Genomic DNA, 111,428 nt, shown 5'->3' on the forward strand with positions numbered 1-111,428 from the left:
GGCAATGACTCCGTACGTTGAATTCGTAATGGGTCCGTAATTGACGAAGGAACTCACCAATTCTTCGGCAACGGTCCATAAAGCCGCGACGACCATGGGAACCAGATACCTGTACAACACAGTCATCATGGACACTTCCAGTTCTTCATTCTGCATGCTTTGTACATACCACACCAATGAATTTCCTGTACATCGATCAAGTGATACTTGTGCGTGTCAGCTTGCATGCACGCAGACGAGAGAACGAAGAAGGACTTCACCCAGCCTCCCGGATGGATACATGTACACAGGGACGGCTGGGGAAGTCCACGAGCGGTTCCATCAAGCTCGCTTTCCCCCATAGTGCTGCGTCACAATGGCAATAAACGCCTTCGTCAGTTCCTCGTGCTCAATGGCATCCGGATACGCCAGGAAGGTAGGCCGGCAGAAGTGCGGATCCGACAAGGGGATGGCCACCACACCCCTTGGCTTCGGCGTCGTGCAGCGTGCGCCGGGGCAGGAGCGAGATGCCGAGCCCCTGCGCTACCATCGCTTTGATCCCGTCGATGGAATCGAGCTCCATGCGCACGTCTGGATACACGTTGTACTTGGCGAGGAGCATCGCGATGCGCCGCCGGAACGGCGCCGTGGTGTCCGCAAACGCGATAAAGGGTTCCTCTGCGAGCGCGCCGATGGACGGGAGGTCGTGCACAAACCGATGGCCGCGCGGAACGACGAGATCGATGGCGTCCGGCGGATATTCGATGAGCCGCACGCGCGGGTGGTGGATGGGCTCACCGAGAAAGCAGAAGTCCACCTGGTTTCCGATGAGCGCCTCGACCATGTCCTCGTACATGCCCATTCGGACCTGCAGGCGCACTTCGGCCACCTGCAGAATCTGATGGAGGCACTTCGGCACGTCGGTGGAGACGAAGGCGCGTCCACTCATGACGCGGAGCGTCCGCACCGCGCGCTTGGAAGGCTCGAGCATTCGGCGCTCGAGGTCCACCATGCGCTCCGCGAGCGGGTAAATGCGTTTGCCCTCCTCCGTCAGCTGGACGCCGCCCGGCGTGCGGGTAAAGAGCTGGCAACCGAGATCGCGCTCCAGCCGCTGCAGGCGGTTTGTCACGGTGGATTGGGACATGTAGAGTTGATCCGCGGTGCGCGAGATGGATCGGTTGCGCGCCACTGCGAGAAACAGCTCCAGATCTTTCGTTTCCAAGCGCTCCACTCCTCACTCGTCCACCGGTTCGCGCGACGCGATGATACCCCCGCCGAGGCACACCTCGCCGTCGTAGAACACCACCGACTGGCCCGGCGTGATAGCTCGCTGGGGCTCATCGAAGATGACGCGGCACGTGTCTTCGCCCGTCATCTCGACCTCGACCGGCTGATCGTCCTGGCGGTAGCGGAACTTCGCCGTGCAGCGGAATCGCTTTGCGGGCGGCCGTTCTGCGATGAAGCTCACCGTGTCCGCGGTGAGCGCCTGGCTGTACAGGCGGGGGTGATCGTGGCCCTGCGCCACCACGAGGACGTTTCGCGCGAGGTCCTTGTCCACCACGAACCACGGGGCCGGATCGCGACCGGGAAGGCCGCCGAGGCGCAGGCCCTTCCGCTGGCCGATGGTGTAGTACATGAGCCCGTCGTGCTCGCCGAGCACCCGCCCGTCCACGTCTTCGATGAGGCCCGGCTGGGCCGGCAGGTACTGTTGCAGGAAGGCGCGAAAGTTGCGCTCTCCGATGAAGCAGATGCCGGTCGAATCCTTCTTCTGCGCCACGTGCAGGCCGTGATCGCGTGCAATCTGGCGCACCTCGGGCTTGGTCAGATGGCCGATGGGAAACATGGCCCGCCGCAGCGGGGCCTGCGTGAGCATGTGCAGAAAGTAGGTCTGATCCTTGTTCTTATCTCGCCCCCGCAACAGCGCCACCGAGCCATCCTCTTCCCTGCGCACCTGGGCATAGTGCCCCGTGGCGAGGTAGTCGGCGCCGAGATCGAGGGCGCAGGCGAGCAGTTCCTTGAACTTGATCTCGCGGTTGCAGAGCACGTCCGGGTTCGGCGTGCGTCCGCGCTTGAACTCCTCCAGGAAGTGCTGGAACACGCGCTTCTCGTACTCGCGCTCAAAGTTGACGCCGTAATAGGGGATCCCAATCTGTTCGCACACCCGGCGCACGTCCTCGAAATCCTGCTCCGCGGTGCAGGCGCCGTTCTCGTCCGTCTCGTCCCAGTTCTTCATGAACACGCCAATCACGTCATAGCCTGCTTGCTTGAGGAGAAGCGCCGTCACGGACGAATCCACGCCGCCGGACATGCCCACCACCACACGCGTTGCCACGGTCGTTCCCTCCCTTCTCCGCGCTTTCGGGCGATCTTTTGATACAATGATCACCGGCATTCGTTTCACCCTCACAGGGAAAGGCGGGTGATGCGCGGTGTTCGAACTCGATCGATCCGCCATCCTGGAACATCCACGGCTGCGGTTTCTCACCGATCTCGTTCCCGTCCACGAGCATCTGGACAACATTGAAAAGTTTATTCGCATCTGTTTTGAAGAGCAAGGATGGCGCGTGGCACAGGCAGGGCGCGTGGTGGCGCTGCGCGCGACGGACCAGGACAGGCTGTCGAGCGCCTTCAAGGCGAGTCTGTACCTCGGCAAGTACAACGACATGGCGAACCGGGACAGATTCCTTCGTAGCATGGTGGCTGCGGGCCACTCGTACGAGCCCATCCGCGGCGAGACTGTGTTGTTTCTTTTCATCGGCGTGGCCAAGCCGGTGTACGATCACCTCATTACCTACACCGTGGGGCGGCCCACGAGAATTGCTGGCGGGCAGCGGGCGAACGTCCCGTGGGGCTTTGAACTGCCGGTGGAGGCTCGCCATCCGGAGGAGTATGAGGAGGAACTGGAGCGCATTCGTGAGGTCATTCGCTTGGCGAAACAGGAGCGCACCGAGCAAATGCAGGCGGCGCGGGCGAAACTGCCCGTGGGCTACATCATGCCGCCCTTTTTGCTCGAGTTCTCCGAGGAGGCGCTCATCAAGCACGTGTTTCGCCAGCGGCTGTTTGAGCGCGGCGCGCAGGGCGCCACCGTCGAAGTGGTGTCCGACATGCTGAAGGCGTGCCTCGCCATTGACGAGGAGAAGTGGACGTTTCTCATCGATTATCACGGCCCGCACATTCAGCAGTGGCAGAAAGCGATGCGCACGCTTCGCAAGGAGCGCCTCAGCCTTCGCCAGCTCGCGGAGATGGAAAACCTGTCGCCCGAGGAGGCGCTCGACGCAGATCTTTACGATTTGCTCATGGCGACGGTTGGCAAGCTGCCGCCGTCGATGTGGGACAGGATGCGGTAACTATGGAGCGGAAGGGCATCAGGTGATCTCGACCACGGATTCGACCACCCAGATGCCGCCGGGGCCCTGTTTGACGGGCTGATACAGGCGAACCAGGTAGACGCAATCGCGGTGCTTGACGCGCACCACCGCGTGCATGAGCCCGCTGTCCGCGTCGCGGTACTGTTCGACCAACGTGTAGATGTCGTTCATTCGAAACCCCAGATGGCGCGTCCCCACCTCCTGCGCGGTTCGGACGGGGCTTAAGCGCCATAGATTTTGGCCGTGATCGACGGCCTCTTGAATGCGACGGAAGTCCTCGCCTGGAATCGCGACGTGACCCGTGACGACCTCGGGGCATGGCATGACGAGCATCCTCCTTCGCGCGGGGCAACTGTACAGTTCAGCGTATGGCATTCTGACGAACGCCGACACGACGGTCGCCCAACTGCCTTGAAAGGGTGTGAGCAAGCGATGGCAATCGACGGACGTGGTAAAGTCGCAGTGGTGACGGGTGCGTCGAGCGGCATCGGCCGACAGACGGCTCTAGCGCTCGCGCGCGCAGGTTTTGACGTGGCGGTGGGGGCGCGGCGCAAGGAGCGCCTCGCCGATCTCGTCGACGAGATCGCCCGGGAGACGGGGAAGGCCGCGTACGCGGCGGCGCTCGACGTGACGAGCGTGCCAAGTATCGACGCGTTCGTGCAAGGTGTCATCGGGCACTTCGGCGTGGTGCATGTCCTCGTGAACAACGCAGGGAAGGCCTTGGGGCGGGATCCGGTGGAAACCGCGGACGAGGCCGATTGGCAGGAGATGCTCGACACGAACGTGATGGGGCTCATGCGGATGACGAAGCGTTTCCTGCCCCACATCGTGGCCTCCGGCGACGGCCACATCGTCAACCTCGGCTCCATCGCGGGCCACGAGTCGTACGCTGGGGGCAGCGTGTACTGCGCGACGAAGTTCGCGGTCCGGGCCATCACCGAGGCGCTGCGCCACGAGCTGCTGGGCAAGCCGGTGCGCGTGACGTCCATTGATCCGGGCATGGTGGAGACGGAGTTCAGCTTGGTCCGTTTTCACGGCGACGCCGCCGAGGCCGCCAAGGTGTACCAGGGCGTCCGGCCGCTCACGGCGGACGACATCGCGGACTGCATCGTGTTTGCGGTCACGCGGCCGGCGCACGTGAACATCGACGAGATGATTGTGACGTCCATCGATCAAGCGGGCGCCCGCGTGTTCCACCGAAGGGGGACGCCGTCGTGAAGGCACTTCTGATGCAACCGGACGATCTCGCCGCGCGGCTCGGCCAGGACGAGCTCGCCGTCTTTGACTGCCGGTTTCAGCTGTCGGACCCGGAGGCTGGAGAGCGCGCGTATCGGGAGGCGCACATTCCCGGCGCGTACTATCTCCACCTCGACCGGGATCTGTCTTCGCCTCCACGCGAACACGGCGGGCGCCATCCGTTGCCCGATTGGAACCGGTTCGCCGCGCGGCTTTCGGCGTGCGGCGTGCGGCCGCAATCCACTGTGGTGGTCTACGACGCGGGCGAGGGGATGGCGGCGCGGGCGTGGTGGCTGATGCGGCACATCGGGCTTGCGGACGTGCGGATCCTCGATGGTGGGTGGAAGCGATGGACGAGAGAAAACAGGCCGGTGACGCCTGAGGTGCCCGAGTCTCGGCCGGGCGGCGTGGAAGTTCGGCTGCGCGACGGGGAGACGGTCGACGTCGACGAGGTGCGTCGGGGACTGCGCGAGGGAAGCCTCGTGCTCGTCGACGCGCGCAGCCCCGAGCGGTACCGAGGGGATGTGGAACCCATCGATCCGAAAGCCGGGCATATCCCTGGCGCCTTGAACCATCCGTGGGAGCGGGGCCTGAAGGAAGACGGCACGTGGCGTTCGCCCGAAGAGCAGCGCGCTCGCTTTGCAGATCTAGCGAAGTGCGGGAAGCCCATCGCTGTGTACTGCGGATCGGGCGTGACGGCCTGTTCCACGCTCTTCGCGCTTGAACTCGCGGGCATCCCGGCGAAGCTGTATCCGGGGAGCTGGAGCGACTGGGTCTCGTACCCCGAAAATCCCGTCGCCACAGGGGATGAACCGGGGGCGTGGGCGCTATGAGGACGCTTGGCGCCGCGGAGGCGAAGGAGCGTCTTGAGGCGTGGCGCGGCTCCCGGGTGTACGTGCACTTCGAGGTCAATCCGGAGGCGTACCTGCGCAACGCGAGCGCGACGCTCGACGAGGTGGGCATGTTCGGCGACGGGCTGTACCGCCTGCATCTTCGCTTTCGCGATCCGGACGGCCTGCTCTACATCCAGGATGTGACCGAGTTTGTCGAAGACGGATCGGCGCTCGTCGCAATGGGCCTCGATGGCCAGAATCGCGTCCGGCAGACGCTGACCGTGAGCCTAGCGCCGCTCGACGTGGGAAAGGTGGGATGAGCGCATGGCGACCGTCATGGGCGTGTTCGCCCACCCGGACGACGAGACGTTCATCGCCGGAGGCACCTTCGCGCGCCTGGCGGCCGAGGGGCACCGCGTCGTGATCGCCTGCGCGACGCGCGGGGAGATGGGCCGCCGGCTCGGTGTGCCGCTTCGAGCCACGCGCGAATCCCTGGGCGCGCTTCGCGAGCAGGAGCTGCGCGAGGCGTGCGCCGCGCTCGGCGTGAGCCGCCTCGTCCTCCTGGGCTACCGGGACAAAGAGGTCGAGATGGTGCCGGAGGACGAAGGGGTGTCCCGGCTCGCGTCGCTCTTCGCCGAGGAGCGACCCGACGCGATCATCACGTTTCACGATCCGCTCGGCGGCCATCCGGATCACGCGGCCATCGGGCGCTTGGCGACGTCGACGTTTGCGCGATATCGGCGAATGAACGAAGGCGCGCGCCTCTTTTACCTCGCGTGGGGGGACGATCTCGCCGCCTTCAGGCGATATCCGCAGCCGGCGAAGGCGCTCGTCGAGGTGGACGTGCGCGCCTATCGCCGCCAGAAGCTCTTGGCGTTTCGAGCACACCGCACGCAGTCGGAGCTGGACGCCGCCATCTGGGGAAACGAGGAGAAGGCCGTCCACCGCATGCGCCATCGCGAGTACTTTGTGCTGAGCCAGGGGCCGAATCTCAGGCGCCCGGGAACGTTGATCGACTGAAAGCGGGGCGAAACCACATGTACGACATCTACGGAGAATCGGCACTGCCCGCAGACGTGCGCGAGCGCCTGCGCATCACGCGCGATCTCGCCCGTCGTTTCCACGATCGGGCACCGGAGCACGATCGCGCGGGCGACTTTCCGTTTCAGAACATCGAGGATTTGAAGTCATCGGGTTACGTGCGCTGGACCGTGCCTGTGGAATACGGGGGGCTTGGCCTAAGCCTCGAGGAGATGCTCATGCATCAGGAGGTGCTCGCCAAAGGAGACGGATCGACCGCGCTGGCAATTGGCTGGCACGTGGGCATTTTGCTTCACCTGCGCGAGACGGGGGCGTTCCCGGACGAGCTGTTTCGCATGGTGTGCGAGTCCGTCGTGAAGGAGGGCGCGCTCATCAACAGCTGCGCCACGGAGCCCGCCACGGGGAGCCCGAGCCGCGGCGGCAAGCCGGAGACCACCGCCGTGAAAGTGCCCGGCGGGTATCGGATCACGGGCCGCAAGATATTCAGCACGCTCTCCCCAGCGCTCACCTGGATCATGGTGACCGCCACGGTTGCGGACGAAGACGTGGTGGGGCAGTTTCTCGTTCGGCAGGAGGACGTGGAAATTGTCGAGACGTGGGACACGCTCGGCATGCGCGCCACCGGCAGCCACGACATCGTGCTCAAGGACGTGTTTGTGCCGGAGGAGCGGGTGATTGTGATTCACCGCCCGGGCGTGCAGGCGGAGCGCAGGCCGGACGGCAGCGGTTGGCTGCTTCACATTCCGGCGTGTTACCTCGGCATCGCCCTCGCGGCGCGCGACTTTGCGCTGGAGTACGCCGCGACGTACCGGCCCAACACCTTGCCGCATCCCATCGCGGAGGTGCCGCACGTCGAGCAGAAACTCGGCGAGATGGAGCTCAAGCTGCTCGCCGCTCGCACGCTCTTGTACGATCTCGCCCGCCGTTTCGACGCGGCCACGCCGGAGGAACGCGTCAAGTTGCAGCCCCAGTTCGGCGCGGTGAAGACGCTCGCGACGAACGCCGCCAATCAGGTGGTGGATCTCGCCATGCGAATTGTCGGCGGCCGCAGCCTTTCGCGCGCCCTGCCGCTCGAGCGGTACTACCGCGACGTCCGGGCCGGCCTACACAATCCGCCGATGGACGACGTGGTCTACCGCAACCTCGCGAAGGCCGCGCTCGCTCGGCGCGCCGCGGGGCAGGCGAAGGTATGACCTACAGGGTGGCCTGCGCGCTTGCCTCGCAGGAGGCCGCCCTGGCCACGCTCAGGACGTCTTCTGTTTGGCAAAGTCGATGTAGCCGGCGCTTCCGTCCCGGTTGACAAACAGGTCCACGGCCTCGTAGTCCTGCCCGTTGAATCGGATCTTGCCGTTCGAGGCGTACAGCACGCCCTCCGGCGTCTTCTGCTTCACGCCGATGCCGGGAAAGAGCAGTTGCTCGTGGCCATTCATGTACAGATTTGCCGTGTAGATCACCTGGCCGTTTTGCACGTGTTTCTCCAGGTTCCAGGCCTCGCCCACCGAATTGGACGGAACGGCCTTCGCGGTCACGTGCACTCGGATCTCGCCGCCGGGCAGCTTGTCGTAGCTCGTCGGATACGGCACACTTCCTCCAATGCGGATTTTGAGCAACACGGCGGCGAGCACGACGATAAAGATCCAGAAGTACTGGCGAAAGCGGGCGTCGCGCAACGTCTCGCACCTTCTTCACGACTCTTGAATTTGAATGGATTCGATGTACGCAGTCTTGAGCGGATAGCTGTCCTCCTGCGTGATGGGATTCGTGGTCACCGGAATGGCGGCGATCTTGTCGATCACGTCCATCCCCGAGATGACGCGCCCGAATTCCGTGTACCGGTTGTTGGGCGGCTGAAACACCTGCGTGTCATTCGCCGTGCAGATGAAAAACTGGCTGCCGCCCGTGTGCGGCTGGCCCGTGTTGGCCATGGCCACGATGCCCTTGGTAAACGGCACCTGGTGGCTCAGTTCGTCGGGGATGGTGTAGCCTGGGCCGCCCGTGCCGTCGTTGCGCGGATCGCCCGTCTGGATGACGAAGTTTTTCACGATGCGGAAAAACGTGCAGTCGTGATAGAAGTTGTGCTCCGCCAGGAACACGAAGTTGTTGACGGTGACGGGCGCGTCCTTGGCAAACAGCTCGATGGTGAACGTCCCGTAATTGGTGTGCACAATGGCGTCATACGTCTTGTTCGGGTTGATGAACATCTTGGGCATGCTCGTCCACTGTTCAGTCGACGTGTGCAGATACGGCGGATTCGCCGTGTCGAGCGTCTGATTGCCCTCGTTCGACGCAGAATTTAGGGCGTTCGTGACGGTTTCATTCGACGTGCTTCCAGAAGTCGTGTTGTTGGCGGCCGTGCCGCAGCCCGTCAACGAGAGCAAAGCCGCGAACGACACGCCCGCGAGCATGGTTCGACGTTTCATGGATCTGCCTCCTCATGAGCTTGAACCAACGCTCATCATATCACAAGCGCTATCATCGCCATGGTTCTATGAGCGCACGTTGAGGCGGTCAAACACCGCCCGAAGGAACGACTGGGCGTCCGAGCCGTCCGAAGAGATGACGTTTCCGTCCATCACGACGGGGCCGGGTTCGAAGATGGCATGGCGGAAGAGGGGCTCGTGCGCTTGCACGACGCTCACGGGCGCCGTGAAGCGCAGTCCGCCCAGGATCCCTGCCGAAGCGAGGCACAACAGTCCTTGGCCGGAAGCGGCGAAGTAACCGCCCGTCGTTGAAAAGCGGCGCAGGTAGCGGTGCAGGCGCAGATCGCCCCAGCTGTCGGCTTCGTATAGGCCGCCTGGGATCACGCAAAGGCCGGCGTCCGGCGGCACGGGTTCCTCGACGCCACCGTCCGCCTGGATGACGAGTCCCTCCGCCGTCTGGCAAGGGCGCCCGTCGAGCGTGATGACGCGGGCGCGGCGATTCAACCGGCGAAGCCCTTCGAGAACCAGCGCTACGTCGCCCAGGCGAGACCATGGAAGTGCGACAAATACAGCTCTCATGGCGAGGCTTGTCCTCTCGTTCCGATTGGAATCCATCGTAATCGTAACAGAATGGACGGGATCGCACATCCCCATTGGGGTTTCTCGATGGGCTGCGACGTGGTAGTCTCTAATCTTGCTGACGCCACGGTGTGGGAGGGACGGCCGTTGTGCTTGATGTGAAGGACATCCTACGTGGACTGAATCCCGAGCAGCGGGACGCCGTCACCACCACGAGCGGTCCGCTCCTCGTGGTGGCGGGGGCGGGAAGCGGCAAGACGAGCGTGCTCACGCGGCGCATCGCTTACCTCATCGCGCACGCTGGCGTGGCGGTGCACGAAATTCTCGCCATCACGTTTACGAACAAAGCGGCGCGCGAGATGAAGGCGCGCATTCGCGATCTCATCGGCCCTCGCGCGGACGATCTCTGGATGGGGACGTTTCACAGCATCTGTGTCCGCATTCTGAGGCGCGAGGCGGATAGGCTCGGGTACCAGCCGAATTTCACCATTCTCGACGCCGAAGACCAGGAGGCCCTGGTCCAGCAGTGCTTGCTCGATCTCGGCTACGATCTCAAAACGCACGACGCCCGCTCCATCAAGCACCGCATCTCGCAATGGAAGAACGAGGGCGCCACGCGCGCCGTCAACGAGTCCAACCCGTCGGATCTCATCGCGGATCGGGTGATGGAGCTCTACAATAAGCGCCTTTTCGCTGCGAATGCGATGGACTTTGACGATCTCATCGGTCACACGGTCCGTCTCCTCGAGCAAAACGACGACCTGCGTGAAAAATATCAGGACAAGTTCCGGCATGTGCTCGTGGACGAGTACCAGGACACAAACGGCATCCAGTTCCGCCTGCTTTGCCTTCTCTGTGCGAAGCACCGCAACCTGTGCGCGGTGGGGGATGCGGACCAGGCCATCTACGCCTGGCGCGGCGCGGACAGCGAGCACATGTTGCGGTTCGAGCGGGACTTTCCGGACGCGAAGATCGTGTTGCTCACGCGCAACTACCGCTCGACGCAGGAGATCCTGGACGCGGCGAACAGCGTGATTGCCCACAATCCGCGGAGGCGGCCGAAAGAGCTTCGCTCCACGCGCGGGCATGGCGACAAGCCCCTTGTCGTGCGGCTGCCCGACGGCGCGGCCGAAGCCCAATACGTGGCGGAGGCCATCGAGGAGCACGTGCGAAATGGGGGAAGGTACGAGGACTGCGCGGTGCTGTATCGGGCCAATGCGCAGTCGCGCGTCGTAGAGGAAAAGTTGCTTGAGCGCGCGATTCCCTACACCGTGGTGGGCGGGATGACCTTCTACGATCGGCGTGAGGTCAAAGACGTGCTGGCGTATCTGCGGGTCCTCGTCAATCCGCAGGACGAGATCTCGCTTCTTCGGATCATCAATCGTCCGAAGCGAGGGTTGGGCGACACGGCGGTGGACAGGCTGCTGGAATTCGCGCACGCCGAGGGCATGAGCTTGTACGAGGCGCTTGCGCGCGGCGAGGAGGCTGGGCTGTCTGAGCGCGCCGCAGAGGCCGCGCGCCAGTTTCACGCCTCGCTGCAGGAACTTGCGCTCTGGATGGAGGGCATGGCCGTCTCGGAGTTTTTGGCGGAAGTCTTGCACGCCACGCGCTACCGCGAGATGTACCTTGAGTCGGGAAAGAAGGAGGACCTCGCCCGCGTCGAGAACATCGATGAGCTGTTCAGCGTGACGAGATCGTTTGACGAGCGCCGGGGCGGGACGGTGGCGGAGTTCCTCGCGGAGGTGAGCCTGCTCTCGGATATCGACAAGGAGCGCCATCGCGGCAAAGGATCCGTCAGGTTGATGACGCTCCACGCGAGTAAGGGGCTTGAGTTTCCTGTGGTGTTCCTCGTGGGCATGGAGGAGGGGCTTTTTCCCCACGCGCGGTCGCTCGACGATCCGATGCGCATCGAGGAGGAGCGCAACCTCTGCTACGTGGGCCTGACGCGCGCCATGGACAGGCTCGTGCTCACGCATGCCGCCTGGCGCACGCTGTACGGCCAGACGGTGGCGCGCGAGCCGTCGCGATTCCTCGCCGAGATCCGCGAAGATCTCGTCGTGCATGTCGATCTCGCCGAGGCCCTGGAGCCGGAGGTTCTGCGTCCCGGCGATCGCGTGGTGCATCCGCAACATGGGCAGGGCATTGTGCTTTCCATCGAGTCGCACGCCGGAGAGGAACGCGTGCAAGTGATGTTCCATCCATCCATAGGGATGAAATGGGTGTCGAAGAAAGGATTACGGACGGACGGCGCCGTCGTGGTACAATGAGACGAGCGCATCTGCGCCGCTGGATTCGCCATCACAGGGGGCTACCGCTTTGATGTACTGGATCATCGTCCTCAGTGTGCTCGCAGCGTTGATCGCAGCATACACCGGCTTTTACTTCTGGGCGCGCAAGCGCCAGCGCCAATTTGACGAGCAGTTTTTGGCGCACAAGCAGCGCTTCGAAGTGTTCGTTCTTTCGAAGCGGCGCGTCCGTGAACGCGGCAAGCAGGGCATCGCGCGCTTCGTGCCGCTCACCACGTACCAGGTGGTGGGACGCGTCACGCTGGGGCAGACCATGAAGGGCCTGCACGTGCATCGGACGGCGAACGTGACGTTCCGCACGACCAAAGAGGAGTACGACAAAATCGAGGTCAACCGGAAATACCGCATGGACATCGCGGGCGACTTCATTGGCAATGTAGTAGGGGAGGTCACCAATAAGCGCCGGCGCGAGCTCGAAAGGAAGCGCCAGGAAGAAACGGCGAGTCGGGGAAAGGGCATTCGGTGGTTCTCGTTCGCGCGGCGCAAGCCGGACTGAGCCGCCGCGCAATTGGGCGGGCACTTGCATAGTGTGATGTCGACATCTCCAAGGGAGGTCGACATCATGCCGAATCGAAACCGCCCCCGCCGCGCGGGCCCCAAGCGTTCGCGCGCGCGTTCCAACGCACACGCCCGAGGGCGCCGGAACCCGGCTCATCCGCCTGGCACCGAAGAGGTTCGTTATCGCCCTCGCCGTCCCGAAGACGACGACTGGATTGTGCAACTCGCCCGCCGGGAATTGGGCGACGTGCACGAGCAGGCGTTTGGTGAGCCCTTTCCCGAGGCGGAGTTGCGCCAGTACCTTCAGTCGGGCATGCCGACGGTCGTGATCGAACGAAACGGGAGGCCCGTGGGATTCTATTCGTACCTGCCCAGTGCGGAAGGGAAAGTGCATGTGAGTGCGCTGGTGATTGACTCGAAGTTTCAGCGCAAGGGCATCGGCCGAAGGGCGATGGAGAACCTGGAGGCCGAGGCCAAGCGCATGGGGGCGCACACGCTCGAGGTGTTTATCCAGGACGTGAATCCGAAGAGCCTCGCGTTCGCCAAGCAGCTGGGCTTCCGCGAAGTGGCGCGCATGGAGCCGAGGACTCTCGTCTTGTGGAAAGTCATCTCTTCGGGACCCGTCCTTCCGCCTGTGGCCATGCCGTTCTGATCCGACGATACCCAGCTTCGCTTGGACAGGTGGGTTGCATCGCGGTCGCGTGTGCGCGTATGCTAAAAGCGTATTGGAGGGATGGATCATGATGAGCGACGTGACCTCCACAGAAGCGCGCATTCGCGAAGCGATTGAGTCCATTCGCGAAGCCATCCAGCAGGATGGCGGCGATGTGGAATTTGTGTCGTACGACGACTTGTCGAAGACCGTCTACGTCTCGCTTCAGGGCGCCTGCGTGGGTTGCCCGGCGAGCGTCATGACGTTGAAGATGGGGATTGAGCGCGCGGTCAAGAAGGTAGCGCCGGATGTGGAATACGTCGAAGCCGTCTGAGACCGCGCCGTGGCCCGAATGGGCGCCGCCCGGTCAAGGGCGGTTTTTTTGTACCGCGGGCAGATGGGATACAATGGATGACAAGAGGATTCGGACATGGACGTGCGTGTGAACCCAGGGGGAATTTCGATCTCCCTGCCGAAGCCCCCTCGGCCGATGCCTTGGGTGGAGGCGCTCTCCCAGGCGCTGCATGTCCCGCAGTCGCACGTTCGGCATCTGCTTCGGCAGGGGGCCGTTCGCGTGCGGGGCAGCGCACCGGGCCATCTCGAGATGTGGGATCGACCCACGCAGGTGTGGATCGACGAAAAGCTACATCCTGTCGACGTGGCGCCCGCCACGCTGCCGCCGGTTCAAGTATTCTACAATGATTCCAGTCTTTTAGTCGTGGACAAGCCTGCGAATTTGCTCGTCCACAGCGACGGAAGCGGCGCGCCGACGCTCGACGCGTGCGTGCAGCGATTCCTGAACGAGGAAGGGGCGGGACGCGCGTATCACGTGCACCGGCTGGACCGCGGCACCACGGGTTGCGTGCTCTACGCGAAGCATGGACTCATGCTTCGCGCGATGGACGCGGAGCTTGCCGCCGGGCGGGTGCGGCGCACCTATCTCGCCGTCGCGTGCGGGGCTCGCATTCGACCAGGGGTGGTGTCCGCGCCCATTGGACGAGATCGCCACGTGTCGGGCCGATACCGCGTGTCGCGGACGGGCAAGGCAGCGCACACCCATGTGGACGTGTTGGACGAGGCCATTCAGGGCGGCGTGCGGTGGACGCTCGTCAGGCTTCGCCTGGAGACGGGGCGCAGACATCAGATCCGCGTTCACCTGTCGGCGATGGGAGCGCCCGTAGTCGGCGATACACTGTACGGCGGGGCGCCGCATCCGGCGCTTCCGCCAGGCCAACTCGCGTTGCACGCCGCGCGGCTCCAATTTTGCCACCCCTATACGGGGGAGGACGTCGAGGTGCACGCTCCCCTGCCGCCGGCATGGGAGGCGCTCGTCGCCGCCGTGGGCCTTTCGCTCGACTGCCTCAAAAGGGAGTGACGTTGTGCGAACCCGCTTTCAACAGGCCCAGGCATTCGCGCGCCGGCTCGGCGCGAATTGCTTGGCGCACGATATCACGTCGCTCGCCGCCCAGATTTCGTTCTATGCGATGTTCTCGCTTCTTCCGCTCCTCGTTCTCGTGATGTACGGGGCGAGCCTCGTGGTACCGCATCGCATCATTGTAGAGATGGTGCTCGGCGCGCTCAGGCCCTACTATCCTGACCTGCAAAACGCGAATCAGATGCTGGAGAATAGTCTCAACAAGCTGAGCGACATCGGCGCCCGCGCTGGTTTCGTGAGCTTCCTTTCCTTGGCGTGGTCCGCCACCAGCGCGCTCATCGCGGTCCAGCAGGCGCTCGACCGCATCTTCGAGGTGGGCGTACCGCGGTCATTCCTGGCCCGCCGCGCCATCGCAGCGCTCTTCCTCGTGGCGCTGGTCATCGTGGCCGTGGTGTCCGCGCTTGCGATGGCCATCTACCCGTGGGTCGTGCATCACATTCCGGCGGGCACGTGGCTCGTGACCGCGTTCACCCGTTTTTCGGGCGTCACACGCGTGCTCTACCCCTTGTCGCTCTTTGTCACCTGCTTCGTCGTGTACCGGTACCTCCCGTCGAGGCGGGTCAACCTCAACTGCACCATCCTGGGAGCACTGGCCGCCACGGTCCTGCTCGATCTCGCGAGGTTGCTCTTCGTCGTGTACGCGGCGCACGCCGTGACCTATCACGCGGTGTACGGCGGGTTGACGGTGGTGATTCTGCTTATCTTCTGGATGTACATTGCGCTCATCATTCTGCTGTTGAGTGCCGAGATTGCGTGGCTGCTCGAGCAGGCGGGGGGAGATCCGGGAGGTGCTGAGCCATGACCCATGCGTTTGATGGCGCGTTTCCCGACCAGCTGAGTCTGGTCGGCATGGTTTTCTATGCGTATCACGGCGTGTATCCCGAGGAGCGGAAACTCGGCCAGCGCTTCACCGTGGACGTCCACATGCACGGCGACTTTCGCCGCGCCGGGGAGGAGGACGATCTCGACTACGCCGTCAATTACGCCGCGGTGTACGACGTGGTGCGCGCGGCCGTCGAGGGGGAGCCTGTGCGGCTCATCGAGGCGCTGGCGGAGCGCATCGCGCGCCGAGTGCTCGCCGCCTTCCCCCTGGTGGGCGCCGTCGAGGTTGCCGTCGAAAAGCCGGGAGCGCCCGTGCCGGGGCCGATGGAAACCGTGCGCGCGGTGGTGCGCCGAACGCGCTAGGGACTACGCCATGCGCCGATATAGGTGCGTCGCGTAATAGAAGAGAATCGGGGTCACGCCGAAGCGATAGATCCGCCGGCGCGAGGCGGCAAGGTGCGCGGCGGATCGCGTCTTGGGATCCGAAAGATACATGCCCATGAGCCCGTGGACGACATACCGGTGAATGATGCCGCCCGGGATGTCCTCGGTTCGCTCTACGCCTTCGGCGGCGAATTGCTCGATCCGCTCCCAGGCACGCGCCGGATCCCGGTAACAGGCGACAAAGTTGAAGTCCCCGCGCGCCTCGTCCTCGAGGGCGTCGATCCAGTAGTCGAGCAGGATGTGCAGGCCGCAGATGTAAGGGAAATATTGATGGTGGAGTTTTTGTACGTCGGCCGGCGTGATGGGTTCGGTGGCGGCCAGAAACAGGGCAAACATGCCCAGGGTCGATCCGGTGGCGGCCGCCCACTCGTGCCAGGCGACGCCTGGGTACCCGGCGAGATGCTGCCGGGACCAGTTCAGGAGCCGGTGTTCGCGTTCTTCGACCGGGGCGTGCTTATGCTCCTGCAGCTCGCTGTACCGCCGGGCATACCAGTCCACCTGAGATTCCACCGCGCGGTAATGCGGGAGCTGTTCCAACGCTTGCTGGCAGGTTCGGACGAGCGATTCGAGATATCCGCCGTCCTCCCGGTAGGCGTAATGTCGATAGTAGTCCGAAGGGGGTGTGCCGGGATGGACGGCGTCCTGAAGGCTCCGATGAAGGAGCTGAAAGGCGACGGGATCGCAGATGCCGGCGCGATCGCACAGGTTGTCCAGGTAGTCGCTGATGGTCTGGAGCGACACGATGGCCTGGACGAGGTTGGGCATATGTTTCGGGTTCGCGGCCGCGTAGACGGCCCCTCCGTCGGCGTGGAACTGCTTATCTCGCAGGCTGGCGAGCGCCTGTTCGCGCAGGAGTTCGTCCGGGATGGCCTCCGCTCGCGCGCGCCATCTGGCGAGCTCGGCGCGCACGAGCGGCATCACGCGGCGAAACAGCCTGTAGAGAAATTGGCTATGGGTGAGTTTGGAGCCGTTTGGCATCCTTCATCCTCCGTTCCGGGGCGCCTTACCTGCGGTCAAACAGTTCCAGGAGCTGCTGAAACCATCCTGCGCCTCCTCCGCTTCCTATCGTACCCGAAGTCTCCGATTTTACGCTCGCGCCATTCTGGGGCGCAGGCGTCGAGGACTGTGGCGGCGATGGGGGCTGCTGCGCGGTGTTCGGCGCGTACGGAGAAAACGGGATTGCGTGATGATGCACCGGCCAGTGCGCGGGATGGTACGGGTGGAGCGGCGCATGATACAGCGGCGGCGTGGCCGGCGGAATGAGGCCCCTGCGTTTCATGCCGTGATGGAGCATGGTGAAGAGCGTGCGCACCTTCTCGTCCTGGGCGATGTTGAACGCGAGCCCGCCGAACTTGATGAAGGAATCGAGTTTCACGTCGATCACCTCCCGCGGTCATCCCGATCCTATTCCGCGGGCACGCCGCGCGATGGCGGCGTTTACCGGGTATTGAACTGGAAACGCGCGGGCAGGTGTGGGCCATCGTGCAGATGGCGAGGATTTCACGTATCATGGTTGGAGAACTTCAGCGAGAGAGGAGAGCCGCGATGTCGAGTGTGAGCACGACCGCGCCCCGCTTCGCGCAGCGGTTCCTTGAGGTGGCCGATTGGCTCGAGGCGAAGGGCGCGTCTCGATATGCGGACCGCATCCGCAGCATCCTGGCGGACAGCGAGGCCGTCACCACCTACACGGCAGCCTTCTGCGGGCTGTTTTCCGCGGGAAAATCAAGCCTCGTCGGCGCGCTGGCAGGCAAGCGCCTGAGGACCGGCGCCAATCCGACCACGGCTGAGGTGGAGGCCGTCGAGGTGGAAGTCGAAGGCGGCACGCTGCGGCTGCTTGACACGCCGGGCATCGATTCGACGGACGAGCGGCACCGAGAAGCCACCATGAATGCGCTGTATCAGGCTGATCTCGTCGCGATCGTGACCGACTACCAACACGTCGAGGCCGACGCGAATCTCGAGTTGCTCCAGATGTTCACCGCGAGCGACAAGCCACTCCTTTTGATCGTGCACCAGGTCGACAAGCACCTCGAGGCGGAACTGCCATTTGAAGCGTTCGCCGAGAGCGTGCGCGAGCTCGCCGCTGACTACGGTGTGGATGCGTCGCGGGTGTTTTTCACGGCCGTTAGGCCTTCGGCGCACAGCCAACTGGACGAGCTGCGTGTGTTTCTCGTCGCAACCGCCGAAGCCGCGCTCGGCACGGATGGCGAGCCGATGATCCGCAGGCTGATCGAGGTGGCCCGGGAGGGTGTGAGCGCCTGTTACGAGTTCGAATGGGAAAAGCGGACGAAGGCCGTCGAGGAGGTCCTTGGTCGCGCGCCGCAGACCCTGGACGAGGCCCGCGAGTGGCTTTGGGACGCCAAGCGCCGCGCCGAGGCGCTTGCGCAGGAGGAAGCGGAGCAGAGACAGCGCCTGAAGGCGCTCGTTGAAACGCTGAGAGACGGCTGGCTCCGGGCGGTCGATCTCGCCCAAATCGCGCCCTACGACACGGCGGAAAAGGGGCGGCGGTACGTCGACAGCCTGCGCGCCGACTTTAAAGTGGGCATGTTTCGATCTGCGAAGAAAACCGAGGCGGAGCGCGAAGCCAGGTTGCTGGCGTTTGTGGACGATCTCGCCGAGAAGGTGGAGAACTTCCTCACGCGACCGCTCTCCGCCGAGATGGCCCAGCAGATCCGCGAGGTGGGCCTGCAGGCGGCCGCAGAAGAGCGGCTCATCGAGCGGTGTCAGGGACTCCGCGTACCTGTCGACGCGGCGTACGTTCAGGCGTGCGTGAAGCCGGGATCGCTCGTCTCCGCGGAGTACGGGCATCAGTTCATCCGGGATGTGCAGGACCGGGTGCGCCGCGACATGCGAGCTCAGGTTCAAGAGATTGCGGAGGCGCTTGCGGCAGCGGTCGAGGAGCGAATGCAGACGGAAGAGCAGAGGCGGGCCCCCGAGCGGGACGCCGCCGAACGCTCGTGTCAGGTGCTGCGAAGCTACGTGGAGCTTGGGGAAGAGTACGAGAGCGCGCTCGCAGCGGTGACGCAAGGGGAGGTGCCGCGCGGTGAGTGAACAGGATCGCGCGCTATCGCGCCTTCGCGAGATGCGCTCGCTCGTTGCCGACGTCGAGGGGGTGGATCTGCGGCCGCTCGACCGCGCCATCGAGCGGCTGGAGCAGAAGGCGACCACCATCGCGGTGTTCGGCGCGTTTTCGGCAGGAAAGTCGTCGCTTTTGAACGCGCTTCTGGGTCGGCCGCTTCTCGCCGTATCCCCGCAGCCCACGACGGCGGCCATCACGAGTATTCATCCTGGCGGCGGGCGCGGCACGTCTGTGCGCATTACGGCCAAGTCTCGCGACGAACTCTGGCAGGACGTGCGGGCTCTGCTCGACGCGCTTTCACTGTCCGCTTCCGATCTGGAAGACGCGATTCGCGTGGCTTCGGGCCTTTCGCCCGCCAAGTTTCCCATTCACCTGAGGCGCCACATCCGCTTCTTGAAGGTGCTCGCGGAGGGCTATCCGGACATGGGGACCCGCATCGGCGAGCAGTGGGAGGCTTCACTCGAAGAGCTCCGCGATTTTTCCGCCGACGAGAAGCGCGCGGCGTACGTCAGCCAGGTGGATGTGTGGGCTGATTCGCCGCTTGGCAAACGCGGTTTCATCTTCGTGGACACACCCGGTGTTGACTCCATCCACCGCCGTCATACGAACGTCGCGTTTCATTACATGCGCGAGGCGGACGCGATTGTCTTCGTGATGTACTACACGCACGCGTTCAGCCAGGCGGATCGGGAATTTCTGCTGCAGCTGTCGGGTGTGCAGGATGTCGCAGGAACGAACAAGCTGTTTTCGGTCGTGAACGCGGTCGATCTCGCCGAAAGCCGTGAAGAACTCGACGCTGTGCTGGAGCGAGTGAAGCAGGACGAGCGCAGGCTCGGCGTGCGCGAGCCACGGGTGTACCCGGTGTCGGCGCAGCTCGCGCTCGCGGCCCGGGCGCTTGCTGCAGATCCCCACGACGAGGTGGCGCTCGAGATTGCGCGCGCTCGTCTAGGCCGAAGTGATTTCGAGCCGACCGCTGAAGCCATCGCCCATCTCGAGCGTCGCGCAGGTCTCGCTGCGCTGGAAGCGGACCTGGTGGATTACTGCACGCGCGAGGCAGATCGGCTGGCGCTGGATCTCGTCGAGCGGACTCGCCAAGCCCTGGTGCGCGACGTGGAAGCTGCCCTCGAAAAGGTGACGCTGGCCATCACGAACGACGAAGCCGCGCGCGACGGACAGCGGTCGGAGATGGCTCGTGCCCGCGGGCTGGTGGACGAGGCGGCGACGTCCGTCGAGGCGCGGGCCGTACCGCCTCTTCAGCGGGAGTTGCACGAGCTTTTGTTCCACGCTGGCGAGCGCGTGCGTTTCGCGTATCGCGACATGTTCCGGGAGGCGTTTCATCCCGGCCGTTTCCGCCTCGGAAATCCGCAGGACAAGCTTCGCGAAGCCGCGCGCGAGTTTGCGGAGGCCATCGGCCGTCGCCTCGAGATTGAGCTTCGGACCTTCGCCCTCCGCGCGGAGCAACTGGCCGTCAAGGCAGCGGCCCAAGAGGCCGCGCGGCTCGTGGAAGAATGGCCTGTCCACGCCGTCCCGATCCGGGATCCCGACGTATCGCTGGATTTGGACGCAGCAGACGAGGCCGTCGCCTTCGATGACCGCGTGCTTCATCCGCACTTCCGTCACTTTCGCTCCGCCAAGCAGTTCTTCGAGGAGGGCGGGCAAACGGCGATGATGGACGCGGCGATGCCCGCCGTGATGGAGCAGGTGAAGAGGAAGCTAGATGAGAGCGGCGGGCGCTTGGCCAAGCGGGCCGAAGTCGCTCTGGTCGAGTCGTTGCGCGCATTTTATCGCGATCTCGCCGCTTCCCTCGATGCGTTGTCCGCTCATCTGGACGAGCCCGTCGATCCGGCCGAACGGGATCGGCTTGCTGCCATCCTCGCATCGCTCCGGTCTGCTGAAGGAATGAGCGCTTGAAGATTCGGTTTGTCGCCCACGTGCTGGATGGTTAGAATGGAGTAGCGAGAAAGCCTGCCAAGGGGGAGATTGTCCATGCGGCGTCGACGTTGGGAGTACGAGGATTGGCCGAGCGAGAACAGGCGGTGGGGCATGTGGCTTGCGGGCGGGATCGCGCTCCTCGCCATCTCCTACATCCTCGGCATCTGGACAGGCGCGGCGCTTACGCGCGGTCGTTCCCAGACGACCGTGGAGTACATCCCTCCTCAGACGGGCAACACCACGAGCACATCCGGTGCGCTCACGCCCATCCCTGGCGTCGAGGACACGACCATCGTGACGCAGATTTACAATCGTGTAAAAACAGCATCTTCACCATCACGGCCGTGTCCGGCGGCAAACCGACGTCGAGCGACGCCGAAGAAGATATCGGCACCGGCTTTCTCATCGATCACAATGGCGATCTCCTGACCAACGCACACGTCGTGGGTTCAGCCACCACCGTGCAGGTGTCTGGTGACAATCGGCAATTCGTGGGCCGCGTGATCGACGCGGATCAACTCGACGATCTCGCCATTGTGCGCATCCCTGCGCCGAAGTCGCTGCAGCCGCTGCCGCTTGGGTCGGTGAAATCTCTTCAGCCTGGCAGTCTGGTCATTGCGATTGGGAATCCGTTCGAGCTCACCTCCAGCGTGAGCTCCGGCATCGTAAGCGGGCTGAACCGGTCGATGTCCGAGTCCAACGGCCACGTCATGAACGGAATGATCCAGACGGACGCGCCGCTCAACCCGGGAAATTCGGGCGGACCGCTTCTGAACGCGGCCGGACAGGTCGTGGGCATCAACACGCTGATTGAGAGCCCCATCGAAGGATCCATCGGCATCGGATTTGCCATTCCCATCGACCGCTTTATCCAGTTGGAGCCGGAGTTGCTCTCGGGCAAGCCGATTGCCCACGCGTGGCTCGGCATTGAGGGCATGGACATCGACAGCTTGATGCAGCAGGCGCTCCATCTGCCCGTTTCATCGGGCGTGTACGTGACCGAGGTGGCCCAGGGCGGCCCTGCGGCCAAGGCGGGGTTGCGCGGGGATTCCAACGCGGCGAAGCTCAACAGCCTGAGCCAGTCGGCCAATCCCTACGCCGCATTGAAGGGCAACGGCGACATCATCATCGGGATCGACGGCAAGTCGGTGTCGAGCATTGAGCAGTTGACCCAGTACATCAACCAGGACGATCCGGGCCAGACGGTGGTCCTGACGGTGCTGCGCGGTGGGAAGACCCTTCATGTGCGCGTGACGCTAGGGACGTGGCCGTCCGGGCAAAATCCGTGAACCGGACGGCCGTGCGGGTCGTCCTTACGGCTGAAGTTACGGTTGAAGGCGAGCGTTGCGAATGGCCTGCTTGCGCTCCTTGGCGACGTGCGACTGGTGAAACATCTTGAGCAGCGCTCGTTTTTCCAGTCGCGACACGTAGGAGCGGGAGATGTCGAGCGAGTCGGCCACCTCATTCTGGGTCCACTCGCGCCCGTCGGCGAGGCCAAACCGGAGTTCAATCACCTTGCGCTCGCGCTCGTCGAGGACGTCGAGCAATTGGCGCATGGTGTTGAGTTCCATCCGGCGAGACACTTCGTCCTCCGTGGAGTCGCTCTCGGAAAACAGGATATCGCCGATGGTGATCTCGTTCCCCTCCTTATCCGTCCCGATGGGGCTGTACAGGGAGACGTCCTTGCGCGACTTTCGCTGGGCGCGCAGTTGCATCAGAATCTCGTTTTGGATGCATCGCGCCGCGTAGGTCGCGAATTTGGTCCCTTTGGACGGCTGATACGTGTCCACAGCTTTAATCAAGCCGACCGTGCCGATGGAAATCAGGTCATCCTGATCGATCCCGGACGTATCAAACTTCTTCACGTCGTCGACATCGCCGCGGTTGGGCCATCGTGGAGGCGAGTGTGTGCATTTCCAGGAGATCATTCAGCACTACGGCTATGCGGGCGTCTTTTTCATCATCTTCGTCGAGGCCATTGGATTTCCGTTTCCGGCTGAGACGACGCTGACACTCGCCGGGATCGAATGGTCCAAGGGCGTGTTTCATCTGGTTCCTCTTTGGTTGATGGGGTGCCTCGGCAACCTCTTCGGCTCTGCCGTGGCCTTCTTCATCGGCTGGTTTCTGGGACGCCCGGTCGTGTTGTACTTCGGCAAGTACGTCGGGATCACGGACCAGAAGCTCGACATGGTCAACGAGCGCTTCCAGCGCTACGAGTTGGCCGTGATTTTCATCGCCAAGTTTATCGCGGGCGTGCGCATCATCGTGCCGTACCTAGCGGGCATCAATCGCATGAATCCCGCGAAGTTTTTCATTGTGAACACCATCGCCGCCGTCGTGTGGTCGGGCGCCTTCATCATCGCAGGGAAGTACATTGGCGAAGAAGTGAGCCGCTACTGGCCGTTCCTCAAGCATCACCTCTGGCTGGCTGCCCTCCTCGCCGCCATCCTCGTGGCGCTTTTCATCGCGTTTCGCAGGTGGGAGCGTAAAAAGATGCATGGGTCGGCGCCGAATGCCAAAGGGGACGGTGCCGAGCGCTGATCTCGCGCTCGAACGGGCCGCTGTCGTAGGACATCTCTCCATCCGCATACATGCGAGTGGGGGGTGTTCTTCGTGCAGCGGCCTATTCGCGTGATCTGGCGTTGGGCAGCAGGTGAGATGACCGAGCCGGATCCTGCTCGACTTGCGCGCCTGTGGGCGCAGACGTGGCTGGCGATGTCCGACACGCTCAGGCATACGGGACATTCGACCTCCGGGGGTGGCGCCTGATGTGGACCGCCATCTACACGCGCGTGTCGACCGAACACCAGGCGCAGGCTGGGCATGGGCTTGAGGTCCAGCGGGAGGCGTGCGTGCAGTACGCCCTGTCCCTTGGGGTGGCTCCGCGCGACATCCGCCTCTACGAGGAAGCGGGTGGATCGGGCGAGGACATGGACCGACCGGAGCTGATGCGACTCCTCGACGACGTGCGGCGCGGGCTTGTCGATCGCGTCGTCGTGAAACATCCCGACCGCCTGTCGCGCAACGTGGCCGACAAGGCGATTGTGGTGCGGGAGTTATCCGCGTGCGGTGTGAAGCTCCACTTCGTCGATGTGCCGAACTGGGATGAGTCCGACGAAGCGGTGCTTCTCTTCCACGTCATCTCGAGCATCGCCGAGTATGAACTCCGGCAAATTCGGCGGCGCACGCTGGCGGGAAAACTGAAGGCGGTTCGGGGCGGCCGAGTGATGCCATCCGGGGTGGATCCGTACGGCTATCGCTACGAGGACGGGCGGTACGTCGTGGTACCCGAGGAGGCCGAAGTCGTCCGGCTCATCTATCAATGGTACGGGATCGACGGCCTGAGCCTTCGGGCCATCGCCGAGCGGCTCGAGGCCATGGGGGTGCCGACGAAGACGCGCCAGGCGGCGCGCTGGCACCACAGCACGGTGGCGAGGATCCTCGAAAACCCTGTATATCAAGGTACTTGGTATTACAACCGCAGGCGCACGTCCAAACGGCACGGCGTGAGAGGCGCCCGCCGCGGCCGAGGCCGGCAGGTCGTGGCAGTGCGGGATCCAAGCGAATGGATTGCCGTGTCGGTACCGGCCGTAGTCAGTCCGGAGCTCGCGCGCTCGGTCGAGCTGCGCAAGCAGGGCGGTCCGCGAGGCGGTTCAACGTCGATGCACACGTTTTTATCGGGCAAACTCGTGTGCGCGCACTGTCAACGCGCATGGCGGCACGAGGCATGTCGGACGGCAGGCGGGATCGTGCGCAAGTTTCGGCGCCCGCCGGGGGAGCGAGGGACCGACCCTTGCGCGTATGGCTGTGCGCGGGTACCCGCAGACGAGATTGAGCAGGCGGTGTGGCGCGAGCTGGTGCGGCGCATGCGCGCTTGGATCACGAAGGAGGACATCACGGCTGGCGCGAGCCCGGGTGACCCGCTGATGGAGGACGTGGCGCGCCTCCGCAGAGAGATGCGCGCCGCGGCAGAGCGGCGGCATCGCGCGAGGGAGTTATATCTGCGTGGTTATCTGGACCGGAGCGAGGCCCTGCGCGCGATGGCGGAGGAGGCTCGGCGCCTGCGAGAGGGGCGCGCCGAGGCCTGTCGGATGTGCCATGCGCGGCGACATCGGTTGGAGGCGCGGGAGGCGCTCTGGGCGGCGCTTGAAACGCACGAAGGTGTCGAGTTGCGGAGGTTGTGGCTCGAGGCGGCGGTGTCACGCGTCGAGATCGACGCCTCGGGCGGCGAGATTGTCCTCACGCTAGTCGCCCGGATGAGTGATGATTCGGGATGATTCGGGTCTCGGCGTCGACGACACGTTGGCGACGTGAGCGACCAGGCGGAGGTTGTGCTCGACGAGGATATCGTGCGCCTGTTTGTCCCGATATTTTCGCCAGAGTTCAAAGTACTTGGCCTCGTCCTCCTTGGACAACGGCTGCGGAAATGACTGGCTGGCAAAGCTCGACGCCAGCACAAAGTCGTCGGCCGATCCGGAGAGCAGGGAATGCTTGAACAACGGGGACTCACCTCCGACTGTGCCAAACGCCCGTGCTTCCTAGCCTATGTCGCATGGCCGCAAGGGGTGAGATGTACGCGGCCAGTCCAAGCCCAATCACCTGATGGCCGAGATCGTTCGGATGCACCGGCGCGCGGCCGCCCGCGAGGACGTCGTCGAGGCGGCCTGTGCGGTATCCCGCGATGAGGAGCGGCTCTCGGCCTGCGAACCACGCATCCACCGGAGCGATGAAGGCGCCCAAGCGGGCGCCCACGCGGGTCACAACGCCGTTCAAGCCTCGAATGGCGGACGCGGCGAGAGGCGAGTGCGGAAAGGGATTGTACAGCGTGCACAACACGAGCGGCACGCCGTGCCAGCGGCAGGAGGCCGCGATGAAGGCGAGATCGCCTGCATAGCGCTGGTAAGCTGCGCGAAGCTGGCGGTGCAGGTGGCCTTCGGAGGGAGCGGTGACGGCCGCCTGGACGAGATCGTCCCCGCCAACCAGGACGGCGGCTACGTCTGCGCTCGCAAGTGCCTGTTTGTCCGCCTCCACGGAAGCCGCGAGATCCGCACTTGTCCATCCAGGCTGCGCGACGACGCGCGTTTCCACCGGCGCGCGCACCTCGGCCGCAAGCGCACGCGCTGCCACCTGGGGATAGGCGCGGGTAGGCCGAGACGCGCGCTCCCCGTACGCGATGGAGTCGCCCAAATGGAGCACGATCACGCTCATCCACTCCCTGGCCAGCGCCCGCAAGCGAAAGGGGCGTCGGCATACAATGAACCATCGCAACTTCATTCCATGCTGACGCCGCGCAAAACGAGTGGGTCTTTGCCACATTTGGTGCGTGAGGAGAGGAGAACGTGACCGTACGGCCCGAACAAGTGCTCTTGTACGCCGCGACCCAGGGCGATCTCGTCAAGTGTTATGCCGCGGCCGACGTCGCTGGCATTCCGTACAGCCAGTGCACCGGTGATTTTCAAACCGCGTGGTCCAAATGCGCGGACGACACCACGCTCGTCATCGCGGTCGGCGGAGCGGCGCTCTATGCGCTTTACTACAACCCGTGTGGTTGGTCAAATCCGGCGGCCATGCCGGCGGGGCACACGCCCTTCACCGCCGAGCCCGCGGGACAGGGCATTCAGGCGGCGCGGGCCAACGCGTTTGTCAACGCGGCCGGTTACACGGCCCTCGACAGCCTCACGCTCGCCGTGATGCTGTCGTATTACGCCGTGCACGGCGCGTTTCCGCGCGGCTATCCTTCGCTGCCGGCGCAGGAGGTTCCACAGCGCGTGTGCGTGACCGGGAGTTCACCGCACGTGGTGGGCGTCTCGGTTTCGCAAGCGGCCGACCCGTCTCCCAGCGTGTCTACGCCGTCGGTCGGCCTGTACGCGGCGTTTGCGACCGAGCAGGAGGTGCTGCAGGCGTTTCAGCAGGGATGGCCGGGCGTCGCCACCACGGCAGGGCTTGGCACCGAGACCGCTCCCTACACGCGGGTCATCGCATCGCAGCCTGACGTGAACATTGCGCGGGCGTTCGCGGCCACCAACCATCCCGCGTGGTGGCTCTCCTTCTGGACGGTGAGTTGGCCGGCGGCTAGGAGCACATTCTACGAGGCCGGCTACCAGGCCGGAGCCTACGCCGCCTCTCAAATCGAGGCGTATCCCGGCTCGCGCAGACCCGACTTTGTGATTTTGGATCCGGAGGGATACAATAATCCTGCGTCGACGGCGGCGGAGTTCCAGTCGTTCATCCAGGGGTTCGTCGCAGGTGTGAAAAGCGTCTCGGCTCGCCTGCAGCCGGCCTTCTATGTAAATCAGTGGCAGTACGTGACGTATGATCTCCATACCGTCGAGCTGCCGTGTTTTATCGCCATCGCGCCCATCGCAGGCAATCGCCCTATGGTGAACGGCACGAACATCCGCGGCTACATCGCGTATTACGCCGGCTGCCCAGCCGCCCCCTATGTCAGCCAGGTGAAGACGTGGGGCGGATTGTACAATACCGTCCAGTTTCGCGACAGTGGTATCGATTGCCCGCCCGCCTGATGGCGGCCGCCTGACGGTGGGCTGCGGGCTTCTCGGGCGGCGACTTGAGGAGGAAAAGGTGTGGCGACATCTCGCGTGGACTCGGAGCGCGCACACGCGTCTTTGCACATGGACAAGCCGATGGATACGGCGCGGATTGAACAGGCGGTCCGCATGATCCTGGAGGCGATTGGAGAAGACCCGGATCGGGAGGGACTGGTGGACACGCCGGCTCGGGTGGCACGCATGTATCAGGAGATCTTTTCGGGGCTCCATCGAGATCCCCAGGAGGAATTGTCGGCTCGGTTCCACGTCGAACACGGCGAAGTGGTGTTGGTGCGGGACATCCCCTTTTATTCGATGTGCGAGCACCACTTGCTTCCGTTTTTCGGAACGGCGCACGTGGCCTATCTTCCGCATAACAACGTCGTGACGGGGCTGTCCAAGCTCGCACGGCTCGTGGACGTCGTGGCCAAGAAGCCTCAAGTCCAGGAACGCATGACCAACGAGATTGCGGACGCTCTGTCGGATGCGCTCCAGGCGGAAGGCGTGCTCGTCGTGATCGACGCGGAACACCTGTGCATGAGCATGCGCGGCATTCGCAAGCCAGGCAGTCGCACCACGACCATTGCCGCGCGCGGCAAATACGACGAGGACACGCGGCTGCGCGAAGAGGTCCTGCATCTCATCCGCCTCGGCGTGTGACCTCGCGTTCGGCCCCTCAATTAGCAGTGATGGCGCCTGCGGGAGCGACTCTGGCGCTCGTCGCGATTGGGAAAGTCGTCCTCGTCGTCGGAAGAGGGGCCGAGCGCCGCGCGCTCCACGCGTTCCCCTGCGTGCCCCGATTCAGGCTTCGACCCGGGCGATCCCGGCACGCGTCCCGCGTCCTCGAATGTCCCAAACACCACGGGCTTTCCGCCTTCCACCATGAGCCGTCCTTTCGCGTAGACGCGCTCGATGCGAAACTGGTCGTCGCACACGATGAGGTCGGCGTCGCAGCCGGCCCTCAATCGGCCCTTGTGCCGAAGCTTGAGCAGCCGCGCGACATTTGCCGTCACAAACGAAACGGCGAGGGAGGCGGGAAGGTGCTCTTCCCGGATGAGATCGACCGTTTCCTCCCACAGTGTCGCGATGCTGCCAATGCCGACGGCCACAAGTTTGCCTCGCTCGTCGAAGATGGGCGAAGAGCCGTTGGAGTCTGAACTCATCGTGATGACATGCGGCTCCACGCCCCCGTCAAGCAACTTCACGATGGCTTTCGAAGGCTTGACGGAGACGTGATCGTGCGCGTCCGGGCGAATGCCGCTCGTGATGTCGCACATGCCGTAGCGCTTGCCCCATTCGATGCTTGCCTCCAGAAGCCCTGGGTTCCGATTCAGGTGGGTCGGCACGAAGGTGGAGCGGGGCAAGCCGGTGCGCTTGGCGACGCGGATCAAGAGATCCAGGTGGTCGTCTTCGTCGCCCATGTGAAAGTGAACCACGCCCGCCTTACCCGCTAACAGCCCACCTACGTACGCCTCCGAGACCAGTTCGGCAATCTCGTTCTCGTCGGGATGGCTCGAGCGCGAATCGGCGATGGCAATTTCTCCGACCCCGATGACTTTCTCAATCAGGACGAGATCGGACCTCGGCATCCCTGTCAGCGTCCGGGTGGGGACCTGATAGGCGCCGCTGTAGATATACGTGGTGATGCCTTCGAAGTCCAGCGCGAAGGCCTTCGCGAGAAGTTCTCGGGTGCTTCTCGTGACGCCGTCGGTGCCTAGCACGCCCACGGCCGTCGTGACGCCCGCGACTGTGATATGGGACAGGGGGATCTCGGGCGTCCGATAGTGGAATCCGCCTTCGCCTCCGCCGCCCGCCATGTGCACGTGCTGGTCGATGAGGCCCGGGAAGGTAGGCCGGCCGTCGAGATCGATCACGTCGATGGGCACGTTGCCGGTGAGCTGCAAGTCGCGCTCGATGGCAGCAATCTGCCGACCGGCAAGGAGGATGTCCCGGATGCCGAGATCGTCCGGCGCGTAGACGTGCGCGCGCTTCAATAAGGTCAGCGGTGCCATAGCAACCTCCTCGTCGAGAACGCTCCATGGTAGGATATTCCATATCATGGAGGGCTATGCGCACCTTTGCGTCAAAAAAACCGCCCCGCTTGGGGCGGTTCTGCGAGCCGCTTCAGCCGTTCAGCGCGGCCTCGTAATTCTTGTTGGCCTGATCCCAGTTCACGACGTTCCACCAGGCTTTGATGTATTCCGGACGGCGGTTCTGGTACTTCAGGTAGTACGCGTGCTCCCATACGTCGAGGCCGAGGATGGGCTTCTTGCCCTCCATGAGGGGGTTGTCCTGGTTCGCGGTGCTCATCAGGGCGAGTTTGCCGTTGTCGAGGACGAGCCAGGCCCAGCCGCTTCCGAAGCGAGCCGTGGCGACCTGCGTGAACTGTTCCTTGAAGGACTCAAAGCTGCCGAACGTCTCCCGGATAGCGTCCGCCAGCTTGCCGGTCGGCTCGCCGCCGCCGTTTGGCGAGAGAAGCGGCCAGAACAGGCTGTGGTTGGCGTGACCGCCGCCGTTGTTGCGAACCGCGGTGCGGATGTCCTCCGGAACGGCGTCCAGGTTGCTGATGAGTTGTTCCACGGTCTTGGATTCGAGATCCGGATGGCCCTCAAGCGCCTTGTTCAGGTTGTTGACGTACGCCGCGTGGTGGCCATTGTAGTGAACATTCATGGTCGCCGCGTCGATGTGCGGCTCGAGCGCATCATACGCATAAGGAAGCGGTGGGAGTTGATGTGGCATGCGCAGCTCAACCTCCTTACGAATTTTCATGATCCGCTCCCATTGTAGCGCATGTCTGTCCACAATTCCAGATGAGGAGGAAATCTGAGGATCTTCGTGCCGCGCCGCCTGCACGTCGCGCGTCCAGTTTACGGAGCGCACGCAGGGATGGTATACATGAATGGAGATGTCGTAGCAGGAAAGGGAGATGAGGTTGCACCTTCTGGAAGGCAAGACCATCGCCGTGATGGGCGTCGCCAATCGCCGCTCCATCGCGTGGGCGGTGGCTGAATCGGTCCGCCGGTTGGGCGGGAAGCTCATCTTCACCTATCGAAGCGACCGCGCCGGCCGCGAATTGGAGCGGCTGTGTCAGGACGCGTTTGGTGGCGAGATGCCACTCATCGTCCGGTGCGACGTGCAGGACGAGGCTTCGCTTGAGGAGGCGTTTGCCCAGATTGCGCGCGAGACCGACTGCCTCGATGGGCTGGTCCACTCCATCGCGCATGCGCGCGTCGAGGATCTCCAGGGGGAGTTTGTCGATACGCCGCGCGAGGGCTTCGATCTCGCCCTCGAGACGAGCGCCTATAGCCTCGTTGCTGTCGCGCGCGCTGTGCGCCCGCTCATGAAGCGCGGCGGCAGCATCGTCACCATGAGCTATTTGGGAGCTGAGCGCGCGGTTCCCAATTACAACGTGATGGGCGTGGCGAAGGCCGCCCTCGAGGCTTCGGTGCGGTATCTGGCGCGCGATCTCGGCCCAAACGCCATCCGGGTGAACGCCATCTCGGCGGGGCCCATTCGCACGCTGGCCGCGAAGGGCGTCCGCGGCTTTAACGAGGTGCTGCATGCCGTCGAGGAGCGCGCCCCCCTCAAGCGGAACATCACCGCCGAAGAGGTCGGCGACGTGACCGCGTTCCTCTTGAGCGATCTCGCCCGCGGCGTGACAGGCGAAGTCATTCACGTCGACGGTGGCTATCACATTGTCGGCATTTGACGGATTCGTGCGGGGATCGCGACTCCCCGCACGCCCACGCCTCTCATTCCTCGATGTCTACCCCCACCGCGTCTGCGATGCTGGCGAACCCGTCGCGGGCAAGGAGCGCGTCGAGCCCGCGGACGAGTTCCCCCACCACGGCTGGCCCTCGGTAGATGAGGGCCGTGTAGATCTGCACGAGCGAAGCGCCGTTCCGGATTTTCTCGTACGCGTCTTCCGCGGTGAACACGCCGCCGGATCCCATGATGGGCACCCGTCGCTGCGCCGCTCGCGCCGCGATGCGCACCACTTCGGTCGATCGCGCCGCCAGTGGGCGTCCGCTCAGACCCCCCGCCTCGTCTCGATTCGGCCCGGAAAGCGGCGGCCGCTGGACCGTGGTGTTGGTGCAGATGAGCCCCAGGTGTTCCCGAAACGGCGACGTGGCCAACGCGTCCACGATGCGCTCGATCTCGTCGTTGGGAAGGTCCGGGGCCAGCTTGACCCAGATCGACAGACGATACTGGCTCCGTATGGGCTCGATGGCGTGTAACAGGTCTAGAATGAAAGCCTCCGACTGGAGCTCGCGCAGCCCCGGGGTGTTCGGCGAACTCACGTTGATGGTCAAATAGTCGGCGAAGGGCGCCACTTGCTCGAGTGCCGCGCGGTAGTCCTCATGCGCGATGGCATTGGGGGTGTCTTTGTTCTTTCCGATATTGATGCCCAGAATGCCGCCTGTGCTGGCCTCCCGCACCCGGGCAAGACGCCTGGCGACGGCCGCGGCCCCCTCGTTGTTGAATCCCATTCGGTTGATCAGCGCCTCGTCCTGAATGAGGCGGAAGAGGCGGGGCTTGGGGTTTCCCGGCTGAGGTCTCGGCGTCACCGTGCCGATTTCGACAAAGGAGAAGCCCATCCGGTACCAAGCCGGAATCGCGACGCCGTTCTTGTCGAGCCCCGCTGCCAGTCCGATGGGATGCGGAAACGGAAGGCCGAGCACCGTCTGCGACAGGCGGTCGGACGCTTGGACGCGCGGGCCAAACCACCCTGCGGCGGCCGGGACGCGGCGAAGTGCCGCGAGCGTCCATTCGTGCGCCCGTTCCGCCGACAGGCGAAATAGGATGGATCGGACAGCGGAATACATACGCTCCCCCTCGTTGTGCCGGACGATTGTCGTTCGCAAGTGTACCATGATCGCAAGCGGGATGCACGGCGACGCATCGAGGCGCCTGGAGTTCACCTCACCGATCAAAATCCGCGGGAGGCGCCCCGGCCGCAGAGCGCTGTCACACAAGCGGTCCCTCGTCCGTCTACTCAATGGACCCAGATTTGAAGGGGTTGGAGCATGAGGCACGCGCGTCGCAAGGAAACGCCGGCGGAGGACGCGGCGCTGCTCGCCGAGTGGATGGAGTTATACGGCGGCGACGTGATCCGGCTGGCGTACTCGTATGTCCACAACTTTCACAAGGCTGAAGACATCGCTCAGGATGTGTTCCTGCGCGCGTGGCAGCACTATGGAGAATTTCAGGGTCAATCGTCCGTCAAGACGTGGCTTTTGTCCATTACGGCCAACCGCGCGCGGGACGTCCTTCGATCCGGCGCTGAACGGCGCGAGTTCGCCGACGAAGGTGAAGCCTTCGCTCGGGAAATCGAACCGTGCGATCCGGCCGACGTGGTCGCGGACAAGTTGGCACGCGATGCCGTGTGGCGGGCTATCCGGGCGCTGCCGGAAACGTATCGCGAGGTGATGGAACTGTATTACGGAAACGATCTCACGACGCATGAAGTCGCACAGGTCCTGGGGATTCGCGATCAGACGGTGAGGACGCGCCTGCACCGCGGGCGGCAGATGCTCGAGCGAGCGCTCGCCGAGCAAGGAGGGATGGGCGTTGACCACGCGTGACGATGACGAGCTGGAGGCGAGGATCCGGCGCGCCTATCGAGAACGCGAGCCTGTGCCGTTCCGAGAGGAACTGAAGGCGCGCGTGCTCCGGGCAGCGGCGTCCGCCCAGGGAAAATCTTCGCCTCGCCCGGCAACGCGCAAGAGCAACCGCCTGATGTCCTCGGCTGCGCTGTGGGTGGCGAGCGTGGCCGTGGCACTTTTGTGCCTTGTGGTGGCGTGGCCGAAAACGCCGCTCCAATGGATGAGGGGTGACCAGACGTCGAGACCGTCTGTTCACTCCCATGTCCTTGTCCACACCGTGGTTCGAGGGTTCGGACTCGCGTACGCGCCGATTCAGGTGCTCAACGTACGCATCGGCACCTTGCCAGGCGAACCCGTCGACTCGTGTGTGCTGGCTGAACTGCGAAACACCTCGAATGAGACGCTGTATGAGCCCGACGTGATGGGCGTGCTCTGGTTCACGCCGCCGGGCGGTGGTGATGAGAACTGGCTGACCTTCGTCAACGCGCCTGCTCAAGGATTGAAGCCGGGGCAGACGGTGACCTGGGGATTTCATCCGTCCGGACCCCATGCTGGTTCGTCGCAGGCGCTTGCGGAGATTCCCCATCTTCGGTTTTTTACAGCCGGCCCGCTTCCGCTGACGCTGCCAATCTTGTGTGGAAAGAGGCGCCGGTTCGCGTGGAGGATGTTCAGGTGCTCCCGGTGGCGGGTGGACCAGGTGCAACGTGGCAGTCCGCGGACGTGTACGCTACACTCGTGAACCGCGCATCTCGAGACGTCCATCTCGCCGACGAGCGGGCGGTCATCTGGTTTTCTGAAGGCACGTCAGACACCTTTTTCAGTCCATCGGCGGTCCGGTTCCTGTTTCACGTGACGCCGGAGTTGCCGGGCGTCTCGTGGCCCACGGTGCTGAAACCAGGGGAACGCGTGCGCGTGGAGTTTCGCGTGTTGTCGACGAAGGGAACCGACTTTTTCAGCCGCGTGTGTCATGTTGTCCTGGTGGACGCTCCACTGGTGCCCCAAGGTTAAGCGGGTTCGCCGGATCCGCTGAGCCACCCGGCTGCCATTGCGTTTCAGAGACGTGCTCAGTACACTGGATGCGGAACGAACGAGGGCGACTTGCCCCGAGGCTCGCTGGGGGGATCAAGGTGATTATCGGCGTACCCAAGGAATTGAAAGACAACGAGAACCGGGTGGCTATCACGCCGGCTTTGGCTCACGCGCTGGTGGACCAAGGGCACGAGGTTCGGATTGAGGCGGGGGCGGGAGAGGGAAGCGGTTTTCGAGATGAGGACTACACCTCTGCAGGCGCCACCATCGTGCCGGACGCAGAGACGGTCTGGAAAACGGCGGACATGGTGATGAAGGTCAAAGAGCCCCAACCGGTCGAATATTCATACTTCCGGTCCGGGCTCATTTTATTTACCTATCTCCACCTCGCGCCAGAGCCTGAGTTGACGAGGGCGCTCATGGAGTCCGGCGTCACCGCGATTGCGTACGAGACGGTGCAACTCGAGGATCGCTCACTGCCCCTGTTGACCCCGATGTCTGAGGTAGCGGGGCGCATGTCGATTCAGATTGGGGCACACTTCTTGGAGAAGGCACACGGGGGGCGCGGCGTTCTGCTCGGCGGCGTGCCCGGCGTGCCACCCGCGCGTGTGATCGTGGTGGGCGGCGGGATCGTCGGCACGAATGCGGCCCGCGTGGCGGTGGGCATGGGCGCAGATGTGACCATCTTCGACAACAATCCGAAGCGGCTGCGCGAATTGGATGACCTCTTCCAGGGTCGCGTGCGCACCATGATGTCGAATCCGTACAATCTCCGGGAGCACATCGAGGGCGCGGATCTCCTCATCGGTGCGGTGCTCATCCCAGGAGCGCGTGCGCCGAAAATCGTCACTGAGGAGATGGTCAAGGGGATGAACCGCGGCGCGGTGGTCGTGGACGTGGCCATCGATCAGGGCGGATCCATTGAGACCATCGATCGCATCACGACCCACTCGAATCCGGTGTTCGAAAAGCACGGCGTGCTGCATTACGCCGTGGCCAACATTCCGGGCGCGGTACCGCGGACTTCGACGCTCGCCCTGACCAACGCCACGGCGCCCTACGCACTGCGGCTCGCGCAGGGCAGGGAGGACGCGCTTCGGCACGATCCGGCGTTGGCCCGCGGCGTGAACGTGTACAAGGGCCGCGTCACGTACCAAGCGGTCGCGGATGCGCTTGGGCTCACCTATACACCGATCGACAGTTTGCTGTAAAATTAAGCAAAGGGGGGATGCGTGTGGTCACCGAGGAACAGGTGCGCACGGTCTTGATGGACGTGCTTGACCCCGAGATCCAGATCGACATCGTCAATTTGGGCATGGTATACGGCATCGACATTCAGGATGGCGGAAAGCGAGTCAAGGTCACCGTCACCCTGACGACGATGGGTTGCCCATTGTTCGACGACATCAAGGAGCAGATCATCGAGAAGGTGTCCGAACTGGAGGGGGTCGAAGAGGTTGATGTGGAATTGACCTTCGATCCGCCTTGGGACAAAGAGATGATGTCCGAAGAGGCGAAGCTCGTGTTCAAATACCTGTTTTGAGTTGGAGCGAAATCGCGCAGGGCGGGGCGGGAGCCAGCGGCCCTGCGCCGACTTGCTTTTTGCTGTCGTTGTGGTACTCTTGGGATCGAAAGATGACTTCTGAAGTCAACATTACATTGCCGAGATAGAGGCGCAAAGAGAGAGGTCGGTTCGTGTGAGCAAACCAGATTTCGTCGTTCGCGGTCTTCGCGTACAGGTGGAAGGCAAAGAGATTCTGAAGGGTGTTGACCTTCATATTCGTGGTGGAGAGATTCACGCCATCATGGGCCCCAACGGGACCGGCAAATCGACGTTGGCTTCGGCCATCATGGGGCATCCGCATTACGAGGTCACCGCGGGAGAGATCTGGCTCGACGGCCAGAACGTCCTCGAGATGTCGGTGGATGAGCGCGCGCGAGCAGGGCTGTTTCTCGCGATGCAGTACCCGGCCGAGGTTCCTGGGGTGTCGAACGCGAACTTCATCCGCACGGCGCTGAACGCCCGCCGCGGCGAGGGAAACGAGATTCCGGTACTTCAGTTCCACCGCCGCCTGGTGCAGAAGATGAAGGAACTGAGCATCGACCCATCGTTCGCGGAGCGCTACTTGAACGAGGGCTTCTCTGGGGGAGAAAAGAAGCGGAACGAGATCCTGCAGATGGCCATGCTGGAGCCTCGTATCGCGATTTTGGACGAGATCGACTCGGGTCTCGACATTGACGCGCTGAAAATCGTCGCGAACGGCGTCAATCAGTTGCGGTCGGACAACATCGGTTTTCTCATCATCACGCACTATCAGCGGCTGCTGAATTATATCGTGCCGGACGTGGTCCACGTGATGATGCAGGGCCGCATCGTCAAGTCGGGGGATGCCAAGCTTGCCGAGGAACTTGAGGCCAAAGGATACGATTGGCTGAAACAGGAGCTCGGCATTGAAGATGAGACTGTCGAAGTGGAAGCCTGAGGGGGTGACGCAGCCATGGGAGAAGTGACTGCTTTGAATCCAGTGCTGCGCGTCGCTCAGGCGCTGCAGGAGCCCAAGGCCGTGACCGAGAAACGGGATGCGGCTTGGAAGCTGTATGAGTCGCTTGAGGTCCCTCGCCTTGAAAAGACGGATCTGCGGCGTGTCGCGTGGGAAGTGGGCGAATTCGAGCCCTCCGAAGCTGCGATTCCCGAATCTGCGCTCGCGTACGTGCGCGGGATCGCCCACTCGTACGCGCTCGTCGTCGACGGCCTGGTCCGCGAGATTCGCCTCGCGGCGGAGGCAAAGGAAAAGGGCATTTCGCTCCTGGCCATTCAGGAGGCCTGTGAAGCGCATCCTGAGATCTGGAATCGCCACTTTGGCAGCATCGTGCCCGCCGAAGAGGCGAAGTGGACGGCTTTGAACATGGCGCTTTTTGCGGGCGGTGTGTTTGTGCACGTCCCGCGCGGCGTGGAGCTGGAACAGCCCGTCGAGGTCGTGTACGTCTGGACGGGGCGGCCCTTCAGCGCCTGCTCGCGGAGCCTGGTCGTCACCGATCCGCTGTCGAGGCTGCGCTACGCGGAGACAACCTTCGCGGCGGACGGGGGGCGTTTTGTCAACAGCCATGTGCTTGAAGTCTTCGCGGGGCAGGCGAGCCGCGTTGAAGTGGCGATGGCGGATGAGTGGTCCAAGGGCGGTATCCATTTCGTGACCCGGCGGGCGAAGACGGACAACGACGCCGAGATCGACTGGGTGGTGGCGGATACGTCCGATGGCCAGGCGGTGGAGACGATTGAGAGTGCGCTTGTGGGGCAGGGCAGCCGGAGCCTCACCCGCGTGATGGGCCTCGGCCACGGCCGCGCGCACGTGGAGATCACGGCGAGCATGCGGCACGTGGGGCGCCACACGGAGAGCGAGATCTCGATGAACGGAGCGCTTCGCGACCGCGCGAACGTGATTTTCCGCAGCCGCACGCAGATTGAAAAGGGCGCGGTCGGCGCGGGCAGCGAGCAGCACGATCGGATGATCATGGTGGACGGCACGGCCCGCGCGGACGCCATCCCGATGCTGCTCATCGACGAGAACGACGTGGAGCGCTGCGGCCATGCGGCGAGCGTCGGCAAGATTGACCCGATGCAGGTGTACTACCTGATGTCGCGCGGCATTCCGCAGTCCGTCGCGGTGCAGATGATCATCTGGGGCTATCTTCGCGATTCGGTCGAGGCACTGCCTACAGACGCCATGCGCGATCTCGTCGTGTCAAGGGTGGAAAGGGAGCTTGCGCGATGAACGCGGAGGAGCTTCGCAAGGATTTCCCGATTTTGTCGGAGCGAATCAACGGACATCGGCTGGTGTACCTGGATAACGCGGCGACGTCGCAGAAGCCGCGCCAGGTCATCGACGCTTTGCGTCGATACTACGAGCACGACAACTCCAACGTGCACCGCGGCGTGCATACGCTGGGTTCGCGCGCGACCGAGGCTTACGAGGCGGCGCGCGAGCGGGTGGCGCGGTTCATTCGGGCGAAATCACCGCAGGAGATTGTCTTCACGCGTGGCACGACGGAGTCGCTGAATATGATCGCGCACGGATATGCGCGCGCAAAGCTGCGCGAAGGCGACGAAATTGTCCTGCCGCCGAGCGAGCACCACTCCAACCTCATCCCGTGGCAGCAGGCGGCGCGAGCGACCGGCGCGACACTGCGCTACCTGCCGCTTCAGCCGGACGGGACCATCCGGCTGGAGGACGTCGAGGCGGCGGTGACGGATCGGACGAAGATTGTGGCCATCGCCCACGTGTCGAATGTGCTTGGCACCGTCAACCCGGTGCGGGAGATCGCCGAGATCGCCCACCGCCACGGGGCCATCATCGTCGTGGACGGGGCGCAGAGCGTGCCGCACATGCCGACGGACGTCGTGGAGATGGACTGCGACTTTCTGGCGTTCTCGGGCCACAAGATGCTCGGCCCGACGGGAATCGGCGTGCTGTATGGCAAAGCCGAGTTGTTGGCGGAGATGGAGCCGACGTACTACGGTGGCGAGATGATCGACGTGGTGGATCTGTACGAGTCGACGTGGAAGGAGGCGCCGTGGAAGTTTGAGGGCGGCACGCCCATCATCGCGGGCGCCATCGGTCTCGCCGCCGCGATGGACTATCTGGAGAGGGTCGGCATGGCGGAGATCGAGCGCCACGACGCTGCGCTCGCGGCGAAGGCCGTCGAGCGGCTGGCCGAGATCGACGGCGTGACCATCTTCGGTCCGCCACCTGGACAGTCGCGCGCGGGCCTCGTCACGTTCAATCTCGGCCGCGTCCACCCGCACGATCTCGCCACTGTGCTGGACGCGCGCGGCGTGGCCATCCGGGCCGGGCACCATTGCGCCCAGCCGCTGATGCGCCTGTTCAACGTCCCCGCGACGGCGCGCGCGAGCTTCTACCTGTACAACACCGAGGAAGACGTCGATGCGCTCGTGGATGCCGTTCTCGAGGCAAAGGAGTTTTTCGGCCATGCAATTGGATGATCTGTACCGCCAAGTGATCATGGATCACTACCAACATCCCCGCAACCGGGGGACGCTTGACGAAGGCGCCATCTCGGTGGATCTGCGCAATCCGAGTTGCGGCGACGAGATTCATCTGCAACTGCTGGTGGATGACGGTGTCGTCAAGGACGTGCGGTTTCTCGGCAGCGGCTGCTCCATCTCGATGGCGTCGGCCTCGATGATGACGGAGGCCATCAAGGGCAAGTCCATTGAGGAGGCCGTCGAGCTCTCGCATGCGTTTCGCGCAATGATGCGCGGCGAAGACGTGGATCTGGAGCAAATGGGGGAACTCGAGGCGCTGCAGGGTGTCAAAAAGTTCCCGGCCCGCATCAAGTGTGCGACATTGGCGTGGCAGGCGCTGGAGCGCGCAGCGTCGGTGCCGCACGGAGGGCATATCGAGGAAGAGACGCTCGGCGAGTAAGGGCGAGGCCGCGAGAGGCGGCCGAAATGGACCATGAGGAGGGATTGGGCATGGCGAAAGTGCTGCCGGACATGGAAGAGTATCAGTATGGATTTCACGATCCCGACATCGCCGTGGCGAAGCTCGACAAGGGATTGTCGCGAAAGACAGTGGAGCAGATCTCGATGATGAAGAACGAGCCGGGCTGGATGACGGACTTCCGCCTGCGCGCGTTTGAGATCTTCCAGCAGAAGCCGATGCCGACATGGGGCGGCGATCTCAGCGAGCTGAACTTCGACGACATCACGTACTACGTGAAGCCCACGGAGAAGAAGGGGCGCTCCTGGGACGAAGTTCCGGAGGAGATCAAGCGGACGTTTGACCGCCTCGGCATCCCGGAGGCAGAACAGAAATTTTTGGCGGGCGTTTCGGCGCAGTACGAGTCGGAGGTCGTGTACCACTCGATGCGACAGGACCTCGAGAAGATGGGCGTCATCTTCATGGACACGGATAGCGCGCTGCGCGAGTACCCGGAGCTGTTCAAGGAGTACTTCGGCACCGTGGTGCCGCCTGAGGACAACAAGTTTGCGGCGCTGAACAGCGCGGTGTGGAGCGGCGGCAGCTTCATCTACGTGCCAAAGGGCGTCCGCTGTGAGATCCCGCTTCAGGCGTATTTCCGCATCAATTCGGAGAACATGGGTCAGTTCGAGCGCACGCTCATCATCTGCGACGAGGACAGCTTCGTCCACTACGTGGAGGGCTGCACGGCGCCGATTTACAGCACCAACTCGCTGCACAGCGCGGTGGTCGAGATCATCGTGAAGAGCGGGGCGCGCTGCCGCTACACGACCATTCAGAACTGGGCGCCGAACATCTACAACCTGGTGACGAAGCGCGCCGTGGCGTACCGCAACGCGACGATGGAATGGGTCGACGGCAATATTGGATCGAAGCTGACGATGAAGTATCCGTCGGTCTACATGATGGAAGAGGGCGCGAAGGCGATGGTGCTGTCCATCGCGGTGGCCGGCCGCGGCCAGCATCAGGACGCGGGTGCGAAGGTGGTTCACCTGGCGCCCAATACGACCTCGACCATCGTGTCGAAGTCGATCAGTAAGCACGGCGGCAAGACGACGTATCGGGGGCTTGCGAGCTTTGGCCCGAACGCGAAGGGCGCCAAGGCGAACATCAAGTGTGATACGCTGATCCTCGACGACAACTCGACGTCGGACACCATTCCGTACAATGAGATCATGAACGACGACGTGACGCTTGAGCACGAGGCGTCGGTGTCGAAGGTGAGCGAGGAGCAGCTCTTCTACCTGATGAGCCGCGGCATTCCGGAGGAAGAGGCGACGCGCATGATCGTCATGGGCTTCATCGAGCCGTTCACGCGCGAACTGCCGATGGAGTACGCTGTGGAGATGAACCGGCTCATTAAACTGGAGATGGAAGGTTCGATCGGCTGATGGCTTGGATCAAGGTGGCGAACGTCTCCGAGATCGGCGTGGGAGAGATGAAGCGCGTCGAGCTGCCCTACGACGACGTCGCCATTTACCACGCCGAGGATGGATTTTACGCGACGTCGGACGTGTGCACACATGCTGCTCAGTCGCTCACGGAGGGCCGACTGGAAGGACACATTGTGCACTGCCCGCGTCACGGAGGAAAGTTCGACATTCGCACGGGAGAGCCGAAGGCATTCCCGTGCGTGATTCCGCTGCAGACGTATCCGGTGGAGGTGCGCGGCGGAGAAGTGTGGATCGACGATGAAAGCTGATCCGTCCGTCGATTCCGCCCTCCGCGCTCGACGCGGAACGGAGGGATAACTTGAAGATTTCGAGCCGTACGGAATACGGACTCCGGGCCATGGTGGCGCTTGCCAGAATGGCGGGGCATGAGCGGCCCGTGCCGCTCCGGGCCATTGCAGAGGCGGAATCCATTCCGGAGCCGTTCCTAGATCAGATCATGGCGAAGTTGCGCCGGGCGAATCTGGTGACCAGTGTTCGCGGCGTGAATGGTGGGTATCATCTGAGTCGGCCGGCGGAGGAGATCTCGGTTGGAGAGCTCGTTCGGGTGCTGGAAGGGTCGCTCGCGCCCATCGCTTGTGTCGACGACGCCGACCCCGACAGCGCGTCCTGCGATTTGTACGCTGGCTGCCACGCGAGGAGTGTGTGGGTGCGGGTGACCAAGGCCATCGCGCGAGCGCTGGACCAGCTTTCGCTCGCCGACGTCATGCACGACGATGTGCCGCTTCAGGTGTAGAAGCGGCACATCGTCGTTTCTGCGTTTAATTCGTAAACCCGAGATCGAGTTTGGGCAACTGCTGGATTTGTTCGACGGCCTTGTCTCGCTCGTGGCACGCGTCCAGATATGCAAGGTAAACCTGTTTGATGGACGGGTGTTTGTGGAGGATAACAGGATCGACCAGCAAGTGGTGTTCGTCTGCGTCATACGAAATGTGGTTGCTGGGATTGTATCCGCAGTCGCGCATTTCGTTGAGCAACGCCGCCAGCGTGTCCTTCACCCGGAAATGGGCATTGGACCATGCGTCTGAGCGGTAGACCTCCATTTCCGCAGCCCCCCTTCATGCCGTCTTCCCGTGTAAATAGGCCATCTTATCACCAGTATACTGCGCCGGACGGCAATCCGCCAGTTTTTCCATGGCACGAGGGGCAGGTCAAGAAGGTCGGTGCGCGACGGTCCGCCTTCACCGGGCGGTGCGCAGGCGGGTGTGCAAGACGCGCGGCACGAGAGGAGTGAGCGCCGCGCCGCCTTGTGCGCGTTTAGATGCTCCGGGGGATGAAGGTCTCAATGCCGACGACGACGACGGCCACCCAAAACAGCACCCAGAAAAAAGTCCGCAATGGAATGCGCCTCCTCTGCTTGTCATCGGACCAAACTACGGGTATTGTAGCAAATCGGATGGGCAAGTTCATCCCGCGCCCAACTGGCGTGGGGTGAAGATGGTTCGGCACCCGGCGGCCTGCGCAGCCGAGCCGGGGATTGGGGGCATGTGCAATGGCCAAACGGAAACCCTTGAAACGGCGGGATGACGACGGGCTCGACAAGCCCGCCTATGCGCGGGGCGAATCCACGCCTCAACGCCAGGAGGAACAAGATACGCCCAAACGTTCGACGGTGCAGTTGGAGGAGGCCCTCAAGGGCGACGTGGCGGAAAAGCTCCTCGCGCTGAGGGCCTCGCTGGAGCCGAAGGAATCGAACGAGGGGGCGCTTCGAAGACCTGAACGTCTTTCGGCAAGGAAGGCCGATGAAAGACGTGCGGAGGCGGACGTGGAGGAGGAGTTGTCCTTCGAAGAGCTGCTCAATCCGCGTGACGACAGTGAGTCCTTTGCGGCGCTGTTGGAGCAATCGAAACTCGATTGGCGCTTCTTCAAGGGCGACGACTGAGAAGGGATTGTGACTCATGTTGGAGGCGTCTTACGTTTCGCTCGCCTCGGCCGCGTTTCGAGCCGCACGCGCGGCGGGCGATCACATGATCAGGCGCTATCGGACCGAGTTGGTGGTGGAGACGAAATCGTCGCTGGCTGATGTGGTGACCGACGTCGATCGCGCCTGCGAGGAGGCGATCCGCCATACACTCTCCGACGCGTTTCCCCATCATCGCATTCTGGGGGAAGAGGGCGTCCGCCCCGGGCGGGAAGCGGCGGTCGAAGCCCTGGCGGACTGTCTCGACTGTCCGGACCTCTGGATTGTAGATCCGCTGGACGGCACCACGAATTTCGTCCACCAACTGCCCCTGAGCGTGGTCTCCATCGCGTATGCGCGCGATGGAGAGGTGCGCGTCGGCGTCGTCCTGGATCCGTATCGAGGCGAGTGGTTTTACGCGCTCCGCGGCCAAGGCGCGTATGCCGCGGGCCATCGCGACGTGGAGGCTTGGCTCGCCGCGCCGTCCGAGGATTGGCCGGGCAAACGCATGCGCGTGTCCGGCGTGTGCGATTTGCGGCGCGCGGTCATGGCGACGGGGCTCCCCGTTCGGCACCGCGATCGAACGCGTGTGATGCAACGAGCCGCAGACGTGATCGCCGAAGTCAAGAGCCTGCGAACGCTTGGAGCAGCCGCGTTGCACCTGGCTTACGTGGCCGCCGGGCGCATCGATGTCTTCTGGGAGTTCGATCTCAACGCCTGGGACATTGCGGCCGGGGCGCTTTTGGTTCAGGAGGCGGGCGGTGTTATCCAGTCGATGGAAGGCGAGCCCTATTCGCTCCGCGTGCGGGACGTGTGCGCGGGGTCCGATGGCGAGATGCTCCGGGCGCTCGGGGCTCGTCTTGTTTCGGAATAACCCAAGGCCATCAGTCGTGCCAAGGATGGGGATGAGGGGATGGACATCAAGGAGCGCGCGAGGGCGCGCGTCGAAGAGATAGGAGCGTTGCCGGTGTACCGCGATCGCCATCTGACGCTGCTCACGGACCTATATCAATTGACGATGATGTACGGCCACTTTCGGGCCGGCCGCCACGAGACCCGCGTGGTGTTTGACCTCTTCTACCGGAAGAATCCTTGCGGCAACGGCTACGTGATTGCGGCGGGCCTCGAACAGGTGGTGTGGTACATCCACAACCTCCGCTTTTCAGAGGACGATCTCGCCTATTTGCGGTCGCTCGGCATGTTCTCCGAGGACTTTCTTTCCTATTTGCGCCATTTTAGATTCCGCGGCGACGTGTACGCGGTCCCGGAGGGCACGGTGGTCTTTCCGAACGAGCCGCTGTTGCGCGTGGAGGGGCCTATCGCGGAGGTTCAGCTGATTGAGTCGGCGGTCCTTGCGTTCATCAACCATCAGAGCCTCATCGCGACGAAGGCGCGGCGGATCGTCGAGGCGGCGAGGACGAACGTCAGGCACCCTGGGAGCACCGTGATTGAGATGGGGCTCAGGCGGTCGCAGAATGCGGACGCGGCCATTTTCGGCGCGCGCGCGGCGTTCATCGGGGGCTGCGTGGCGACCAGCAACGTGCTGGCGGCGCAGGCCTACGATATCCCGGTGGCGGGCACACAGGCGCACAGTTGGATTCAGAGCTTCCCCAGCGAGTACGAGGCGTTTCAGGCGTACCGCGCCGCATTCCCGGACAACACCGTCCTGCTCGTCGACACGTACGACGTATTGAGGAGCGGCGTTCCAAACGCCATCCGCGTCGGTCTGGAGATGAAGGCGGCGGGTCAATCCCTCAAGGCCATTCGAATTGACAGCGGCGATCTTGCGTATTTGTCCAAGCGGGCGCGCCAGATGTTGAACGACGCAGGGCTTGCGGATGTGCAGATCATCGCGTCGAGCGATCTCGACGAGTACACCATTCGCGATCTTCTGACGCAAGGGGCCGAGATCGACGCCTGGGGCGTGGGCACGCGGCTCATCACGAGCGAAGACTGTCCGTCGCTCGGCTGCGTGTACAAGCTCGTCGCGCAGCAGTTTGGCGATCGCATGGAGCCGAGGATCAAGATCTCAGAAAACCCCAATAAGATCACAAACCCTGGGAAGAAGAAGGTGCTGCGCTTGTACGTGAACGGATCGGCCACGGCGGACCTCATCGCGCTCGACGAAGAGGTGTACGATCCGGCCGAACCGCTCGAACTGTTCCATCCGATTCACACATACAAGCGCAAAGTGGTGCAGAACTACGAGGTGGAGGAACTGCTTCGCCCGGTCTTTGTCGGTGGCGAGCTGGTCTACGAGCTCCCGACGGTGCAGGAGATCCAGGCGCGCGTGGAGGAGCAGCTCTCCGCGTTCTCGTCGGAGGTCAGGCGACATCTGAATCCGCACGAGTACCACGTGGACCTGTCCAAGCCGCTCTGGGATTTGAAGCAGCGGCTGTTGCACGAATGGCGGCGATAGGACACGTGAAGCGTGCCCTGCGCCGGGCGTTCGGGTATCATGGAGACGAGGGGGCGAGCGTATGGAGGTCGTCAAAATTACGCCGCGCGGCTACTGTTACGGCGTGGTCGATGCGATGGTGATCGCCAAGCGGGCGGCCGAAGACAAGCGCCTGCCGCGGCCCATCTACATCCTGGGCATGATTGTACACAACCAGCATGTGGTGGACGCGTTTGCGCGCGAAGGCGTGATCACCTTGGACGGCGCGGATCGCCTGTCGCTGCTCGAGAAGATTGATCATGGGACGGTGATCTTCACCGCGCACGGCGTGTCCCCAGAAGTCAAGCGGAGGGCGCGGGAGAAGGGCCTGACGGTGCTCGACGCGACTTGCCCAGACGTCAACCGAACGCACGAGCTGATCCGGGAAAAAGTAGCGCAAGGGTACGAAATTGTCTACATTGGGCGGCGGGGTCATCCCGAACCGGAAGGAGCGATGGGGGTCGCGCCAGGGCACGTGCACCTCGTGGAAAACAAGGAAGACATTGAAGCGCTGTCGCTTCAGACGGATCGGATTGTGGTGACCAATCAGACCACCATGAGCCAGTGGGACACGCGCGAGCTCACGGAGATGGTGTGCCGCAAATACCCCACGGCCGAGGTGCACAACGAGATCTGCCTTGCGACGCAGTTGCGACAACAGGCGGTTGCGGAACAGGCAGGGCAGGCCGACGTGTGCATTGTCGTCGGGGATCCACGCAGCAACAACTCCAACCGCTTGGCCCAGGTCGCGGAGGAGATTGCCGGGGTGAAGGCGTACCGCGTGGCGGACGTGACCGAGATCAACCCCGAGTGGCTGATGAACGCCAAGCGGGTAGCGGTGACCTCCGGTGCGAGTACGCCGACCGCCGTGACGAAAGAAGTCGTGGACTACCTGGAGCAGTTCGATCCGGCCGATCCCTCGACGCATCGTCCGAAGCGCACGCTCGACCCGAATCGCATTCTGCCTGTGTTGCGAAACGAACGCGTTCGCCAGGGCGTGGAGCGGGAGGCGACATGACCCGTTGGCTTTGGGGAGTGGCGGTGGCGTGCCTGGTCGTGTCGATAGGGCTGTGGGCGTGGCGGCTGCGCGTGCCGAAAGGTGCGCGCGGCCGTGGATTTCTCACGTTCTTCACATGGCTTTGCTGGTTGGGGTTTTGTCGCTCGCCGGCTACGGCGTGGGATTTGTGGCGGGGGATCGCGGTATCAACCTGCTTCACGTCCTGCACATTTCCCGCTAATGTCGAGTATGGGCGAGGGGAGCGGTGGGCGTGTCGGAAAACGTATCATGCGGTGTGCAGTTTTTTTCGGCGATGTGTGAAGGAGCTCAAAGGTTCGTTGGGCGCAATTTCGGGATAGCGCTTTCATTTCGACAAGAATCGAAAAAATTTTGCGCAGAGGGAATCTCGAGGTTCGACTAACGGACACAGGGTGATATAATAGCTCCGAGGCGGCGCGGAATTGAAAGAAAACTTTACATATTTAAAATGGGAGGTGAATTGGGGGGATTGCACGACGGCGTGCGAGAGGTTCGTCGCGCAGGGCGCAAAGGCATGGCTCAAGGTGTTTGAAATGGGGTTTTTGCATCGAATTTTCACATTTGATCAACAAAATGCGCCATGCGTGGGACAAGAGCGGAGGATGAGCTGAGGAGCGCCGCAGAGATTTCGGAGCCCAGACATTACGACGTTAGGGGGATGCTTTTTGCAGCAAGGCAAACTTCGAAAACAACTCTCTCTGATGGATCTCACGTTCGTCGGATTGGGGTCCATTATCGGGTCCGGGTGGCTGTTCGCGTCCGCGAGAGTCGCTTCTACTGCAGGGCCCGGCGGAACGCTGAGCTGGCTCATCGGCGCAATTGCGGTCATCCTGTTGGGCCTGGTCTACGCGGAATTGGGCGGTTCCATTCCGCGCGCGGGCGGTTCCGTGCGCTACCCGCTGTATTCGCACGGGCCCCTCATTGGGTATTTGCTCGGGTTTGCGTCGCTCGTCGCGTTTTCCAGCGTTGCAGGCATTGAGGTGGAGGCAGCTCGCCAGTACGCGACGGCCTGGTGGCCTCAGCTCACCCAGCCTCAGAGCAGCAATCCGACAGTGCTCGGATGGTTTGTGCAGCTGGCGCTTCTCGCGATCTTCTTCGCCATCAACTACTTCGGCGTCAAGCTTTTCGGGAAGACGAACACCATCATCACGGCGTTCAAGTTTATTGTGCCGGTCATCACGGTCATCACCCTCCTCACGCAGTTCAAGGGCGTGAACTTCCATTCGCACGGTTTTGCGCCTTTCGGATTCTCGGGCATTGAGGCGGCGGTTTCCACGTCCGGTATCATCTTTGCGTATCTCGGGTTCCAGCAGTCGGTGGGCTTTGCGTCCGAAGCTCGCCGTCCGCAGCGCGACGTGCCCATGGCGATTATCCTGGCCGTCGTGTTGTCGGCCGCCCTCTACGAGCTGTTGCAAATCGCGTTCCTCGGCGCTGTGCCTGCGGATAAGATTGCGCAGGGCTGGGCGAATGTCGACAACGTGTTCAAGCTGCCGTTCCATGACATTGCGGTGGTCCTTGGCTTTACGTGGCTTGCGTGGCTCATCCTGTTTGACGCCTTCATCTCGCCCTCGGGCACGGCGAATATCTACCTGTCCGCAACCACGCGCGTCATCTTCGGTTGGGCGCGCAACCGGACGTTCTTCAAGGTCTTTGGCAGCGTCGACGAAAAGACGGGCGTTCCCCACGCTGCGCTGTGGTTGGCATTCGTCATGGCGATTTTCTGGACGCTGCCGTTCCCGTCTTGGGGCGCGATGGTCAACGTCGTCTCTGCCGCTACCGTTGTAACGTACGTCGTAGGTCCGGTTTCCGCGCACGCGTTTCGTCGGACGGCGCCGGATTTGGAGCGCCCGTTCATGCTGAAGGGTATGTCCGTGATTGGTCCGCTGTCCTTTATCGTCGCTTCGCTCATCGTGTACTGGACCGGCTGGAGCACGGATTCTTGGCTCCTCGGCTGCATGCTGGTGATGTTTGTGCTGTACGTCATCTTCCAGCGCTTCGTGCCGAAGGACGTGGTGAGCTTTGGCGATCAGCTGCGCGCCAGCTGGTGGCTCGTGGCGTACTTCGTCGTCATGATTTTGCTCTCCTATCTCGGGACGTTCGGAGGAATCAAAGCTATTCCGTCTCCTTGGGATCAAATCATCGTCGTGGTGGTGTCCATCGCGCTCTACTACTGGGGTGTGAACTCGGCGCTGCCGAAGCCGGTGTTTGACGATGATCAGGTCGCGGAAGAGGACATCAATGCGGCTGTGATTTGAGACGGATCTGTGGGCTCGGCCGATCTTTGTATCGGTCGAGCTTTTTTGCTGCGCTCAGGCGGCGAGCATGGATCTGGCGCAGTACAATGGGAGATGCCGTTCAGTCAGGTAGGAGGGGTCACATCATGGAGATCTTTGCACAGCGGAGAGCCCGACTTGCGAATTTGTGTGTGGAATGCGGCTGGAAGTACGCCGTCCTTACACATCCCGCCAATTGGCATTATTTCACAGGCGTTAGGCTGGAGGCGGGCGAGCGCCTGGCGTGTCTCGTCGTCTCGGACCATGGATCGGCAATTGCCATCGCGCATGAGATGTTCGCCGCTGGGGTCGAGCGGATGGGCGTCCCATTTGAGCTGTGGCGCGACGGGGAAAACGCGCACGCGCGCCTTGCGGACCGACTTGCCGAGGGCTCGAGGGTGGGGGTCGACGGCGGCCTCCCTGCTCACCATTTGATTCCTCTGATGAGGGAGGCACGCCATTGTTCATTTGACTTGGCCGATACCGCCATCGCGAGCCTGCGGATTCGGAAGGACGCGCGCGAGATCGAGCTCCTCTTGGAGGCTTCGCGGCGGGCGGATCGAGCGGTCGATCTCGTCCGAGCTCACATCCGGCCCGGGGTCTCGGAGCTCGAACTGGCGGACAAACTTGCGCGCATCTGGCGGGAGGTGGGCAGCCCCGGCATGTCGTTTCCGCCCATCGTGGCGGCGGGAGAAGGTGGAGCGGAACCGCATCACGAGCCCGGCGCTCGGCGCATCTCGCCTGGAGACGTCGTCATTGTGGATACGGGGGGCTTCTGTGAGGGCTACGTGAGCGACATCACGCGAACGTTCATCCTCGGCCAACCTTCGGCGGAGTTCGCGAAGGTGTACGATGCGGTATTGCGGGCCAATCTCGCAGCCATCGCTGCCGTGAGGCCGGGTGTGAAGTTTTGTGAGATCGATCGCGCCGCACGGCGTGTGATCGAAGAGGCGGGATTCGGCGCCTACTTCACGCATCGCACCGGGCATGGGGTCGGCCTCGATATTCACGAGCCGCCGTTTGTGGACGCGTCGAACCACACCGAGGTGGAACCAGGGATGGCCTTCAGCATCGAGCCAGGGGTGTACTTGCCAGGGAAGTTCGGCGTTCGCATTGAAGATCTGGTCGTCGCCACGGAGGACGGAGCTCTCGTGCTGAATCGGGCTCCGAAACGTCTGGAGGATGTGATACTTTCGGTGGAGGTGTGAAGGTGTGAGGGAGGCGTGAGCGACTTCACGCCTCGTCCGTTTCTTCTAACTGTGCAATGGGCACGGCTGCTGTCTCACCCGTCATCTGCCGGATACCCCAGGCCATGACCCCTTCGATGGCGGTGACCGTGAGGCGGTCGTACTCCTCAGCGATGCGGTATGTGCGCCCAATCTCGATGTGAACGTCATCTTTGATTTCGTAACTCTTCGCGAGGTACCAGCGGGTCATGTAGATTTCGTATTCGCTCCAGTTTTCACGCTCATAGGCCTCGCGGCCTTTTCGCTGCAGTTCAGCCATCTCCCGCCGCAGTTCTTCCTTCGACATCTCGCTGTACAGCATCACGTCATCACTCTTTCACGCATCGGCTTGCAAGTCGCCGCGAACGAACAGGTGCAGCGTGTCTCCCGTCATTATAGCCGCTGTGACGTGAAGCCGGTAGCGCTTTGTGCCGACAGGGACGGTTTGGACGTTGAGCACGGCCGACGGCATGTACGGGTTGTCGTAAAGCAGTTGCATCGGCTTTCCCAGCAGAAAGGAGAGGCTCGCGAGGGTCTGACGGCGGATGGCCGTCTGGACCTCGGGTGGCGTGTTCGGAGGGCACTCGACGAGAATGCGCCGAAGCGCGCGCTTGCCGGGTTCCGATTGTTCTGCGATGAGGAACTGGTTTTCCGTCTCCAACTGATCAATCGCCTGTCGCAAACTGTCGACCTCCATGTGCATGCGATGCAGGTCGCGCGCGCTGTACACCGTGGCCGCGAGGAGGCCTGTGAGAAACGACAGTGCGGCGATCGCGGCGGTGGATCGAACGCGGCTCATGACGAGGATCGCCCCTCCGTGAGCCATTGGATGACGATGTAGCCCACGTGACAGCCAAGAAAGGCGGCGAACAGGTAGATGAGCTGGCGGACCATGGGGCCGATGTGCAGGCCGAACACGCCGCGATCGATCACGCGGAGGACGTCCATCGAACCGCCGAGCGCCGCCACGATGGCCCACACCTTCAAATCGGAGGCGAGCGTGTTCATGGCCGCCTGCGGATCGTGATGCGTGAGAAGTGCCGCGAGTCCGCCGAACAGCGCCCCGCCGATGACGAGCCCCATCGAGACGAGGAAGTCGAGCACACAGTTTTCAGCGATGCTGTTCCACAAACCCAATCGCCTCCGTGGACGAGGCTTTGCTTCATCTTACGCGGCGCGCGCATCGCGCATGTGCAAAACCCTCGGCTTTCGGCCCATCATAAGAGGTGTTATGATCAAAAGACAGGACATAACAGGAACGGGGGCGCGCCGATGGATCGAATCGCGCCAGAGCGAATCGACAGGGGCACGGGGCGCGAGGTTGGCCTGGCGGACGCCCTGCGCGCGTGGCAGGCGAGGGCGGTTGATCTGGCCCGGATCATCGTGAAGCAGGGCGACGTGGTGGCCGTGGCGCACGGAGAATGGATGACAGGGCGGGAGGTCGCGCTGTGGCTCCGCCAGATGGCGCAAAGGAAAGTGGCGGGCTTTCCATCGGGGGAAGCCCGCTTCGTGGCGCGCTGGGTGCCCGCGTGGACCTCAGATGCGCTCTTCGCGCTTCGCTATCGCCTCATCTCGTATGCCACACGTGGCACGTTGGCCAAGGTGTATCCATCTCCAGCAGACGTCGATGCGCTGTTGATTCAGCTCGTGGACCGCGAACTGAGGCGGCGCATTGTGGACGTGGAACTGCGCACGCCATCTGGGAACGGATACAGCGTGATGTACCGGGGGAAGAAGGAAGCGCTCGCCGCTTGGGCGCGGGCGCTCGTGAGGGCGCCGCGTTTTCTGGCGGATGGTTGGATTGTGAGCAGGGAGTGCGAACGGGCTCTGGAAGGGTCGGGGTGGGGCCGCGCGGATTTCGACGACGACAGCGGGCGGATCGCGTACGATCTCGTCTTTTCGCTCGAACCGCCGGGCGAGGATGTCGGTGGAGAGTGGGTACTCCGCTTTGAACTTCGCCATCGTTGGACCGGCGAGCGAATTCCGCTTTCGGCGTACTGGCAGTCGCCTTCCCGGGAAATGGCCGCAAACGGGGATGTGCTGGTGGCGCCAGAGCGCTTTTTCCTGCCGAAATTGCGCGAGGCGGCGCGGCTGTGTCCCGCCATTGCGCGGGCCCTCTGCACCCCTGCACCCGCACGGGCCGTCCTCCATCCCGACGAAATGGCCCGGTTTGTATCACAGGAGCTTCCGGCGCTGCGCCGCGCATCGTTCGTTGTGGAGACGCCGGCGCTCGAGGCGGCGCGGGACATTCGGATCCGCGTTCGACTGGAGCGCATGGACGGCGGCGCTTCTCGCCGCGGAGGCGGGCGAAGAGCGGCGGGGATGCCGAGGTTTTCCGCGGATGCGGTCGCGCGGTTCGATTGGTCGGTCGTGATCGACGATCACACGCTCACGCCCGAGGAGTTTCGAAGGATGGTAGAACGGCAAACGCCGCTCGTGCAGGTGGCCGGGGCCTGGCGCCTTGTGCCGCTGGCCGATCTGCTGCGCCAGGTCGAGGCGCTGCCTGAGCGCGGCCAGGAGGTTGGCCCCCTCGAGTGGATGCGCGCGCATGCGTTGGCTGCACACGACGGGCCAGGGAAGATGGAGGTGGACGCAGAGGGGCCGCGCGCCGTACAGTGGATGGACGTGTGGGCGCTCGGCCGGGATGCGGAGCCGGAACCGCCGCCAGCCTCGCTTCGAGGAGCCCTGCGTCACTATCAGGAGCAGGGTTACGCGTGGCTCATCCATCTGAGAAAGCTCGGCATCGGCGGTTGCCTGGCGGACGACATGGGCCTCGGCAAGACGGTGCAGATGATCGCGTACTGGCTTCGGGTCAAGGAGCGGGGCGAGGCGTCGGGACCTCATCTCCTCGTCTGCCCGACTTCGCTGGTCGCGAACTGGAAGGCGGAGATTGAACGGTTTGCCCCTGATCTCTCGGTGTACGTGCATCACGGGCCCGCCCGGAATCTCGACCGTGCCTTTGCGGACCCTGTCGATCTCGTCATCACCACGTACGGGACGCTTCTTCGGGACGGCGAGGTGTTCCGCCGGCGGGCGTTCGACTGCGTCACCATCGACGAGGCGCAGGTGGTGAAAAACGCCTCGACGCAGCAGGCGCGAGCGCTTCGGGCGTTGACGAGTCGTCACCGCGTCGCGCTCACGGGCACGCCTGTGGAAAATCGGCTCGATGAGCTGTGGTCGCTCATGGATTTTTTAAATCCTGGCTACCTCGGATCGCTGCGCTGGTTTCGGACGACATTCGGTTCCATCGCGGAAGGGCGGGATCTGAGCGGCGTGCGCATGCGCCAACTGCAACTGCTGCTTCGCCCGGTGCTTCTGCGCCGCCGAAAGAGCGATCCGGCGATTGCGCCGGAGCTCCCGGAGAAGTGGGAAGTGGAGGAGCGCGCGCTCCTGACGGCCGAGCAGGCCGCGATATATCAGGCGTTGGTGGATCAGATGTTCGCGCAGATCGCGCGTGGTCCGAGTGCCATCGCGCGAAGAGGCGCGATTCTGACCACGTTGCTGCGGCTCAAGCAGGTGTGCGATCACCCGGCGCTCATCTCGGGCGGGCGGCCATCTGCCAAGCGGAGCGGGAAGCTGCGGAGCCTTTTGGATCTCCTGCGCGTGGTCGTGGACGGCGGGGAGGCCGCGCTTATCTTCACGCAGTTTCGAGAGATGGGCGAGATGTTGTGCAAAGCGGTGGAGGATGAACTCGGATTTCGGCCGCCTTTCCTGCACGGCGGCATGTCCGCCAAGGCTCGGGGCGAGATCGTCGAGCAGTATCAGACCAAGCGAATGGCGTCGCCCGTGCTCGTCCTATCACTGCGAGCAGGGGGCGTGGGGCTGAATCTCACGCGGGCCAATCACGTGTTTCACTACGATCGATGGTGGAATCCGGCGGTGGAAGATCAGGCGACGGACCGCGCGTACCGGATCGGCCAGTCGCGGGGCGTGGAAGTGCACAAGATGATCTGCGCCGGGACGCTGGAGGAGCGAATTGATGAGATGCTGCGGGCGAAGCGGGCGCTGTCCGACGTGGTGAGCCGCGTGTCGGAGGACTGGGTGACCGAACTCGACGACGAGGCGCTGTATGAGTTGTTTGCGTTGAACCCGGTCGACGTGATGGAGGAGGATGCGCCGTGAAGCGCGGTCCGTACGCGTCGCGCTGGGAGCCCGTGCTGGTCGAGGTGGATTCGTCTCACCTTCGCGCCGCTACGCGCCTGGCGATGTCGGGAGCGGTGCGCGCGACCGCGTGGGACGGCGCCGGCTGGCGGGCGGTGGTGGAGCGGAGCGGCACGCGCCGCGCCTTCGACGTGTGGCTGCCCAAGCTGGCGGATTACGCGGGGCACGCGCGAGACGTGGCGCGCTGGCTCGCGTTGCGCCCCGATTGGCTCGCGGCGCATTACGCGGGGGAGTGGGACGAGTCGTTTCTGGAGTTTCTATCCGCGCATCAGGTGGAGGTGGTGCCGACGGGCGAGACGGCGGCTCGGCTGCGCGCGCTGTCCACCTGCACCTGCGAGGAGATGGATCCGCTTTGCCCGCACGTCGTGGCGGTGCTCCTCGCGTTCATCTGGGAAGCGGACACATGCCCGCTGGCGGCGTTTCGGCTGGTCGGGATCGAAGTGGACCAGTTGCTCGATCTCGTCCAGGAGGAGACGGCCGCGCTTGCGGGTGATGCGGGGGCGCCAGGGCACACCGATGTTCCTGAGGCGGGCGGGAGGGATGGGGCCTGGAGTCCCGAAGAATGGTGCAAAGATGCGCCGGTTCGGCCGTTGGGGAGGATGCGGCCCATCGTGAGGTGCGAGATTCGCCCATGAGGGCGGGTCTTTTCTTTTGCTCAAAGATGCGAACATATGTTTGTTTTCTGCTTGACTCGGGGTATAATGAGGGCATAGAACATTTGTTCGGTGGTGAGTGAGATGCGGTACAGTCTGTACGGCGAATGCGAAGGGCTGCTGGGCGAGGGCCAAGGCCCGTTTTTGGTCGAAGAAGATGGCAGGATCATCGATGTCTCTCGCACCGCAGCGCGGGCGGGGGTGCGGCTGGGAATGCCGGTACGGGAAGCTCTGGCGCTCATCCCGGGCTGCCGCGTGGAATCGGCTACAGGCGAATCAACACCCTGGAGGCATTTGCGCCAAGTGCTGTGGTCGCATACGCCGTGGGTCGAAACGCATCCGGACGAGCGGCGGTTTTGGATCGAGCTCTCCGGGCCGCGCGTCCCCCTCGCGGAACTCCGGCAGATGGCGCGCGACATCCGCCGGGGATTGACGGAGGAACAGCGGGTGGTGCTCGCGCTGGCCAAGACGCCGTGGCAGGCTCGTATGCTCCTCGCGTGGAGCCGGCAGGAGCGGGTGCCGGGGGCGCTGTACCGAAAACTGGGCGCTGAACCGCTGGTCGTGGCGCCGGATCTGCTGAACAGGGAGGATGAGGCCGTCTGGATGCGCGCGCCCATCGCGGCGTCGTGGTGGATTCCCGACGATGCCAAGGCCGAGCTCATCTCCCTGGGCGTCTTCCGACTGAAAGATCTGGTGGAGATCCCGGAGGACATGTTGTGTGCCCGCTTTGGAGAGCAGGCTCGGATCTGGCGGATGAAGGGTACGGAGAACAGAGGGCTTCGGCCGGATCGCCCGCCTGAGGCGTGGAGCGCCTCGTGGCGCGGAGACGCGGAAGGCGTGCTGCTCGAACAGGCGAAGATGCAAGTTCGCCTATGTCTGGAAAGCCTTTGTAGCCGCCTCGTGCGATTGGGGCTGGCCGTTCAAACCCTGTCCATCGCTTTGTGGACCGACGCGCGCGAGATTCGATGGGAAAAGCGGATTGCGAAGCCCACTCCTCAGCCGGACGCCTTATGGGCCCAGATGGCGTGGCCGGAAGAGATCCATCGGGCGCGGCGAATTTGGGGCGTCGAATTGTGCGCGACCGAGGTGGCGGAGCTTCGCCCGGTGCAGATGGGCCTGTTGGAGCAGGGGAAGGCGCTCGACGCCCTCGAGGCGCGGGATTCGGCGAACCGGCTCGAGCGGTTGAACGCGTGGGATGTGTGGATGTCGAAGTGGCCGAAGTTGCAGCGGGGCATGGCGGCGGATTTTCGCGAACGACGCCTGGCGCTGGTTCTCGCCGAGATGGCGCGTTGAGCCGCTTGGTGCGCAGGCCCTTGGCCGTGCTGCAATGGGAGGCGGATCTCCCGCGCTCGTTCATATACGTAGGCCAGAGACACCAGGTTCTATGGGTTCTCGATGAATGGTGGGAGATGGGCGACTGGTGGAAAGCCGGGCGGGATCGGCGAATGGTGCGCGTGTGGACGGATGTCGGCGCGTGCATGGATTTGGAATGCGAGGATGGGGTCTGGCGCGTGTATCGCGTTTGGGATTGAGGAGGGCGTGCGATGTTTGTCCATCTGCACTGTCATTCTCCCTATTCGTTTCTCGACGGGGCTTCCAGCATCGAGGCGCTGGTCGCGCAGGCGGCCGCGCAGGGCATGCCCGCGCTGGCCTTGACGGATCGCAATACCATCGCGGGGCAGCCCGAGTTTCATCGGTTGGCCGCCGCGTACGGTGTGAAACCCATCGCGGGCGCGGAACTGACGATGGAGGACGGATCGCAGCTTGTGGTTCTGGCGGAAGATGCGAAGGGGTTTCGTCACCTATGCGAGCTTCTCACGCGAATGCACGTGGAGGCTCGGGATCGCGCGGATCCCAGGCTGCGGGAAGCAGATCTGTTTGAGCGGAGCGAAGGGCTTCTCGTCCTGTCGGGAGGGCTGCGCGGGTTCGTCCAGCGGGCCTTGGCGCGGCGCGCATACGGGGATGCCCAGAGGTTCGTGGAGCGATATCGGGATGTGTTCGGGGACCGGTTTTATCTCGAGTGGACGGCCGACGGACTCCCGGGCTGCGCGCGGCGCATGCGGGATTTGCTCCATCTCGCCGAGGCGACGGGCGTGCCCGCCGTCGCAGCGACCGATGTTCGCGCCGCCAGCCCGGAGGAAGTCGCGGTGCACGATGTGCTCACCTGCATTCGGGTGGGGTGCCATTTGCAGACGCCCCATCCCGAGCGCCCGTTTAACCGCCTGGGGTATTTGCACGATGAGGCCGAAGCAAGGCGCAGGTTCGCGCAAGATCCGCGAGCCTTGGCGCGGACGGTCGAGATCGCCGAGCGGTGCTCCCCCGTATTTCCCGCGGAAGGGCCTCTGTTTCCCGAATACCGAGATGCGTCGGGCCGAGGCGGGGTGGAACTTCTTCAACAACTCGTGTGGCAAGGGGCGCGGGAGCGATACGGAAAGGTGAGTCCCGAACTTCAAATGCGACTGGAACACGAGCTCGCCATCATTCGCGATCTCGGCTATGCCGATTATTTTCTCGTCGTTTGGGACATCGTCCGATATGCGAGATCTCGCGGCATCCGCTGCGCGGGCCGCGGATCTGCGGCTGACTCCGTGGTCGCGTACTGCCTCTATCTGACGGAGGTGGACGCGCTGAACCGAAATCTGCTCTTTGAGCGATTTCTCTCGCGCGAGCGAGCGGAGCGGCCGGACATCGACATCGACTTTGCGAGCGATCGCCGGGACGAAGTCATCGACTACGTGTACCGGCGCTACGGGCGCGACCGGGTGGCTCGCGTAGCGACGTATCAGACATTTCGGGCGAGATCTGCCGTACGCGAGGTGGGGCGCGTGTTCGGGATCCCCGAAGAGCTCCTGGATACGTTGGCCAAGCGGATCCCGTGGTCCACGCACGCCGATGAAATCGAAGAGGCGCTGGAACGGGTGCCAGAGTTGCGAGATTTTCAGCCTTATCGGCGCGCATTTCAATGGATGTTGGCCATCTCGCGCCAGATTGCGGGATTCCCTCGCCACTTCGGGACGCATACCGGCGGCATCGTCATTAGCGGGGAGCCGCTGATGAAGGTCACCAGCCTGCAGCCATCGGCCTCGGGGTGGCTCATCACGCCGTACGACAAGCGGCTCCTGGAAGACGTTGGCCTCGTGAAACTCGACCTCTTGTCCCTCCGAACCATGGCAGCCGTGGAAGGGGCGCTCCGCCTCGGGACGGCGCGCGCGGTCGACTATGATCGCATTCCCATGGACGATGAAGCCACGTTTGCCTCCATTCGCCGCGGGGACACCATCGGCGTCTTTCAGTTGGAGAGCCCCGCGCAGCGGGCGCTGCAGGTCCGGCTTGGCGCGGAATCCCTGGAGGACCTGGTGGCGAGCGTAGCGCTCATTCGCCCCGGACCCATCCAGGGCAATATGGTCGATCCGTTCCTGGCTCGCCGGCGCGGACTGGAGCCTGTGAGTTACCTTCATCCGAAACTTGAACCTATCCTCGGCAAGACCTACGGCGTGGTGCTGTTCCAGGAGCAGGTCATTGAGATTGCCATCGCCATCGCGGGATTTACGCCGGGCGAGGCGGACGAACTCCGCCGCGTGATGAGCCATGCGCGCAGCCACGCTGAAATGGAGCAAATTGGCGAGCGATTCGTCCAGAAGGCCGTGCGCCAGGGTGTGCCGCTCGAGACCGCGAAGACCCTCTTTTCCTACATCCGCGGCTACGCGAGTTACGGATTTTGCGAAGCGCACGCGGCGGCATTTGCCACTACGGCCTACAAGACGGCCTATCTCATCGAACATCATCCCGCGAGTTTCTTCGCGGCGGTGTTGAATCAATTGCCCATGGGGTATTATCCGGCGCACGTGATCTGCGCGGAAGCTCGAAGGCGCGGCGTTCGCATTCTGCCTGTCGACATCCAGGAGAGCGACTGGGACGCGAGTGTTCCCGAACCGGACGCGATACGCCTCGGATTTCGGCTCATCCGTTCATTCTCGGAGCGCGTGGCGCGCGCACTCGTCGAAGAGCGGCAGGCTTCTGGCCCCTTTCGAAGCCTTGCCGACGCGGTGATGCGCCTGCCCCAGGCGGACGCCCTTCACTTCGAGCGCCTGATCCGCGCAGGCGCATTCGATCGCGTCGAAACCCGGGATCGCCGAGAGCTTCTGTGGCAGCTTCCAAGGTGGCTCGCGCTTCGCAAAGAGCGATATCTGGCGCTTTTCGACACCATGGCCGCGCCAGACCGAGCGGAGGGCACGGTTCGCCTCTCACAAAGCATGCCGCCCATGAGCTTGGCCGAGCGCATTGCCGACGAGTATTCGGTGCTGGGCGTCGGCGTGAGCGGGCATTGGCTGTCGCTGTATCGGGAGGCATTGCGAGACGAGGGGTATTGTACGCTGGCGGAGGCGGGCGAGAAGCCGGAGGGTGCGAGGGTCAAGGTGGCTGGGCTTTCGATCCGTCCGCATCGACCCCCGACGAAAAGCGGAAAAACGGTCGTCTTCTTCACCTTGGAGGATGAGACCGGGCTCGCGGATGCCGTGATGTTTGAGACCGTGTACCGCCGCGAAGGGGCCGTGTTGTTCACGCCATTCGGGAGATTGATTGGCCTGTCGGGCTTCATCGAGCGGCGCGGAGGGCTCAAGGCGCAAATCCGCGTCGAGCACGTCTGGACGCTCGCATCCGGCTGAAAGGCGCTTGGAACCGTCCGATTGGCTTACGATATTGAAACTCATACCATGGAAAACAGGAAGCGGTGGGCGCGTGCCGAATGGAAGATCCGTGAATTCCAACACGCGAGGTGAACCTCTTGCACACGCGCCCCCGCTTTTTTGTACATTCCGCCATCCGCCGATGGCTGCGCCTGCCTTTTCGCCGATGGCGCACGCTCACGCTCACCTCCTTGCTCTCCGCTCTTCTCACAGGATGTGGCCTGTGGCCCGTCCCAGCCGAGCAGGGAGAGAAAACGCCGGCCCCCGTGAAGCTCTCGGACGGGCGGGCGCTTCTCTGGAGCGGTGACATCAAACAGCAGGCGCTCGCCATGATCCGCGCAAGCCGCCATCGGCTCTACGTGGACATCTACGAGTGTTCGGATCCGGATCTGCTGCATGCCCTAATCGCGGCCAGACGCCGCGGCGTCGAGGTTCGCGTGGTGCTCGACGCCACCGAGAAGCACTCGATGGCCGTCGCGCTGCCCACGCTCGCGAGGGCCGGCATCGACGTCGCGCCCATCCGCATCAAGCAGGGGATTGATCACGTCAAGATGATCATCGCGGACCGCGACGTCCTCATCGGCGGGATGAATTTCGGCGCCGACAGCTGGGCCAATCACGATGCGTCGGTGAATTTGCCCGGACGCGCCGAAATCTTTCTCCCGATGTTCGTGTGGGACGCGGCGCGAGCCCACGGTGAGACCGCCGAAGCGCCGGAAGATCGGGCTCCGCTCATCTCGGACCGCGATATCGGTCCGTCTGTTCTCCGCGCGATTCGAGGCGCGCGGCGCGAGATCGACATGGAGGCCTTCAATCTGACGGACGAAGACGTGGTGAACGCGTTGCGATGGGCGGTCGCGCGGGGCGTGTCGGTGAACATCCTCGTGGATCCGTCCCAGTCTCGCAATCGCACCGCCGTGGAGGCGTTGCGCCAAGCGGGTGCTTTGGTACGATATTACCGTCCCTACGGGGGCGAGTTGCTGCACGCCAAAATCTTGGACGTGGATCACGGCACTTTCTTCATCATCGGGAGTTCCAATTTCACGCACCAGGCGTTCACGTACAATCACGAGGCGGATGTGGAACTCATGCGCGTCCCGGCGTTTGCCGAGGCTTTCGAGTCGGATCTGCACCGTCAGATGGCGCGCGGGAGCTCTTATCCCATTCGCGAAAAGGTGGCATCATGGGACGAGTCCTGAAGATCTGGTCGCTCATCGAGCGCGCTGACTGGCGCGTCCTCCGCTGGTGCGAACGGCTCTGGGGGCGCTCGCCCGCGTTCGACGCGGCGATGATGGCAAGTGCGCTCTACACGCCCTTCGTGATGCTGGCGATCATTGCCATCGCCGCTTCGGGCTGGCTCGGGCAAGCCCGCTCCGCGGCAGCTTTTTGGGCGGCGGCAGCCAGCGTGGCCGCGGCCGTGATGGTCCGCGTCGCGCATGAGCCCATTAGCCGCGCGGCTCGGCGGCCCCGCCCCTTTGAGGTGGAACCCATGCGAGTGCTGGTCGAACACGAGCCGGGAGAATCGTTCCCCAGCAACCACGCGGCTGGCGGCTTCGCGCTGGCTGTAGGCGGATGGCATCTCGGCGCGGTCGCCTACGTGATGCTGGCCCTCGCCATCTGGTTGGCGGTCGCGCGCATCTACTGTGGACTTCACTATCCGAGCGACGTGATCGCCGGCGCGGCGAGTGGAGCGGCGGCAGGATATGTGTGCAGTTTTCTCCAATGGACTTATCGCGAGCCGCTGATGCACGCGCTGCCGGGTATGGATCCCGGAGGGCGGTGAAGAATGAGATCCCTTCCGTAATGCAGACTACCTTTTGGACCATCGATGGATGGAGGGAGTCTCGCATGCGCATTGTCCGACCGATTTGCGCTGTGGCTGTGGCCCTTTCCTCTCTCGCCGCGGCCACACTCGTCCAGGCCTCGTGCGCCGTGGTGTCGGCCCGCCCCATTCAGGTGACATTGCGGGATGGCGGGATCGAACCGCGCGAAATCGATGTCACGCAGGGCGCCACGGTCGACATCGTCGTGCGCAACGCAGGCACGCAGATTCACAATTTCGTCGTTCCAGACTTTTACGTGTTCACGCAGAACTTGCAGCCGGGAGAAACGGTCAGGGTTTCATTCGTGCCGGACAAAACGGGAAAGTTTCGCTACTACTCGGATCGGGACGGAATTCCGGAAGCAGGGATGGAGGGGACGATGAAGGTAGCATCTCAGCCGGGGTCGTCGCCGTGAGGTGACGCCGGGCGAAATCGGCGCTACAATAGGCGGGAAGGGGGCGAGAGCATGGAGATGAAAGTGGTGGGCAAGTGGCTCGGCCAGCGCCATTTCCAGGCTGACGGGCCATCCGGCAACACCATCTACATGGATGCCAAAAAGGAAGACGGAGGAACGGGACAAGGCAACCGCCCCATGGAACTCCTGCTCATGGGCGTCGTCGGATGTACCGGTATCGACATCGCCATGATTATGGAGAAAATGAGGGTTCCGCTACAGGGCCTCGAGATTGAAGCGGTGGGGGAGCGGCGAGAGGAGTATCCGCAGGCTTTCACTCGCATCCATCTGACGTACCACATGACGGGAGACGTCCCGCCAGCCAAGGCCTGGCGCGCCATTCGCCTTAGTGAACAGAAGTACTGTTCGGCGATTGGATCCCTAAAGGCTGAGGTCATCCCGCACCTCGTGCTCAATGGCCAGGAGGTGCCCCCGCTCGACGTCGTGGTGGACGGCCAGCCAGATTAACCTGGCGGCCATCCGAGTTGTCGCCCGCCTAATAGATGATAGTGCAGATGCGGAACTGTCTGCTGGCCGTGTCGGCCGATGTTGGCGACGAGGCGATACCCGTCTTCTGCGACGCCCGCATCTTCGGCGATGATCGGAATGACGCTGTGGAGATAGCCCAGCGTCTCGCGATCTTCCGGCTTCACCGCCTGCGCTGATTCGATGTGGCGCTTCGGAATGATGAGGATGTGCACGGGGGCCTGCGGGCGAATGTCGTGAAAGGCGAGGACGTGATCGTCCTCATACACTTTGTTGGCAGGAATATCGCCAGCAACCAATTGGCAGAAGAGGCATGAGCTCACATCGTTCCCTCCTCGTCGGGCCTCATGACGATTATACAATGGCGCGCCAACGCGTGCCCAATGAAATGCATCGCAGGAAGTACGAGAAGGGGTCCGAACGACAGGGGCGCGAGCCGGCCTCGCTTGTCATTCACAGGAGAGAAGAGGGATGGCAGATGGCGGTGATCGGATATTTCAACGGGCGGTGGATGGATCCGGCCGAGGCGTGCGTGCCGCTCGACGAGCGCGGCCACCAGTTTGGCGACGGCGTCTACGAAGTCATTCGGGCCTACGGCGGTCGGCCGTTCCTGCTCGACTGGCACGTGGAGCGGCTGTTTCAGAGCATGAAGGCGCTTCGCATCCGGCCGCCGTTTGATCCGGGAGCGTGCAAGGAGTTGATTCACGCGCTCATGGAGCGGAGCGGAGAATCGGAGGCGGCGATTTACCTACAGGTCACCCGAGGATCGGCCGTGCGCAATCATCTGTTTCCCGAACCTTCGGTCGAAGCGAACGTTTCTGCGACGGTTCGGCCCGTGAAACCTGGCACCAGCGAAGCGAAGCCGGGGCGGCTGCTCCTGCTTCCGGATGAGCGGTGGCTGAATCCGTGGATTAAGTCGCTCAACCTGTTGCCCAACATCATGGCCAAGCAAACGGCGCACGACGCCGGGGCCGACGAGGCGCTCCTCGTGCGGGACGGCTATATGATCGAGGCCGCGAGCTCCAACGTGTGGTTCGTGGTGAACGGCGAACTCGTCACCGCCCCGGCGGATCGGTATATCTTGGCAGGTATCACGCGCCGGTTCGTGCTGGAGATGGCGCGCGATCTCGGCATTCCGGTCCGAGAAGAGAAGCTGCCGCGCGCGCGCCTGGCGGACGTGGATGCCATCTTCCTGACGGGGACGATGACCGAGGTGTACCCTATCGCGTCTGTGGTGGAACACCCGGACATTCCTTGTACCGTCATCTCGGCCGAACGTCCTCCGGTGCGAAACGTGGCTCCGGAGCAAGTTCACGAGGTGTGGACGGCGAGGGACCTCGAGCTCGTCGAGCGGCTCCGGGCTGCATTTGTGGAACGCGTGCGCGCATGGGCAGGTGCCATCGCCTGACTCAACGCAGCGAAGGAGCGTGGAAGGTTGCAGCGAAAGACGCTGTCTCTGCCCAAACTCGAGCGGCTCACGCCGACGCTCGAGTCGACGATGCTCAAAATCACCGAGGAGGTCGGGGAACTCGCTCAGGCCATCGGCAAGTTCCGCGGCCTCTCGGGCGAAGAGACGCGCATGCCGGACGAGGAAGTCGTCCGCGCCATCGTGACCGAACTCCTCGACGTCGCGCAGACCGCGACGTCCATGATGTTTGTCATCGAGGATCTGTACGGCATCGACATCGAGCGAGAGGTCGAGCGGCATATCGAGAAGCTTCGGCGCAAGGGCTATCTGTGATCTGCGGCGGTGGGCACCCGCGCCGGGTGCCCACACCCGAGTGCGCGAGGCTCCGCTTACGCGCGGTCGAGGAGCAGGTCGATTTCCTCCTTGTACTTGCCTTCCGGCGTCTCGAGGATCTGGGGGATGCCCTTGAGCGCCGGATGGTGGACAATGCGCTTGAGCGCCTCCAGGCCAAGCGTCCCTTCGCCCACGTTGGCGTGCCGATCCTTGCGCGAGCCGAACGGATGTTTCGAGTCGTTGATGTGGACCACCTTCAGGCGATTCAGCCCGAGGACGCGATCGAACTCGGCCAAGAAGCCGTCGAAGTCGTTCACGACGTCGTAGCCGTAGCTGTAATTGTGGCACGTGTCGATGCAGACGCCGAGGCGGTCCTCGTGCTTGACGCGGCTGATGATGTCGGCGATTTCCTCAAGGCTGTTGCCGACTTTGGATCCGTCCCCCGCCATGGTCTCCAGGCATAGCCACAGCGACTCGTCTCCCGTGAGGATCTCGTTCAGCGCGTCGGCAATTTGCCGGATGGCAAACGATTCTCCCTCGCCGACGTGGGAGCCGGGGTGCATGACGATGTAGCGGAATCCCAAATACTCCACCCGTTCAATCTCCTCGCGCAATACATCCATGCCGTACTGTCGCGTCTCCGGCTTCGGGCTCGCCAGATTGACGAGGTACGACAGGTGCACGACGGGATCGTGAATGCCGTGTTCCCGCATCAAGGCGAGGCCCTCGTCCCGGTGAAACGTCTCGATGGGACGCGCCTTGCCGCCCCGATTGCTGCGGGTGTAAATCATAAACGTGTTGGCGCCGTACGAGATGGTCTCCTCCACGGCCGCCAAAAGTCCCGTCCCGGCGACGGAGACGTTTGCGCCGAGCAGGATGCCCTCGAAGCGATCTTCTTCGCGCATACTTCAACCCCCGTCCTACCATCTCGCCCTATCGTAACACACGAACTTGGCGCTGGCACGGGCGGCTGCGTACATACCTTGCCCCGGATGCGACATACTAGGCTGGCAGCGAGGAGGATGGCCATGCATGCAAAGCCGTTTCGCTTGCCGGCCTTGGCCTGGTGGCTTCTCATCGTCGGCGCGCTGTTTCAGCTTTCCATCAGCCTGTCTAACACGTTCGTCAGCATTTTTCTCTTCAAAGTCGACCGCTCCTTCTCCGCCATCGCCTGGTACCATCTGCTCGTCTTTGCCACGCTCCCCGTCACATTCGTCCTGGCGGCGGCCATCGCGCGGCGCACGTCGACGGCCATGTCCCTGCGGATTGGCATCGCGCTCTACGCGCTCTTTTTCGCCGTCGCGCTGATGGTGGGCGAGGAAGCGGCGCACATGCCCGAGTTGCTCGGCGTGCTCACCGGCCTGGCGGAGGGCTTTTATTGGCTTGCGTTCGACGTGTTGAGCGTGGAATACACGGACCGCGAGGGTCACGAGCCGTTCTTTGGCCTGTTCGGCGTGCTCACCTCCGTGGCGAACGTCATCGCTCCGCCCGTCGCGGGCGCCCTCATCAGCCGGGAGGACGCGTACTTTGGCGGGCTCACGGGCTATCATGTGGTCTTCGGCATTTCGTTCGCCCTGTTTGTGGTCGCCACGCTCGTGAGCCTGCGTCTGAAGAGCGCGCGACTGGCCGAGCTTCGGCTCTGGGAGGGATTTCGCTCGCTTGCGCAGGAGCCGTGGCGGCGCGTCGTCCTTGGTTCGGCCGCGTACGGTGTGCGGGAGGGCGTCTTTATGTTTCTGCTTGGCCTCCTGTTCTACATCGTCACCGGCAGCGAAATGAAACTCGGCGAATTCCTGCTGTTGCAGGGCGCGCTCTCGTTTCTCGCGTTTTACGCCGCAGGGCGCTGGTCGGGTCGCTTCCGCTGGCGACTGTTTCTCGTGGGAGCCCTCGGCATTCTCGGCGCCAGCATCGCGTTTCTATGGTCCATCACGACGGTGACGCTCATCGTCTACGGCGTGCTGGCGGCGGCCGCGTTTCCCTTGTTTCTGGTCCCGCTGCAGGGCTACGTGTTCGACGCCATGCACACGCTGGCCGACGACGACGTGCCGTCCATTACGCACATCGTCGTCAGGGAGTGGCTCGAGAACGCCGGCCGCATCTTGGGCGTGGTCGCCTATTTCGTCGTGGCGTCGTTTGAGACGACGCGTCAGGTGGGCGGATTTGGGTGGCTCGCGTTTGCGCTCGGCTTCATGCCGATGGTGACCGTTGCGCTGATTCAGCCCCTCGAATCCCGGATTTTCGGGCCGCGATCGCGCCATCAGCGGTTTCGACTTGGCGACAACGAGGAGAGCCACACGTCGGCGAAGCGGCGGGCGAGGCCGACGCCCTGACGTGGCGAGACCCGCTCCTCTGCCAAGGGTCGCCAGCGCATGGGAAGCGATTATAATGGGTTTGATGAGTGCGAAGGAGTGATCGCGTGGAATCCTTTCAAACCCTGGACGCGGGCCGGTGCCAGGTGCACACGCTGCTTCATCCTGCGTTTCGGACGAAGGAACTTTCGCTCAGGTTTCATCTGCGGATGGCGCGCAATCGCGTCACCGAGGTCGCGATGCTTCCCGCCGTGTGGATGAACGGAACGCGCAGTCTCCCGAGCTATCGGCAGATTGCGCTTGCAACGGACCATCTCTACGGGACCCATATCCGCGCGTCCATCAGCAAGCGCGGCGGCTATCACATCGTCGAGGTGGGCGCGAGCGTCCCGGACGTGCCGGGCGAGGACGAGGCGGCGCTCGTGGATCGAGCGCTGGATCTCGTCCTGTCGCTGGCGCTCGATCACGCCATCGGCGCGGGAGGGTTTGCCGAGGCAGCTGTGCAACGCGAGAAGGAATTGCACCGCCGGCGAATCCGCGCGGTCCGAGATGACAAGGCGGCGTATGCGCTGCAGCGATGCCATCAGATTGTCTGTCGCGGCAGGCCGGCAGGGCTGCCGCGGCTTGGCTTTGAGGAAGACGTGGAGGCTCTCCTGCCGGATCGGCTGTACGAGGTCTACCAGCAGGTTCTCGCGCAGGCCGAGGTGCACGCCTACGCCGTGGGCCAGTTCCGCGATATGGCCGGCCTCGCGGCGCGGGTGGCGGATCGGCTGGCGAAAGCGCTGCCAACCAAGCCCGCGATGCGCGCGGACGAGGTAGATCGCGACGTCGTCTTGCCAGCGGAACTGCGCGACTTCGAAGAGGTCACCGAGGCTGAGGACGCGCAGCAGACGCAATTCGATCTCGCCTTTGCCTCCGGCGTCGGGTTCGGCGACGACGAGTACCCTGCGCTCGTGATGATGAACGGCGTGTTCGGCGGCTTTGCGCATTCGAAGCTTTTCATGAGCATCCGCGAACGCCGTTCGCTCGCGTACAGCGTGTGGTCATTCGTCGATGCCGCGACCGGGTTGCTCACGGTGTACGCGGGCATCTCGGCCGACAAGCGAGACGAGGTGCGTCAAATCCTGGAGGCGGAGCTCGAGGCTCTGCGGCGCGGAGAAATCGAGGCGAGCGAGTGGCAGGAGACGCGCGCCACGCTGCGCAATCAGTATCAGCAGATGTTGGATCAGCCGGCCATGCTGATCGCTTGGCATCACCACGCGGTCATCGCAGGCAGGGATCGGACCATCCCGGAGATGATCGAGTCCGTCGACCAGGTGCGCCCCGAGGACGCGGCGGCATTGGCTACCGCGCTTCGGCCTGTGTGCCTCTATGTCCTCGAGGGAAGGGGGAGCCGCACATGAGCGACGCTCGGCACGTTTCACTTGAACTGCCGTTTGAAACGCGCACCTTCAGACTCGAAAACGGGCTCGTGGTCACCCTGATGCCGCGCCCTGCGCTCCATCAGACGTACGCCATGTTCGCCACCCGATACGGGTCGGTCGATCGCGCCTTTCGGACGGACGGCAAAGTGCATGAGATGCCCGACGGAATTGCGCACTTTTTGGAACACAAGATGTTCGAGGATCCCGAGATGGACGTGTTCGCGCGCTTCGCTGCCCATGGGGCGTCGGTCGATGCCTACACCACCTTCGATCACACGGCGTACTATTTCTCGGGCACGGGCGAGATCGCCAAGCACGTAGGCACGCTGCTCGACTTTGTCCAGTCCATCCACCTGACGGACGAAAACGTCGAGAAGGAGAAGGGCATCATCGCGCAGGAGATTCACATGGTGAACGACCACCCGGATCGCAGGGCCTATATGGAACTGCTCCGCGCGATGTACCACGTCCATCCGGTGCGCATCGACATCGCCGGCACCGTCGAATCGGTGCAGGCCATCACTAAGGAACAACTTCTGCTTTGTTACGAAACCTTTTACCACCCATCCAACATGGTGCTCGTCATCGCTGGCGGTTTTGACGCGGACGAGATCGCCCACGTCATCGAGGAAAACCAGGCCAAGAAGTCGTTCGAGGAGCCGCCTAGCATCGAGCGCCTGTACCCAGAAGAACCGCCGACGCCTGCGCGATCCCGTCATTGGGTGCATTTCCCGGTTCAGCAGCCCCGCCTCCTCGTCGGCTGGAAGGAGGCAAACGGGGCGAGTGGGTCGAATTTGATTGAACAGGACACGGCGATGACGATTCTGCTGGAGGCGCTCTTCGGTCCTACCTCGGCGTTTTACCAGAGCCTGCTGGACGAAGGGCTCGTCGACAAAGGCTTCTCCGCGGGCTACCAGTTGTCGAATACGTTCGGGTACACCTTGGTCGGCGGGAACACGCCGCATCCCGACGTGCTGGCCGAGCGGATCCAGTCGCATCTCGCGCGCGAGCGCGAGCGCGGGATCGACGAGGAGGCGTTTGAACGGGCTCGCAAAAAGATCATGGGCCGGGTGCTGATGAGCTTAGATCAGAACGCCTTTCTCGTCCGCAACTGGGTCGCGTACGTTCTCCGCGGCGCGGAGGCGTTTGCCTTTGCCGACGTGATCGCCGTGCTCCAAACCATGACGCTCGAACGTGCGAACGCACGCTTGCGGGAGCATCTGCGCGACGACAACATGGTGATAAGCGCGGTCGTGCCGTCCTGAGCGGCGCAAAGGATGAGGGCGTGTGTTCTTGAGGCGAAAAAGGAGTCGGACGTTCATGTGGATGTTGGCCATCCTCGTAGTTGTGGCGGCGGTGGCTGCGCTGTTGTACGCGCTCTATCGCCGGATGACGGCGGACTGGCCGCGGCCGAAGAGGCGAATGCCGGAGCACAGGCCCAAGCCAGATGCGTGGCGTGAGGAAGGACTTTACCTCTCCTGGCTGGGGCACTCGACGGTGCTCATGCAGATGGACGGCGTCCGCATCCTGACCGATCCGGTTCTGTTTCCACGCGTCGGGGTGCGGGCGTTCGGTTGGACCTTTGGCCCCAGGCGCCATGTGGACTGCCCCATCCGGCCTGAAGCGTGTGGACCGGTCCAGCTCGTCCTCCTGTCGCACGCCCACATGGATCACCTGGATCACGCGAGCCTACGGCGCGTGGTGACGAGGCAGACGGTGGTCGTGACGCCGCGAGGCACGGGTTACCTCGCCCGGTGGCATGGGCCGAAGGCCGTGTACGAGATGAGCCCGGGCGAGGAAATTCGGCTGGAGGATGGGACGGAGATCGCGGCCATCGAGGTCCGGCACTGGGGCAGCAGGTATCCGTGGAACCGAAACATGGGCTATCAGGGCTACGTGGTTCGGCGGGGGCCGTGGTCGGTGTTTTTTGCCGGCGACACGGCGGCGACGGATCTCTCCGCGGTCAAGCAGTACGAGCCGCAGATCGCGTGCATGCCCATTGGCGCGTATGCACCCGCGCCGTTTGAGAACGCCCACTGCACACCGGAACAGGCTTGGGACATGTTTCTTCAGACGGGCGCCCAGGTCTTCGTTCCCATTCATCACGACACGTTCGTCCTTTCGCGCGAGCCCGTGGACGAGCCGCTTCAGCGGCTCATGGCCGTGGCCGACGGCGATAGGGTGTGGCCCATGCGGCATGGCGAGGTCTATTACGTGAAGTCACCCAAATCTATCGAGAAACCGAAGCGGCTCGATTGACGAACCCCCTGATTTGTCAGTACATTCGATCCCAGAGGTTCTAGAGTTGAGCCTGGCGAGGGCGGGCTCGCGCACCGTCACAAAGGAGAATGAACATGGAACATAGCGTCCGCCCGGGTTGGCCGGGCATTTTGGAGGTCTATGCAAACTTTCTTCCCGTCACCGAACACACGCCGCGGCTGACGTTGCACGAGGGGAACACACCGCTCGTCTACGCGGACAAGCTGAGCGAGCGGCTCGAGTGCCACGTGTACCTCAAGTTCGAAGGCGCGAATCCGACGGGATCGTTCAAAGACCGGGGCATGGTAGTTGCAGTGGCCAAGGCCAAGGAGGCGGGCAAGCGCGTCGTCATCTGTGCCAGCACGGGGAACACCTCTGCGTCGGCGGCCGCCTACGCAGCGCGCGCGGGGCTCGAGGCGGTCATCCTCATCCCGCACGGCTACGTCGCGCTCGGCAAACTGGCGCAGGCCGTGCAGTACGGCGCTCGCATCGTCGCCATTCGCGGAAATTTCGATCAGGCGCTTGCCATCGTGCGCGAGGTCGCGGAACCGCTCGGCATGGAAGTGGTCAATTCCATCAACCCCTACCGCCTCATGGGCCAGCAGACGGCGGCGTTCGAGATCTGCGATGCCCTTGGACGCGCGCCCGACGCGCTCTACATCCCCGTGGGCAACGCCGGCAACATCTCGGCCTACTGGATGGGATTCACGCGCTATTACGAGGAGAAGCGCATCCATGCGCGCCCCAAGATGTTCGGCTTCGAGGCCGAGGGCGCGGCGGCCATCGTGCGTGGAGAACCGATTGCGCATCCGGAGACCTTTGCGACGGCCATTCGCATCGGCAACCCGGCGTCCTGGGACAAGGCGATCCGGGCCGCCCAGGAATCCGGTGGCGCCATCGACTGCGTGACGGATGATGCCATCGCCGAGGCGTACCAGCTCATCGCGCAGGAAGGCGTGTTCGCCGAGCCGGCTTCGGCGGCCAGCGTCGCGGGGCTGTTGAAGCGCCACCGCGAGGGCGGCGTGACCCGCGGCGAGACCGTGGTGTGCGTGCTGACGGGAAACGGTTTGAAAGATCCAGACAGCGCCATGCGCCTCGCCTCGCAAGAGGCCCTCGTCGTGGATGGCGATCCCGACGCGGTGCGGCGGGCGCTGGGTGGGCTGTCATGAGCCCGGGTGACATGCGCCGCTCGGTCACGGTCCGCGTGCCGGCGACCACGGCCAACCTGGGCCCCGGCTTCGACTGCCTGGGCATGGCGCTTCAGCTGTACAACACCTTCACGCTCCGCCTCGGCGAGCCATTCGCCGTTCGCGTGAGTGGGGAGGCGGCCGAAGTTTTGCCGAAGACCGAGGACAACGCGGTTATCCAAGCCATGGACCGCCTGTTCGCGGAGGCGGGAGTCTACCGTGGCGCGTTGCCGCCCTTCGCCCTCGAGGTAGACAATCAGATTCCGGTGTCGTCCGGGCTTGGCTCCAGCGCATCGGCGATTGTGGCCGGCCTCGTGCTTGCCAATGCGCTCCTCGAGGAGTACGCGCCGGATCGAAAGCTGGGCCGTGATCGCCTGCTGCGGCTCGCGACTGAGCTCGAGGGGCACCCGGACAACGTCGCGCCCGCGCTTCTGGGCGGCGGCGTGCTGGCATTTCACGATCGCGCGGGCCTTCGCACGGCGGAAGTGCCGATTCCTCCGAATCTGCGCTTTGTGGCGGCGACGCCCGAATTCGCGCTGCCGACCGAACTCGCGCGCCGCGTCCTGCCGAAAGCCTATCCCCGGGACGAGGCCGTGGAAAACGTGGCGCAGTGCGCTCGATTGTTGCTGGCGCTGCTCAAGCCCGATCTCGACCTTCTCCGCGGAGGCATGCTGGATTACTTCCACGAGCCGTACCGCAAGCCGCTCGTGCCTGGAGCGGACGAGGTCGAGCGGGCGGCCATGGCTGCAGGCGCATACGCCGTCACGCTGAGCGGCGCAGGACCCACGCTGCTCGCCTGGTGCAAGCCGGACGTGGCCCTTCGCGTGGCGGATGAGATGACGCTCGCGTGGCGCAACGCAGGCACGCCGTGTCGGGCGCTCGTGCTGCGGCCGGTGCACGGTGAGACACGCGCGCATTGGAAGTTTGAATCAACAGGAGACGAGGTGTGAAGATGGATATTCGAGAATTAATACCGAACACTTTGATGGCATACTTGGGGATGGAAGTAGTGGAGGCGTCGAAGGAGCGGATCGTTATGACGATGCCCGTGGATGCGCGTACGCACCAGCCCATGGGACTTTTGCACGGTGGTGCGAGCGTGGCGCTTGCCGAATCGGCTGCCAGCCTTGGTGGCGCGCTAAATGTGTGCGACGATGGGAAAGTAGTGGTTGGAATGGAGATTAATGCTAACCATATCCGTCCACTACGCGAAGGTGTGGTCAAGGCCATTGCGGAGCCCATCCATCGTGGATCGTCGACGCAGGTGTGGCAGATCCGGATTGTGGACGAGCGCGATCGCCTGGTGTGCATTTCCCGTTGCACCCTTGCCGTCATTCAAAATCGCGGCCGGATGCAGAAGGCGTGGCCTACAGAAGTGTGAGAGATCACTGGGCACACTGGCTGTTCATTGTGCCAGATGCTAAATGGCATAGATTGAAGCTAGAGTTTGAACTTTCTAGTATTGAGTCAATACAGTGGACACCCAAAACCGAGGATATATAAAGTTTCCTGGCGCTGTCCCGTCCGTGCTTGACATGGAGCCTCTGCGGGCATGATGGCGCGTCGTTACCAGCCGAGCGGACGCTCGCCGAAGGAGAAAGCCAGGCTATCATGCCCGCCTCTTCATATCAAGCACTCGCTTCGTCCGTCGAGTCGCCGCTTGCGCTGGCACCTGTCAACCGGTTCTCGAAGTATAGGTATTCGACTTCGTCGGGCGTCCGATAGCCAATAGCAGCGTGGATCCGTTGTCGGTTGTACCAGATTTCGATGTACTCGAAAATCCGTCGGATCGCTTCGGCTCTTGTCTTAAACGGAAGTTCACTCGAGGCCGACGCCAGAATCCCAGTCCCGGCAAGGAGTTTACGCCTTTTTGGGATGAATGATTCTGGCTACTTCAGTTTGACCCCCAAAGCGTCGAGGATTTTTCGCTGCTGCTCGTTTGGTTCGGTCAGCTGCTGGAAGACCTGTCCTGCGAACTCAACGGTGTTTTGCTGAATCGAATGCAGCCGTTCCATCACAAGCTTGAAGCTCCCGTACTCGTTCTCGTCCTCCTCCCGAAGCGGGCGCAACTTTTTCGAGAACTCTGAAAAAGTCATTGTTCATTGGGCGATTTCACGGTATTCTTATATGTGTATAACACATCGGATTGGTGGTGATCCCTTTGTCTAAAAGAAGCATCCTCGTCCTACATCGAAATCGTCAACAGCAACACTTGCTCGCTCATCTCGATGGAGCGATCGCTGGCTCACTTGTCGAAACCTACCGCACTTGTGGCAAACCCAATTGCATCTGCCATTCCGGGCAAAAACACGGGCCGTACTACCTGCTGACGTGGTCGGAGAATGGCCGGACGCGTACCTGCCACGTCCCCGCCGAGAAAGTGGATGCCGTACGCACTGGGGTTGAGCGTTTTCGCGCCGCGCGAGAGGCGCTACAGAAACTGGGCGAGTACAATCGCCGTCTGATGCTGGAGGACTGTGGTGTTAAGTCAAGTTTGTGGACACCCCAAAACCGAGAATGTTGTTCAATGTGCACGGATCGGCGTCGATATTGGCGGTCAGGGCTTGACATGGAGCCTCTGCGGGCATGACTTCGCGTTTTGTGCAGCCGAGCGACGCTCGCCCTCGTAAAGCCTGCCAGGCTATCATGCCCGCTTCTCCACATCAAGCCCTTCGGTATGAGCGGTTATCTCGTCCTCAACCCGTATTCGCAAAATAACACCGCTCCCATTCGTCCGGGGTATGGTATCCGATGGATGCGTGGATTCGCTTTCGGTTGTACCAGACTTCGATGTACTCAAAAATCCGCTGGATGGCCTCCGCACGCGTTTTGAATCGCTCCAGATAGATGAGTTCCCGCTTGAGAACGCTGTGAAAGGATTCCATGCAGGCATTGTCATAACAGTTTCCCTTTCGACTCATGCTTGGCACCATACCATACGCTCGTAGGCGATCTTGATACTCGTGCGACGCGTATTGGCTACCGCGATCCGAATGATGGAGCGTGACACATCCTTCTCTGCGCCGTCCTCGTCGATAGGCCTGATCAAGTGCGTCCAAGCAAAGTTCTTTCGTCATGCGTGCATCCGCACGCCATCCGACGATCTTTCGAGTATACAAGTCCTCCACGCTCGCCAGATACACCCACCCCTCGTCGGTCGGGATGTACGTGATATCGGCCATGTACACCTGACCGGGGTGCTCCGTCACAAAGCGTTGGTCGAGCACGTTCTTGTGCACAGGATACGTGTGTTGTGACGCCGTGGTGGCCTTGTGCTTGCGCACCGTCCGGCTTCGGAGGCCGTGCTCTTTCATCCAACGCGCCACGGTCTTTTGAGCAATGCGTTCTCCTTCTCGACGAAGAAGTGCCGTAATCTTCGGACTGCCGTACAAGCGCCTGGACTCCACAAACAACTCGTGAATCCGTCGAATCAAGCGCTTGCGTCGCTTCGCACGTTGGCTTTCCGGGCGTTTGCACCAGGCGTAATACCCGCTCCGAGAAACCCGTAGGAGTTGGCACATCTTCTGAACCGAAAGCTCGGAGCGGTGTGCATGGATCCAAGCGAAGGCTACTTCCGGTCGTGCGTGAAGATGCGCACAGCTTTTTTTAGGATCTCGTTCTCCTCGCGCAAACGTCGGTTTTCCCGCTCCAAATCGCGTTGGGCTTGTGCATCCGGGCGCAGGTGTCCACTTCCAACAAAGGGGTGATCGGGATCCTCACGATACTTGGCGATCCACCCATACAAGCTCTTCGGGGAAATCCCGAGATCACGAGCCACTTCGCTCGCCGGTCTGTCACTCTCGAGCGCCAACTCTACTGCGTGCAGTTTTAAATTCTTTGTCGTACTTCTGTGTCACAAGGGCTCACCTCGAATTCAACTTATTTTTACATTCTCGATTCGCCCTGTCCACAGTTTGATCCTAACATCACCTTTCAACTTCGCCTCGAAGTATTGGCGCTCGACGTCATCGGGCGTCCGATACCCAACTGCACCGTGGATCCGTTGTCGGTTGTACCAGATTTCGATGTACTCGAAGATCCGTCGGATGGCCTCAGCTCGCGTCCGGAATCTCTCTAGGTACACGAGTTCTCGCTTGAGCACGCTGTGGAATGATTCCATACAAGCATTGTCATAACAATTCCCTTTCCGACTCATGCTTGCCGTCATCCCATAGGCTCTGAGCCGGTTCTGATACTCATGCGACGCGTACTGGCTTCCACGATCCGAATGGTGCAGGACAACGCCGTCGCGTTGCTGCCTGTGTTTGTGTGCTTGCTCCAACGCGCGGATGCAGAGCTCTTTGGACATCCTCGCACCTGCGTTCCAACCCACAATCTTACGGCTGTACAGATCTTCAACGCTGGCAAGATACACCCAGCCTTCATCTGTCGGAATGTACGTGATATCTGCCATATAGACCTGTCCTGGCCGTTCTGCCACAAAGCGTTGATTGAGGACGTTCTCATGCACGGGATGACGATGCTTCGAATCGGTTGTCGCTTTGTACTTGCGTACGGTACGACTCCGAAGCCCGTGCTCTCGCATGAGACGCGCTACCGTCTTTTGTGCGATGCGTTCCCCGTCCCGACGTAGGAGCGCTGTGATCTTTGGACTCCCATACAATCGACGAGATTGCAGGAACAGCTCATGAATGCGACGAATCCGTCGCTTCCTGCGCTTGGCCCGAAGACTTTCGGGCCGTCCGCGCGGTAGTGTCTCGTCAAGTGGTGGAATTTCACCGTGCGTGTCTCATGTGTGACATGGTCGGCTTTGACCCTTGGGAACCTTATCGACCGCCTTCACGCTTCGTCAAGGGACGCTTCGCTCGCCCCTCGGGCGCCCTTGACGGAGCGCTCGCCGGTCGATTCTAAGTCGTTAGGGCCAAAGCCTCGATGTGCGTGGGTTAGCACCACCTCGCCTCATGTGTCTATTTTTGTAACAGGGCTGCCGCTGCGAGCTGGGGCTTGTTCGGTTTGAGCTTGGCCATCGACTCCAAGCTGAAGTACCGCCGTGCCACGAGCCACTCTTCGTGTTGCTCCTGCAAAATCGCGCCTGCCAGTCGCAACACCGCGTCCCGGTTGGGGAAGATGCCCACGACGTCCATCCGCCTCCGCATCTCCCGATTCAGGCGCTCCAGCGGATTGGTCGAGCAGATGTAAGCGTCAACCGAACCATACCTTGCGCATCGCATTCACGAAGACGCCCTGCCGTCAATCGGGCAGGGCTTTTGTAATTTTCAATTTCTCACTCGAATCCCATCAGGGAGCCCTTCTGACCAAGGCAACAATGCCTCGAACGCCGCTTCATCCTTGAGGTCCATGTTCGGCATCCGTTCAAAGAGATACGTCAAATACGCGGTCGGATTCAGTCCATTCTCCTTCGCTGTCTCCACGATGCTGTATGTCACAGCACTGGCCCGTGCTCCTCGCGGCGTATTGGCAAAAAGCCAGTTCTTCCGTCCGATCACAAACGGCTTCAATGACCGCTCGCATCGGTTGTTGTCGATCTCCAAATGCCCGTCTTCGACGTACCGAATCAGCTTGGGCCACTGCTTCAGGCCATAATTCACCGCCCGTCCTAACGCGCTCTTCGGCAACATCTGCTGTTCCTGCTTTTCAAGCCATGCCAAAAACGCGTCCAGGATGGGCTTACTTTTGGCCATCCGCACACGTTGTCGCTCTTCGGCGCTTGCGTTCTTCAGCTTCTTCTCCACCGCATACAGCGCGTTGCAATACGACAATCCTTCTTCGGCAGCCGTCTTGCCCTTTCGCTCCTTGGGAGGCACTGCCTTTAGGGCTTCGTCAAACTTTCGCCGCGCATGTGCCCAACATCCTACAAGGGTGACATCCGGCAAGCCCTCATAGCCCGCGTATCCATCCACGTGCAGATACCCTTGAAACCCTGCCAAGAACCGTCGCGGATGCTCCGCGCTCCGCGTTTCCTGGTAGTCGTACAGGACCATAGGCGGTCCGTCCATACCGCTCCGGTACACCCACATGTACGACTGGGTCTGCGCCGCGCGCCCGGCTTCATGCAACACTTGCAGAGTCGTTTCGTCCGCATGCAGATAGCGCTGAGCCAGGAGCACTTGGCGAAGTTTCGCATAGAGCGGCTCTAACCACGTCTCCGCCGCGTGCACCACCCAATTCGCCAGCGTTTGGCGGGACAGCGGATACCCGTGCCGCGCAAACTGTTGCTCTTGCCGGTACAATGGCATCCCGTCGACGAACTTCTTCGTCATCACGTATGCCACCGCTTCTGGCGTCGCGAGACTCTTCGCCTGCACCGGCCTCGGCATCGGCGCGCGCACCACAGGGGTCTCCACGTCCTGCGCTTCACAGTGCCGGCAGGCGTACACGTACCGCACGTACTCGACTTTTTTCATCTGCGCCGGGATGATTTTCACGCGTCGCGTGATCTCACGGCTCATCTCGTGAAGCTCACCCGCACATTTCGAGCAGACTCGCTCGTCATCTGACAGTCGGTATTCGACGACCTCGTCTGCTTCGCCCTGATACAGCCAGGCGTCACGCTCCCGTGCCGCACGAGGCTTCCGGCGCTCATACGTGATGGTCTCCGTCTCCACGCCTTCCGACGTCACTTCTGCATCGGCTTCCCCGGTCTCTTCCGAAGGTTGGGCGTCCGCCTCGACTTCGGCTTCGTTGAACAACGGGAGCTGGACGCTGTCCGACTCAGCCGGGGTCTTGCGCCGCTTTTCACTGGAAGCCCCAAACAGACGATGACGGAGCAGATGGATCTGCTCCTCCAGGTAGGCCACCTGTTGGCGCAATTGCTCCTTTTCTCGCTGAAGGGCTTCGTATTCTTGTTCGGTCATGAGGATGGTGCCGTTCTCCTGCGTCATGCCCTAAGCATTCGACGGCCTAGATCCGATTCCTGCTGAGGTGGCCTACTTAAATCGCAGAACGGACATGCACAGCTCGATGCGCTTTCGGCTGCTCGAGCGGCAGGCCATCCAGGAGCCAGTTCAGCTCTCGCCGTGTGATCACCATGGTCTTGGCATCTCCTGTCTCTGGCCAATCGAATCGACCGCGCTCTAAGCGCCGATAGTACAGCCAAAAGCCGTTGTGCGACCAGTGCAAGATTTTGAGCTTGTCCCGTTGCCGATTGCAGAAGACAAACAGGCATGGCGAAAACGGATCGAGTTGAAACGACGCCTGAACGAGTGCGGCGAGTCCGTCAATGGATTTGCGCATGTCTGTGGCGCCACAGGCGAGATACACGCGGTGATCCGAAGTCCAGTCGAAGGCTAGCAAACATGCATCACGAGCCGAATGAGCTCAGCAAGTGTCGACGCGTCATAGCCGGGACGGACGTCAATCTCGACCGAACCAATGCGCAGGGTCAGGGGCGAACGGCCTGCGTCCGAAGGTGAAGAGGTTGTCACGACCGACACGAACGTCGTGTCATGCGTGCCAGGTGCGGTTTCGTTTCGTAGTCGGCGAAGCCAGTACCAGAACTGATGGGGTTTCAGACCGTGCTCAGCGCAAAACTGACTGGCGGACTGGCCGCTGTCGTAGAAGGCAGCGATACGTTCACGCCAAAGCTCACGACGCTCCTGGTGAGACATGTGCTCTCGCATACAAGAACCCTCCCGTGGCTTGATGATGACATTTTTCAAGCGACGAGAGGATGAAAGCCATGTGGGTCTCAGTTTACGCTTACGGACATCCGTCCCATGTATCACCGGAAGGACGAGCGCATTCGGTCGCATGTGCTGCTTTGCTGGCTGGCCTTGTTGTTGGTGCGCATCGCGGAGGTCCAAACTGGGCGGACATGGTCAGACATCCGCTCTCACATGCAAGCGATGCACCGGGTGACGAAGAGCACGCTGGAAGGGATTGTCGTGCAGCGGACAGAGACGACAGAGGCGCAGCGGGAGATCCTGCGAGCCTTGAGGATCAAGGAACCACCGAGGATCCTGAAGGTAGAACCTCGAGCAAGAGGGCTGTAGACACTACGCGAGTTATCCACAGGTCCCACGAACCCGCGTCGGCCATGGGTTCGTGGGACTTTGTATGACTACCAAGTGTCGAAGTCGGGCCTCGGAAAGACACCTTTGTGTGCCCAGGACGGAAGGAGACGAGCGGAAAAACGCCTTTCAAAGGCGGGTTTCTGTACTACTTTTCGCAAACCGATTGCCAAAACTGCCCATTGAAAACCGCGTGTCTGGGAAAGAAGGAAACCCGGAAGCGAGTGTATCTCAGCGACCGGGTTCGGGAGTCACTTCAGAGCCAGCGAAGTTTACGGCGAGCATTGCACGACCGGAAGGCCATCGAACGCACATTTGGCGAGTTGAAACAATGGCATGGCCTGGGACGCGCACGCTACCGCGGCAAGTGGCGTGTAGCCATCCAAGTGTATCTCACGTTTTTGGTTGTGAACGTGAAACGGATCGTCAACCTGATCCAGGGTCGAGCATCGAAACCCGTCCCTGCTTCGTAATGTGCTAAGGATGGTCAACGGAACAAATCGACGGAAATACGAACCAGCCCCACTCATTCAGCCTTCAACCACAGGTATCCGACCACACGGATTTCTGATTGGCTCCCCTGATCCCGCGAAATTCCCCACTTTTTCAGAGCTCTCGATCTTGGGGAATTCTCAACCGATGTTATTGGGGATTTTACAACCGATGTTGACAGCAGCGTCATACTGGCTCAGATCGGGCATGTGCCCGTGAATCTCCACCGGGGTGTGCGATTCCACCAACGGTTCAGGCCGAAACTCGGGGTGTTTCATGGCGTATAGCGTGTGCTCGAGGACAGCCTCCGGGCTGAAGTGCCCCGCCAACGTATCGAGCGCCGCGCCTATCTCGGCCATCTCGTGGCTCTCCAGCAGGCGACGAACGAGGGCGATACGGGCCTTTCTCAGCTCGGCATCCTCCACCCGTATGAAGGCGCGTACCGAAGAAGGCATGTATCTTGCCAGGTCCGAGTACATCACGGACCGAGGTTTCCTCCGGTATCCGTCGAATACGGTGGTCCACTCAATCGTAATGGGCTTGTCCGCATAAGGCCGTGGAAGCTTCCCTAGGAGCCGGTACTCCCCGTCGCTCGACAAGACCTCGATTTCATCCCACTTCACTTTCAGCAGCACCGTCTCCAGCCCTCGGCACTGAGGCAACGGGTAGGTGGCTTTCTCGAACCGCAGTTCCCGGTACTTGTTCAGACGGGCAGCCTCCAGGCGGAACACCTCGAACGGCGTGGCCGGTAACGCGAGCAGTTTTGAACGCTCCTTTTCCCACAGGTCGGCAATACGCTCATGCTTGGCGTAATGCGGGCGTTCCATATCAGCCTCTGACTTACGGGCCAGATGCTCCTCCAGCTCGGTGTCGGTATCGCACACGGGAGGGGGGACGAGCCAATTCCGACGGCTGTATCCCACCTTGTTCTCCACATGCCCCTTCTCATGCCCGCTGTACGGGTTGCAGAACTCCGGCTGGAACCGGTAGTGGGCTGCGAACCGAAGGAACTGGTCGGTGAACGTCCGCCCGCCGTCCTTGTCAATGGAGACGACCGCCGCCGACAGATTGTCGAACCAGATCTTGCTCGGAACACCTCCTATCCGCCCGAAGATTCGTTTCATCGCCTCCAAAAAGCACTCGGTGTTCTCCGCACGCACCGGGAAGGCGAACGCGGCATTGCTAAACGGGAAGGACATCACAAGCACCTTCCGCTCGACCAACTGTCCAGCCTGTCCTACGTAAGCCGTTCCAAAGTCCACCTGTGCCTCGCCACCGGGGTGCTCCAGCCGCTCGTAGGATTCGGCACGCTCGAGCTTGAGTTCCTTGCGCCGCTGGGCCACGTACCGCTCGACGGTTCGACGCCCGCCCTCGAACCCGTGCTCCTCACACAGCCGGTCAAAGATTCGCTTGGCTGTGTACCGTTGCTTGCGGGGCAGCGCCTGCTCCTCCGTCAGCCATGTATCGATGATGTCAAGGTACGGGCCGAGAACGGGATGCCGTTTCCTGCGCCGCCGCAGGGGCTCATTCCAGTCGTCCTTGGTGGCGTATTTCTTGGCAGTACGCCAGTTGATTCCCAGGGACCTGGCAATTTCGGAAATCGAACAGTCCCCATTCTCGTAGAGAAACTTGATATACTGCTGCTGTGGCACTTTCAACATCCTCTCTCATCTCCCCAGGATTCCTAGACAAACCCTAGGGTAGAGTTGGAAGAGTGGTGTTGCAAGTGCCTATTCACTATCCGCAGGCACCGCACCAAGTCTGCACTTTTACGTTGCGGTGTTCTGCACTTTTATTATGCGCTATACAAAGCTGGCCATGGAAGAATGGGTCGACCGTGAAGTGGCTCTCCCTGGGATGACCGAGTTGGACGTGTGGCAGGCATATCGGGCTATGGACTTTCTCCTGGATGTGGCGGAAGACCTGCAGTACGAGGTCTTCCGGCGAGTGAGTGATCTCTTGAACCTGGACGTGGACCTTCTGTTCTTTGACACGACCTCCACGTACTTCGAGACGGAGGACGAGTCTGACGACGGCCTGCGACGCAAGGGGTATTCCAAAGACCATCGGCCCGATTTGCCTCAGGTGGTGATCGGGCTTGCGGTGACGCGGGAGGGCATCCCCGTGCGCTGCTGGACGTGGCCTGGCAACACAGCGGACATGAGCGTGGTCGAGGAGGTCAAACAGGACCTCATCGGTTGGCGGCTTGGTCGCGTGATCACGGTCGTGGATCGAGGTTTCGTCTCAGAGAGCAATTTGCGGATCCTGCAACGCGCCGGGGGTCACTACATCGCTGGGGAGAAGATGACCTCCGGGAAACCAGCGGTGGAAGCGGCGTTGGCGCACCCTGGACGTTTTCGTGAGGTTCGCCCCAACTTGAAAGTGAAGGAGGTCGTGGTGGGAGACGGAGAGGCCCGGGTCCGTTACGTGTTGGCGTTCAATCCCGAGGAAGCCAAACGCGATGCGGCGCGCCGAGAGGCGATGTTGCGCGAGCTTCGGATGGAGTTGGAACGCCTCAAAGAGCTTCAGGGCGAAGCGCACACGAAGGCCCACTGTCGGCTTGCGAGCCATCCAACGTTCAAGCGCTATCTGAAACAGGACCGATGGGGAAACCTGCGGATTGACCCGGAGGCTGTGCGGCAAGCGGCTCATCTGGATGGGAAGTACCTGATCCGCACCTCAGATGACACGCTGTCCGTGGACGATGTGGCGCTGGGATACAAGCAGCTTTTGATGGTGGAGTCAGCGTTTCGTACCCTGAAGACGACGTTGGACATTCGTCCCATGTATCACCGGAAGGACGAGCGGATTCGGTCGCATGTGCTGCTTTGCTGGCTGGCCTTGTTGTTGGTGCGCATCGCGGAGGTCCAAACTGGGCGGACATGGTCAGACATCCGTTCTCACATGCAAGCGATGCACCGGGTGACGAAGAGCACGCTGGAAGGGATTGTCGTGCAGCGGACAGAGACGACAGAGGCGCAGCGGGAGATCCTGCGAGCCTTGAGGATCAAGGAACCACCGAGGATCCTGAGGGTAGAACCTCGAGCAAGAGGGCTGTAGACACTACGCGAGTTATCCACAGGTCCCAGGAACCCGCGTCGGCCATGGGTTCGTGGGACTTTGTATGACTACCAAGTGTCGAAGTCGGGCTGGGCTTGAAGCGAGCTGCTGCCGTCTTGCCGGCATGCGTGGAGTGGGCCGCCGGGCAAGAGGCGACCTATGTCGCATTTCTCCAGCGTTTGCTGGAGGCTGAGCAGGAGGAGCGGCACAGCCGGGCCATGCAGGCTCGGCTGCGCTTGGCGAACTTCCCGTTCCACAAGACACTCGCCGACTTCGACTTCTCGTTCCAGCCATCTGTGGATGAGCGCCAAATCCGAGAGCTCGCAACGCTAACGTTTGTCCAAGAATGCGGAAACGTGATTTTCCTAGGGCCTCCAGGGGTGGGAAAGACGCATTTGGCCGTGGCCCTCGGCATGGAGGCGATTCGCCAGCGGATGAGCGTCTACTTCGTCACCATGCAGAAACTCGTGAGCGATTTACGCCGAGCCTACCAAGAAGGGCGGCTGGACAGGCGGCTCCGAGTCTATACGCAGCCAAAGATTCTGATCTGTGATGAGGTGGGCTACTTGCCTCTTGACGCGCTCGACGCCGCGAACTTTTTCCGGCTGGTCTCAGAGAGGTACGAGCGAGGGTCGTTGCTCATCACGTCCAACACGAGTTTCACGAATTGGGGAACGCTCTTTGGCGACCAGGTCCTGGCTGCCGCCTTACTCGACCGTTTGTTGCATCATGCAACGACCGTGAATATCCGTGGCAACAGTTACCGCATGAAAGACAAGCTGCGAGCTGGCGTTACGCACGGATTCTCGGCAACAAGAGACGAAGCGAACACATGTGTGGGGAACGAATCGCGATGATTTTGGGGAATCGAATCCGCTGTTTTTGAGGAATCGGGCGCGATTTTTTTGGGGAGTTTTAATCCGCTGTTGACAGCATCTTCCCCAACCGGGACGCGGTGTTGCGACTGGCAGGCGCCATTTTGCAGGAGCAACACGAAGAGTGGCTCGTGGCACGGCGGTACTTCAGCTTGGAGTCGATGGCCAAGCTCAAACCGAACAAGCCCCAGCTCGCAGCGGCAGCCCTGTTACAAAAATAGACACATGAGGCGAGGTGGTGCTAACCCACGCACATCGAGGCTTTGGCCCTAACGACTGAGCCTTTGGCAGAATCACGAGGCCTTGTGTAGCAAGGGTTTTTCGAGCACAAAGAAGGACTTCACCCCAGCTTGAGAGAAAGAAAATGGTATGCACCAAACCATTTCAAGGGGGCGAAGTCCAACGTGTACATTCGACAGACATGGCTCTTTTCCTTTGACGAATGGATGGAAATTGACCCTTCGGAGCGGCGTGAACGTTTTTTCTCCGCACTCGATCTCGGCCCGTATACCGCGAAGCTGAGAAGTTCGACACCCCAAGGGACCAAACCCATCTCTCGCGAAGCCATCTTGCGCGCATTTCTCGCAGCACCCCTTGAGGGCATTTCGACCTTCACGCAGCTTCACCGACGTTTGGAGAGCGATTTGCGCTTCCGTTACCAGTGCGGTTTCTCCCTTCACAAACCTGTTCCGTCCGTCTCCACCCTAAGCCGCGTCTTTCAGGCCATCGTGGACAAAGGGGTTGCGGCGACGCTATTTGCCGAGTTGGTGCGTCAATGTCGTGACGAAGGGCTCATCGAGGGCGAACACGTCGCCATCGACAGCACGGCCATCCATGCGTATGAGCGCAAACACCCACGCTCAGGGGTCCAGCCCACAGACCGTGCGAACTGGGGCGCGAAGTTCGACGCCTTCGGCAACAAGTTGGCGTGGTTTGGTTACAAAGTGCATTTGGCTGTGGATGCGAAAAGTGAACTTCCCATGGCGCTCACGGTAACGCCAGCGAACGTCTACGATGGAGAGATGGCCATTCCCTTGATGGAGGAGCTCCATCGCCAAGATTGGCGGATTCGCTTCGTGTTGATGGATGCAGGATACGACCAGACGAAAAACTATGAAGCCGCTCGCGCGTTGGGCGGTCAGGCTATCATCCCGCTGAATCGCCGGAATGAGAAAGAGCCGCCGGAAGGGATGGATTTCGACGGCACGCCCCGCTGCACGATGGGGTACCGAATGACGTATTGGGGCGTCCATAACGCCTGGCTCAAGTTTCGCTGTCCGCACGCGACAGGATATGTCGATTGCCCGCTTGGCATGGCAGCCTGTTCTGCATCGAACTATGGCATGGTCGTGAAGAAGCACATCGATGAGGACGTCCGTCGATACGCGAATCCACATCGCGGCTCTCGCACATGGAAGATGCTCTACGCTGAACGGAGCGCAGTGGAACGCTGCTTCGCGCGGCTGAAAGAGTGGCTGACGCTTGACGGCGTGCATGTACGTGGCATCGAGAAAGTCACCGTACATGCGTACATCCACGCGATTGTGCTCTTGGCATCTGCTCTGGCGATGCATTGGACGAATCGCATCGAGCAAGTGGCTTAACCTGATGATTCGAACGAACACCACCGAAGGGGCGTGATCTATCCACACAACAGAAAAGGATTTTTATGGCATGTGTTATCTTTCACGAGAAGAATGCGTCGTTTTCGCTCGCGCTGCAAAAGGCTCATTCTGCAAAAGGCTCATACAAAAAAATCTCCCATGGTACTGGATTGAGCTGATCATCAAGCACGGGGAGGCCGAATGCCATGTCTGATTGGCTTACGCTTACGATTGTGCATCGACTCTCACGGCGGCTGCGGGGATTCGACACGAAGAGAAGCGGCTGCTGCAGCCGAATTGGGATATTTGGCGAGTCCTTGCAGCAAAGCGAGGGTTGGTCCTGTGGCAGGTACTTCTCTTGACTCAACTAGCTGTAATGTGGCTCTCACCGAAAGCCATACAGCGCTGTCCACTTCGGAGTCATGTACATGTGGCTCTTCGACATTGTGCGCGTGATATAGATAAAAGCGCGTGTCAAAACGAATTGGCTGAGTCGGCGGCGTCACAAAACGGGCGACGCGACGGAGCTTGGTGAGCTGAAACCTCAGGTGCCGCTCGATCATCCACTTGGCTAATCCGGAGTCGTCATTACACAGAGACGCTTGCTGATCGGGCGACAGCTGCGCGTCGTACACAACCATCTGTGACCTCTCGCAGACGCTGCATACCCAACCTATTTCCTCGGCCGTTTCCCGCAGGGCGGTAATCGCGAGAATTTGGTCTTCATCATCCTCGGCCGCCATGGGCATACCAATTGATGACTGAGCGAGATGGTGGTCGCTTTCGCATGTGGCGCCACCGGGGAAAGCCAGGAATCCAGGCAAGAACCGCATCGTCTTCGCACGCCGGATGACAAGCACCTCAACGCCGTCATTTGGCGCTTTTCCGTCTCGAATGACCACGAGCGTGGCCGCCTTTCGAATCTCCATCATGGCGATCCCGCCTCCTCCTTCAGCATGGGCGCCACCTCGTTCATCCGCAGGGACACGAAGGCGGCCCGGGCTTCCCGCTCCAGCCGGTCGTCCAGCGGCTCGAGGTGATCCGGCAGATGGGCGTAGGCCAGGGCGTCGCGCAGCACCGCATCCGCCAGCGCCGGGTTTTTCGGCAGAAGCGGGCCGTGCACGTAGGTGCCCCAGATGTTCAGATGGCGCAGGCCCTCGTGGCCGCTTACCCCATCGTTGCCGTGTCCGTAAACGACGCGCCCGAGCGGCCGATGGCCGTGGCGCGTGCGCCCACCGTGGTTTTCAAATCCGACGATCACGCCAACCTCATCGCTCCACACGGCGATGTTGCCAATGAGCCGTGGCCCATCGGGGCTCGCCTCGGTCACCATCTCCACGAGGCCGATGCCGTGGACCTTTTCGCCGCTCGGAAGTTGGTAGTATTCGCCGAGGAGCTGATAACCGCCGCAGATGGCCAGAACCGGAAGACCATCCTGCACGGCACTCCGAAACGCCGGCGCGCAGGCCCGCAGCTTTTCCGCGACAATCGCCTGCTCGCGGTCGGACCCGCCCCCCAGGAGTACGAGGTGATAGCGCGAGAAGTCCGGGACCTCGCTGTGCGTCACGCGCGCCACTTCGACTTCGTAGCCGCGCCATTCGAGCCGTCGCCGAAGCACGGCGATGTTGCCGCGATCGGCATAGAGATTCAGCAGATCAGGATACAGATGTGCGATACAGAGCGCCTTGCGGCTCATGCTCATCCCTTCTTTCTGAGAGCCAGCGGGCCGCGGGATGCAAAAGCGTATACGTCACGAGCGCATGCATGGCGGCGCCTGTGGCGGAACTGTGGGAAAGCCCCTCGTAGAGCGCCGCTTCTAAGTCGGGTTGGACGCGGATCCGCGATTCCGCAAGGCCCGCGTATTTCAGCCGGAGCGCCACGTCGTGCGCGCGAAAACCCGTGGTGACGACGGCCGTCAGGTGGGGGTCCTCCGCGAGCAGTTCGAAGTCCGCGTCCCAAAGCCAAGACACGTCCCGCCCGTCGGCCGCGAGGTCGTTTACGCCAATGACGAGGACCTTATCCCTTCCATCCGACACCACGGTATCCAGGACGCTGTCACAGCCGGTGGGATTCTTGATCAGGTGAAGGGTCACAGGCGCCTCGAGGTCGAAGCGCTGCATGCGTCCCTCGGGCGGCTGGTACGCCCGAAGCCCCCCGTGGATGGCGTCGCCGGTGAGGCCGAGCGCCCGCGCCGCAGAGGCGGCTGCGAGCACGTTATAGGCGTTGTACAGGCCGGAAACCGGGAGATCCAGCAGGAGGTCCGGCAACCCTTCTTCGGAGAACCGCAGGAACCCGCCCTGGAGTTCTCCCTGAAACGCGGGGTGCGGGCGAACGAAGTCGCAGCCTTCGCACTGATACAGGCCGAGCTGGCCGTACCAGAACCCCTCGTATCGAAGCGGCCGTCCGCACATCAGGCAGAACTGGCCGTCGCGCATTTGCTCGCGCCGGGGCGATCTCGCCGTGCCTCGAGCCATACCGTAGTAGATCGTCTGGCGCGAGGAGCGCAGGCCGAGATACCGGCAGAGCGGATCGTCCCCATTCAGGACGAGTGTCGCCTGCGTCTTTCGTATCCCTTCCAACAGCTTTGCCAGGGTGCCATCCAACTCACCGTACCGGTCCAACTGATCGCGAAACACGTTCGTCACGACGATCACGGCCACCGGCAGGTCCGGTGCGACCGCCGGCAGCGTCGCCTCGTCGATCTCCAAAACCGCCGTGTCCGCGGATAGCCGGCCTGTCCAAGAACAGGACCGCAAAAACGCCGTGGCAATGCCTTGGGCGAGGTTCGCGCCTTTGTGGTTGGTGACCACGGGTTCGCGTTCGGCCACCATGCTCGCCAGGAGGGCGGTCGTGGTCGTCTTCCCGTTGGTGCCGGTGACCGCGATGACGCGCTTCACCTTTCCACCAAATCGCCGGATGAGGCCGGGTGAAATGCGGAGCGCCACTTTACCCGGCAAACTGGTGGCGTCTCTGCCGCGCAGCCTGAGCACCCACAGGACGAGCTTGCCGATCCAGATGCCGAGCATAAGGGCATGCATCCTTTCCATGTCGCAGATGGGGTCCGTGGACAACGTCGCGCCCAACGGTTTTCTCCCGTGGATTATACTATATTTTGATCGCCCGGGCTTGCCGCCCGACGAAGGAGGATGTACAGCTTGTACCATTTGTACGGTTACCGGCGTTGCTCGACATGCCGGAACGCGCAGGCGTTCCTCGAGCGCCTGGGCGCCGACGTGTCGTTTCACGACATCGTCGAACATCCGCCCGACGTGGCCACCCTGCACACGTGGCTCGAAGCCGTGGGGGGCGACATCCGGTCGCTCGTCAACACCCGCGGCGAGGTGTATCGGAGGCGGGGGCTGAAAGAGGTGGCGTGGCCGGTGGACACTTGGCTCGAAGAGATGCATCGAGACGGAAAACTCATCCGCCGCCCTGTGCTCGTGACGCCTTCTGAACGGGTCATTGTGGGCTTCGACGAGGCGGCCTACCGCGACGCCGTGGCCGAGGAGCAGGCGCCATGAAGCGACGCCTCTTCTTCGGGCTCGAGTTACCTGGCTCCTGGAAGGACGAGATTGCAGAGCGATGCGCGTCCATTCGGCAACAGGGCCAGGTCGTCGCGCGCAACTGGTCGCGCAAGGAGATGTACCATTTGACCGTGTTGTTCCTTGGCGACGTCGACTCGGCCGATCTCGATCGCGCCTTCCTGGCGGGAGCGCGAGCCGCCGGCCAGCAGGCGCCGTTCCGGCTCACCACGGGTCCGTTCGGCAGGTTCCTCCAAAGCCGCGTGTTCTGGCTTGGGCTCGACGAGGTCGAATGCAATCTTGCCGAGCTCACCGCACTCTACCGGCGCGTGCGAGCGGCCACTGAGGAGGCACTGCCGAGCGTGCGCCTGGAAGACAGGCCGTATCGCCCTCACATCACGCTCGCTCGGGAGCTTCGCCATTACGCGGAACCCGAACTCGTGGCACCGAAGCCCATGAGTCACGAGTTCACGGAGTTATGTCTGTTCGAGTCAACCCGCGAGAGCGGACAACTCGCCTATCCCATTATCCGGCGCTTCCCATTTTCCGGCGCCTCCGTGATTCGTACGCCAGAAGGCCGAGGGCGTTGAGCGTGAGGTCCAACTGGATAGCTTGTGGGCGGAAGACCGAGGCGTCCAATCCGAGTTCGCCCAGCCTCTCTCGGACGATGTCGGCCTGCGCCTGGACGAGAGCTTCGGGGGACGGATGATCGTCAAAGGTCCTCTCAATGAGCTCGCGGAACCTGTCGGCATAGTACACGGTTTCCCGAAGGGCCTCGTCCTTGGGCGAGGGGCCGAAGTGCGCCTGATACACCGTCTCCATCGGCAGCTTCGCGAACATCTCGCACGTCCGGTGGACGGCTTCCGGATCAAAGTCTACCGGTGAGGTGGAGGGCATCACGAACTCGTAGGGAAAGCCCGTGAACCCCTTGACGAACCGGAGCCCCGCGCTGTCTCCCGTGAAAATGCCGTTGGAGACCGGATCCACGATGGCGAAGTGATGGCTCGCGTGTCCCGGCGCATCGAGGAACTGCAGGCGCCGCTCTCCAATCACGAGCTCGCTCTCGTGGGGCATCGCTTGAACTTGTTCGGCCGGGACGGGTTCGAGAGGCCCGAAGAGTTGGTCGAGCCGCTCCCCGTACACCTCGCGGGCGCCCTGATAGAGGCGGGACGGATCGATCAGATGCCGTGCGCCACGCGGGTGGACGAGCAGCTTGGCCTGCGGCGCCAGCTTCATGAATTGGCCCGCGCCGCCCGCATGATCGAGGTGAACGTGCGTCACGGCGACGTAGGCGAGATCCGTCGGCGTGAGGCCCAGAGCGCGTAGCCCCGCGAGCAGCGCATCGTGCGACCGGGCGGAACCGGTTTCAATGAGCAGAGGCTCGCGATCGCGCACGAGATAGGCACACGTGCGGTAGCGCATGCCGAGTTCCATGAGGTCAATCAGAAAGACTCCGCGCGCGATCTCGACAGGCTGTGGGTACGACGCATGCTGTCCTTCCATGATTTCTTACCTCCTAGCGCTTGTGGCGGCGAAAGGGTCCGCCAGGTTTTCGCGATCGTTCGTCGCGCCGTTTCGTGGCGGCCGCTTCACGGCTCGCTCGCCAAGTGAGCGAGATGGGGCGATCCGCCTGATTCAGGGACGCCCCACGGCTCGTCGCGTCGGCTTTTCGAAACGGGCTCGTCCGAAAGCTCGACAGGCGCGCCACCGGCGCACGCCCGGAAGACCGCCTAGACCGGTCCGTGGCGTCCTGACGAGTGGCTCGGATCTCGTCGACCGAGATGATGTCGGCGAGGGAGTCCTCCTCCGGCAACTCCAGTTCGGTCTCGCGTGAAACGCTGAGCAAAATCCCCATGGCAGCTAGATTCATGACGAGGTCCGTGCCGCCGTAGCTGATGAACGGGAGGGGAATCCCTGTGACCGGCAGGAGCCACGTCACGGCGCCAAGGTTGATGAGCGCCTGCACGATGATGGACGCGGTGAGCCCAATCGCGAGGAGCGATCCGAACCTATCGCGCGCGTATCGTGCGATGTGAAAGCCTCGCCAAATGACGACAGCGAAGATCGCCAAAAGCCCGAGATCGCCGAGCCATCCCCATTCTTCGGTGAACACCGCGAAGATAAAATCGGTGTAGGCCTCCGGCAGGTAACCCGTGGCGGAGATGCTCGAGGCAAACCCGCGACCTGTCAGTCCCCCATTGGCAATGGCCGTGAGGCCCTGAATGAGTTGATAGCCGGATGATTTCGGATGTTGAAACGGGTGAAAGAACGCCACGAGGCGGCTCGAGCGGTATTCGGCCATGCGCGCGCCCAGGAAACCCACCACCACAGCCGTACCCAGGGTGATCCCGAGGGGTTTCCCTGGAACGCCTGCCGCGAACAGGAGCACCATGGCGGTCAGGAAGATGCAGAGCGCCGTGCCCATGTCGGGTTCGATGAACACGAGCACAATCGTCACAGCCACCATGACCATGGCCGGCCTGAAGGTCCGCCGGAGATCACGCAAAATGGGAAGTTTTCTCGTCAGTAAATAGGACAGGTACACCACGAGAACCATCAGCGCGATCTCGGACGGCTGGATGTGGACACTGGTGGTGCCAATCCATCGCGTGGCGCCTAGACTCCGGTGACCGATGCCTGGCACCATCACAATGACAAGGAGGCCAAGCGCGGCAAGCATCATCTTGGGCGCGTGTTGGTACCAGAAGTGATAAGGGATGAACGTGCACAAGCCCATGGCGGCAAGACCTAGGATGGCCGCCGCGAGCTGCCGAATGGCGAAGTGGTCCGGGGAGAGACCTTGGTGAATGTCGTACACCATGCTCGCGGAGTACACCGTCACCACGCCAATGCCGGTCAACATGAGGACCGCGACGAAAAGCACGTAATCCGGTTGATGCCGCTCGGTCCGCACGTCCACACCCCGCTTTGCGCTGTCTAGGCTATGTCCTCATTCGACAGCTTACGGCCATTCCCTCCTAGAAGGCAAGGGGTGCCTCACCACCAGTGAATCCCGATGGCAGTGATCCCAAGAATAGCGGCGAGCGGGATGGCGAGGTGCCACGGGCTTTGCGGTCCTCCGGGCGGCCCGTACGGGTTTTGCGGGGGGCCGGGAGGCATGCCGTGAGGGCCGGGACCAAACAGGCCGCGCGGATGGTCGAGTGACGGGATGGGCGCGTCTGCGCGCACCGCGTTTCGCAGGATGAGATGATGCCGCGTCACGTGGACCACCACGCCTTGAAACGATCCGAAATGCGTGTGGCAATGGACGTGGCGACCCAAGTATGCACGGACTTCGCGAAGCGTAAGCATAGGTGAACGCCTCCTTTCTCGATTACGTTACGGGGCATCCGTCCGCTTTGGCTGGGCGGTTGCACCGATGGAGAGCGCCGTGAAAAAATTCCTTGAAGGGCGGATGCACATGGTTGGGGCGCAGCGCCCGCGAGTTCGGATCTTCGCACACAGGGGCGCGAGTCGCGAGGCGCCTGAAAACACGTTGCTGGCGTTCCAAATCGCGCTGCGCCAAGGGGCAGACGTGATCGAGACGGATGTCCACTGGACGAAGGACCGAGAACTGGTCATCTGTCACGATGAGCGCATTGATGCAATCTCGGACGGAGCGGGCGCTATTGCGGACATGACCTACCAGGAACTCTTGCGTTACGACTTTGGATATCGATTCACGCGCGATGGCGGCAGAACGTACCCGTACAGGGGATGTGGAATTCGCATTGCGACGCTGCGCGAGGCGCTGCGCGCGTTTCCGGGCGTCCATTTCAACGTGGACTTGAAACCGAAGCGCGCTCTTGTCGGTCTATTTCTGCGGATGCTTGAGGAAGAGGATGCGCTTGAGCGCGTGACGCTGGCTTCCTTTCATCATCGGACGCTTGTGGAAGCCCGAGCGCGCTGTCCTCGGCTCAGGACGAGCGCTTCACCCCTGGAGGTGGCGCGCTTGTTGGCGATGACGCGCGCGGGGTGGGCGTTCGGCGGGCGGGCGAGGATGCCTTTCGACGCCGTTCAAGTGCCGATTCGCCAACATGGCGTTCGGGTGGTGACGCCTCGATTCGTCGAGTTTGCTCACCGATGTCACTTGGAGGTCGACGTGTGGACCGTCGATGATCCGCGTGTGATGCAAGATCTCATTCGGCAGGGCGTGGACGGCATTGTCACAAATTCGCCGCAGATCTTGCAAAAGCTCCTGCTGGAACTGGAACAATAAACGTGACATCATGGGGTTGTTTGTACGGGGAGGAGGGTGGCGCGTGGAGTCGGTTCGTCGCGAATGGAAATACTTCGACATCACGGTCGTCGTGGTCCTCTCGCTGCTCGCTGTGTACGCCTGTCTTGCGATTCACGCAGCAACTGCGGGCAACCACAGCGCCAACATCCCGTCCCACGTGATGAGCAAGCAGATTGCTTACGAAGTGCTGGGATTTGTCGCGCTGTTTGCCGGCGCGTTGATGGATTATCGGTGGCTTCGGAAGGCGCACTGGTGGCTCTGGGGCATCTCCTGTGTGCTATTAGTGGCCGTGTTTGGGTTTCCGGCCACCATGGGCGCGCACTCGTGGATTTCGTTTCACTCCTTCTCCTTCCAGCCTTCCGAGCTGGCCAAGGTCGCCATCGTCGTGTGGTTGGCGAAGTACATGGCGGACGTGGAGGAAGCGGAGGTACCGGACTATCGCCTTCGCAAGCAGTGGATCTTTTTGCCCATTGTTCTTGTGCCGTTTGCGCTCACCTTTAAGGAGCCGGCGCTTGGACAAGCTCTCGTGATGATCGCCATCTTCTTGACGATGTATAGCGTGTTCGCCCGCCGCGGGCCGTACGCCGTGCTGATGTTCTTCGTGCTCGGCGTGATCGCGCTTGGCGTCCTGGCGACGACCGTCTTCACGAAGCAGACGCTCGCCTTCGTGGATGTGCTTATGAAACACCACATCCTGAAGGGATACCAGGCGTATCGCATTCTCACTTGGGTCGACCCGAATTTCAGTCAAGACAAGTACGGCTACAATATTCACATGGCGCAGACGGCCATCGGCAGCGGTGAATTGTTTGGCGAAGGGTACGGCAAGGGGGTGCTCACGTCGGGAGGTTGGGTGCCGAATCAGTGGACGGACTATATCTTTTCCGCCATCGGCGAGGAGTTCGGCTTTGTCGGCTCGGCCATCCTCGTGCTTTTGTTTCTGATTCTGTGCCATCGGCTCATCCGTATCGCCCAGACGACCACGGATCCGTTTGGCATGTACATCGCCGTCGGGATCGTCGGGATGTTCGCGTTTCAGGTCTTTGAGAACATCGGCGCAGACATGTACATGAGCCCGTCCACCGGCATCACGCTGCCGTTCATCAGCTACGGGGGCACGTCGCTGTTGGTCAACTACTTCGCCGTGGGCATCGTGTTGAGCGTCGGGCTGAGGCGCAGGCGCACACGCCTGCAGGCCCAATTCGAGACAAGCAAGGGGCGATTGGCGTGACATTTCGTCTGGCGAATCGGATTGTGCGATTGCCGGAACAGTTTTTCTCCGGATTGACGAGGCGTGTGGCCGCGTTTCAGCAGGCGGGTTATGACGTCATCAACCTCGGGCAAGGAAACCCGGATTTGCCCACCCCGTCGCACATCGTGGAGGCCCTTCGCGACGCGGTCCTAGACCCCGCCACGCACCGATACCCTCCCTTTCGCGGGCTGCCGGAGCTCAAGGAGGCAGCGGCGGAGTTCTACCAGCGCACCTACGGCGTGGCGCTGGATCCGGAGCGGGAGATTGCTATTCTTGTGGGCGGCAAGACGGGCCTCGTCGAGGTTGCGGAACTCTACCTCGAAGCGGGCGACGTGGCGCTTGTGCCGGACCCGGGTTACCCCGACTACCTGAGCGGCATCGCGCTCGCCGGTGCAGAACCCTACGCGCTTCCCATCACCGCTTCGAACGGTTACGTTCCTGATCTCGACGCCGTGCCCGAAACGGTGTGGGAGCGCGCGAAGGTGTGGTACCTCAATTATCCGAACAATCCCACCGGCGCCGGCACCACGGCCGCATTCTTCGAGCGGGCGATTGAAAAGGCGCGCGATCACGGCGTGCTCATTGTGCATGACTTCGCGTACGGCGCCATTGGCTACGATCACCACCGCCCACCTTCCTTCCTGCAGATGGAAGGCGCCAAGGAAGTCGGGATCGAGATCTACACGTTGAGCAAGACCTTCAACATGGCCGGTTGGCGCGTGGCGTTCGCGGCGGGCCATCCGGAGGTCATTGAGCACATCAACCTGATTCAAGATCACTACTACGTGTCCATCTTTGCCGCCGTCCAGCGCGCGTCCATCGCCGCGCTGCGTGGACCGGCCGACGAGATCGAGGCTCTGCGCCAGACCTACCAGCGCCGGCGGGACGCGTTTCTCAACGCGCTCCGATCCGCCGGCATCGAGGCGCCCTCGCCTCAGGGGTCATTTTTCTGCTGGATTCCGCTGCCCGAGGGCATATCGTCCGTGGCATTTGCCGAGCAACTGCTCGAGCAGGCGCACGTCGCGGTCGCCCCGGGAAGAGGGTTTGGCGAACATGGGGAAGGGCATGTGCGCGTGGGCCTGCTCGCGCCAGAAGACCGCCTCGTCGAGGCGGCCGAGCGCATGGCGCGGTTCTGGACACAACGGTTTTAGGGGCGCTCCGGCCCCTCGCCGGGCTGGGTGTGGCTTCGGAACTTGTCCGCGAGCTGGATGAGCCACAGGTGATGGTACGGCTCCTGGTATAGGACGGGCTCAATCCGACGATCCGCGGGCCCAATCTTGTACATCCAAATGGTCGTCTGCTGGCGAATCCCTTCGTGCACGCGAATGCCGAGGTGGATGGAATCCCGGTACCCATCTTTGTACGCAATGGCGCCCAACTGCCCGTGAAGTTCGGCCACCATGGGCCGGTACTTCGGATTGCGGATGACCGGCGCGTCGAACCAAGGTGTGTAACCCTGAGCATCCGTCTTGAACCGCTGCTCGGTTTCGATGAGGGCGACTTCAGCACCGTCGATGGGCTCCTTGGTTCTCCCGTCGATCACTCGGATCCGAAGTTTCGCGGTTTTCCGCGTATAGCCCCACGATTCCGGGCCCGCGGGCTGGTCATTGCCTTGTGCTGCCGGTGAAGGCGGCGGAACGGGCTTGGGCGTCGCGGGTGACGCCCCGCTCGAGGCGTTCGGCTTCGCCTGACCTGCGCTCGATCCGCTCGATGGATTCGAGGCTTTTGGCTTGCTCCCGCTTGGGTTCGGTTGCACCGGGACCTTGCCGGGCCCAGGCTTGCCGTTCCCCGCGTCTCGCGCGCGAGGTTGGGGTGCGGGCGCCTCGCTCACTGGAGGTTTCGCTCGCGGGGCCGCCTCGGTGCGCTGTTCCACAGTCTCAATGTCGGCTGGCGCCATCGCCGCGATGGCGCCGTGCAGCGCCCGCGCATGCGCGTGCCGATGGATGCCCATCTGCGGTTGGGTCGGGATGGCCATTGCAATGGCGCTGGCGAAAAGCGATGCGACCATCACGCTTCGCTTGGACGGATATCGTTTCATGGCGTATCCCTCGTTTCTCAAACGATGGTTGGCGGTCAGTCGGCGCCATCACGGCAAGCGCATGAGGGCCCTGTTCTGGTAGTAAAATTGCAGGATCTGCAGGTAGTTCTGGCCACGCCTCGCCCAGTATTCCGAGCCCCACTGGGCCATCTTCTGTGCGTTGCGGTACTGCCAGTTCGGATCGTTTTCGTAACCAGCGGAATAGTTGAGTTCCGCGATCTCGCCGTTCGGTTTGGTATACGCGAGTTTCTGAATGGCCTGAAACGCTGCGTTGGTCGTCGGCTGACTCGACATCTCCTGAAAGTGCTGGAAGTTCGTCGTGTTGTCGACGTCAAACGTGAAGCCGTCGATGGTGACCGGATGCAGATGGTGGTACCAAGCGAACATCTTCACAGCCATGGCACCGGCTTTGAGGGCCTCGGGATGCCAACTCGGGAACCACTCATTGGGCAAGACATCTTCACAGTAGGTCGTGAACGGAACGGCTTCCACGTACATGATCCGCCCGCGCGGATCCGGCTCGCCGCTCGGATTGTTTTCCCGGATGGCGACGCGGATCACCGACGGAAGACTGGTGTTGTAAATCGTCTGGGCCGCCTCGACGCGAGGCGCCGGGAGGATCGGTGTGAGAGCAGCGAATGCGCCGCTTGCGCACAGTAGGCCGACAGTCCGTTGTACTCTTGTCATGACCTGTCCCCTCGCGAGATGTGGTCGTTTTTCTTACTTTTCCCCGCCCTCCGCCGAACATGCGCCGGTGGCATATGTGACACATCCAGGTGGAGCGGGTACAATGAGTCTTTAGAGTTGTGAGCGACGTTCGCGGCCAACCGGGCCGACGGATTCCATGGGGGGATGTCGGATGCAGAAACTGAGTCTCACCGGCCAGTCGAAGCAACCGCACGCGTCGGATGATCAGCTGAAGGGCATCTCGGCAGTCTTGATGGATGGCGATGAGATCTTCATCGATAACAACGCCATCCACGCGAAAAGCCGCGTCGAGTTGGGCGTGCGGTTTGTCGGATCGCTCGAGGAGGTGCCCCATCCGAGGCGGATTGTCGGGCTGTGGATCAGCTTGAAGCGATTCGAGCATGGCATGGGATTCAATGGAGTTCAGGCGTTTGAAATGTGGATTGACAGCGATGCGCAGCTTGGGTACAAGAAACTCGCGGACCACGTGAACGCTATGGACAAGGCTGTAAAGGGCAAAGCGGATTTGAGCCTCTTAAGCCCGGAGCAAATCGAAAAGTTCGCCGCCTTCTTGCGCGGACTTCGCCCGGATCTGTGGGACAACGCATCCCCAGCCTTCCGAGAAGCTTTCTCCGCCGCGTGAAGCGGCCGGGCCGCGGTCCCATGTCGGCAAGGAGGGATGTCTCCGTTGAACCAAAATGAGACCCCATTGTTTGATGCACTGTTGCGACACGTGGCGCGCAATCCGCGCCAGTTTCACATTCCAGGGCATAAGAAGGGCCGCGGCATGGATAGCCGCTTCCGCGCGTTCGTGGGAGACAACGCGCTCGCGCTGGATCTTATCAACATTGCGCCGCTCGACGATCTCCACCACCCGACAGGGGCCATCAAGCACGCGCAGGAACTCGCAGCGGAGGCGTTCGGGGCCGATTACACGTTTTTTTCGGTCCAAGGCACGTCCACGGCCATCATGACGATGGTCATGGCAACCGTAGTCCCGGGGACAAAATCCCTGGTGCCCCGCAATGTCCACAAGTCCGTCTTGACGGCGCTCATTCTCGCGGACGCCAAGCCGGTCTTTCTTCACCCGGAGGTGGACCGCGAGTTCGGCATCTCGCACGGGCTGTCCGTCGAGACCGTGTCGCGCGCGCTCGAGGAGCATCCCGACGCGCGCGCCCTTGTGGTGATCAATCCGACCTATTTCGGCATTGCGGCCGATCTCGAGCGCATTGTAGAGGTGGCGCACAGCGTCGGCGTCCCTGTGCTTGTGGACGAGGCGCACGGCGTGCACATCGGTTTCCATCCGGATCTTCCGCTGTCCGCCATGCAGGCGGGCGCCGACATGGCGGCCACCAGTGTGCACAAGCTCGGCGGTTCGATGACGGGATCGAGCGTCCTGAACGTGCGCGAAGGGATGATCGACCCTCGGCACGTGCAGGTGGTGCTGAGCATGCTGACCACCACGTCGACGTCGTATCTTCTGCTCGCTTCGCTCGACGTGGCGCGCAAGGAATTGGCCATTCACGGGCGCGAGCGGCTGGATTACGCCATTTCCCTCGCCAACAAGGCGCGGCGGGCGATTCAGGCCATTCCTGGGCTGCGGTGCCTCGACGAGCGCCAGCTCGTCTCAAGCGCCACCTACGCGCTCGATCCGACCAAGCTGACCATCTCCGTGCGCGATCTCGGCCTCACCGGATACGACGTGGAGCGCATCCTGCGTGAGGAGTACAACATCGAGGTCGAGTTGAGCGACTTGTACAACATTCTGTGCATCATCTCGTGGGGCGACACGGAGGAGGATATCGAGGCGCTCATCCAGGCACTCGAGGCCATCGCGGATCGCTACGGCCACGGCGCAGTGCGCGAGCACCAGCCCGTCACGCTGCCCTCGATGCCCGAGCTGCGGATGACGCCGCGTTCCGCGTTCTACGCGCCGACGGAGGTCGTGCCGCTGCAGCAAGCTGTGGGGCGGACTATGGCGGAGATGGTGATGGTGTACCCACCCGGCATTCCCATCCTCTTGCCTGGCGAAGTGATTACGCAGGATAATATCGACTATATCGAAGCCAATCTGCGGGCCGGACTGCCCGTGCAGGGCCCTGACGACCCCGAGATCCGTATGATCAAAGTCGTCCGCGAGTGAGCGTCCGGCCGCGCGTGGGAGGAGTTTCTATGGCTCTGGAAGTCGGCGTGAAGGCGCCTGAGTTCTCGGCGGAGTCCGACTCGGGCGAGACGGTCAAGCTGTCGGATCTGCGCGGAAAGGTCGTGGTTCTCTACTTCTATCCCAAGGACGATACACCGGGCTGCACGCAGGAGGCCTGCGCGTTCCGCGATCTCAAGTCGCGGTTCGAGGAGGTCGGTGCGGTCATCTACGGGGTGTCGAGGGACGACGTGCGCTCGCACGCGAAGTTTCGGGACAAGCACGGCCTGAACTTTCCGCTTCTCTCGGATCCGGACGGCCAGATCTGCCAGGCGTACGACGTGCTCAAGGAAAAAAACATGTACGGCCGCAAGACACTCGGCATTGAGCGCACGACCTATGTGATCGATCGCGACGGCGCCATCGCGGCCGTGTTTCCAAAAGTCAAGGTCGACGGGCATGCGGAAGAGGTGCTCGCGAAGGTCCGGGAAATCGCGGGCTGAAACGGGGTACGAGAAGGCGTATAATAGAAGCTGGAAAGGGAGGCGATGACGATGATTTCGCTGACCGAGCAAGCTGCAGAGCGCGTCCGCACGCTCCTGGAGTCGCAGGCGTCGGGGGAGGATGCGCTGCGCATCTATACCAAACCGGGCGGCTGCACAGGATTCACATACGGCCTCGCACTTGACAACGAGAAGCCGGGCGATGTGGTGACGGTGCAGCACGGCGTCAAGCTTGTGGTGGATCCGGAGAGCCTGGAACTCATCGACGGATCCGAGATCGACTACGTGGATGATCTCACGGGACAAGGCTTCAAGATCAACAACCCGAACGCCACGCAAATGTGCGGCTGCGGTTCAAGTTTCCGCACCGCCACGCGTGCGGGGCAGCCGGGATCGTGCAATTGAGCTGGACGGGCTGACCGAGGGCGTCTTCGGTCGGCCCGTTGCCGCGTAGGTCGACGTTTGGAGGGCGCCACGTGTTCGAAAAAGTTCTCAAAGATCCCGTTCACGACGAGATCCTGTTTGACGATCCCCTCCTGTGGGCGCTGGTGAACGTACCGGCGTTTCAACGCCTTCGGCGCATCCGCCAGCTCGGGACCTCGTTTCTGACGTTTCACGGCGCGGAGCATTCCCGATTCGCCCATTCCTTGGGTGCGTACGAGACCATGCGCCGGGTGCTGTACCACCTGCAGCGAGAATGCGGCTGGCCGACCGACCCGCGCGAAATCCGGCTCGCTCTGGCCGCGGCACTTCTACACGATATCGGACACGGCCCCTTTTCGCACACGTTCGAGTCGGTTCTTGGCGTCCAGCACGAGGCGTGGACGCATCGCATCATTCTGGAAGATCCCGCGCTCCGGTCCGTGCTCGACGGTGTGGACGACGAATTCGCGCTCGATCTCGTCCGCGTCCTTCGTCGCGAGAGCCGGTATCCGGCCGTGGAGTCGCTCATCTCGAGCCAGCTCGACGTGGATCGGATGGACTACATGCTCCGGGACGCCGAAGCCACGGGCGTGTCGTACGGTTTGTTCGAACTCGCCAGGCTCATCCGCTCACTGACGTATTGGGACGGGCGCATCTACGTGAAACGTCAAAATCTCCACACGGTGGAACAGTACCTGTTGGCGCGATACTTTATGTACGTTCAGGTCTACCTGCACCCGGTCACGGTGGGAAGCGACGTCCTCGTCGAAAATATCCTTGTGCGCGCGAAGGATCTCGTTGCGCAGGGAGAGCGGATCGCCATGCCGGAGCCCCTCAGGCGCGTGCTTCAGGGCGACATGGAGGATGTGTCGTGGTACATCCGGTTGGACGAGTCCGTCTTGTTGTACGCCTTTCACACGTTTGCGGAAAACCCGGATCCCATTCTACGCGATCTCGCCGAGCGCTTCCTCCACCGCCGTCTGTTCGCGCCCGTGGTGCGCCAGGGATCGACGCCGGTGGACGATCTCGCACTGTTGCGCACCACGGCGAAGGCGATGGGCTTTCACCCAGACTACTATGTCTCGCTGCGCGCGTGTAAGATCCCGGGATATGACGTGATTGGTCAGGGACTGCTCCTGCGGGATGAAAGCGGCCGCGTCGAGGATCTCAGCCAGGCGTCCAAGCTCATCCGGACGCTCGTGCCAAGCCAGGAAGAGCGGCTGTTTTTGCCGAAGGAGATGCTGGATCCGTCCAATCCTCTCTCGGCGCGCGTCCGCTCCATCGCTTATTCCGCTCTTTGATCGGATCGGCGGCGGAACCAGAACCAGATCAGCGCAGCCACAAGGATGGCGGCGCCGACGTACGTGAAGGGCTTGACGTGATCGGCTAGGAGCTGCCAGTGCTTGTTCAGCTGGTAACCACCGTACGCGAGCGCGAGGTTCCACACGAACGATCCGAGCAGGCTGAAGAGGACAAATCGCGCGAGGGACATCCGCGCAAAGCCCGCGGGCAGCGACACGAACGTGCGCACGGCGGGCACCATGCGGCCGAAAAAGACCGTCGCTTCACCGAAGCGAAGGAACCAGCGTTCTGCGCGCTCCAGGTGGCGGGGCGTGAGACCGACGTAGCGGCCGTAGCGAAGGACGAAGGCCCGCCCTGCGTAGTTGCCAATGGCGTACGCCACGAGGCTGCCCACCACATTGGCCACCGCGGCCACTGCGACGGCAGGCCAAAAGCCGAGAAGGTGCCGATAGGCGAGGAAGCCGGCGAGCGGCATCACAACCTCAGAGGGAATGGGGATGCAGCAGCTCTCGAGGGCCATCAAGACGAAGATGCCGAGAAGGCCATGGTGGATCACAAGCGTAGTCAGATGCGACACGTTCATCCTCCGTTCCTTGAGCGTTGGGCGGACAGACCTGTCTCCCATGGTACCTGGTTTGCGCCACAACTCAAGGACCCTGTCGGATGAGGCCGAGTTCAAACCGAGCTTGTCCAGGCGCAGAACGGGTCATCCGTTCTGCGCGGCGCGCCCGAGCGTCGCAAGCGCTTCACGCATCGGCATGCCGGCATGAATCCCGAGTTCCTCGGCGGCCTGGGTTTGGCTCTCGACAGGCGCCGCGAGCAATTCCTCCAGCGTGCGAACGCCCGTCGCGCGCATGGCCACGACGTTTCGATCCCGCAGTTTGGTTCGCAAAAGTTGGACGTCCAGCGCCCCGCACATCGCGTACCCCACGGAATTCACAATGACGAGGAGCGTCGTCTTCGGCAAATCTACCTGCACCGCAGCGAAGGGATATCCTTCAATCCACATGGGCTCCACGCGCACCATCCCGCATCTCTCCTCCTCGCGTTCTCTCCATCGTATGAGCCGAAAGTGCCAAGGGTGCGCGCGCGTTGTCCCATCGAGGTTGTGATATCATGAGTGGCGGTGTCAGATTTGGCGCAGAGGGGAGAGTCATCGATGCATCCACATGTTGAAGTGTTGCGCGATCTCTGCGACGCCCACGGGATCTCGGGTTACGAATCCGGCGTCCGCAAGCTCTTCGAGGAGCGCCTCAGGCCGCTTTCCGAGGAATTGTTGCGAGACCGCACAGGCGGCGTGGTCGGACGCAAAACCGGTGACCCAAATGGGCCCAAGGTGCTCATTGCGGGCCACCTCGATGAAATCGGCTTCATGGTGACGCACATCACGTCGGAGGGCTTCCTGAAATTCCAGCCCATCGGCGGATGGTGGTCTCAGGTCGTGCTGTCGCAGCGCGTCATCGTGCAGACGCGCAAGGGGCCGCTGCTCGGCGTCACGGGCTCGAAGCCTCCTCACGTTTTGTCGGCGGACGAACGAAAAAAGGTGGTTGAACTGAAGGATGTGTTCGTGGACATCGGGGCCACGAGCAAGGAGCACGCCGAGGAAATGGGCGTGCGGCCGGGCGACGCCATCGTCCCGTACAGCCCGTTCACGCAGCTCGGCAATCCGAAGATGTATGTGTCGAAGGCGCTCGACAACCGACTTGGCTGCGCCACCGCGCTCTGCGTGCTCAAGGAACTGCAAGGGCAGTCCCACCCGAACGTTGTGTTTGCGGGCGCCACAGCTCAGGAGGAGGTTGGCCTGCGCGGCGCGAAAACGCTCGTTCATCTAGTCGATCCCGACATCGCCATCTCCATTGACGTGGGTGTGGCCGGCGATACGCCCGGGATTGAGAGCGGGGAGCGCCAGCACCTCGGCGACGCCGGCAAGGGCCCGCTGCTCATGATTTACGATCACTCCATGATCCCGAACAATCGCTTCCGCGATTTTGTGCTGGACATCGCCGCAGCGGAAAACATCCCGGTTCAGCTCAGCAGCCTGGCGGGGGGCGGTACGGACGCAGGGGCGTTCCACCTGCACGGCATCGGCGTGCCGAGCGTCAACATCGGCTTCGCGACGCGCTACATCCACAGCCACAACGGCGTCGTGCACGAGGACGACTATCTGCAGGCGATTCAGCTCGTCACGGCCATGGTCAAGGCGCTGGACAGGGATATGGTCACCGAAATTCAGGCGTGGTAAAGTGAAGAATGGACAGTCCGCGAGGCGCCGGTGACTCGGCGCCTCGCTTCTCGAGGAGGCCCCGGAATGCCCGATCTTCTGCATTTTCTGCAGGGCTTGTGGGGAAATACCGCGCTGATGGCTGCCATCTGCGCCATCGTGGTGACCCAAATTCTGAAGGTCCCCATCCATTATGTGACAACGCGAGCCTGGGATTGGAGCCGCGCCTTTGGGGCGGGGGGCATGCCGAGTTCCCACTCGGCGGGCGTGGTGGCCCTTGCCAGCGCGCTATGGTTTGTCGTCGGCCCGGGGTCACCCATTTTCGCCGTCGCCGTGGTCTTCGCCGCCATTGTCATGTACGATGCCGGCGGCATTCGGCGTCACGCCGGCGAGCACGCCGTCCTTTTGAACCGCATCGCGATGGAATTCTCCCAGCGGTCGGAGTCCGCCGTCGCAGGGCAGGCCGAAGGCGAACGCCTCAAGGAGATCCTCGGGCACGAACCGGCCGAGATCGTCGTGGGCGGCCTGATTGGCCTCGTTATCGGTATTGTGTTTGGCAGGTGGTGGTAACGTGGAGGGCGAGGGGTTTGCGCCAGCCAAGCATCTGACCTTCGATCCCGCCCTGCGCGATCCCGCGCCGCACTCGGTGCTCGTGTTTGCGAGGCTGTTCGACGGCTGCGTGTGGGTTCGCCATCACGCGCGGGGCTGGGAGCTTCCCGGGGGCAAGGTGGAGCCGGGTGAGACGCCGGACGCCGCAGCGCGGCGCGAAGCGTTTGAAGAGGCGGGCGCTCTGCTCGAGAACCTCGACTGGGTTGCCCAGTATACCATTGTCCTGCGCGACGGCTCCGAGGCGAGCAAATGGGTGTATCTCGCCGACGTGCACGACGTGAAGGCTCGGCCCGCGACGTCGGAGACCACGGCGGTGCGCCTCGTGCCTTGGATTTTGGGTCTACAAGGGTTCCCGTGCACCGATCGCAGCCCGTTTGTTCAGGATGACGTATTCGCGAGGCTTTTTTCGGAGGTTGCCTCGCGTTTTCAAGTGAGGTGAGACGGTGTTTCTGACAAAGGATCATAAGCGGCAAATTGAGGCGTGGCTCGAAGCCCTCAGCGCTCGGGCCGCGTGGTTGGAGGATTTGGCCGAGCGGGAGGACGCGTGGGAAGAAGATCTCACGTGGCAGCTCGCCGCCGAGCGCGCGCTGTGGACGAGCGTCGAGTACGTCACCGACATCGCCTCGCTCATCATCGACGCGCTTGTGATGCGCGATCCCGGCGGCTACGCCGATATCGTCAAAGTCCTCGTCGAGGAAGAGGTCCTCGACGCTCGGTGGTTCGATGTCTTCACCGGCGTGATCGACTTCCGATCTCGCCTGCTTCGCGATCACGCCCGCATCACGCCGAAGGACGTGCGCGAGGCCGTCTCGCGCTACGCGGATCTGTTCGCTCCCTTCATGGACCAGATTCGCGCGTTTTTGCGCAACCACTAGACGTCGTCGAGATCGTCCGGGATGTACACGGTCACCCGGCAGTTGCGCTTCACCCCAAACTGCAAGGCATGTTTCCGCGACGGCATGAGCACGTCGATGTGATGGCCTCGAATGGCACCTCCCGTGTCTTCCGCGATTCGCCAGCCCACGCCCTCGATGTAGAGCAGGCTGCCGTAGGGGATCACCGCCGGATCGACGGCAACGGTCCGTCCGATCACGGCGGGCCGCCCGGTGCTCGTCACCCCGAAGCCGGGATCGCCAGGGTCCTTTCCGGTGGAGAAGCGATCCAGGTTGTAGGCCGTGACGACAAACGTGTCGGTGAGCTTCCGACACCGGCGAATGTCGTAGCTGCGGCCGAACACCGTGATGGCCTCCGGCTCGGATCGCCACGACACCGACTGCGCGTGGGCGGTCGCGTGCGCCTGCTTCGCCACCGTCGTTCCGCGCGCCGGCGCGGCGCTCGAGCACCAACAAGCGGCTGCACAGACGAGTGTGAGGCACATACCTATGCATCGGGATCGGTTCATGGTTGTAAGATGTGCATAGAAGGGCAAATTATGCAACGCAAGGGGGCTATAGAATGGATGGGCCCGGCCGAAGCGAATGGTCATCGCGGCCGGGCGACTGTAGGGTTCAGGTGTACATTTGTCGAACAGCCGACAGGTGCCGATACCAGTACGATCCCGGCCGCACGCTGAGGAAGCCGACGCGTCCTAGCCCGCCGCCGCACTGGATCATTTCTCCGTTGCCTGCGTAAATCCCGACATGCCCGCCGTCGTCGAAGATGAGCAGGTCGCCAGGCTTCAGGTCGCTGTACGGGACGCGCCAGCCTACTTCGAGGTATTGAAGGCGTGACGACGTCGTAAAGCGATACCCGAGAGCGTGGTGATAGACGTACTCCACAAAGTTCGAGCAGTCGAATCCGTACTGACCGCGGTCTTCGTTGTGCCCCCAGATGTAGGGCGTGCCGATCTTGCTTTCGGCCACCTCCAGGACCGCCTGCGTTTTCTGTTGGTAAGACGCGTTTTCTGAAGCGAGAGGTCGAATGGACGGATCGAGATGAACCCCAGGGGGCAACGAAGTTTGCGCGAGGGCAGTGCAGCCGCCCATGGTCAGCGTTGCAAGAGTGGCGGCCGTCGCGGCAATCGCTCCAAGGGACGTTCGTTTCGGCAGCATGCTTCTCCTCCTGTAGCCTCCGAGGTTAGTTGACGGGTTCGGGTGGAAGAGTCCCCCTATGCGCACGAGGCGCAATTCACCCCTGGGCATCAAGCCCGCTTGTCCCCCGTACCTGCGTTTCGCAGGATTCGGCGTAATCTTGGTGTGAGTGGTGCACTGAAAGCGTAACAGGAAGCGCAAGCTCATTCATTACGAGAATCATGGATCAGGCGGAGGATGAATGCCTTAAAAGGAAGAGCCACAGGTAAATTGGTTTCTTCGATACGGTTCCTTGTGGAAAGTCAAAGGGTGATCTTGGAGGTTGGGAACTTCACGGAACTCCGCGGAACATCATCAAGCGACTGACGCGAAGGGACATCGGGACATCATACGGGGGCCAAAGCAAAGGCCCCGACTCGACGTCGGGGCCATGGAGGAACTGCGCTTCACGCGTTGGAAGCCGTATTGGAACCGGTTGTCGACGATGTCGGTTGCCCGCCTGGCAGATGGGCGCCTGAAGGATGGGGGAGCGTGCCGTTGACCCAGTCCGTGATCCACGTGTCGATCCGCCCCAATATCGCCTGTGCCTCGCTCGCGGTGATCTTTCCATTGGAAACGGCTTTTTGGATGTCGGCTTGCGCCGCATTCTCGAGGTCGGAGATGAGCGTTGACGTGGAGACGCCCTGTGCCGCAGCTATCTCGGCGAGGGTTTGCCCCTTACGCAAATCGGCGATGAGCGACGAGGTCGACAGGTGCAAGTCCTGCGCGGCAGTCGCAATCAACTCTCGGCGCCACACGCCGGCTCCGCGCGGACGCACCTTGTCCCATCCAGCCGGCCACTTTCCGTTCACCCACGCTTGAATGGCGAGATCGACCTTCGATTCGATTTTCGAAGCTTGTGCGCTCGTGAGGGTTCCGTTCGCAACGTCGGCTTGAATGTCTGACTGGGCCTTGCTTTCGAGATTCGAGATAAGCGTGGACGTAGAGATACCCGCTTGCGCGGCGAGCTGTTCCATCGTCTTGCCTTCTCGCCAGTCCTGGCGAAGAGCGGTTGGGGTGAGATGGAGTTCCTGTGCCGCTTCGCTCACAAGGTCTTGCCTCAGCGTGCGGAAGATTTGACGATCCGCGCGCACCGGCGATCCCGATTGCTCGCTGGCTGCGCGCACAGATTCGTGACCGCGGTCAACCGCTGCAAAGACCACACCGCCGCCCGCGGCGAGGGTCGACAGCACAGCGGCAGAACCAACAAGGGCCTTCCGGTGCAGGAACATTGGCATCGTTGCCACCTCCGTACCGAAACTGGAATAAGCGCGGTACGGTTGTAACGTAACACACCATGCTTGAAATCCGCTTGAAGCTTGGCTCGTGCCTCAGCTCACCCACCAGGGATCCCGGATGCAGGATTGGAGCACCATCTCCAACTGCTGAGATGACACGCGGTAGGGAACGTTCTTTTTCCGCTTGTGCCGGACCATTTGGACCATGCCGTCCCCGTAGAGGTACGCGGTGAACTCATACATCCGCTTACCCTCTTTGACGCGGATAAAAATCGGATTGTAGTTGAGTTCGGGGATCATCCCCCGCTCAAACAGGAAATCTGCCTGGTTAAATGCGTGAAGAAACCGGTCGCGATCACGTCCACGTAGTTCCGTTCCGTACACGTTGACCGATGTCACACGGGAGACATCAAACGTTGGATGGATGGACAGCGACGAAACGAGTCGGTTGACCCATATGCTTGGCGGTGTCAGTGCAAAAGCCAGAATGGGGAACGCGACGGCGGCAGCATATACAACCCACTGCGGAATGGCTGGCAACCCGGATCTCCCCTTGTTGATGAACTCGCCTTGACGATATTATAGCGCTCGGGGCGCGGCCATTTGTATCGAAATTTCCGGGACCGGCGCTACCTTTGTGACGTTTTGTGGAGTTGTAGAGCCCTTGGAGGAGTTGACACGCGTCTCAACGTCGATGTAAAGTATAGCTGCGTTCAGACGTGGACATATGCGGAAGTAGCTCAGGGGTAGAGCATCGCCTTGCCAAGGCGAGGGTCGCGGGTTCGAATCCCGTCTTCCGCTCCATTTGGAGGGGAGGTTTGGCCTCTCCTTCGTTGTCATGTGGAGAGGTGGGCGAGTGGTTGAAGTCAGCGGTCTTGAAAACCGCCGTGTCCGCAAGGGCACCGTGGGTTCGAATCCCACCCTCTCCGCCAACAAACTCAAAAATGGCGAGCGTTTTGAGCCCTCGCCATTTTTGGTTCACTCGCAGTTATGTTCACTCGCAGTTATGCCTCTTTCTTCTGCCCCCCTTCTGCCTATTGCCCTCTGCGAGGCTCGATGGAACAGTGGAAGTCCCCGGATTTGCTCCTGCGTTTGGGCCCTGATACACTGGGGCTGTCCGAGTCTGCGCAGGCGATAGAGGAGTGTCCCAATGGAACCAACCGAAAATCAAGCGTTATCGTCGCAAGGATTGCACGATCGCCATACCGATCATGTCGCTGCGACATACAAGACCTATGTCGACGCGGAAAAGGCGGTCGAAATGTTACTAGAAAGGCAGATCCCGGCGGTGCATATTTCATTAGTCGGGAAGAATTTCTCGATCGAAGATCGCCCGCTTGGCTTCACGACCATCCGCGGCGTGGCCAAGGAAGGCAGCAAATTTGGCGCCTTGTGGGGCGGTATGCTCGGCTTGCTCCTGGGCTTCACCGTGTTTTTCGCGCCGGTGACGGGGCCATTGCTCCTTTTCGGACCCATCGCGTACGCCTTAACCTCGGCGGTGGAAGGAGCCTTGTTTGGCGGGCTGGCTGGATTGCTCGTCGGCTGGGGCCTGAAGCACGAAAAAGCGGTCCAATTCGAGCGCTCTATCAAAGAGGGCGAGTACCTGGTGATGGTCAGCGGACCGTCTGACCTCGTGGCCAAGGCTTACTACGCGCTTCAACAAACGAATTGCACGCAAATTGAGATGTTTGACAACAGCAGTGTTCCGGAAGACGGGCGTTCGGCTCCGTCAACGGAAAAGCCTGCGGAAGCCTGATCCTGTTTCATGCGAATGCGCTGCGCAGACTCGGACTCGATTCAAGTCGAGTCGCTGGCGCGCCGGGCCCGTGGTCATCCAAGGTTAGTCAGTGCACGGGCCCGGCAAGCGCCTTACTCCGGAATTTTCTCTTTCATGAAATCTCCGATTTCTTTAAGCGCCTCGTCCGCTTCCGGGATTGGGAAGCTGTGAAATACGTGCCACATGTCCTCCCAGATATGCACTCGCGCCTCCACGCCAGCCTGCCGCAGCTTTTCGTGCAGTCTCACGGAGTCGTCGAGAAGGCATTCGTCGTGACCCACGTGAATGAGGATGGGGGGTAATCCAGTCAGATCCGCGTAAAGCGGCGACACTAGCGGATGTGTCAATTGTTCCGGACTGCAGTACAAGAGCGGCGCCTTGCGGATCCCTTCGGGTTCAAGCCAAGGGTCGTATGCGGCTCGCGATTCCATCGATGGCCCTGTGCCCGCTAAATCCGTCCAAGGCGAGAGGACTGCGGCGCACGCGGGAAGCGGTTTGCCGGCATCGCGCAGCGAGACGAGCGTGGCGAGCGTCAGACCACCTCCAGCGGAGTCTCCGGCGATGGCGATTCGGTCTGGTGCGATGTCTTGTGCGAGCAGGGATTCGTACGCTTTCACGGCGTCCTCCACTGCGGCTGGAAACTTGTGTTCGGGGGCAAGTCGGTACTCGATGAGGGCGACGCGCGCTCCCGACGCTTGAGCGAGCCGCCACGCCAGGCTTCGGTGGGATTCACAGCTGCCCATGTAGTACGCACCGCCGTGCAGGTACAGCATGACCCGCGTCGTGGGCTCGTCGGCTATCGCAACCCATTCGCCGGGCACGCCGCCGAACGACGTTCGCTCCACCCTCACGTTTTCGGGCTTAGGAATGGTCCGGCCCATTTGATCCAGGCCAGCTCGCTGTGCTTCTAGGCTGAGTTCTGCGGGGTTCTGTGATGCGCGCATTTGTTGCAACATCGATCGAACGGAAAGCGCCTGTGGGCTAGGCATGGGAACGCCTCCTTTGTAAGCGGTATCACTTTACTAGCTAGAATATCACATTGCTCAAATGCTGACGATCCCGCCCGCGTATGGAGATACCCATGGTCAACCGTGCGGGCGGATCGCATGTTTGAACCGATGCCGTAACCAGAGACAGGACGGACCAGCAAAGACAGAGAACAAAGGCATGAGAGGGTAGCGGAACCGGTCCCACGCGGGGAAGAAGAAAAAGAAGCACGTGTAGTAGACGATGAAAGTCAGAAGAAGCGCAGACCACCGGCGAGCATCCCGATGTCTCCTCCACGTATAGGCGATGCCGAGCAAGCTCAGGCACATCAGTACCCAATACGCCACGGTCGTGCATGCATCAATGGCGTGAAGCCATGAATGAAACCGGACGGACATGCGGAAGGTGTACCAATTCGCATTGACGTCGTTCTTGTACAAGTCAAAGATCTTGATCCATCCGTTCAAGAAGGTCTTCCAGGGATGGTGCAAGATGTATTGCTCGGCGAGATGTTCTCCAAGTTCGTTTTTCGTGATTTCGTTGGTCACTTGTACTAAGGGATTGACGTACGGGTTGTACGACCACCAGTAGCCGCCGTTGACGTGAACACCTTGCCACAAATTTGTGCCGCCGTTCGTCGATACGAGGACGAAGTGGCCCATAGCGATACGATTTCGAAGGGTGACGGGCAGGATCGCGACAAACATGAAAATAGCCACGCAGAGGACGCGAAGAAGGGCGCGGGCCGCCCGCGACGCCATCCGCATGGCGGGTGATGTGCCAGCGGGGTTGGCCATCCACCACTCGTACACGAACAAAAAGGCGGGAAACGCCAAGGGGATGGGCCGGACATCGCAAGCGAGCCCCATCATCGCACCTGCCACGGCCAGCCATCGAAATCTGGGTGGACCGCTCGCCCCTCGCACATAAAGGACAAAGAACAGCATGAGGAGGAGCGTGAACAATTCTTCGGAACCCAAGACGCTGTTCCATAGAATCTGGCTTGGCAGGCAGGTGTACGCCACTGCTGCGCACGTGGCGTATCTCCAGTCCTGGAACAGCATGCGGGTCAACGCATAAATCAGGCACACGATGCCCGTCGACAGGAGAACGTTCACCGCGAGACCGATCCTGACGGACGGTCCTGTCACACGGTAGATCACGGACAGAAAAAACGGCCAGCCGATGGGCCAATAGGCCGTCGGATGCCCCATCCAGTTGTAGCCCTGGTTGTGGGCCAGTTCAACCGCGCGCTCATAGTACCAAGCGAAATCCGCCTGCTGCGCGGGGTGCATGAAAGAGATCCACGCGAACCTCAGCACGAGGTTGACGGCGATGAGAATGGCCATCGCACGTCCGTCCCGACGCAAACTCGCACTGCCTATCATGTGCGCTTGCTCCTTTCCACGCTGTCCCCAATCCTAGCGCAAATCCGGCAAAGTTTCGAGCTTGGAACAGATTTGTGGGTTACCTCAGGCATTCCAAGCGATAAGATGAGGTCAAAAAAGCGAAAGATCCCTGGACACGCGATGAAAAATACCCAGACTCGTATTCTGTAAAATTGGAATTGCATGGCGAATCGTAGGCGGGAT

At 62.2% G+C, this 111,428-nt stretch carries 121 protein-coding genes, 2 tRNA genes, 5 pseudogenes and 1 riboswitch; of the genes and pseudogenes, 83 read left to right on the forward strand and 45 right to left on the reverse strand.

All coding sequences use genetic code 11. From position 1 onward, the window contains the following. Positions 1-388: 388 nt before the first annotated feature. Both TC41_RS04405 and mnmA read right to left on the reverse strand, forming a co-directional pair. Positions 389-1,210, reverse strand: a complete 822-nt coding sequence (locus TC41_RS04405; RefSeq protein WP_014463809.1) for a LysR family transcriptional regulator — start codon at positions 1,208-1,210, stop codon at positions 389-391. 3 nt (positions 1,211-1,213) lie between these two features. Further along, positions 1,214-2,311 (reverse strand): tRNA 2-thiouridine(34) synthase MnmA, encoded by a 1,098-nt coding sequence (mnmA, locus tag TC41_RS04410; protein ID WP_041695699.1) that lies wholly within the window; start codon positions 2,309-2,311, stop codon positions 1,214-1,216. A 97-nt stretch (positions 2,312-2,408) separates the two neighbouring features. On the opposite strand from mnmA, the gene TC41_RS04415 reads away from it, so the two are divergent. Further along, positions 2,409-3,326, forward strand: coding sequence for a hypothetical protein (locus TC41_RS04415; RefSeq protein WP_014463811.1), 918 nt, complete (start codon positions 2,409-2,411; stop codon positions 3,324-3,326). Positions 3,327-3,344: 18 nt separating this feature from the next. Here the strand turns inward: TC41_RS04415 and TC41_RS04420 are convergent, their stop codons facing one another. After that, complete coding sequence (locus TC41_RS04420) at positions 3,345-3,671, reverse strand: hypothetical protein (protein ID WP_041695034.1); 327 nt, start codon at positions 3,669-3,671, stop codon at positions 3,345-3,347. A gap of 108 nt (positions 3,672-3,779) precedes the next feature. On the opposite strand from TC41_RS04420, the gene TC41_RS04425 reads away from it, so the two are divergent. Genes TC41_RS04425 through TC41_RS04445 form a run of 5 tightly spaced genes read left to right on the forward strand, consistent with a single transcriptional unit; the run spans position 3,780 to position 7,650 of the window. Continuing rightward, the gene (locus tag TC41_RS04425; protein WP_041695035.1) at positions 3,780-4,565 is read left to right on the forward strand and encodes an SDR family NAD(P)-dependent oxidoreductase; all 786 of its coding nucleotides are present in this window, start codon (positions 3,780-3,782) and stop codon (positions 4,563-4,565) included. Further along, on the forward strand, positions 4,562-5,416 hold the full coding sequence (locus TC41_RS04430; protein ID WP_081462246.1) for a sulfurtransferase: 855 nt from the start codon (positions 4,562-4,564) through the stop codon (positions 5,414-5,416). Before TC41_RS04425 ends, TC41_RS04430 begins: the two co-directional genes overlap by 4 nt. Then, entirely contained in the window at positions 5,413-5,736 is a 324-nt protein-coding gene (locus TC41_RS04435; protein ID WP_014463816.1) for a DUF1806 family protein, read from the forward strand. Before TC41_RS04430 ends, TC41_RS04435 begins: the two co-directional genes overlap by 4 nt. 4 nt (positions 5,737-5,740) lie before the next feature. Beyond that, on the forward strand, positions 5,741-6,436 hold the full coding sequence (locus TC41_RS04440) for a PIG-L family deacetylase (RefSeq protein ID WP_014463817.1): 696 nt from the start codon (positions 5,741-5,743) through the stop codon (positions 6,434-6,436). Positions 6,437-6,453: 17 nt separating this feature from the next. Then, positions 6,454-7,650, forward strand: coding sequence for an acyl-CoA dehydrogenase family protein (locus TC41_RS04445; RefSeq protein ID WP_014463818.1), 1,197 nt, complete (start codon positions 6,454-6,456; stop codon positions 7,648-7,650). Positions 7,651-7,701: 51 nt separating this feature from the next. Here the strand turns inward: TC41_RS04445 and TC41_RS04450 are convergent, their stop codons facing one another. The 3 genes from TC41_RS04450 to TC41_RS04460 form a co-directional block, all read right to left on the reverse strand. Then, on the reverse strand, positions 7,702-8,127 hold the full coding sequence (locus TC41_RS04450; protein WP_014463819.1) for a hypothetical protein: 426 nt from the start codon (positions 8,125-8,127) through the stop codon (positions 7,702-7,704). A 15-nt stretch (positions 8,128-8,142) separates the two neighbouring features. Continuing rightward, complete coding sequence (locus TC41_RS04455; RefSeq protein WP_041695036.1) at positions 8,143-8,877, reverse strand: peptidylprolyl isomerase; 735 nt, start codon at positions 8,875-8,877, stop codon at positions 8,143-8,145. Positions 8,878-8,943: 66 nt separating this feature from the next. Next, on the reverse strand, positions 8,944-9,456 hold the full coding sequence (locus TC41_RS04460; RefSeq protein ID WP_041695700.1) for a DJ-1/PfpI family protein: 513 nt from the start codon (positions 9,454-9,456) through the stop codon (positions 8,944-8,946). A gap of 149 nt (positions 9,457-9,605) precedes the next feature. On the opposite strand from TC41_RS04460, the gene TC41_RS04465 reads away from it, so the two are divergent. From TC41_RS04465 to folB, 7 genes are all read left to right on the forward strand, one after another. Further along, positions 9,606-11,723, forward strand: coding sequence for an ATP-dependent helicase (locus TC41_RS04465; protein ID WP_041695037.1), 2,118 nt, complete (start codon positions 9,606-9,608; stop codon positions 11,721-11,723). Between the two features lie 52 nt (positions 11,724-11,775). Beyond that, positions 11,776-12,258 carry a hypothetical protein gene (locus TC41_RS04470; protein ID WP_014463823.1) on the forward strand — a complete coding sequence of 161 codons (483 nt, stop codon included), beginning with the start codon at positions 11,776-11,778 and terminating at the stop codon, positions 12,256-12,258. Positions 12,259-12,324: 66 nt separating this feature from the next. Then, positions 12,325-12,912 carry a GNAT family N-acetyltransferase gene (locus TC41_RS04475; RefSeq protein ID WP_041695038.1) on the forward strand — a complete coding sequence of 196 codons (588 nt, stop codon included), beginning with the start codon at positions 12,325-12,327 and terminating at the stop codon, positions 12,910-12,912. 88 nt (positions 12,913-13,000) lie between these two features. Beyond that, positions 13,001-13,246 (forward strand): NifU family protein, encoded by a 246-nt coding sequence (locus TC41_RS04480; RefSeq protein ID WP_008339476.1) that lies wholly within the window; start codon positions 13,001-13,003, stop codon positions 13,244-13,246. Between the two features lie 96 nt (positions 13,247-13,342). Next, positions 13,343-14,287 carry an RluA family pseudouridine synthase gene (locus tag TC41_RS04485; RefSeq protein WP_014463825.1) on the forward strand — a complete coding sequence of 315 codons (945 nt, stop codon included), beginning with the start codon at positions 13,343-13,345 and terminating at the stop codon, positions 14,285-14,287. Between the two features lie 4 nt (positions 14,288-14,291). Continuing rightward, on the forward strand, positions 14,292-15,149 hold the full coding sequence (locus TC41_RS04490; RefSeq protein ID WP_014463826.1) for a YihY/virulence factor BrkB family protein: 858 nt from the start codon (positions 14,292-14,294) through the stop codon (positions 15,147-15,149). Next, positions 15,146-15,532 carry a dihydroneopterin aldolase gene (gene folB, locus TC41_RS04495; protein WP_014463827.1) on the forward strand — a complete coding sequence of 129 codons (387 nt, stop codon included), beginning with the start codon at positions 15,146-15,148 and terminating at the stop codon, positions 15,530-15,532. The genes TC41_RS04490 and folB overlap by 4 nt, the downstream gene beginning before the upstream one ends. 3 nt (positions 15,533-15,535) lie before the next feature. Here folB and TC41_RS04500 read toward each other — a convergent pair whose 3' ends face one another. Continuing rightward, positions 15,536-16,591, reverse strand: a complete 1,056-nt coding sequence (locus TC41_RS04500; protein WP_014463828.1) for a tetraprenyl-beta-curcumene synthase family protein — start codon at positions 16,589-16,591, stop codon at positions 15,536-15,538. A gap of 25 nt (positions 16,592-16,616) precedes the next feature. Continuing rightward, on the reverse strand, positions 16,617-16,988 hold the full coding sequence (locus TC41_RS04505; protein ID WP_148260123.1) for a hypothetical protein: 372 nt from the start codon (positions 16,986-16,988) through the stop codon (positions 16,617-16,619). 170 nt (positions 16,989-17,158) lie between these two features. Between TC41_RS04505 and TC41_RS04510 the strand changes: the two genes are divergently transcribed. From TC41_RS04510 to TC41_RS04520, 4 genes are all read left to right on the forward strand, one after another. Next, positions 17,159-18,664: a dynamin family protein gene (locus TC41_RS04510; protein WP_041695039.1), complete on the forward strand. Its 1,506-nt coding sequence runs from the start codon at positions 17,159-17,161 to the stop codon at positions 18,662-18,664. Beyond that, the gene (locus TC41_RS04515) at positions 18,657-20,603 is read left to right on the forward strand and encodes a dynamin family protein (protein WP_014463831.1); all 1,947 of its coding nucleotides are present in this window, start codon (positions 18,657-18,659) and stop codon (positions 20,601-20,603) included. Before TC41_RS04510 ends, TC41_RS04515 begins: the two co-directional genes overlap by 8 nt. A 75-nt stretch (positions 20,604-20,678) precedes the next feature. Further along, positions 20,679-21,053 carry a hypothetical protein gene (locus TC41_RS16730; RefSeq protein ID WP_237700031.1) on the forward strand — a complete coding sequence of 125 codons (375 nt, stop codon included), beginning with the start codon at positions 20,679-20,681 and terminating at the stop codon, positions 21,051-21,053. After that, a complete protein-coding gene (locus TC41_RS04520; RefSeq protein ID WP_237700032.1) occupies positions 20,969-21,913 on the forward strand; it encodes a S1C family serine protease in 945 nt (314 codons plus the stop codon). Before TC41_RS16730 ends, TC41_RS04520 begins: the two co-directional genes overlap by 85 nt. A gap of 36 nt (positions 21,914-21,949) precedes the next feature. On the opposite strand, the gene TC41_RS04525 is transcribed toward TC41_RS04520, so the two are convergent. Further along, positions 21,950-22,489, reverse strand: a complete 540-nt coding sequence (locus TC41_RS04525; RefSeq protein WP_014463833.1) for a sigma-70 family RNA polymerase sigma factor — start codon at positions 22,487-22,489, stop codon at positions 21,950-21,952. A 43-nt stretch (positions 22,490-22,532) separates the two neighbouring features. Between TC41_RS04525 and TC41_RS04530 the strand changes: the two genes are divergently transcribed. The 3 genes from TC41_RS04530 (at position 22,533) to TC41_RS04535 (ending at position 24,901) form a co-directional block, all read left to right on the forward strand. Further along, entirely contained in the window at positions 22,533-23,165 is a 633-nt protein-coding gene (locus tag TC41_RS04530; RefSeq protein WP_014463834.1) for a DedA family protein, read from the forward strand. A 72-nt stretch (positions 23,166-23,237) separates the two neighbouring features. Further along, positions 23,238-23,393: a hypothetical protein gene (locus TC41_RS16540; RefSeq protein WP_193352817.1), complete on the forward strand. Its 156-nt coding sequence runs from the start codon at positions 23,238-23,240 to the stop codon at positions 23,391-23,393. Beyond that, positions 23,393-24,901 carry a recombinase family protein gene (locus tag TC41_RS04535; protein WP_014463836.1) on the forward strand — a complete coding sequence of 503 codons (1,509 nt, stop codon included), beginning with the start codon at positions 23,393-23,395 and terminating at the stop codon, positions 24,899-24,901. Before TC41_RS16540 ends, TC41_RS04535 begins: the two co-directional genes overlap by 1 nt. Here TC41_RS04535 and TC41_RS16735 read toward each other — a convergent pair. Next, positions 24,869-25,123, reverse strand: a complete 255-nt coding sequence (locus TC41_RS16735; RefSeq protein WP_014463837.1) for a hypothetical protein — start codon at positions 25,121-25,123, stop codon at positions 24,869-24,871. The genes TC41_RS04535 and TC41_RS16735 overlap by 33 nt on opposite strands. Positions 25,124-25,130: 7 nt before the next feature. Continuing rightward, positions 25,131-25,898: an SGNH/GDSL hydrolase family protein gene (locus TC41_RS04545; RefSeq protein ID WP_237700033.1), complete on the reverse strand. Its 768-nt coding sequence runs from the start codon at positions 25,896-25,898 to the stop codon at positions 25,131-25,133. A gap of 65 nt (positions 25,899-25,963) precedes the next feature. Between TC41_RS04545 and TC41_RS04550 the strand changes: the two genes are divergently transcribed. Together TC41_RS04550 and folE are read left to right on the forward strand one after the other, a co-directional pair. Then, on the forward strand, positions 25,964-27,148 hold the full coding sequence (locus TC41_RS04550) for a hypothetical protein (protein ID WP_041695042.1): 1,185 nt from the start codon (positions 25,964-25,966) through the stop codon (positions 27,146-27,148). A gap of 120 nt (positions 27,149-27,268) precedes the next feature. Continuing rightward, on the forward strand, positions 27,269-27,832 hold the full coding sequence (folE, locus tag TC41_RS04555) for a GTP cyclohydrolase I FolE (RefSeq protein ID WP_374952864.1): 564 nt from the start codon (positions 27,269-27,271) through the stop codon (positions 27,830-27,832). 20 nt (positions 27,833-27,852) lie between these two features. Here the strand turns inward: folE and iadA are convergent, their stop codons facing one another. Both iadA and TC41_RS04565 read right to left on the reverse strand, forming a co-directional pair. Continuing rightward, a complete protein-coding gene (gene iadA / locus TC41_RS04560) occupies positions 27,853-29,184 on the reverse strand; it encodes a beta-aspartyl-peptidase (protein WP_041695044.1) in 1,332 nt (443 codons plus the stop codon). Positions 29,185-29,296: 112 nt separating this feature from the next. After that, positions 29,297-29,911: a superoxide dismutase gene (locus TC41_RS04565; RefSeq protein WP_041695045.1), complete on the reverse strand. Its 615-nt coding sequence runs from the start codon at positions 29,909-29,911 to the stop codon at positions 29,297-29,299. 187 nt (positions 29,912-30,098) lie between these two features. Between TC41_RS04565 and fabI the strand changes: the two genes are divergently transcribed. Beyond that, positions 30,099-30,881: an enoyl-ACP reductase FabI gene (gene fabI, locus TC41_RS04570; RefSeq protein ID WP_014463843.1), complete on the forward strand. Its 783-nt coding sequence runs from the start codon at positions 30,099-30,101 to the stop codon at positions 30,879-30,881. A 43-nt stretch (positions 30,882-30,924) separates the two neighbouring features. On the opposite strand, the gene TC41_RS04575 is transcribed toward fabI, so the two are convergent. Continuing rightward, entirely contained in the window at positions 30,925-31,998 is a 1,074-nt protein-coding gene (locus TC41_RS04575) for a quinone-dependent dihydroorotate dehydrogenase (protein WP_014463844.1), read from the reverse strand. A gap of 201 nt (positions 31,999-32,199) precedes the next feature. On the opposite strand from TC41_RS04575, the gene TC41_RS04580 reads away from it, so the two are divergent. From TC41_RS04580 to TC41_RS04630, 12 genes are all read left to right on the forward strand, one after another. After that, a complete protein-coding gene (locus tag TC41_RS04580; protein ID WP_014463845.1) occupies positions 32,200-32,757 on the forward strand; it encodes a sigma-70 family RNA polymerase sigma factor in 558 nt (185 codons plus the stop codon). Continuing rightward, a complete protein-coding gene (locus TC41_RS04585) occupies positions 32,744-33,517 on the forward strand; it encodes a hypothetical protein (protein WP_014463846.1) in 774 nt (257 codons plus the stop codon). The genes TC41_RS04580 and TC41_RS04585 overlap by 14 nt, the downstream gene beginning before the upstream one ends. Continuing rightward, positions 33,514-33,786 (forward strand): hypothetical protein, encoded by a 273-nt coding sequence (locus TC41_RS16740; protein WP_014463847.1) that lies wholly within the window; start codon positions 33,514-33,516, stop codon positions 33,784-33,786. Before TC41_RS04585 ends, TC41_RS16740 begins: the two co-directional genes overlap by 4 nt. Positions 33,787-33,905: 119 nt before the next feature. Continuing rightward, the gene (gene ald / locus TC41_RS04590) at positions 33,906-35,018 is read left to right on the forward strand and encodes an alanine dehydrogenase (RefSeq protein ID WP_014463848.1); all 1,113 of its coding nucleotides are present in this window, start codon (positions 33,906-33,908) and stop codon (positions 35,016-35,018) included. 17 nt (positions 35,019-35,035) lie between these two features. After that, positions 35,036-35,350, forward strand: coding sequence for a metal-sulfur cluster assembly factor (locus TC41_RS04595; protein ID WP_014463849.1), 315 nt, complete (start codon positions 35,036-35,038; stop codon positions 35,348-35,350). Between the two features lie 154 nt (positions 35,351-35,504). After that, the gene (gene sufC / locus TC41_RS04600; RefSeq protein WP_008339423.1) at positions 35,505-36,290 is read left to right on the forward strand and encodes a Fe-S cluster assembly ATPase SufC; all 786 of its coding nucleotides are present in this window, start codon (positions 35,505-35,507) and stop codon (positions 36,288-36,290) included. A 15-nt stretch (positions 36,291-36,305) separates the two neighbouring features. Then, positions 36,306-37,577, forward strand: a complete 1,272-nt coding sequence (locus TC41_RS04605) for a SufB/SufD family protein (protein ID WP_014463851.1) — start codon at positions 36,306-36,308, stop codon at positions 37,575-37,577. After that, a complete protein-coding gene (locus tag TC41_RS04610) occupies positions 37,574-38,806 on the forward strand; it encodes a cysteine desulfurase (RefSeq protein WP_014463852.1) in 1,233 nt (410 codons plus the stop codon). The genes TC41_RS04605 and TC41_RS04610 overlap by 4 nt, the downstream gene beginning before the upstream one ends. Continuing rightward, positions 38,793-39,248 (forward strand): Fe-S cluster assembly sulfur transfer protein SufU, encoded by a 456-nt coding sequence (sufU, locus tag TC41_RS04615; protein WP_014463853.1) that lies wholly within the window; start codon positions 38,793-38,795, stop codon positions 39,246-39,248. Before TC41_RS04610 ends, sufU begins: the two co-directional genes overlap by 14 nt. 50 nt (positions 39,249-39,298) lie before the next feature. Continuing rightward, entirely contained in the window at positions 39,299-40,696 is a 1,398-nt protein-coding gene (gene sufB / locus TC41_RS04620) for a Fe-S cluster assembly protein SufB (RefSeq protein WP_041695046.1), read from the forward strand. Continuing rightward, positions 40,696-41,007 (forward strand): non-heme iron oxygenase ferredoxin subunit, encoded by a 312-nt coding sequence (locus tag TC41_RS04625; protein ID WP_014463855.1) that lies wholly within the window; start codon positions 40,696-40,698, stop codon positions 41,005-41,007. The genes sufB and TC41_RS04625 overlap by 1 nt, the downstream gene beginning before the upstream one ends. A gap of 50 nt (positions 41,008-41,057) precedes the next feature. Beyond that, positions 41,058-41,492 carry an RrF2 family transcriptional regulator gene (locus TC41_RS04630; RefSeq protein ID WP_041695047.1) on the forward strand — a complete coding sequence of 145 codons (435 nt, stop codon included), beginning with the start codon at positions 41,058-41,060 and terminating at the stop codon, positions 41,490-41,492. 25 nt (positions 41,493-41,517) lie between these two features. Here TC41_RS04630 and TC41_RS04635 read toward each other — a convergent pair whose 3' ends face one another. Beyond that, on the reverse strand, positions 41,518-41,799 hold the full coding sequence (locus tag TC41_RS04635) for a hypothetical protein (RefSeq protein WP_012810377.1): 282 nt from the start codon (positions 41,797-41,799) through the stop codon (positions 41,518-41,520). 449 nt (positions 41,800-42,248) lie between these two features. Here TC41_RS04635 and TC41_RS04640 point away from each other — a divergent pair, with 449 nt between their 5' ends. The 6 genes from TC41_RS04640 (at position 42,249) to TC41_RS04675 (ending at position 49,610) form a co-directional block, all read left to right on the forward strand. Next, positions 42,249-42,638: a DUF3886 domain-containing protein gene (locus TC41_RS04640; RefSeq protein WP_014463859.1), complete on the forward strand. Its 390-nt coding sequence runs from the start codon at positions 42,249-42,251 to the stop codon at positions 42,636-42,638. A gap of 16 nt (positions 42,639-42,654) precedes the next feature. Then, positions 42,655-43,530, forward strand: a complete 876-nt coding sequence (locus TC41_RS04645) for an inositol monophosphatase family protein (RefSeq protein ID WP_014463860.1) — start codon at positions 42,655-42,657, stop codon at positions 43,528-43,530. Positions 43,531-43,569: 39 nt separating this feature from the next. Next, positions 43,570-45,075 carry a nicotinate phosphoribosyltransferase gene (locus TC41_RS04650; protein ID WP_014463861.1) on the forward strand — a complete coding sequence of 502 codons (1,506 nt, stop codon included), beginning with the start codon at positions 43,570-43,572 and terminating at the stop codon, positions 45,073-45,075. A 61-nt stretch (positions 45,076-45,136) separates the two neighbouring features. After that, a complete protein-coding gene (locus TC41_RS04655) occupies positions 45,137-46,111 on the forward strand; it encodes a 4-hydroxy-3-methylbut-2-enyl diphosphate reductase (RefSeq protein ID WP_014463862.1) in 975 nt (324 codons plus the stop codon). Positions 46,112-46,830: 719 nt separating this feature from the next. Beyond that, complete coding sequence (locus TC41_RS04670; RefSeq protein ID WP_014463866.1) at positions 46,831-48,384, forward strand: APC family permease; 1,554 nt, start codon at positions 46,831-46,833, stop codon at positions 48,382-48,384. Positions 48,385-48,509: 125 nt separating this feature from the next. Continuing rightward, positions 48,510-49,610 (forward strand): M24 family metallopeptidase, encoded by a 1,101-nt coding sequence (locus tag TC41_RS04675; protein WP_014463867.1) that lies wholly within the window; start codon positions 48,510-48,512, stop codon positions 49,608-49,610. A gap of 25 nt (positions 49,611-49,635) precedes the next feature. Here TC41_RS04675 and TC41_RS04680 read toward each other — a convergent pair whose 3' ends face one another. The 3 genes from TC41_RS04680 to TC41_RS04690 are packed head-to-tail and all read right to left on the reverse strand — an operon-like array spanning position 49,636 to position 50,759. Beyond that, positions 49,636-49,950: a DUF1811 family protein gene (locus tag TC41_RS04680; RefSeq protein WP_041695049.1), complete on the reverse strand. Its 315-nt coding sequence runs from the start codon at positions 49,948-49,950 to the stop codon at positions 49,636-49,638. Between the two features lie 15 nt (positions 49,951-49,965). Further along, complete coding sequence (locus tag TC41_RS04685; RefSeq protein WP_014463869.1) at positions 49,966-50,427, reverse strand: hypothetical protein; 462 nt, start codon at positions 50,425-50,427, stop codon at positions 49,966-49,968. After that, the gene (locus TC41_RS04690) at positions 50,424-50,759 is read right to left on the reverse strand and encodes a YtrH family sporulation protein (protein ID WP_014463870.1); all 336 of its coding nucleotides are present in this window, start codon (positions 50,757-50,759) and stop codon (positions 50,424-50,426) included. The genes TC41_RS04685 and TC41_RS04690 overlap by 4 nt, the downstream gene beginning before the upstream one ends. Before the next feature lie 141 nt (positions 50,760-50,900). On the opposite strand from TC41_RS04690, the gene TC41_RS04695 reads away from it, so the two are divergent. From TC41_RS04695 to TC41_RS04735, 9 genes are all read left to right on the forward strand, one after another. Continuing rightward, complete coding sequence (locus tag TC41_RS04695) at positions 50,901-53,750, forward strand: DEAD/DEAH box helicase (RefSeq protein ID WP_014463871.1); 2,850 nt, start codon at positions 50,901-50,903, stop codon at positions 53,748-53,750. Continuing rightward, positions 53,747-54,424, forward strand: a complete 678-nt coding sequence (locus TC41_RS04700) for an SWIM zinc finger family protein (RefSeq protein ID WP_014463872.1) — start codon at positions 53,747-53,749, stop codon at positions 54,422-54,424. Before TC41_RS04695 ends, TC41_RS04700 begins: the two co-directional genes overlap by 4 nt. Before the next feature lie 102 nt (positions 54,425-54,526). After that, positions 54,527-55,735, forward strand: coding sequence for a Y-family DNA polymerase (locus TC41_RS04705; RefSeq protein ID WP_041695050.1), 1,209 nt, complete (start codon positions 54,527-54,529; stop codon positions 55,733-55,735). A gap of 116 nt (positions 55,736-55,851) precedes the next feature. Beyond that, entirely contained in the window at positions 55,852-55,974 is a 123-nt protein-coding gene (locus TC41_RS17010; RefSeq protein WP_014463874.1) for a hypothetical protein, read from the forward strand. Positions 55,975-55,986: 12 nt separating this feature from the next. Beyond that, positions 55,987-59,106 (forward strand): DNA polymerase III subunit alpha, encoded by a 3,120-nt coding sequence (locus TC41_RS04715; protein WP_014463875.1) that lies wholly within the window; start codon positions 55,987-55,989, stop codon positions 59,104-59,106. Positions 59,107-59,216: 110 nt separating this feature from the next. Further along, entirely contained in the window at positions 59,217-60,326 is a 1,110-nt protein-coding gene (locus TC41_RS04720; protein ID WP_237700034.1) for a phospholipase D-like domain-containing protein, read from the forward strand. After that, complete coding sequence (locus TC41_RS04725) at positions 60,311-60,910, forward strand: phosphatase PAP2 family protein (protein WP_014463877.1); 600 nt, start codon at positions 60,311-60,313, stop codon at positions 60,908-60,910. Before TC41_RS04720 ends, TC41_RS04725 begins: the two co-directional genes overlap by 16 nt. Positions 60,911-60,975: 65 nt before the next feature. Then, on the forward strand, positions 60,976-61,365 hold the full coding sequence (locus TC41_RS04730) for a cupredoxin domain-containing protein (protein ID WP_014463878.1): 390 nt from the start codon (positions 60,976-60,978) through the stop codon (positions 61,363-61,365). A gap of 51 nt (positions 61,366-61,416) precedes the next feature. Beyond that, a complete protein-coding gene (locus tag TC41_RS04735) occupies positions 61,417-61,872 on the forward strand; it encodes an OsmC family protein (protein ID WP_014463879.1) in 456 nt (151 codons plus the stop codon). Here TC41_RS04735 and TC41_RS04740 read toward each other — a convergent pair. After that, positions 61,869-62,213 (reverse strand): histidine triad nucleotide-binding protein, encoded by a 345-nt coding sequence (locus tag TC41_RS04740; protein ID WP_041695053.1) that lies wholly within the window; start codon positions 62,211-62,213, stop codon positions 61,869-61,871. The two genes, TC41_RS04735 and TC41_RS04740, sit on opposite strands and share 4 nt — an antisense overlap. 155 nt (positions 62,214-62,368) lie before the next feature. Between TC41_RS04740 and TC41_RS04745 the strand changes: the two genes are divergently transcribed. Together TC41_RS04745 and TC41_RS04750 are read left to right on the forward strand one after the other, a co-directional pair. Further along, complete coding sequence (locus tag TC41_RS04745) at positions 62,369-63,298, forward strand: aminotransferase class IV (protein ID WP_041695703.1); 930 nt, start codon at positions 62,369-62,371, stop codon at positions 63,296-63,298. Positions 63,299-63,325: 27 nt separating this feature from the next. Continuing rightward, complete coding sequence (locus TC41_RS04750; RefSeq protein WP_008340557.1) at positions 63,326-63,631, forward strand: MazG-like family protein; 306 nt, start codon at positions 63,326-63,328, stop codon at positions 63,629-63,631. A 56-nt stretch (positions 63,632-63,687) separates the two neighbouring features. Here the strand turns inward: TC41_RS04750 and TC41_RS04755 are convergent, their stop codons facing one another. Beyond that, positions 63,688-64,536: a deoxyribonuclease IV gene (locus TC41_RS04755; protein ID WP_014463882.1), complete on the reverse strand. Its 849-nt coding sequence runs from the start codon at positions 64,534-64,536 to the stop codon at positions 63,688-63,690. Between the two features lie 123 nt (positions 64,537-64,659). Between TC41_RS04755 and TC41_RS04760 the strand changes: the two genes are divergently transcribed. The 7 genes from TC41_RS04760 (at position 64,660) to TC41_RS04790 (ending at position 72,188) form a co-directional block, all read left to right on the forward strand. Then, positions 64,660-65,958 carry an MFS transporter gene (locus TC41_RS04760; RefSeq protein WP_041695054.1) on the forward strand — a complete coding sequence of 433 codons (1,299 nt, stop codon included), beginning with the start codon at positions 64,660-64,662 and terminating at the stop codon, positions 65,956-65,958. Positions 65,959-66,044: 86 nt separating this feature from the next. After that, positions 66,045-67,340 carry an EF-P 5-aminopentanol modification-associated protein YfmF gene (gene yfmF / locus TC41_RS04765; protein WP_014463884.1) on the forward strand — a complete coding sequence of 432 codons (1,296 nt, stop codon included), beginning with the start codon at positions 66,045-66,047 and terminating at the stop codon, positions 67,338-67,340. Next, a complete protein-coding gene (gene yfmH, locus TC41_RS04770) occupies positions 67,337-68,626 on the forward strand; it encodes an EF-P 5-aminopentanol modification-associated protein YfmH (protein ID WP_014463885.1) in 1,290 nt (429 codons plus the stop codon). The genes yfmF and yfmH overlap by 4 nt, the downstream gene beginning before the upstream one ends. A 55-nt stretch (positions 68,627-68,681) precedes the next feature. Next, a complete protein-coding gene (locus TC41_RS04775) occupies positions 68,682-69,620 on the forward strand; it encodes an MBL fold metallo-hydrolase (protein WP_014463886.1) in 939 nt (312 codons plus the stop codon). Between the two features lie 95 nt (positions 69,621-69,715). Next, a complete protein-coding gene (gene thrC / locus TC41_RS04780; protein WP_041695055.1) occupies positions 69,716-70,789 on the forward strand; it encodes a threonine synthase in 1,074 nt (357 codons plus the stop codon). Next, positions 70,786-71,757 (forward strand): homoserine kinase, encoded by a 972-nt coding sequence (gene thrB, locus TC41_RS04785; RefSeq protein ID WP_041695056.1) that lies wholly within the window; start codon positions 70,786-70,788, stop codon positions 71,755-71,757. Before thrC ends, thrB begins: the two co-directional genes overlap by 4 nt. Before the next feature lie 2 nt (positions 71,758-71,759). Then, positions 71,760-72,188 (forward strand): hotdog fold thioesterase, encoded by a 429-nt coding sequence (locus TC41_RS04790; RefSeq protein WP_041695057.1) that lies wholly within the window; start codon positions 71,760-71,762, stop codon positions 72,186-72,188. A gap of 247 nt (positions 72,189-72,435) precedes the next feature. On the opposite strand, the gene TC41_RS16590 is transcribed toward TC41_RS04790, so the two are convergent. Together TC41_RS16590 and TC41_RS04795 are read right to left on the reverse strand one after the other, a co-directional pair. After that, on the reverse strand, positions 72,436-72,684 hold the full coding sequence (locus tag TC41_RS16590; RefSeq protein WP_081462311.1) for an IS3 family transposase: 249 nt from the start codon (positions 72,682-72,684) through the stop codon (positions 72,436-72,438). A 12-nt stretch (positions 72,685-72,696) separates the two neighbouring features. Then, complete coding sequence (locus TC41_RS04795; protein ID WP_158306716.1) at positions 72,697-72,876, reverse strand: hypothetical protein; 180 nt, start codon at positions 72,874-72,876, stop codon at positions 72,697-72,699. An 83-nt stretch (positions 72,877-72,959) separates the two neighbouring features. Here TC41_RS04795 and TC41_RS17210 point away from each other — a divergent pair, with 83 nt between their 5' ends. Then, positions 72,960-73,397 carry a DUF6788 family protein gene (locus TC41_RS17210; protein ID WP_374952865.1) on the forward strand — a complete coding sequence of 146 codons (438 nt, stop codon included), beginning with the start codon at positions 72,960-72,962 and terminating at the stop codon, positions 73,395-73,397. 106 nt (positions 73,398-73,503) lie between these two features. On the opposite strand, the gene TC41_RS04800 is transcribed toward TC41_RS17210, so the two are convergent. From TC41_RS04800 to tnpA, 6 genes and pseudogenes are all read right to left on the reverse strand, one after another. Beyond that, positions 73,504-74,633, reverse strand: a protein-coding gene (locus TC41_RS04800) for an IS3 family transposase (RefSeq protein ID WP_374952866.1) whose coding sequence is annotated in 2 segments (ribosomal slippage) — positions 73,504-74,405 and positions 74,405-74,633 — 1,131 coding nt in all. Because the reading frame shifts where the segments join, the coding sequence is not laid out codon by codon here. Positions 74,634-74,681: 48 nt separating this feature from the next. After that, on the reverse strand, positions 74,682-75,542 hold the full coding sequence (locus tag TC41_RS04810; RefSeq protein ID WP_049784329.1) for an IS3 family transposase: 861 nt from the start codon (positions 75,540-75,542) through the stop codon (positions 74,682-74,684). A 193-nt stretch (positions 75,543-75,735) separates the two neighbouring features. After that, a pseudogene (locus tag TC41_RS15665) lies at positions 75,736-75,963 on the reverse strand (transposase); the annotation flags it as partial. Between the two features lie 81 nt (positions 75,964-76,044). After that, complete coding sequence (gene tnpC / locus TC41_RS04815) at positions 76,045-77,670, reverse strand: IS66 family transposase (protein WP_014463251.1); 1,626 nt, start codon at positions 77,668-77,670, stop codon at positions 76,045-76,047. 49 nt (positions 77,671-77,719) lie between these two features. Continuing rightward, the gene (gene tnpB / locus TC41_RS04820; protein WP_049784400.1) at positions 77,720-78,022 is read right to left on the reverse strand and encodes an IS66 family insertion sequence element accessory protein TnpB; all 303 of its coding nucleotides are present in this window, start codon (positions 78,020-78,022) and stop codon (positions 77,720-77,722) included. A 53-nt stretch (positions 78,023-78,075) separates the two neighbouring features. Then, the gene (gene tnpA / locus TC41_RS04825; protein ID WP_014463249.1) at positions 78,076-78,396 is read right to left on the reverse strand and encodes an IS66 family insertion sequence element accessory protein TnpA; all 321 of its coding nucleotides are present in this window, start codon (positions 78,394-78,396) and stop codon (positions 78,076-78,078) included. 87 nt (positions 78,397-78,483) lie between these two features. Between tnpA and TC41_RS04830 the strand changes: the two are divergent. Together TC41_RS04830 and TC41_RS17215 are read left to right on the forward strand one after the other, a co-directional pair. Then, a pseudogene (locus tag TC41_RS04830) lies at positions 78,484-78,780 on the forward strand (IS1634 family transposase); the annotation flags it as partial. A gap of 89 nt (positions 78,781-78,869) precedes the next feature. Further along, positions 78,870-79,271: pseudogene (locus TC41_RS17215) on the forward strand (transposase); the annotation flags it as partial. Positions 79,272-79,430: 159 nt separating this feature from the next. Here the strand turns inward: TC41_RS17215 and istA are convergent. Next, complete coding sequence (gene istA / locus TC41_RS04840) at positions 79,431-80,951, reverse strand: IS21 family transposase (protein ID WP_014463898.1); 1,521 nt, start codon at positions 80,949-80,951, stop codon at positions 79,431-79,433. Positions 80,952-81,096: 145 nt separating this feature from the next. On the opposite strand from istA, the pseudogene TC41_RS04845 reads away from it, so the two are divergent. The 4 genes and pseudogenes from TC41_RS04845 to TC41_RS04855 form a co-directional block, all read left to right on the forward strand. Continuing rightward, a pseudogene (locus tag TC41_RS04845) lies at positions 81,097-82,350 on the forward strand (IS1634 family transposase); the annotation flags it as partial. Positions 82,351-82,439: 89 nt separating this feature from the next. After that, a complete protein-coding gene (istB, locus tag TC41_RS04850; protein ID WP_049784331.1) occupies positions 82,440-83,207 on the forward strand; it encodes an IS21-like element helper ATPase IstB in 768 nt (255 codons plus the stop codon). Positions 83,208-83,275: 68 nt separating this feature from the next. Continuing rightward, positions 83,276-83,446: pseudogene (locus TC41_RS16180) on the forward strand (IS256 family transposase); the annotation flags it as partial. Positions 83,447-83,629: 183 nt separating this feature from the next. Further along, complete coding sequence (locus tag TC41_RS04855) at positions 83,630-84,829, forward strand: transposase (protein WP_041695058.1); 1,200 nt, start codon at positions 83,630-83,632, stop codon at positions 84,827-84,829. Positions 84,830-85,074: 245 nt separating this feature from the next. On the opposite strand, the gene TC41_RS04860 is transcribed toward TC41_RS04855, so the two are convergent. Genes TC41_RS04860 through TC41_RS04870 form a run of 3 tightly spaced genes read right to left on the reverse strand, consistent with a single transcriptional unit; the run spans position 85,075 to position 87,855 of the window. Then, entirely contained in the window at positions 85,075-85,761 is a 687-nt protein-coding gene (locus TC41_RS04860; protein WP_014463904.1) for an NUDIX hydrolase, read from the reverse strand. After that, on the reverse strand, positions 85,758-86,525 hold the full coding sequence (locus TC41_RS04865; protein WP_014463905.1) for a type 1 glutamine amidotransferase: 768 nt from the start codon (positions 86,523-86,525) through the stop codon (positions 85,758-85,760). The genes TC41_RS04860 and TC41_RS04865 overlap by 4 nt, the downstream gene beginning before the upstream one ends. Further along, positions 86,485-87,855 (reverse strand): Mur ligase family protein, encoded by a 1,371-nt coding sequence (locus tag TC41_RS04870; protein WP_014463906.1) that lies wholly within the window; start codon positions 87,853-87,855, stop codon positions 86,485-86,487. Before TC41_RS04870 ends, TC41_RS04865 begins: the two co-directional genes overlap by 41 nt. Positions 87,856-87,975: 120 nt before the next feature. Between TC41_RS04870 and TC41_RS04875 the strand changes: the two genes are divergently transcribed. Then, positions 87,976-88,350 carry an arsenate reductase family protein gene (locus TC41_RS04875; RefSeq protein ID WP_014463907.1) on the forward strand — a complete coding sequence of 125 codons (375 nt, stop codon included), beginning with the start codon at positions 87,976-87,978 and terminating at the stop codon, positions 88,348-88,350. Continuing rightward, complete coding sequence (gene thpR / locus TC41_RS04880) at positions 88,347-88,940, forward strand: RNA 2',3'-cyclic phosphodiesterase (protein WP_041695060.1); 594 nt, start codon at positions 88,347-88,349, stop codon at positions 88,938-88,940. Before TC41_RS04875 ends, thpR begins: the two co-directional genes overlap by 4 nt. Here the strand turns inward: thpR and TC41_RS04885 are convergent. The 3 genes from TC41_RS04885 to TC41_RS04895 all read right to left on the reverse strand — a co-directional run bounded on the left by TC41_RS04885 (position 88,876) and on the right by TC41_RS04895 (position 91,662). Then, the gene (locus tag TC41_RS04885) at positions 88,876-89,853 is read right to left on the reverse strand and encodes an MBL fold metallo-hydrolase (RefSeq protein ID WP_014463908.1); all 978 of its coding nucleotides are present in this window, start codon (positions 89,851-89,853) and stop codon (positions 88,876-88,878) included. The genes thpR and TC41_RS04885 overlap by 65 nt on opposite strands. Positions 89,854-89,866: 13 nt before the next feature. Continuing rightward, on the reverse strand, positions 89,867-91,264 hold the full coding sequence (gene ftsW, locus TC41_RS04890) for a putative lipid II flippase FtsW (protein ID WP_237700035.1): 1,398 nt from the start codon (positions 91,262-91,264) through the stop codon (positions 89,867-89,869). Positions 91,265-91,347: 83 nt separating this feature from the next. Then, entirely contained in the window at positions 91,348-91,662 is a 315-nt protein-coding gene (locus TC41_RS04895; protein WP_014463910.1) for a hypothetical protein, read from the reverse strand. A gap of 109 nt (positions 91,663-91,771) precedes the next feature. On the opposite strand from TC41_RS04895, the gene TC41_RS04900 reads away from it, so the two are divergent. Genes TC41_RS04900 through TC41_RS04910 form a run of 3 tightly spaced genes read left to right on the forward strand, consistent with a single transcriptional unit; the run spans position 91,772 to position 94,993 of the window. After that, entirely contained in the window at positions 91,772-92,569 is a 798-nt protein-coding gene (locus tag TC41_RS04900) for a glycerophosphodiester phosphodiesterase (RefSeq protein ID WP_237700089.1), read from the forward strand. Between the two features lie 43 nt (positions 92,570-92,612). Then, complete coding sequence (locus TC41_RS04905) at positions 92,613-93,821, forward strand: FtsW/RodA/SpoVE family cell cycle protein (RefSeq protein ID WP_041695062.1); 1,209 nt, start codon at positions 92,613-92,615, stop codon at positions 93,819-93,821. Beyond that, positions 93,818-94,993, forward strand: a complete 1,176-nt coding sequence (locus TC41_RS04910; protein ID WP_014463913.1) for an aminotransferase class I/II-fold pyridoxal phosphate-dependent enzyme — start codon at positions 93,818-93,820, stop codon at positions 94,991-94,993. The genes TC41_RS04905 and TC41_RS04910 overlap by 4 nt, the downstream gene beginning before the upstream one ends. Here the strand turns inward: TC41_RS04910 and TC41_RS04915 are convergent. Together TC41_RS04915 and TC41_RS04920 are read right to left on the reverse strand one after the other, a co-directional pair. Continuing rightward, positions 94,990-95,880, reverse strand: a complete 891-nt coding sequence (locus TC41_RS04915) for a hypothetical protein (RefSeq protein ID WP_041695063.1) — start codon at positions 95,878-95,880, stop codon at positions 94,990-94,992. The two genes, TC41_RS04910 and TC41_RS04915, sit on opposite strands and share 4 nt — an antisense overlap. A 48-nt stretch (positions 95,881-95,928) precedes the next feature. Then, positions 95,929-96,567: a SpoIID/LytB domain-containing protein gene (locus TC41_RS04920; RefSeq protein ID WP_041695064.1), complete on the reverse strand. Its 639-nt coding sequence runs from the start codon at positions 96,565-96,567 to the stop codon at positions 95,929-95,931. Positions 96,568-96,739: 172 nt separating this feature from the next. Between TC41_RS04920 and TC41_RS04925 the strand changes: the two genes are divergently transcribed. The 5 genes from TC41_RS04925 (at position 96,740) to TC41_RS04945 (ending at position 100,934) form a co-directional block, all read left to right on the forward strand. Then, positions 96,740-97,210: a YwhD family protein gene (locus tag TC41_RS04925; RefSeq protein ID WP_014463917.1), complete on the forward strand. Its 471-nt coding sequence runs from the start codon at positions 96,740-96,742 to the stop codon at positions 97,208-97,210. Between the two features lie 45 nt (positions 97,211-97,255). Beyond that, complete coding sequence (locus tag TC41_RS04930; RefSeq protein ID WP_041695065.1) at positions 97,256-98,710, forward strand: aminotransferase class I/II-fold pyridoxal phosphate-dependent enzyme; 1,455 nt, start codon at positions 97,256-97,258, stop codon at positions 98,708-98,710. 29 nt (positions 98,711-98,739) lie between these two features. Further along, positions 98,740-99,210: a thioredoxin-dependent thiol peroxidase gene (bcp, locus tag TC41_RS04935; RefSeq protein WP_014463919.1), complete on the forward strand. Its 471-nt coding sequence runs from the start codon at positions 98,740-98,742 to the stop codon at positions 99,208-99,210. Between the two features lie 51 nt (positions 99,211-99,261). Further along, complete coding sequence (locus tag TC41_RS04940; RefSeq protein WP_041695066.1) at positions 99,262-99,615, forward strand: HesB/IscA family protein; 354 nt, start codon at positions 99,262-99,264, stop codon at positions 99,613-99,615. 71 nt (positions 99,616-99,686) lie between these two features. Then, positions 99,687-100,934, forward strand: a complete 1,248-nt coding sequence (locus tag TC41_RS04945; protein WP_014463921.1) for an HD domain-containing protein — start codon at positions 99,687-99,689, stop codon at positions 100,932-100,934. On the opposite strand, the gene TC41_RS04950 is transcribed toward TC41_RS04945, so the two are convergent. Together TC41_RS04950 and TC41_RS04955 are read right to left on the reverse strand one after the other, a co-directional pair. Next, positions 100,919-101,518 (reverse strand): DedA family protein, encoded by a 600-nt coding sequence (locus TC41_RS04950; RefSeq protein WP_014463922.1) that lies wholly within the window; start codon positions 101,516-101,518, stop codon positions 100,919-100,921. The genes TC41_RS04945 and TC41_RS04950 overlap by 16 nt on opposite strands. Before the next feature lie 123 nt (positions 101,519-101,641). Further along, positions 101,642-101,962: a YunC family protein gene (locus TC41_RS04955; RefSeq protein WP_014463923.1), complete on the reverse strand. Its 321-nt coding sequence runs from the start codon at positions 101,960-101,962 to the stop codon at positions 101,642-101,644. Between the two features lie 132 nt (positions 101,963-102,094). Here TC41_RS04955 and TC41_RS04960 point away from each other — a divergent pair, with 132 nt between their 5' ends. The 4 genes from TC41_RS04960 to TC41_RS04975 all read left to right on the forward strand — a co-directional run bounded on the left by TC41_RS04960 (position 102,095) and on the right by TC41_RS04975 (position 104,640). Further along, positions 102,095-103,177, forward strand: coding sequence for a M42 family metallopeptidase (locus TC41_RS04960; protein ID WP_014463924.1), 1,083 nt, complete (start codon positions 102,095-102,097; stop codon positions 103,175-103,177). A gap of 66 nt (positions 103,178-103,243) precedes the next feature. Next, complete coding sequence (locus TC41_RS04965) at positions 103,244-103,726, forward strand: divergent PAP2 family protein (RefSeq protein ID WP_014463925.1); 483 nt, start codon at positions 103,244-103,246, stop codon at positions 103,724-103,726. Position 103,727: 1 nt separating this feature from the next. Continuing rightward, entirely contained in the window at positions 103,728-104,204 is a 477-nt protein-coding gene (locus TC41_RS04970; RefSeq protein ID WP_014463926.1) for an NUDIX domain-containing protein, read from the forward strand. Positions 104,205-104,208: 4 nt separating this feature from the next. Then, the gene (locus TC41_RS04975) at positions 104,209-104,640 is read left to right on the forward strand and encodes a DUF86 domain-containing protein (RefSeq protein ID WP_014463927.1); all 432 of its coding nucleotides are present in this window, start codon (positions 104,209-104,211) and stop codon (positions 104,638-104,640) included. Here the strand turns inward: TC41_RS04975 and TC41_RS04980 are convergent. The 4 genes from TC41_RS04980 to TC41_RS04995 form a co-directional block, all read right to left on the reverse strand. Further along, complete coding sequence (locus TC41_RS04980) at positions 104,637-105,074, reverse strand: 3D domain-containing protein (protein ID WP_014463928.1); 438 nt, start codon at positions 105,072-105,074, stop codon at positions 104,637-104,639. The genes TC41_RS04975 and TC41_RS04980 overlap by 4 nt on opposite strands. A gap of 199 nt (positions 105,075-105,273) precedes the next feature. Further along, on the reverse strand, positions 105,274-105,816 hold the full coding sequence (locus TC41_RS04985) for a C40 family peptidase (protein WP_014463929.1): 543 nt from the start codon (positions 105,814-105,816) through the stop codon (positions 105,274-105,276). Continuing rightward, a riboswitch (cyclic di-AMP (ydaO/yuaA leader) is annotated at positions 105,816-105,960 on the reverse strand. It overlaps the preceding gene by 1 nt. Before the next feature lie 281 nt (positions 105,961-106,241). Continuing rightward, on the reverse strand, positions 106,242-107,072 hold the full coding sequence (locus TC41_RS04990; RefSeq protein WP_041695067.1) for a hypothetical protein: 831 nt from the start codon (positions 107,070-107,072) through the stop codon (positions 106,242-106,244). Positions 107,073-107,165: 93 nt separating this feature from the next. Beyond that, on the reverse strand, positions 107,166-107,612 hold the full coding sequence (locus TC41_RS04995; RefSeq protein ID WP_041695068.1) for a YfmQ family protein: 447 nt from the start codon (positions 107,610-107,612) through the stop codon (positions 107,166-107,168). A gap of 189 nt (positions 107,613-107,801) precedes the next feature. Between TC41_RS04995 and TC41_RS05000 the strand changes: the two genes are divergently transcribed. The 3 genes from TC41_RS05000 (at position 107,802) to TC41_RS05010 (ending at position 108,828) form a co-directional block, all read left to right on the forward strand. Next, positions 107,802-107,876, forward strand: a tRNA-Gly gene (locus TC41_RS05000). A gap of 38 nt (positions 107,877-107,914) precedes the next feature. Continuing rightward, positions 107,915-108,004 (forward strand) — tRNA-Ser (locus TC41_RS05005). Positions 108,005-108,222: 218 nt separating this feature from the next. Next, positions 108,223-108,828 carry a general stress protein gene (locus tag TC41_RS05010; RefSeq protein ID WP_014463932.1) on the forward strand — a complete coding sequence of 202 codons (606 nt, stop codon included), beginning with the start codon at positions 108,223-108,225 and terminating at the stop codon, positions 108,826-108,828. A gap of 113 nt (positions 108,829-108,941) precedes the next feature. On the opposite strand, the gene TC41_RS05015 is transcribed toward TC41_RS05010, so the two are convergent. Beyond that, the gene (locus tag TC41_RS05015; RefSeq protein WP_041695069.1) at positions 108,942-109,838 is read right to left on the reverse strand and encodes an alpha/beta hydrolase; all 897 of its coding nucleotides are present in this window, start codon (positions 109,836-109,838) and stop codon (positions 108,942-108,944) included. Between the two features lie 96 nt (positions 109,839-109,934). Then, complete coding sequence (locus tag TC41_RS05020) at positions 109,935-111,185, reverse strand: glycosyltransferase family 39 protein (protein ID WP_014463934.1); 1,251 nt, start codon at positions 111,183-111,185, stop codon at positions 109,935-109,937. Between the last annotated feature and the right edge of the window lie 243 nt (positions 111,186-111,428).

The organism is Alicyclobacillus acidocaldarius subsp. acidocaldarius Tc-4-1 (assembly GCF_000219875.1).
GTDB classification, from domain to species: Bacteria; Bacillota; Bacilli; order Alicyclobacillales; family Alicyclobacillaceae; genus Alicyclobacillus; species Alicyclobacillus acidocaldarius_A.

What these genes read in the sequence shown, in the direction of transcription:
- TC41_RS04420 (WP_041695034.1), bottom strand. Translation starts at nt 3,671, where the DNA reads ATGCCATGCCCCGAGGTCGTCACGGGTCACGTCGCGATTCCAGGCGAG.
- TC41_RS04425 (WP_041695035.1), top strand. Translation starts at nt 3,780, where the DNA reads ATGGCAATCGACGGACGTGGTAAAGTCGCAGTGGTGACGGGTGCGTCG.
- TC41_RS04435 (WP_014463816.1), top strand. Translation starts at nt 5,413, where the DNA reads ATGAGGACGCTTGGCGCCGCGGAGGCGAAGGAGCGTCTTGAGGCGTGG.
- TC41_RS04440 (WP_014463817.1), top strand. Translation starts at nt 5,741, where the DNA reads ATGGCGACCGTCATGGGCGTGTTCGCCCACCCGGACGACGAGACGTTC.
- TC41_RS04445 (WP_014463818.1), top strand. Translation starts at nt 6,454, where the DNA reads ATGTACGACATCTACGGAGAATCGGCACTGCCCGCAGACGTGCGCGAG.
- TC41_RS04455 (WP_041695036.1), bottom strand. Translation starts at nt 8,877, where the DNA reads ATGAAACGTCGAACCATGCTCGCGGGCGTGTCGTTCGCGGCTTTGCTC.
- TC41_RS04460 (WP_041695700.1), bottom strand. Translation starts at nt 9,456, where the DNA reads ATGAGAGCTGTATTTGTCGCACTTCCATGGTCTCGCCTGGGCGACGTA.
- TC41_RS04470 (WP_014463823.1), top strand. Translation starts at nt 11,776, where the DNA reads ATGTACTGGATCATCGTCCTCAGTGTGCTCGCAGCGTTGATCGCAGCA.
- TC41_RS04475 (WP_041695038.1), top strand. Translation starts at nt 12,325, where the DNA reads ATGCCGAATCGAAACCGCCCCCGCCGCGCGGGCCCCAAGCGTTCGCGC.
- TC41_RS04480 (WP_008339476.1), top strand. Translation starts at nt 13,001, where the DNA reads ATGATGAGCGACGTGACCTCCACAGAAGCGCGCATTCGCGAAGCGATT.
- TC41_RS04485 (WP_014463825.1), top strand. Translation starts at nt 13,343, where the DNA reads ATGGACGTGCGTGTGAACCCAGGGGGAATTTCGATCTCCCTGCCGAAG.
- folB (WP_014463827.1), top strand. Translation starts at nt 15,146, where the DNA reads ATGACCCATGCGTTTGATGGCGCGTTTCCCGACCAGCTGAGTCTGGTC.
- TC41_RS04500 (WP_014463828.1), bottom strand. Translation starts at nt 16,591, where the DNA reads ATGCCAAACGGCTCCAAACTCACCCATAGCCAATTTCTCTACAGGCTG.
- TC41_RS04510 (WP_041695039.1), top strand. Translation starts at nt 17,159, where the DNA reads ATGTCGAGTGTGAGCACGACCGCGCCCCGCTTCGCGCAGCGGTTCCTT.
- TC41_RS16730 (WP_237700031.1), top strand. Translation starts at nt 20,679, where the DNA reads ATGCGGCGTCGACGTTGGGAGTACGAGGATTGGCCGAGCGAGAACAGG.
- TC41_RS04535 (WP_014463836.1), top strand. Translation starts at nt 23,393, where the DNA reads ATGTGGACCGCCATCTACACGCGCGTGTCGACCGAACACCAGGCGCAG.
- TC41_RS04545 (WP_237700033.1), bottom strand. Translation starts at nt 25,898, where the DNA reads ATGAAGTTGCGATGGTTCATTGTATGCCGACGCCCCTTTCGCTTGCGG.
- folE (WP_374952864.1), top strand. Translation starts at nt 27,269, where the DNA reads ATGGATACGGCGCGGATTGAACAGGCGGTCCGCATGATCCTGGAGGCG.
- iadA (WP_041695044.1), bottom strand. Translation starts at nt 29,184, where the DNA reads ATGGCACCGCTGACCTTATTGAAGCGCGCGCACGTCTACGCGCCGGAC.
- TC41_RS04565 (WP_041695045.1), bottom strand. Translation starts at nt 29,911, where the DNA reads ATGCCACATCAACTCCCACCGCTTCCTTATGCGTATGATGCGCTCGAG.
- fabI (WP_014463843.1), top strand. Translation starts at nt 30,099, where the DNA reads ATGAGGTTGCACCTTCTGGAAGGCAAGACCATCGCCGTGATGGGCGTC.
- TC41_RS04575 (WP_014463844.1), bottom strand. Translation starts at nt 31,998, where the DNA reads ATGTATTCCGCTGTCCGATCCATCCTATTTCGCCTGTCGGCGGAACGG.
- TC41_RS04580 (WP_014463845.1), top strand. Translation starts at nt 32,200, where the DNA reads ATGAGGCACGCGCGTCGCAAGGAAACGCCGGCGGAGGACGCGGCGCTG.
- TC41_RS04595 (WP_014463849.1), top strand. Translation starts at nt 35,036, where the DNA reads ATGCGTGTGGTCACCGAGGAACAGGTGCGCACGGTCTTGATGGACGTG.
- TC41_RS04605 (WP_014463851.1), top strand. Translation starts at nt 36,306, where the DNA reads ATGGGAGAAGTGACTGCTTTGAATCCAGTGCTGCGCGTCGCTCAGGCG.
- TC41_RS04610 (WP_014463852.1), top strand. Translation starts at nt 37,574, where the DNA reads ATGAACGCGGAGGAGCTTCGCAAGGATTTCCCGATTTTGTCGGAGCGA.
- sufU (WP_014463853.1), top strand. Translation starts at nt 38,793, where the DNA reads ATGCAATTGGATGATCTGTACCGCCAAGTGATCATGGATCACTACCAA.
- sufB (WP_041695046.1), top strand. Translation starts at nt 39,299, where the DNA reads ATGGCGAAAGTGCTGCCGGACATGGAAGAGTATCAGTATGGATTTCAC.
- TC41_RS04625 (WP_014463855.1), top strand. Translation starts at nt 40,696, where the DNA reads ATGGCTTGGATCAAGGTGGCGAACGTCTCCGAGATCGGCGTGGGAGAG.
- TC41_RS04635 (WP_012810377.1), bottom strand. Translation starts at nt 41,799, where the DNA reads ATGGAGGTCTACCGCTCAGACGCATGGTCCAATGCCCATTTCCGGGTG.
- TC41_RS04640 (WP_014463859.1), top strand. Translation starts at nt 42,249, where the DNA reads ATGGCCAAACGGAAACCCTTGAAACGGCGGGATGACGACGGGCTCGAC.
- TC41_RS04645 (WP_014463860.1), top strand. Translation starts at nt 42,655, where the DNA reads ATGTTGGAGGCGTCTTACGTTTCGCTCGCCTCGGCCGCGTTTCGAGCC.
- TC41_RS04650 (WP_014463861.1), top strand. Translation starts at nt 43,570, where the DNA reads ATGGACATCAAGGAGCGCGCGAGGGCGCGCGTCGAAGAGATAGGAGCG.
- TC41_RS04655 (WP_014463862.1), top strand. Translation starts at nt 45,137, where the DNA reads ATGGAGGTCGTCAAAATTACGCCGCGCGGCTACTGTTACGGCGTGGTC.
- TC41_RS04670 (WP_014463866.1), top strand. Translation starts at nt 46,831, where the DNA reads ATGGATCTCACGTTCGTCGGATTGGGGTCCATTATCGGGTCCGGGTGG.
- TC41_RS04675 (WP_014463867.1), top strand. Translation starts at nt 48,510, where the DNA reads ATGGAGATCTTTGCACAGCGGAGAGCCCGACTTGCGAATTTGTGTGTG.
- TC41_RS04680 (WP_041695049.1), bottom strand. Translation starts at nt 49,950, where the DNA reads ATGCTGTACAGCGAGATGTCGAAGGAAGAACTGCGGCGGGAGATGGCT.
- TC41_RS04685 (WP_014463869.1), bottom strand. Translation starts at nt 50,427, where the DNA reads ATGAGCCGCGTTCGATCCACCGCCGCGATCGCCGCACTGTCGTTTCTC.
- TC41_RS04695 (WP_014463871.1), top strand. Translation starts at nt 50,901, where the DNA reads ATGGATCGAATCGCGCCAGAGCGAATCGACAGGGGCACGGGGCGCGAG.
- TC41_RS04705 (WP_041695050.1), top strand. Translation starts at nt 54,527, where the DNA reads ATGCGGTACAGTCTGTACGGCGAATGCGAAGGGCTGCTGGGCGAGGGC.
- TC41_RS17010 (WP_014463874.1), top strand. Translation starts at nt 55,852, where the DNA reads ATGGGCGACTGGTGGAAAGCCGGGCGGGATCGGCGAATGGTGCGCGTG.
- TC41_RS04715 (WP_014463875.1), top strand. Translation starts at nt 55,987, where the DNA reads ATGTTTGTCCATCTGCACTGTCATTCTCCCTATTCGTTTCTCGACGGG.
- TC41_RS04725 (WP_014463877.1), top strand. Translation starts at nt 60,311, where the DNA reads ATGGGACGAGTCCTGAAGATCTGGTCGCTCATCGAGCGCGCTGACTGG.
- TC41_RS04730 (WP_014463878.1), top strand. Translation starts at nt 60,976, where the DNA reads ATGCGCATTGTCCGACCGATTTGCGCTGTGGCTGTGGCCCTTTCCTCT.
- TC41_RS04735 (WP_014463879.1), top strand. Translation starts at nt 61,417, where the DNA reads ATGGAGATGAAAGTGGTGGGCAAGTGGCTCGGCCAGCGCCATTTCCAG.
- TC41_RS04745 (WP_041695703.1), top strand. Translation starts at nt 62,369, where the DNA reads ATGGCGGTGATCGGATATTTCAACGGGCGGTGGATGGATCCGGCCGAG.
- TC41_RS04755 (WP_014463882.1), bottom strand. Translation starts at nt 64,536, where the DNA reads ATGCGCGAAGAAGATCGCTTCGAGGGCATCCTGCTCGGCGCAAACGTC.
- TC41_RS04760 (WP_041695054.1), top strand. Translation starts at nt 64,660, where the DNA reads ATGCATGCAAAGCCGTTTCGCTTGCCGGCCTTGGCCTGGTGGCTTCTC.
- yfmH (WP_014463885.1), top strand. Translation starts at nt 67,337, where the DNA reads ATGAGCGACGCTCGGCACGTTTCACTTGAACTGCCGTTTGAAACGCGC.
- TC41_RS04775 (WP_014463886.1), top strand. Translation starts at nt 68,682, where the DNA reads ATGTGGATGTTGGCCATCCTCGTAGTTGTGGCGGCGGTGGCTGCGCTG.
- thrC (WP_041695055.1), top strand. Translation starts at nt 69,716, where the DNA reads ATGGAACATAGCGTCCGCCCGGGTTGGCCGGGCATTTTGGAGGTCTAT.
- thrB (WP_041695056.1), top strand. Translation starts at nt 70,786, where the DNA reads ATGAGCCCGGGTGACATGCGCCGCTCGGTCACGGTCCGCGTGCCGGCG.
- TC41_RS04790 (WP_041695057.1), top strand. Translation starts at nt 71,760, where the DNA reads ATGGATATTCGAGAATTAATACCGAACACTTTGATGGCATACTTGGGG.
- tnpC (WP_014463251.1), bottom strand. Translation starts at nt 77,670, where the DNA reads ATGACGCAGGAGAACGGCACCATCCTCATGACCGAACAAGAATACGAA.
- tnpB (WP_049784400.1), bottom strand. Translation starts at nt 78,022, where the DNA reads ATGCGCAAATCCATTGACGGACTCGCCGCACTCGTTCAGGCGTCGTTT.
- tnpA (WP_014463249.1), bottom strand. Translation starts at nt 78,396, where the DNA reads ATGTCTCACCAGGAGCGTCGTGAGCTTTGGCGTGAACGTATCGCTGCC.
- istA (WP_014463898.1), bottom strand. Translation starts at nt 80,951, where the DNA reads ATGTTGAAAGTGCCACAGCAGCAGTATATCAAGTTTCTCTACGAGAAT.
- TC41_RS04860 (WP_014463904.1), bottom strand. Translation starts at nt 85,761, where the DNA reads ATGATGGAGATTCGAAAGGCGGCCACGCTCGTGGTCATTCGAGACGGA.
- TC41_RS04865 (WP_014463905.1), bottom strand. Translation starts at nt 86,525, where the DNA reads ATGAGCCGCAAGGCGCTCTGTATCGCACATCTGTATCCTGATCTGCTG.
- TC41_RS04870 (WP_014463906.1), bottom strand. Translation starts at nt 87,855, where the DNA reads ATGCTCGGCATCTGGATCGGCAAGCTCGTCCTGTGGGTGCTCAGGCTG.
- TC41_RS04875 (WP_014463907.1), top strand. Translation starts at nt 87,976, where the DNA reads ATGTACAGCTTGTACCATTTGTACGGTTACCGGCGTTGCTCGACATGC.
- thpR (WP_041695060.1), top strand. Translation starts at nt 88,347, where the DNA reads ATGAAGCGACGCCTCTTCTTCGGGCTCGAGTTACCTGGCTCCTGGAAG.
- TC41_RS04885 (WP_014463908.1), bottom strand. Translation starts at nt 89,853, where the DNA reads ATGGAAGGACAGCATGCGTCGTACCCACAGCCTGTCGAGATCGCGCGC.
- TC41_RS04895 (WP_014463910.1), bottom strand. Translation starts at nt 91,662, where the DNA reads ATGCTTACGCTTCGCGAAGTCCGTGCATACTTGGGTCGCCACGTCCAT.
- TC41_RS04900 (WP_237700089.1), top strand. Translation starts at nt 91,772, where the DNA reads ATGGTTGGGGCGCAGCGCCCGCGAGTTCGGATCTTCGCACACAGGGGC.
- TC41_RS04915 (WP_041695063.1), bottom strand. Translation starts at nt 95,880, where the DNA reads ATGAAACGATATCCGTCCAAGCGAAGCGTGATGGTCGCATCGCTTTTC.
- TC41_RS04920 (WP_041695064.1), bottom strand. Translation starts at nt 96,567, where the DNA reads ATGACAAGAGTACAACGGACTGTCGGCCTACTGTGCGCAAGCGGCGCA.
- TC41_RS04925 (WP_014463917.1), top strand. Translation starts at nt 96,740, where the DNA reads ATGCAGAAACTGAGTCTCACCGGCCAGTCGAAGCAACCGCACGCGTCG.
- bcp (WP_014463919.1), top strand. Translation starts at nt 98,740, where the DNA reads ATGGCTCTGGAAGTCGGCGTGAAGGCGCCTGAGTTCTCGGCGGAGTCC.
- TC41_RS04940 (WP_041695066.1), top strand. Translation starts at nt 99,262, where the DNA reads ATGATTTCGCTGACCGAGCAAGCTGCAGAGCGCGTCCGCACGCTCCTG.
- TC41_RS04950 (WP_014463922.1), bottom strand. Translation starts at nt 101,518, where the DNA reads ATGAACGTGTCGCATCTGACTACGCTTGTGATCCACCATGGCCTTCTC.
- TC41_RS04955 (WP_014463923.1), bottom strand. Translation starts at nt 101,962, where the DNA reads ATGGTGCGCGTGGAGCCCATGTGGATTGAAGGATATCCCTTCGCTGCG.
- TC41_RS04960 (WP_014463924.1), top strand. Translation starts at nt 102,095, where the DNA reads ATGCATCCACATGTTGAAGTGTTGCGCGATCTCTGCGACGCCCACGGG.
- TC41_RS04965 (WP_014463925.1), top strand. Translation starts at nt 103,244, where the DNA reads ATGCCCGATCTTCTGCATTTTCTGCAGGGCTTGTGGGGAAATACCGCG.
- TC41_RS04985 (WP_014463929.1), bottom strand. Translation starts at nt 105,816, where the DNA reads ATGCTGCCGAAACGAACGTCCCTTGGAGCGATTGCCGCGACGGCCGCC.
- TC41_RS04990 (WP_041695067.1), bottom strand. Translation starts at nt 107,072, where the DNA reads ATGCCAATGTTCCTGCACCGGAAGGCCCTTGTTGGTTCTGCCGCTGTG.
- TC41_RS05010 (WP_014463932.1), top strand. Translation starts at nt 108,223, where the DNA reads ATGGAACCAACCGAAAATCAAGCGTTATCGTCGCAAGGATTGCACGAT.
- TC41_RS05015 (WP_041695069.1), bottom strand. Translation starts at nt 109,838, where the DNA reads ATGCCTAGCCCACAGGCGCTTTCCGTTCGATCGATGTTGCAACAAATG.
- TC41_RS05020 (WP_014463934.1), bottom strand. Translation starts at nt 111,185, where the DNA reads ATGGCCATTCTCATCGCCGTCAACCTCGTGCTGAGGTTCGCGTGGATC.